Source organism: Flavobacterium sp. LB2P53 (genome assembly GCF_003970305.1).
Classification (GTDB): Bacteria; Bacteroidota; Bacteroidia; order Flavobacteriales; family Flavobacteriaceae; genus Flavobacterium.
Genome location: NZ_RYDG01000011.1, coordinates 1 through 96034 on the forward strand (window position 1 = coordinate 1; position 96034 = coordinate 96034).

Annotated in this window: 84 protein-coding genes and 3 tRNA genes; 31 read left to right on the forward strand and 56 right to left on the reverse strand. The window is 34.5% G+C overall.

What is annotated here, in order from left to right; translation table 11 throughout:
• Positions 1 to 777: 777 nt before the first annotated feature.
• From EKL95_RS12600 to EKL95_RS12620, 5 genes are all read right to left on the reverse strand, one after another.
• A complete protein-coding gene (locus EKL95_RS12600) occupies positions 778 to 1251 on the reverse strand; it encodes a hypothetical protein (protein ID WP_126458001.1) in 474 nt (157 codons plus the stop codon).
• A 4-nt stretch (positions 1252 to 1255) separates the two neighbouring features.
• Complete coding sequence (locus EKL95_RS12605; protein ID WP_126564342.1) at positions 1256 to 2983, reverse strand: hypothetical protein; 1728 nt, start codon at positions 2981 to 2983, stop codon at positions 1256 to 1258.
• 199 nt (positions 2984 to 3182) lie between these two features.
• Positions 3183 to 3746 carry a ribosome recycling factor gene (gene frr / locus EKL95_RS12610; protein ID WP_126451955.1) on the reverse strand — a complete coding sequence of 188 codons (564 nt, stop codon included), beginning with the start codon at positions 3744 to 3746 and terminating at the stop codon, positions 3183 to 3185.
• Between the two features lie 70 nt (positions 3747 to 3816).
• A complete protein-coding gene (pyrH, locus tag EKL95_RS12615) occupies positions 3817 to 4524 on the reverse strand; it encodes a UMP kinase (RefSeq protein WP_126458007.1) in 708 nt (235 codons plus the stop codon).
• 68 nt (positions 4525 to 4592) lie between these two features.
• The gene (locus tag EKL95_RS12620; protein ID WP_126451957.1) at positions 4593 to 5372 is read right to left on the reverse strand and encodes a patatin-like phospholipase family protein; all 780 of its coding nucleotides are present in this window, start codon (positions 5370 to 5372) and stop codon (positions 4593 to 4595) included.
• A gap of 105 nt (positions 5373 to 5477) precedes the next feature.
• On the opposite strand from EKL95_RS12620, the gene EKL95_RS12625 reads away from it, so the two are divergent.
• Positions 5478 to 6083 (forward strand): thioredoxin family protein, encoded by a 606-nt coding sequence (locus EKL95_RS12625; protein WP_126458013.1) that lies wholly within the window; start codon positions 5478 to 5480, stop codon positions 6081 to 6083.
• A 423-nt stretch (positions 6084 to 6506) separates the two neighbouring features.
• Here the strand turns inward: EKL95_RS12625 and EKL95_RS12630 are convergent, their stop codons facing one another.
• Positions 6507 to 7097 (reverse strand): thymidine kinase, encoded by a 591-nt coding sequence (locus tag EKL95_RS12630; RefSeq protein WP_126451959.1) that lies wholly within the window; start codon positions 7095 to 7097, stop codon positions 6507 to 6509.
• Between the two features lie 248 nt (positions 7098 to 7345).
• Here EKL95_RS12630 and EKL95_RS12635 point away from each other — a divergent pair, with 248 nt between their 5' ends.
• From EKL95_RS12635 to EKL95_RS12660, 6 genes are all read left to right on the forward strand, one after another.
• The gene (locus tag EKL95_RS12635) at positions 7346 to 8422 is read left to right on the forward strand and encodes a hypothetical protein (protein WP_126564343.1); all 1077 of its coding nucleotides are present in this window, start codon (positions 7346 to 7348) and stop codon (positions 8420 to 8422) included.
• A gap of 77 nt (positions 8423 to 8499) precedes the next feature.
• Positions 8500 to 9213 (forward strand): 16S rRNA (cytidine(1402)-2'-O)-methyltransferase, encoded by a 714-nt coding sequence (gene rsmI, locus EKL95_RS12640; RefSeq protein ID WP_126451961.1) that lies wholly within the window; start codon positions 8500 to 8502, stop codon positions 9211 to 9213.
• A 13-nt stretch (positions 9214 to 9226) separates the two neighbouring features.
• On the forward strand, positions 9227 to 9571 hold the full coding sequence (locus EKL95_RS12645; protein WP_126561299.1) for a HopJ type III effector protein: 345 nt from the start codon (positions 9227 to 9229) through the stop codon (positions 9569 to 9571).
• A gap of 106 nt (positions 9572 to 9677) precedes the next feature.
• The gene (gene recJ / locus EKL95_RS12650; protein WP_126564344.1) at positions 9678 to 11369 is read left to right on the forward strand and encodes a single-stranded-DNA-specific exonuclease RecJ; all 1692 of its coding nucleotides are present in this window, start codon (positions 9678 to 9680) and stop codon (positions 11367 to 11369) included.
• A gap of 10 nt (positions 11370 to 11379) precedes the next feature.
• A complete protein-coding gene (locus EKL95_RS12655) occupies positions 11380 to 12648 on the forward strand; it encodes an MFS transporter (RefSeq protein ID WP_126561297.1) in 1269 nt (422 codons plus the stop codon).
• A gap of 255 nt (positions 12649 to 12903) precedes the next feature.
• Positions 12904 to 13260 (forward strand): hypothetical protein, encoded by a 357-nt coding sequence (locus EKL95_RS12660; RefSeq protein ID WP_126515207.1) that lies wholly within the window; start codon positions 12904 to 12906, stop codon positions 13258 to 13260.
• Between the two features lie 58 nt (positions 13261 to 13318).
• Here the strand turns inward: EKL95_RS12660 and EKL95_RS12665 are convergent, their stop codons facing one another.
• The 4 genes from EKL95_RS12665 to EKL95_RS12680 form a co-directional block, all read right to left on the reverse strand.
• Positions 13319 to 13525: a hypothetical protein gene (locus EKL95_RS12665; protein ID WP_126564345.1), complete on the reverse strand. Its 207-nt coding sequence runs from the start codon at positions 13523 to 13525 to the stop codon at positions 13319 to 13321.
• 150 nt (positions 13526 to 13675) lie between these two features.
• The gene (locus EKL95_RS12670) at positions 13676 to 14428 is read right to left on the reverse strand and encodes a UDP-2,3-diacylglucosamine diphosphatase (RefSeq protein WP_126564346.1); all 753 of its coding nucleotides are present in this window, start codon (positions 14426 to 14428) and stop codon (positions 13676 to 13678) included.
• A 4-nt stretch (positions 14429 to 14432) separates the two neighbouring features.
• Positions 14433 to 14897, reverse strand: coding sequence for a 6-pyruvoyl trahydropterin synthase family protein (locus EKL95_RS12675; RefSeq protein ID WP_126458035.1), 465 nt, complete (start codon positions 14895 to 14897; stop codon positions 14433 to 14435).
• 262 nt (positions 14898 to 15159) lie between these two features.
• Complete coding sequence (locus EKL95_RS12680) at positions 15160 to 15927, reverse strand: enoyl-CoA hydratase/isomerase family protein (protein WP_126564347.1); 768 nt, start codon at positions 15925 to 15927, stop codon at positions 15160 to 15162.
• Positions 15928 to 16052: 125 nt separating this feature from the next.
• Here EKL95_RS12680 and EKL95_RS12685 point away from each other — a divergent pair.
• The 4 genes from EKL95_RS12685 (at position 16053) to EKL95_RS15330 (ending at position 20121) form a co-directional block, all read left to right on the forward strand.
• A tRNA-Ala gene (locus EKL95_RS12685) sits at positions 16053 to 16129 on the forward strand.
• A 346-nt stretch (positions 16130 to 16475) separates the two neighbouring features.
• Positions 16476 to 17417 (forward strand): hypothetical protein, encoded by a 942-nt coding sequence (locus EKL95_RS12690; RefSeq protein WP_126564348.1) that lies wholly within the window; start codon positions 16476 to 16478, stop codon positions 17415 to 17417.
• A gap of 143 nt (positions 17418 to 17560) precedes the next feature.
• The gene (locus EKL95_RS12695) at positions 17561 to 19684 is read left to right on the forward strand and encodes an ATP-binding protein (RefSeq protein ID WP_126564349.1); all 2124 of its coding nucleotides are present in this window, start codon (positions 17561 to 17563) and stop codon (positions 19682 to 19684) included.
• 305 nt (positions 19685 to 19989) lie between these two features.
• Complete coding sequence (locus tag EKL95_RS15330; protein WP_255416249.1) at positions 19990 to 20121, forward strand: hypothetical protein; 132 nt, start codon at positions 19990 to 19992, stop codon at positions 20119 to 20121.
• Between the two features lie 213 nt (positions 20122 to 20334).
• On the opposite strand, the gene EKL95_RS12700 is transcribed toward EKL95_RS15330, so the two are convergent.
• The 10 genes from EKL95_RS12700 to EKL95_RS12745 all read right to left on the reverse strand — a co-directional run bounded on the left by EKL95_RS12700 (position 20335) and on the right by EKL95_RS12745 (position 28275).
• A complete protein-coding gene (locus EKL95_RS12700) occupies positions 20335 to 21609 on the reverse strand; it encodes a hypothetical protein (protein ID WP_126564350.1) in 1275 nt (424 codons plus the stop codon).
• A 32-nt stretch (positions 21610 to 21641) separates the two neighbouring features.
• Positions 21642 to 21995, reverse strand: coding sequence for a hypothetical protein (locus tag EKL95_RS12705; RefSeq protein WP_126564351.1), 354 nt, complete (start codon positions 21993 to 21995; stop codon positions 21642 to 21644).
• A 135-nt stretch (positions 21996 to 22130) separates the two neighbouring features.
• Positions 22131 to 23027, reverse strand: a complete 897-nt coding sequence (locus tag EKL95_RS12710) for a hypothetical protein (protein WP_126564352.1) — start codon at positions 23025 to 23027, stop codon at positions 22131 to 22133.
• Between the two features lie 634 nt (positions 23028 to 23661).
• Entirely contained in the window at positions 23662 to 23907 is a 246-nt protein-coding gene (locus tag EKL95_RS12715) for a hypothetical protein (protein ID WP_126564353.1), read from the reverse strand.
• A gap of 215 nt (positions 23908 to 24122) precedes the next feature.
• Positions 24123 to 24431 (reverse strand): hypothetical protein, encoded by a 309-nt coding sequence (locus EKL95_RS12720; protein WP_126564354.1) that lies wholly within the window; start codon positions 24429 to 24431, stop codon positions 24123 to 24125.
• 11 nt (positions 24432 to 24442) lie between these two features.
• A complete protein-coding gene (locus EKL95_RS12725) occupies positions 24443 to 25267 on the reverse strand; it encodes a DUF5131 family protein (protein WP_126564355.1) in 825 nt (274 codons plus the stop codon).
• A 120-nt stretch (positions 25268 to 25387) separates the two neighbouring features.
• Entirely contained in the window at positions 25388 to 25705 is a 318-nt protein-coding gene (locus EKL95_RS12730; RefSeq protein ID WP_126564356.1) for a hypothetical protein, read from the reverse strand.
• A gap of 373 nt (positions 25706 to 26078) precedes the next feature.
• Positions 26079 to 26936 carry a hypothetical protein gene (locus EKL95_RS12735; protein ID WP_126564357.1) on the reverse strand — a complete coding sequence of 286 codons (858 nt, stop codon included), beginning with the start codon at positions 26934 to 26936 and terminating at the stop codon, positions 26079 to 26081.
• 183 nt (positions 26937 to 27119) lie between these two features.
• Positions 27120 to 27707 (reverse strand): tyrosine-type recombinase/integrase, encoded by a 588-nt coding sequence (locus EKL95_RS12740; protein WP_126564358.1) that lies wholly within the window; start codon positions 27705 to 27707, stop codon positions 27120 to 27122.
• Positions 27708 to 27963: 256 nt separating this feature from the next.
• Entirely contained in the window at positions 27964 to 28275 is a 312-nt protein-coding gene (locus EKL95_RS12745; protein ID WP_126564359.1) for a hypothetical protein, read from the reverse strand.
• 191 nt (positions 28276 to 28466) lie between these two features.
• Between EKL95_RS12745 and EKL95_RS12750 the strand changes: the two genes are divergently transcribed.
• From EKL95_RS12750 to EKL95_RS15335, 3 genes are all read left to right on the forward strand, one after another.
• Entirely contained in the window at positions 28467 to 29495 is a 1029-nt protein-coding gene (locus EKL95_RS12750) for a DNA cytosine methyltransferase (RefSeq protein ID WP_158614863.1), read from the forward strand.
• Positions 29496 to 29828: 333 nt separating this feature from the next.
• A complete protein-coding gene (locus tag EKL95_RS12755; protein ID WP_126564361.1) occupies positions 29829 to 31241 on the forward strand; it encodes a hypothetical protein in 1413 nt (470 codons plus the stop codon).
• A gap of 389 nt (positions 31242 to 31630) precedes the next feature.
• Positions 31631 to 31759 (forward strand): hypothetical protein, encoded by a 129-nt coding sequence (locus EKL95_RS15335; protein WP_255416250.1) that lies wholly within the window; start codon positions 31631 to 31633, stop codon positions 31757 to 31759.
• A gap of 25 nt (positions 31760 to 31784) precedes the next feature.
• Here the strand turns inward: EKL95_RS15335 and EKL95_RS12760 are convergent, their stop codons facing one another.
• The 4 genes from EKL95_RS12760 to EKL95_RS12775 all read right to left on the reverse strand — a co-directional run bounded on the left by EKL95_RS12760 (position 31785) and on the right by EKL95_RS12775 (position 34069).
• Positions 31785 to 33047, reverse strand: coding sequence for an ATP-binding protein (locus tag EKL95_RS12760; RefSeq protein WP_126564362.1), 1263 nt, complete (start codon positions 33045 to 33047; stop codon positions 31785 to 31787).
• A gap of 69 nt (positions 33048 to 33116) precedes the next feature.
• A complete protein-coding gene (locus tag EKL95_RS12765; RefSeq protein WP_126564363.1) occupies positions 33117 to 33383 on the reverse strand; it encodes a helix-turn-helix transcriptional regulator in 267 nt (88 codons plus the stop codon).
• A 2-nt stretch (positions 33384 to 33385) separates the two neighbouring features.
• Positions 33386 to 33628, reverse strand: a complete 243-nt coding sequence (locus tag EKL95_RS12770; RefSeq protein WP_126564364.1) for a hypothetical protein — start codon at positions 33626 to 33628, stop codon at positions 33386 to 33388.
• A 36-nt stretch (positions 33629 to 33664) separates the two neighbouring features.
• Complete coding sequence (locus EKL95_RS12775; protein ID WP_126564365.1) at positions 33665 to 34069, reverse strand: hypothetical protein; 405 nt, start codon at positions 34067 to 34069, stop codon at positions 33665 to 33667.
• Positions 34070 to 34223: 154 nt separating this feature from the next.
• Here EKL95_RS12775 and dcm point away from each other — a divergent pair, with 154 nt between their 5' ends.
• Positions 34224 to 35504 (forward strand): DNA (cytosine-5-)-methyltransferase, encoded by a 1281-nt coding sequence (gene dcm / locus EKL95_RS12780; RefSeq protein ID WP_126564366.1) that lies wholly within the window; start codon positions 34224 to 34226, stop codon positions 35502 to 35504.
• On the forward strand, positions 35491 to 36936 hold the full coding sequence (locus EKL95_RS12785) for a MutH/Sau3AI family endonuclease (protein WP_126564367.1): 1446 nt from the start codon (positions 35491 to 35493) through the stop codon (positions 36934 to 36936). The genes dcm and EKL95_RS12785 overlap by 14 nt, the downstream gene beginning before the upstream one ends.
• Positions 36937 to 37212: 276 nt before the next feature.
• On the opposite strand, the gene EKL95_RS12790 is transcribed toward EKL95_RS12785, so the two are convergent.
• The 3 genes from EKL95_RS12790 to EKL95_RS12800 all read right to left on the reverse strand — a co-directional run bounded on the left by EKL95_RS12790 (position 37213) and on the right by EKL95_RS12800 (position 39886).
• Positions 37213 to 37611: an NUDIX hydrolase gene (locus EKL95_RS12790; protein WP_126564368.1), complete on the reverse strand. Its 399-nt coding sequence runs from the start codon at positions 37609 to 37611 to the stop codon at positions 37213 to 37215.
• Positions 37612 to 38027: 416 nt separating this feature from the next.
• Positions 38028 to 38774: a monofunctional biosynthetic peptidoglycan transglycosylase gene (mtgA, locus tag EKL95_RS12795; RefSeq protein ID WP_126515202.1), complete on the reverse strand. Its 747-nt coding sequence runs from the start codon at positions 38772 to 38774 to the stop codon at positions 38028 to 38030.
• Positions 38774 to 39886 (reverse strand): NAD(P)/FAD-dependent oxidoreductase, encoded by a 1113-nt coding sequence (locus tag EKL95_RS12800; RefSeq protein WP_126564369.1) that lies wholly within the window; start codon positions 39884 to 39886, stop codon positions 38774 to 38776. Before EKL95_RS12800 ends, mtgA begins: the two co-directional genes overlap by 1 nt.
• Positions 39887 to 40119: 233 nt before the next feature.
• Here EKL95_RS12800 and EKL95_RS12805 point away from each other — a divergent pair, with 233 nt between their 5' ends.
• Complete coding sequence (locus tag EKL95_RS12805; protein ID WP_126564370.1) at positions 40120 to 42033, forward strand: alpha/beta hydrolase family protein; 1914 nt, start codon at positions 40120 to 40122, stop codon at positions 42031 to 42033.
• A 110-nt stretch (positions 42034 to 42143) separates the two neighbouring features.
• Positions 42144 to 44576 carry a hybrid sensor histidine kinase/response regulator gene (locus EKL95_RS12810; RefSeq protein ID WP_126564371.1) on the forward strand — a complete coding sequence of 811 codons (2433 nt, stop codon included), beginning with the start codon at positions 42144 to 42146 and terminating at the stop codon, positions 44574 to 44576.
• Here EKL95_RS12810 and EKL95_RS12815 read toward each other — a convergent pair.
• The 10 genes from EKL95_RS12815 to pdxA form a co-directional block, all read right to left on the reverse strand.
• Positions 44573 to 45919: a sigma-54-dependent transcriptional regulator gene (locus EKL95_RS12815; protein ID WP_126564372.1), complete on the reverse strand. Its 1347-nt coding sequence runs from the start codon at positions 45917 to 45919 to the stop codon at positions 44573 to 44575. The two genes, EKL95_RS12810 and EKL95_RS12815, sit on opposite strands and share 4 nt — an antisense overlap.
• Before the next feature lie 114 nt (positions 45920 to 46033).
• A complete protein-coding gene (locus EKL95_RS12820) occupies positions 46034 to 46330 on the reverse strand; it encodes a hypothetical protein (protein WP_126564373.1) in 297 nt (98 codons plus the stop codon).
• A gap of 34 nt (positions 46331 to 46364) precedes the next feature.
• Positions 46365 to 46661, reverse strand: a complete 297-nt coding sequence (locus tag EKL95_RS12825) for a hypothetical protein (RefSeq protein WP_126458056.1) — start codon at positions 46659 to 46661, stop codon at positions 46365 to 46367.
• 35 nt (positions 46662 to 46696) lie between these two features.
• A complete protein-coding gene (locus EKL95_RS12830) occupies positions 46697 to 46993 on the reverse strand; it encodes a hypothetical protein (protein ID WP_126564374.1) in 297 nt (98 codons plus the stop codon).
• Between the two features lie 266 nt (positions 46994 to 47259).
• Positions 47260 to 48606: an acetyl-CoA carboxylase biotin carboxylase subunit gene (gene accC, locus EKL95_RS12835; protein ID WP_126458062.1), complete on the reverse strand. Its 1347-nt coding sequence runs from the start codon at positions 48604 to 48606 to the stop codon at positions 47260 to 47262.
• 91 nt (positions 48607 to 48697) lie between these two features.
• Positions 48698 to 49177: an acetyl-CoA carboxylase biotin carboxyl carrier protein gene (gene accB, locus EKL95_RS12840; RefSeq protein WP_126564375.1), complete on the reverse strand. Its 480-nt coding sequence runs from the start codon at positions 49175 to 49177 to the stop codon at positions 48698 to 48700.
• Between the two features lie 23 nt (positions 49178 to 49200).
• On the reverse strand, positions 49201 to 50199 hold the full coding sequence (locus EKL95_RS12845) for a beta-ketoacyl-ACP synthase III (RefSeq protein ID WP_126451979.1): 999 nt from the start codon (positions 50197 to 50199) through the stop codon (positions 49201 to 49203).
• Positions 50200 to 50371: 172 nt separating this feature from the next.
• Positions 50372 to 50566 (reverse strand): 50S ribosomal protein L32, encoded by a 195-nt coding sequence (rpmF, locus tag EKL95_RS12850; RefSeq protein ID WP_007137315.1) that lies wholly within the window; start codon positions 50564 to 50566, stop codon positions 50372 to 50374.
• A gap of 9 nt (positions 50567 to 50575) precedes the next feature.
• Positions 50576 to 51118, reverse strand: coding sequence for a YceD family protein (locus EKL95_RS12855; RefSeq protein ID WP_126458068.1), 543 nt, complete (start codon positions 51116 to 51118; stop codon positions 50576 to 50578).
• A gap of 85 nt (positions 51119 to 51203) precedes the next feature.
• Positions 51204 to 52253 (reverse strand): 4-hydroxythreonine-4-phosphate dehydrogenase PdxA, encoded by a 1050-nt coding sequence (gene pdxA, locus EKL95_RS12860; protein WP_126458071.1) that lies wholly within the window; start codon positions 52251 to 52253, stop codon positions 51204 to 51206.
• Positions 52254 to 52310: 57 nt separating this feature from the next.
• On the opposite strand from pdxA, the gene EKL95_RS12865 reads away from it, so the two are divergent.
• Positions 52311 to 52898 (forward strand): riboflavin synthase, encoded by a 588-nt coding sequence (locus tag EKL95_RS12865; protein WP_126458074.1) that lies wholly within the window; start codon positions 52311 to 52313, stop codon positions 52896 to 52898.
• A gap of 362 nt (positions 52899 to 53260) precedes the next feature.
• Here EKL95_RS12865 and EKL95_RS12870 read toward each other — a convergent pair.
• Together EKL95_RS12870 and mce are read right to left on the reverse strand one after the other, a co-directional pair.
• Positions 53261 to 53334, reverse strand: a tRNA-Ile gene (locus tag EKL95_RS12870).
• A gap of 143 nt (positions 53335 to 53477) precedes the next feature.
• Positions 53478 to 53879 carry a methylmalonyl-CoA epimerase gene (gene mce, locus EKL95_RS12875; RefSeq protein ID WP_126458077.1) on the reverse strand — a complete coding sequence of 134 codons (402 nt, stop codon included), beginning with the start codon at positions 53877 to 53879 and terminating at the stop codon, positions 53478 to 53480.
• Positions 53880 to 54097: 218 nt separating this feature from the next.
• Here mce and EKL95_RS12880 point away from each other — a divergent pair, with 218 nt between their 5' ends.
• Positions 54098 to 55750, forward strand: coding sequence for an Ig-like domain-containing protein (locus tag EKL95_RS12880; RefSeq protein ID WP_126564376.1), 1653 nt, complete (start codon positions 54098 to 54100; stop codon positions 55748 to 55750).
• A 3-nt stretch (positions 55751 to 55753) separates the two neighbouring features.
• Here the strand turns inward: EKL95_RS12880 and EKL95_RS12885 are convergent, their stop codons facing one another.
• A complete protein-coding gene (locus EKL95_RS12885; protein WP_126458084.1) occupies positions 55754 to 56524 on the reverse strand; it encodes an amidohydrolase in 771 nt (256 codons plus the stop codon).
• Positions 56525 to 56598: 74 nt separating this feature from the next.
• On the opposite strand from EKL95_RS12885, the gene EKL95_RS12890 reads away from it, so the two are divergent.
• Complete coding sequence (locus tag EKL95_RS12890) at positions 56599 to 57162, forward strand: hypothetical protein (RefSeq protein WP_126458087.1); 564 nt, start codon at positions 56599 to 56601, stop codon at positions 57160 to 57162.
• A gap of 110 nt (positions 57163 to 57272) precedes the next feature.
• Here EKL95_RS12890 and EKL95_RS12895 read toward each other — a convergent pair whose 3' ends face one another.
• The 6 genes from EKL95_RS12895 to EKL95_RS12920 form a co-directional block, all read right to left on the reverse strand.
• Entirely contained in the window at positions 57273 to 58019 is a 747-nt protein-coding gene (locus EKL95_RS12895; RefSeq protein ID WP_126458090.1) for a succinate dehydrogenase/fumarate reductase iron-sulfur subunit, read from the reverse strand.
• Between the two features lie 88 nt (positions 58020 to 58107).
• On the reverse strand, positions 58108 to 60108 hold the full coding sequence (locus tag EKL95_RS12900) for a fumarate reductase/succinate dehydrogenase flavoprotein subunit (RefSeq protein ID WP_126458093.1): 2001 nt from the start codon (positions 60106 to 60108) through the stop codon (positions 58108 to 58110).
• A 13-nt stretch (positions 60109 to 60121) separates the two neighbouring features.
• Positions 60122 to 60787, reverse strand: a complete 666-nt coding sequence (locus EKL95_RS12905; RefSeq protein ID WP_126564377.1) for a succinate dehydrogenase cytochrome b subunit — start codon at positions 60785 to 60787, stop codon at positions 60122 to 60124.
• A gap of 725 nt (positions 60788 to 61512) precedes the next feature.
• Positions 61513 to 61746, reverse strand: coding sequence for a hypothetical protein (locus EKL95_RS12910; RefSeq protein ID WP_126564378.1), 234 nt, complete (start codon positions 61744 to 61746; stop codon positions 61513 to 61515).
• Positions 61746 to 61973, reverse strand: coding sequence for a hypothetical protein (locus EKL95_RS12915; RefSeq protein ID WP_126564379.1), 228 nt, complete (start codon positions 61971 to 61973; stop codon positions 61746 to 61748). The genes EKL95_RS12910 and EKL95_RS12915 overlap by 1 nt, the downstream gene beginning before the upstream one ends.
• 458 nt (positions 61974 to 62431) lie before the next feature.
• Complete coding sequence (locus tag EKL95_RS12920) at positions 62432 to 63913, reverse strand: helix-turn-helix domain-containing protein (RefSeq protein ID WP_126458099.1); 1482 nt, start codon at positions 63911 to 63913, stop codon at positions 62432 to 62434.
• Positions 63914 to 64074: 161 nt separating this feature from the next.
• Between EKL95_RS12920 and aceB the strand changes: the two genes are divergently transcribed.
• Positions 64075 to 65676, forward strand: coding sequence for a malate synthase A (aceB, locus tag EKL95_RS12925; protein WP_126564380.1), 1602 nt, complete (start codon positions 64075 to 64077; stop codon positions 65674 to 65676).
• A 62-nt stretch (positions 65677 to 65738) separates the two neighbouring features.
• On the forward strand, positions 65739 to 67019 hold the full coding sequence (gene aceA / locus EKL95_RS12930; protein WP_126451992.1) for an isocitrate lyase: 1281 nt from the start codon (positions 65739 to 65741) through the stop codon (positions 67017 to 67019).
• A gap of 73 nt (positions 67020 to 67092) precedes the next feature.
• Here the strand turns inward: aceA and EKL95_RS12935 are convergent, their stop codons facing one another.
• A complete protein-coding gene (locus EKL95_RS12935) occupies positions 67093 to 69930 on the reverse strand; it encodes a glycosyl hydrolase (protein ID WP_126564381.1) in 2838 nt (945 codons plus the stop codon).
• 215 nt (positions 69931 to 70145) lie between these two features.
• Here EKL95_RS12935 and EKL95_RS12940 point away from each other — a divergent pair, with 215 nt between their 5' ends.
• From EKL95_RS12940 to EKL95_RS12960, 5 genes are all read left to right on the forward strand, one after another.
• Positions 70146 to 71438 carry an aminopeptidase P family protein gene (locus tag EKL95_RS12940; protein ID WP_126553033.1) on the forward strand — a complete coding sequence of 431 codons (1293 nt, stop codon included), beginning with the start codon at positions 70146 to 70148 and terminating at the stop codon, positions 71436 to 71438.
• A gap of 371 nt (positions 71439 to 71809) precedes the next feature.
• Complete coding sequence (locus tag EKL95_RS12945) at positions 71810 to 72610, forward strand: TIGR00266 family protein (protein ID WP_126553035.1); 801 nt, start codon at positions 71810 to 71812, stop codon at positions 72608 to 72610.
• A 565-nt stretch (positions 72611 to 73175) separates the two neighbouring features.
• Positions 73176 to 73793: a dethiobiotin synthase gene (gene bioD, locus EKL95_RS12950; RefSeq protein WP_126458118.1), complete on the forward strand. Its 618-nt coding sequence runs from the start codon at positions 73176 to 73178 to the stop codon at positions 73791 to 73793.
• Between the two features lie 57 nt (positions 73794 to 73850).
• Positions 73851 to 75122 carry an adenosylmethionine--8-amino-7-oxononanoate transaminase gene (bioA, locus tag EKL95_RS12955; protein ID WP_126564382.1) on the forward strand — a complete coding sequence of 424 codons (1272 nt, stop codon included), beginning with the start codon at positions 73851 to 73853 and terminating at the stop codon, positions 75120 to 75122.
• A 127-nt stretch (positions 75123 to 75249) separates the two neighbouring features.
• A complete protein-coding gene (locus EKL95_RS12960) occupies positions 75250 to 76404 on the forward strand; it encodes a beta-ketoacyl synthase N-terminal-like domain-containing protein (RefSeq protein WP_126553041.1) in 1155 nt (384 codons plus the stop codon).
• A 298-nt stretch (positions 76405 to 76702) separates the two neighbouring features.
• Here EKL95_RS12960 and EKL95_RS12965 read toward each other — a convergent pair whose 3' ends face one another.
• Positions 76703 to 77200 (reverse strand): regulatory protein RecX, encoded by a 498-nt coding sequence (locus EKL95_RS12965; RefSeq protein ID WP_126458127.1) that lies wholly within the window; start codon positions 77198 to 77200, stop codon positions 76703 to 76705.
• 392 nt (positions 77201 to 77592) lie between these two features.
• Between EKL95_RS12965 and EKL95_RS12970 the strand changes: the two genes are divergently transcribed.
• Both EKL95_RS12970 and EKL95_RS12975 read left to right on the forward strand, forming a co-directional pair.
• On the forward strand, positions 77593 to 80922 hold the full coding sequence (locus EKL95_RS12970) for a T9SS sorting signal type C domain-containing protein (protein ID WP_126564383.1): 3330 nt from the start codon (positions 77593 to 77595) through the stop codon (positions 80920 to 80922).
• A 580-nt stretch (positions 80923 to 81502) separates the two neighbouring features.
• A complete protein-coding gene (locus tag EKL95_RS12975) occupies positions 81503 to 85402 on the forward strand; it encodes a T9SS sorting signal type C domain-containing protein (protein ID WP_126564384.1) in 3900 nt (1299 codons plus the stop codon).
• 67 nt (positions 85403 to 85469) lie between these two features.
• Here the strand turns inward: EKL95_RS12975 and bioB are convergent, their stop codons facing one another.
• From bioB to EKL95_RS13010, 7 genes are all read right to left on the reverse strand, one after another.
• Positions 85470 to 86555: a biotin synthase BioB gene (gene bioB, locus EKL95_RS12980; RefSeq protein WP_126458136.1), complete on the reverse strand. Its 1086-nt coding sequence runs from the start codon at positions 86553 to 86555 to the stop codon at positions 85470 to 85472.
• Between the two features lie 268 nt (positions 86556 to 86823).
• Complete coding sequence (locus EKL95_RS12985; protein WP_126458139.1) at positions 86824 to 87279, reverse strand: hypothetical protein; 456 nt, start codon at positions 87277 to 87279, stop codon at positions 86824 to 86826.
• A 94-nt stretch (positions 87280 to 87373) separates the two neighbouring features.
• Positions 87374 to 88303 (reverse strand): bifunctional riboflavin kinase/FAD synthetase, encoded by a 930-nt coding sequence (locus EKL95_RS12990; protein WP_126458142.1) that lies wholly within the window; start codon positions 88301 to 88303, stop codon positions 87374 to 87376.
• A 101-nt stretch (positions 88304 to 88404) separates the two neighbouring features.
• A complete protein-coding gene (locus EKL95_RS12995; protein WP_158614864.1) occupies positions 88405 to 90444 on the reverse strand; it encodes a M43 family zinc metalloprotease in 2040 nt (679 codons plus the stop codon).
• Between the two features lie 141 nt (positions 90445 to 90585).
• Positions 90586 to 91260, reverse strand: a complete 675-nt coding sequence (gene pth, locus EKL95_RS13000; RefSeq protein WP_126458148.1) for an aminoacyl-tRNA hydrolase — start codon at positions 91258 to 91260, stop codon at positions 90586 to 90588.
• 282 nt (positions 91261 to 91542) lie between these two features.
• Entirely contained in the window at positions 91543 to 92154 is a 612-nt protein-coding gene (locus EKL95_RS13005; RefSeq protein WP_126452005.1) for a 50S ribosomal protein L25/general stress protein Ctc, read from the reverse strand.
• 105 nt (positions 92155 to 92259) lie between these two features.
• On the reverse strand, positions 92260 to 93201 hold the full coding sequence (locus EKL95_RS13010; protein WP_126458151.1) for a ribose-phosphate pyrophosphokinase: 942 nt from the start codon (positions 93199 to 93201) through the stop codon (positions 92260 to 92262).
• A 290-nt stretch (positions 93202 to 93491) separates the two neighbouring features.
• On the opposite strand from EKL95_RS13010, the gene EKL95_RS13015 reads away from it, so the two are divergent.
• Positions 93492 to 93571 (forward strand) — tRNA-Leu (locus EKL95_RS13015).
• 310 nt (positions 93572 to 93881) lie between these two features.
• Here the strand turns inward: EKL95_RS13015 and EKL95_RS13020 are convergent.
• Positions 93882 to 95966: a hybrid sensor histidine kinase/response regulator transcription factor gene (locus EKL95_RS13020; protein ID WP_126564386.1), complete on the reverse strand. Its 2085-nt coding sequence runs from the start codon at positions 95964 to 95966 to the stop codon at positions 93882 to 93884.
• Positions 95967 to 96034 lie beyond the last annotated feature (68 nt).

Below are 96034 nucleotides of genomic sequence, written 5' to 3' on the forward strand. Positions count from 1 at the left end.
ATACTATAAAAAACCTAATTTTAAATACAATAAATAGCTGTAAATCAAAACAATAAAACCTTAACTTAATGACATTGCGCGCGAGCGTCCCGCTCGTGAACACAATCTATATTGTCACATACTTTAATTTTAAAACACTACCACATACCAAAATTATATTAATCCTTAATAGGAATTACGAGCGGGACGCTCGCTCAAGCAGCGGGAAAATGTTTTGCATCAACGTATTTTATTATTCCAACACCGGACAAACATTCATCGAATTAACTTCATATAAGAGAACATTGACTTTTTTCTTTACGGTAAAATCAATAATATAAAATACTTTTTTTGTGTAAACAACTGACATATAATGTCATTCTGCTCATATTTTTTTTTAAAATTTATTCCAATTATATGTTTTTTATTTTTTTTAAAATGATTTATTTACTTTCCTAACTTCAGAGACAATATTTGCTTCTTTTTTTTTCAATTTTTAAACTTTGGGTGTTGAAAGTAAAGCCCGAACTTTGCGGGTAAAACAAAATTGTAAGCGCCCTCTCATCAAAATTATTTGGTTGAATTCTAGTATCAATAGCGTATTTTTTTTCGTTGTTTTTTCCTTTGAATTCAATATAAATAGTTTCGGACTCTTTGAGAGAATTATAGTTTTGGCTAAACACTTTTATAGAAAACAGTAGCACTAGCAATAAGTAAGGTCTCATGATATGATGATTTGGTTTATGAGCAAGGTTCTTTTGCAGTCAATGTTTTGCTTTAGTAACAATAGCACTAATTTTACTCTCCCATCATATATGAACTTGATATTGACACTTCATAAATAGGAATTTGTCCATTTTTCTCCTCTGATCTGTCAATTATGTATATTACTTTACATTTTTCAAACGCTTCATAATAGCTCTTGAAAACGCCATATTTTTTAAAAAAATTTACTGAAATTATCCTTTTCTTGTTTTTCCTTAAATACGATTTTTTGATAAATCTAAAATCTGATTTGTCACCTATTTCTCTTCTTGTAGTTGAGGGGTAATCACTTACATTAAATTGTAAATATTCATCCTTGTTTTTTTCTTTAAATTTTATAATATACCATCTCTTAAACCCTGGATTATCTTTAGGTAGAACGGTCTTAATTTGCGTAGCGCTTTCTTTGAAGTCTACATATATTGTATCTAAGTTTTTGATTAAAGAAATGTTTTGGCAATAAGTAATACCAGAAACGAACAAAAGCATTATGTATAAGTTTTTCATATTTCTATCTATCTAATTCTATTTTTCCTGCGTTAATATATTGATTTAAGAGGGATTGTGCATCAGTGTCTTTAGGAAAATCAACTTTAAAACAACTTGTTTCATTTAGTCCACTTAAACTTATATATTTATAAAAGTCTAGCCAATTAAAACTAGTAGAAGTCATTGGATTTGTTGTCGGATGCATTGTATACGCTTCTAGGATAGTTCTTTTCGGTCCGGTCGTTACCAAATCTCTTATTTCTCCTAGAACTTTTTGCATTGTAGGAATCATTTTGCCGTACATAAAATCGTGCTGTTCGTTAGGAGTAGGATACATGGTGTTTAAAATTGTAACAAAATTTGCACCAACGGTAGGATTAGCTGCTTTTGAAAAAAGATAAGCATGAATGCATTCGTGTAATATTGTTTTTGCATTTTCAATATTGGTTTGGGATCTTGTTGTTCCTGCAATAAGTAATTGTTTACTAATTTTTATCGTCAAATTTTTGGTAACAGGATCTTCACTTGTGGTGGCATTAGCTTCTGGTTTAGAAGTATCATTGTCTTCATATACTCGATCGACTATCTCAAATTTAACATTAAATCGTTTACTATCGTGGAAAATATCTAAAAACAGTTTTTTAAATTCAGCAGACGTTTTTAATGCATCGAATAATTCATTGAACTTCTGATTTTCGGGTTTTGTAGTATCATAGGGAATACTTGAACAATCAATATTCATTGGTGATTTAAAAGAAGACTCAATGTCAATTTTTAATGAAGAGTCTCCACTTAATGGTGTTATTATTTGTAAGGAAAATTCTTTACTTTCATCGCTCCATTTGTTGTCTATTTGATATTGGATAATTTGATTGTATGAATTAGGATTGTCAATAGCCCATTGTTGCTGCTGAAAAGAAAGACTGTTATTAAAAATCACAGTATTCTTTATATCAAAACTATTTTCTGCAGTCAATATAGGGATTGTAATATATTGTTGATAATTCTCCGTATATGTATCCTTTGTTGGATAATCACTATTGTCGTAGCCGCCGCCACCTCCTGTACCGTAGGGATCACCAAAACCACCATCACTTCCTGTTGAACCACTTGTTCCACCACCAGTACTACCACATGCATCAGGTGTTAATACTTTAACTGTTCTTATATAGAGGGTTGAAACTTGACACGACGTACCGGGTAAATGATGTTGTGTACTACCTTGATAAGGTGCTGAACACCATAATTGTTCTACATATACGAAACATTCTGATTCTGTGGTTCGGTTCTGTGGTTTGTTGTTATTAAATTTAGGTGCTTTTTCTAAACGATTCATTTGAATTTCACCTTCAAAATTCAATAATTGACCTTCTGATAATATAATATTATTAGGTATATATTTTAAAATGTATGCTCTTGAATTAGTATTAATTTCTTCTTGTATAACTAAATTTTCAAAACTTAAATTATCAGTAGCATTGTTTCTTTTTATTGCCATTGTATAAGAAATAATATTATTTAATTTAATTTTTTTTACATTGTCGTTAGTGATGATAAAATCGTTTTGTTTTTTGAATGCATTTTTTTTTGTAATCAAATTTCCACCTACTTTTTCAACTAAGTCTTTAAATTTAGAATCTTTTGCCAAAAGCTCTTCAAATTTCATTTCAGTAATAGTTGCTTTGCCAATTGAAGAATCAATATTTTCCTCATATAAATCTTCACAACAACTAAGTAAAATTAAAACCAAGCCAAGGATAGTTGTCCTGCATAAATAGTTTTTTAGCTGTTTGTTTGTTTGTTTTCATAAAATTTTTAAATGTTAATATTTCATAAAAATAAGAAATATTTTATAAATTATAATACCCACTTGTAGTGATATTTACAAAAAACAGAAAACCCGTCCAATTATACTAACGGGACGGGTTTCAATAGGTGTTGAGGTTGTTTTACACCTTCATGATTTCAGCTTCTTTCACCACTAAAAGTTCATCTATTTTACGGATATAACTATTGGTTAAGTTTTGCACTTCTTCTTCGGCACTTTTGCAAATGTCTTCTGATGTTCCTTCTTTTTCTAATTTTTTGATCTCAGTGTTGGCATCTTTTCTGGCATTTCTGATACCCACTTTAGCGTCTTCGGCTTCAACTTTGGCTTGTTTGGCAAGATCACGTCTTCTTTCCTCAGTTAGTGCAGGAACACTGATGATAATTACATCACCGTTATTCATTGGGTTAAAACCAATGTTGGCCACCATAATTGCTTTTTCAATCACGTGTAGCATGTTTTTTTCAAAAGGTTGCAACGTAATTGTTCTTGCATCAGGCACACTGATTTTTGATACCTGCGAAAGCGGTGTTGCCGATCCGTAATAATCAACAAAAACACTTCCCAGCATGGCAGGAGATGCTTTTCCGGCACGAATATTCAAAAATTCTTTTTCTAAATGTGCAATAGAACCGGTCATGGATTCCTTGGTGCTATCTAATATAAATTCAATTTCTTCAGTCATTTTTTTAGGTTTTGGGTTTTGGGTTTTAGAAATTTGGAGCAATCCAAAAGCTATAACCAGGAACCATTAACTATATATTTACTACGGTTCCTATGTTTTCTCCTTCGCAGATTTTCAATAAATTGCCTACTTTATTCATATCAAAAACCACGATTGGTAATTTATTTTCCTGGCTTAATGTAAAAGCGGTTGTGTCCATTACATTCAATCCTTTTTTGAGGACATCTTCAAAGGAAATAAAATCGAATTTTACGGCAGATGGATTTTTTTCCGGATCACAATCATACACACCATCCACGCGAGTTCCTTTTAGAATCACATTAGCATTGATCTCAATACCCCGTAAAACGGCTGCGGTATCTGTTGTGAAATATGGATTTCCGGTTCCGGCTCCAAAAATTACAATTCTTCCTTTCTCCAGGTGGCGGTCTGCTCTTCTTTTGATATAAGGTTCCGCAATGGATTCCATTTTTAACGCCGTTTGCAAACGGGTTTTCATTCCTTTTTCTTCCAGTGCACCCTGTAAGGCCATTCCGTTGATCACAGTGGCCAGCATTCCCATGTAATCTCCTTGGACTCTGTCCATTCCTGCGCTGGCTCCGGCAACTCCTCTAAAAATATTTCCACCACCTATTACAATCGCTATTTCTACTCCTTTATCATGAATTAGTTTAATTTCGTCAGCGTATTCAGCTAGTCTTTTTGGGTCAATTCCGTATTGCAAGTCGCCCATTAAAGCTTCTCCACTTAGTTTAAGAAGAATTCTTTTGTATTTCATGTGTGTGTTGAGTTGATTGGTGCAAATATAGACATATTCTGTTTTCTAAAAAATGCGTTATTTAAATTTTATAAATTTAGTTTTTCGTACGATTTTTTTGCGGCTTCATAGCCAATGTTAAATACGGCATCCATTTTAATTCGGTTGGTTTCAAACGTACTGTACAGGCATAAATCCTTTGGTTCTATGATCCAGTCGCAGATGTTAAATTTATGCATATTAGAATTTGCCGAAAGAATATCAAAAGCCCGAGTCGTTACCGCTTTGATCGTATTCAAATCTTTGGCGTCTATTTTTTGAATGGGACTCACGTAAACACCAATCAGGGTATCGCATTGTCCTTGCAGGATATCTGTTGGAAAATGATTTAGGATCCCTCCGTCACTATAAATGCTTCCTTTTATTTCATAAGGGGACAAAATACCCGGAAACGCCGAGGAAGCTAAAACAGCATCTGTAATTTTTGTTTCGGGGGCAAATATTTTTAGTTTTCCTCGAACCATATCGGTAGCTGTAATTTGAATTGGAATTTTTAAATCGCCCAAAACGGCCTCTCCAAAAATAGTATGAAAATAACTTTTGAAGGATTCTGAATCAATCAACCCCGCCTTTTTAAAGGTCAAATGTTTCCAATGAAAAAGATAGATCGACTTGAAAAACTCCAGAATTTCCTCCGGTGTCTTTCCCCAGGCATACATTGCACCAACAATAGCACCTGCGCTCGTGCCCGCTATCTGAGACGGGCGTATGTTTTTTTCTTCTAAAAATTTGATCACGCCAGCATGAGCAATACCCTTAGAACCGCCTCCGGAGAGAACTAATCCTATCGATTTTGTTTTTAAATCCATCTTTGTAATTTAGGATAAAAATACACTTTTTGTAGAATTGAAACTGATATAAGTCATCTTTATAGGCCAATTTTATGCTAACTTTGTGTAAACAACTTACGTATTATGAAAATTCCTGTAGCTAAAGCATTATTTAACAGTCATTCCTATACCGAATACAGAAAACTTATTTCAGATTTAATATTGGAAGGAAAATCCACAGGAAAGGAACAATCCGAAAATTTGACGCAGTATAGCACCCTGAATGAAACCCGTATGCATCGCTTGGACAAAACCATTACAATTACGGAAGAAAATCAGATTAAGTTAAAGAATCTAAAAAGCGAATACATTTGGGTAGTAATTTCAGAAGGTTGGTGCGGAGATGCTGCTCAGTTGTTGCCAATCATGAATACAATGGCAGTGCAATCTGGCAAAATTGACTTGAGAATTGTGCTGCGTGATGAAAATGAAGAACTAATGAACTTATATCTGACGAACAAAAAAAAATCAATTCCTATATTGATCGTTGTCGCTAAAACAACAGGCGCTATACTCGGTAGTTGGGGACCAAGACCTAAAGCTGCTGCTGATTTGGTTGCGGATTATAAAAAAGAATTTGGCGTTATTGACGAAACTTTAAAAACCAACTTACAACTCTGGTATTTGCACGATAAAGGGATAACAACCCAAAAGGAGTTGATTGGTTTAATGGTTGATTTAGAGGTGTAATTTTTAAGTCAATACGCATCAAATTTTGAATAGTCTAACCTATTTTGTTTAAAAAGTGATTATAGGAAGTCAGGCATGTACTTTTATGGTAGCATGTCTTAAAACCAACTATTTTAAAAAAATATCTGATATTTATCAAGTTATCGATACCACAACACCTGTTTTATTGCTATCAGAGTTGCAGATTTAGGATTATTGGTCTCAAATATAGTTCAACCGTGCAGACTAAATTCTATTTGTCAGTTATAGCAGGAATCAATTTAACAAAGTTATTCCACGAGAATCCTTTTTTTGTAGTTTTGTTAAAAAGGAATAGTTGTGATAACAGACATTAATTTATTGGATTTAAATAAAACCTATTCGTATGTGAATTATCTAACTTGGGAATTTCAGAAAAAAATGGAATTAAGAAGGGGAGAGGATTTACTTCTCCTGATCTTTCCGCATCGCATGATAATACGCAGCACGGCTCAATGGTTCGTATTCTTCGGTTTCGCCCAGCATGACGAGTTTGTCATTGTCGGTTTTGCGGAAACTGTAATTCGCGAGATTTCCCGTGCGGGTACACACGGCATGGACTTTGGTTACATATTCAGCAGTTGCCATTAAAGCAGGCATCGGGCCAAAAGGATTTCCCTTGAAATCCATATCCAATCCGGCCACAATAACACGGATTCCCTGATTGGCCAAATCGTTACAGATCTTGACAATTTCGTCATCGAAAAACTGTGCTTCGTCAATGCCCACTACATCACAACCTTGCGCCAAAATTGCAATATTTGCGGCAGCGGGAACGGGCGTAGAACGGATTTCATTAGCATCATGAGAGACCACCATTTCATCATCATAGCGGGTGTCGATTGCTGGTTTGAAAATTTCGACTTTTTGCTTGGCAAATTGCGCTCTTCTCAAACGACGGATCAATTCTTCGGTCTTACCCGAAAACATGGAGCCACAAATGACTTCGATCCAACCAAATTGTTCTTTGTGATTTACTGTATTTTCGAGAAACATTTTGTATTTTTCTGACTTAAAAAATGAATAGTTTTTATTGCTTTATAATAAAGAAACCGACTTAAAAATTGTATACTTTTACGTCGTTTCAAAAGTATAAAATTTATATCAAATGGGAGATTCGAGAGCACTTATTTAAAAAAATAAAAATCGTGTTCACAAAGATTCCCTTTTCTTGGGACGATATCAAACGGAATACGAAAACGCATCAAAAAAGACCCGCTTAACACCCTATAATTTCAACAGACATGAAAAAAAAATTGGAAGCCGATTTAATCAGCATTGCACACAGAATATTACAGCTAAAAAATAAATCTGATATCAATCAATTATATCTGGAAACACAGAAGTTATACGAAAAACTTTCTGTCTTACGATTTGTGGAAGAACATTTCAGTGAAGCAAAACCAACCATTGGTATAACGGAAATCAGCAGAGAAATCGCAGCTGTTTTTGATACAACTGATTCCGTTCAACCACAAACAGTTGCGGTACTAGAAGAAACAATAGTTGAAGAAACAGTAGAAACGACTTTGGAACAAACCCAAGAAATAACTCCTTCAGAGGAACCGGATCCAGTTGCAACGGAAGAAGAAAGTGCCGTGGAAGTCCAAGAAACTGAAGCTGATAAAATTCCTGAAGAGGAAATAATTATTGAGGAAGTAGCTGCTGAGAAAACTATCGAAATGCCTTTAGAGCAAGCCGAAGCGCTACTTGAGGAGCATGAAAAAGAAGAGGAAATGGTAGTCGGCGAAACAGTTGTTGCTACGGAAACGGAAGCAGAGGATGAGACAGCAGAACCGGAAGCGCCTTTTGAACCTGCTTTTGAATTATCACAGGAAGAAGAAACGCAGACGGAATTGGAAATGCCAAAGAAAGCGCAAGCGGTGCAAATCTCTTTTGAGGATTTATTAGGAGGCAATTATCACGACACGCTTTTTGTAAAAAAACAGCAAGTAGATAACATTCCAACAGCAATAGTTATTGAAACTCCAAAAGAAAATCTACAACCTGAAGAACCGGAATCAGAAAGTACTCCCGCAGCACCAACCGAAAAAGCAGAGTCAAAAATAGTTTCGCTGAACGAAAAATTAGCTAAAGGAATCAATATCGATTTAAATGACCGCATTGCTTTTATAAAACATCTTTTTGGAAACAGCAGCGAAGATTACAACCGCGTTTTAAATCAATTAATCACATTTGATACTTTCTATGAAACCAGAGATTTTATCCAGGAAATGGTAAAACCGGACTATAACAACTGGGAAGGAAAACAAGAGTATGAAGAACGTTTTATGGATATTATAGAGAAAAAATTTTTGTAAATCGCCTTGAATTGTTCTGAATATACATTTGAACAAATACAGACTTTCTTTAAATTTTGTATTTAATTATTTTATCTATGTCAAAATTATACATCGTTCCTACGCCTATTGGCAATCTCGAAGATATGACTTTTCGAGCGATTCGGATTCTTAAAGAAGTCGATTTGATTCTCGCCGAAGATACGCGTACAAGCGGAAAATTGTTAAAGCATTTCGAAATTGGCACTCACATGTACAGCCATCACATGCACAACGAACACAAAACCATCGAGAATTTAATTTCGAGGTTAAAAGCCGGAGAAAATATCGCCTTAATCTCAGATGCAGGAACGCCAGCGATTTCTGATCCTGGTTTTTTACTGACCCGCGCTTGTGTTGAAAACGGAATTGATGTGGAATGTTTACCGGGTGCAACGGCGTTTGTTCCGGCATTAGTCAACAGTGGTTTACCCAATGATAAATTTGTTTTCGAAGGTTTTTTGCCTGATAAAAAAGGACGTCAAACTAGATATTTAGCGTTGGCAGAAGAAACCAGAACGATGATTTTATATGTTTCTCCACATAAATTAGTAAAAACTTTAGCGGAATTCATTACCTTTTTTGGCGAAGACCGCCAAATATCGGTTTCCAGAGAATTATCCAAACTACACGAAGAAAATGTTCGCGGAAGCGTGAAAGAAGTGGTCGATCATTTTAATAAAATAGCGCCAAGAGGTGAAATTGTCGTCGTGATCAGTGGAAAAACTATCACTAAAGAACCTAAAAAAAGTAAATTTTCGGAAGAAGAATAACCCATAAAAAACTATGAATTTAGAATCCTTTTTAGATAAATTAAAGCAAACGCCAGAAATGATCACGTTTGTAGAAACCATCGCAACAATTGAAGATAACTACGATTTTACTCCTACGGCATTTGAGAATGGTTTGCAACACAATGCAGCTGGAGAAAATTCAGGATCTTGCAAGTTGTTTGCTTTCGCTGAAATTCAAAGTTTATCAGAAGCAGCAACATTAGCCTGTTTTGGAGCGTATTATTACGAAGATGTTTTGCAAAATCCAAACGGAACAGATCACCAAAACATCCGCAATTTCATGAAAACCGGATGGGATGGAATTGCATTTTACGGAAGTGCTTTGGTTTCAAAATAAAATCACAATCCGATGTCAGGTCGAGCGCAGTCGAGACACATCAGTTGGTCTCGACTGCGCTCGACCTGACAAAATTCCTAATACAATTTTATAATCCCAAATCAATATGCGTTGGACCCTAAAACCAAAACCTTCCGAAAATGCCGTTCAAGATTTGGCGAAAGCATTGAATGTAGAAGATTTTGTAGCCACTTTATTAGTGCAACGCGGCATTGAAACTTTTGAAGATGCCAGACGCTTTTTTCGTCCGAGTTTAGATGATTTGCACGATCCGTACTTGATGAAAGATATGGAAAAAGCAGTTTCTAGAATCGAAAAAGCAATTGAAAATGAGGAAAATATTCTTGTTTTTGGCGATTATGATGTCGATGGTACCACCGCAGTTTCTCTCGTTTCTTCCTATTTAAAAACCTATTATCCAAACGTGGCGACTTACATTCCGGATCGTTATGATGAAGGGTACGGAATTTCATTTAAAGGAATTGACTTTGCTGATGACAATGGATTTTCACTTATCATCGCTTTGGATTGTGGTATAAAATCCATTGATCATGTGGGGTATGCCAAAGCAAAAAACATCGATTTTATCATTTGTGACCACCATAGACCAGGAAATTCTCTGCCTGAAGCCGTTGCTGTTCTCGATCCAAAACGTGATGATTGTAATTATCCTTATGATGAGTTGTGTGGTTGTGGAATAGGTTTCAAATTGATTCAGGCTTTGGGTGTCAACCGAAACCAGACAATTGAGGATTTGGTTCCGTATCTGGATTTAGTATCGGCTGCCATTGCCGCTGATATCGTTCCGATGACCGGAGAAAATCGGGTGCTGGCTTATTTTGGACTGCAAGTTATAAACACGGATCCAAGACCAGGAATCAAAGCTATAATCCACCAGATAAAAAAACAAACTTTAGACATTACCGATGTTGTTTTCATCATCGCCCCCAGGATAAACGCTGCCGGACGGATCAAACACGGCAATCATGCGGTAGAATTATTAACCGAATTTGATTTTGAGCAAGCCCAACAATTTGCTTCTGAAATTGAGGCATATAATTCTGAACGAAAAGATTTAGATAAATTAATTACCAAAGAAGCGTTGCAACAGATTGAGGAAAACAATGAAAAAGAACGTTTTACTTCCGTAGTTTTTCAAGAAGATTGGCACAAAGGTGTGATTGGAATTGTCGCTTCCCGATTGATAGAAACCTATTATCGACCAACACTTGTTTTTACCAAAAGTGGGGATAAATATGCGGCTTCGGCACGATCCGTAAAAGGATTTGATGTGTATAATGCACTCGAAGCGTGTACAGAATATTTGGAACAATTTGGCGGTCACATGTATGCTGCGGGAATGACATTGGCGGCAGAAAACTATCAAATCTTTAAAGACGCTTTCGAAAAAGAAGTGGAAAGAACCATTCATTCGGATATGTTGACACCCGAAATTGCAGTTGACGCCGAGATTGATTTTGCGGATATTACTCCAAAACTAATCCGGATTCTGAAACAATTTGAACCGTACGGACCACAAAATATGACGCCAATTTTCCTGACTAAAAACATTAAAGACACTGGTTATGTAAAACCTATGGGTCAAGAAGAGGAACACCTAAAACTTTTTGTCAAACAAAATAATTCCGAAGGTATTGCTGCAATTGGTTTTAACTTAGGTGACAAAATGGAACTGACTACGCATCAAAAACCTTTTCAAGCGGTCTATTGCATTGATGAAAACGAATGGAAAGGAAAAATAAGCTTGCAATTGCGATTGCGAGATATTAAAGAATGATTATTTTGTTATGAAAAAAAAAGACCCGTATTCGGCACTGCGGTATAAAGAATTCAATATTTTTTTGTTATTGCGTTTTGCTATGGTTTTTGGCTGGTCGATGCAATTTATTGTCATTGAATGGGAAGTCTACAGTTTAACCAAAAACCCGTTGTCCTTAGGAATTATTGGATTAATGGAAGTTATTCCAGCCATTTCAATGGCTTTATTTGCCGGACATATAGTCGATCAAAAGGAGAAAAAAGGATTGCTATTTAAATGCATATTAGGATTTTCAATTATTAGTTTGGGCTTGTTTTTATTTACATGGCCACCCTTTATAAAAGACTTTTCTACCCAAACTATTTTATATTCTATTTACTTTTTCGTGTTTTTAGGCGGATTGGTTCGTGCTTTTCTTGGCCCGACGATATTTTCTCTTTTGTCTTTGATTGTTCCTAAAAAATTATATCCCAATGCTGCCACTTGGAGCAGTTCTGTTTGGCAAATAAGTTCCGTTTTAGGACCTGCGGTAGCCGGTTTTTCGATCAATTGGATTGGTGTTCATTGGTCCATGTCCATCGTTTTGGGGTGTTCACTTTTTGCGTTAATCGCTTTAACCCAAATTGCAACGAAACCTATTTTGAATCCAAAAATTGGCGAACCTATTATGGAAAGTTTGAAGGAAGGTGTGAAGTTTGTCTACAACAATAAAACGATTTTAGGTGCTTTATCACTAGATATGATTGCCGTCCTTTTTGGAGGAGCTGTAGCGCTGTTACCCATTTTTGCACAGGATATTTTGAAAGTCGGTCCCCAAGGGTTTGGTGTTTTGAGAGCCGCACCGGCAGTTGGCGCATTTTTGATGCTAATAATATCCGCTTATATTCCTTTTACCAAAAATGCGGGTATGAAACTGTTGTCGGCAATTTTTGCGTTTGGTATTTGTATTATCGTTTTTGGACTTTCATCGATTTTTTGGTTGTCAGTTGCGGCTTTATTTTTAAGCGGTGTTTTCGATGGGATTTCGGTGGTGATACGCCAAACTATTTTGCAATTGAAAACACCGGATCACATGAGAGGCCGAGTTGCAGCGGTGAATTCTATTTTTGTGGGTTCGTCTAATGAATTGGGTGCTTTCGAAAGTGGATTAACCGCAAAGCTGATGGGAACTGTTAGCGCAGTGGTCTTTGGTGGAAGCATGACACTGATTACTGTATTTATTACAGGAGCTGTATTCCCTACTTTTAGAAAACTGGACTTGCAAAAAGATATTGAGGAACATGAAAATAGCGAGTAATACTGTCATTGCTTCGCCAGTTTGCTATCACTCGTGTCCGACAAGGGGGAATCACACAATTTGAATAACTTGATGTGATTTCTCCTTCGTCGAAATGACAAACTGCACGGTTGTTAATTACAAAAGTAGAATGGCATTAAACATGCTATTTTAAAAAAATCTCAAGATTATTTTACCAAACTTTTATGCTTTTTTATGTTTTATTATTTAGAACAAATATAAATAATACTTATATTTGCTTCAAACTAATGAAACATGCAAGAAATAAAACAAATATATCATAACAATTTAGGCACTGCTTTCTACTGGAGAAAAGATAATGACGTTGTACTGGACAAAGTCCAATTGGTTTTTAGAGAAATGGGTTTTTATTTTACCCAACAGGAACTGCAACTATTTAAACGTTGTATTGAAGACAGCTATATCCAAAACAGATGTTGCGATGATTGTGAACTGAAAAACAAATGCCACAAATTTTTACTAAAAACACCTTGTTCCCAAATTGATTTGGCCGTTTCCATGGAAGAATTAGATGCCGTAAAAGATTTGGTAGAAGGCACTTTGTTTAAAATAAATCTAGATGATTATTTGTATGGTGTGGGTATGAATTAGAGATTGGAATTTTTGCAATAATTATAAAATAGACAAAAAGCATTCTCTTCTATACTTTTTAGTTTTTAATTTGATTGGTATGTTTCTCGTTTTGTATTCTGTAAAACGAAATCATTAAAAATACAACTGCAACGATAATTTTGAAATATGATTTTTTATTATATTCAAAAGAAAAATCATCTAAATCAACAGATAATAATCCGACCGTTAACAATATAATCCCTAAATAAATAAAAAATTTGGTTAATTTATTTTCAGTTTTCATAATTTTTATTTTTATTAAATAATTTCTAAGTTTAATTACATCAAATATATACAAAAAGGAAACATTAATGAGCCACTAATACTTATTTGTAAGTTTTTTATTTAATTAAAAACAGCGGGTTAAGCTTAAGCAGGATATCTTGAAAATTTATTAATACTTTTTGATTTCGAAAGTCTCACCATCAAAAACACCATAGGTAAAATACGTAATCCAGTCACCCAAATTCACATATTCGGCATTTTCTCCTACGGTTACTTTCATAGGCAAATGACGGTGGCCAAAAATAAGGTAATTGTAATGTTTGGTTTCCAGTTTTCTTTTGGAATAGAGAATCAGCCATTCATTGTCTTCGCCAAGAAAGGTCACATCTTCATCGCCAGAAATCAGTTTGTTTTTTACCGAAAGGTATTGCGCCAATTTCACGCCAATATCAGGATGAAGCCATCTAAAAAGCCATTTGAAACACGGATTTGCAAATATTTTTTTCATGCGTTTGTATCCTAAATCGCCCGGACCTTTTCCGTCACCGTGGCCAATGAGGAATGTTTTATCTCCAAAAGTGTATTCTTGATTGTCATGAAAAACTGGAATGTTCAATTCCTTCTGAAAATAATCTTCCATCCATAAATCATGGTTTCCCACGAAGAAATAAATAGGGATTCCACTGTCTCGGATTTCGGCCAATTTACCTAAAATACGGATAAACCCTTTTGGAACTACGGTTTTGTATTCGAACCAAAAATCAAATAAATCGCCCAATAGAAAAATAGCTTCAGCATCGTCTTTTACTTGGTCGAGCCAAGCTACGAATTTTTGTTCTCTCGGGAAACTCAATTCGGGTGTCGGTGCTCCAAAATGCTGGTCGGAGGCAAAATATATTTTTTTGTTATTGTGTAATTGCATGAAGTTACAGTATGGATTTCACATTATCACTGGCAAACCATTCCGCGAAAGAAGATTCGGTTTCTTGTAATTTCAAAGAGAAAAGGGTGATTCCTTCGGGTAATCTTCTGATGATTCTTTGAGAAAAATCAACTACCATATTTTCGCTTGTTGGTTGGTACTCTACTAAAATAACATGGTGTCCGCGAACTATTAATTCGTTTGCCAATTCGATATGCGGGGTTGTTCCGTTGAAAACAGTCGCATGGTCAAACTGATCTACTATTTCTTCTTTTACAATTTTCTTTAAATCCGTGAAGTCAATCACCATTCCAAATTTCACATTAGAGCGATCTGAAATTGGGGTTCCAATTACCGTTACTGACAATTTATAACTATGTCCGTGGACATTTTTACATTTCCCATCATAGCCATATAAGGCGTGACCGGTTTCGAAACTAAATTGTTTAGTAATTCTGATATTGCTCATTGGAGTTTAATTTTGATGCAAATTTAGCAAATTGATATGAGAAATGGGATGTAAATATTTTCCCTCCCCAACCCTCCCCAAAGTGGAGGGAGATAGGATGAAATTATTTTGTTTGTAATCCGAATTTGATAATCCACAAATGTTCTAGCCCTGATGGAAACGGCATCCTTTTTATAAGGTGATTTTTTTCCACCTTATAAAAAGATATAGTGTACAGCAGGAAATAGCTCCTGAAATAAATTCAGAATAAATCCTTCGAAAATCACTTTTTGAATTGGGACAATGCTTTTCTGGTAAAATCAGACAACACCAATTTACCCGAAATCGCGGCGCGTTCTAGCAACAATGTATCCCAATGTTGCGTTCCTTCCCAGAAAACCTTTTTCATCTCCAATAAACCTTTTGGATTGTAACCGGATAATTTACCAGTGAAATCAGCTATTGCGGCATCCAGTTCTGTTATGGTTTCAAAAGTATTAGCGTATAATCCTTTGGCTGTGGCCCAATCAGCAGTTTTCCATTCATGGGCTGCGAGGGTCATTTCGGCCATTGCCGTTTTTCCGATTTTCTTCGAAACGACAGGTTCTATTACAAAGGGACCAATTCCGATCGCCAATTCTGATAATTTTATTGATGCATTTTTTGTCGCCAATGCATAATCACAGGCGGAAGCAATTCCTACGCCTCCACCAACTGCTTTTCCATGAATGCGCCCGACGATAAGCTTGGAACATGAACGCATCGCATTGATCAAATGCGCAAATCCAGAAAAAAATTGTGTTCCTGCTTCTTCATTGGAAACAGCTAAAAGTTCATCAAAAGAAGCACCCGCACAAAAGGCACCCGAGCCTTCACTTTGTATAACTATCACTGAAACGGCTGAATTTGTGCTCAAAATAGTGAACTCATTCGTTAAAAGATCCAACAATTCTCTTGGAAAAGAATTGCTCGAAGGATGACCAAATGTAACGGTAGCAATATTATTTTCAATTGTTGTGAAGAGCGAACCTATTGGATTTTCTGATACCATAGTGAGGATTTTGATGTAAAGTTAAAAAAAGTAAAGGAGGATTTGACTTTTTTTCAAATAGAATGGATTTGTATTTTGAAATTTGCTTTTTGGGAAATTTATATGTTATATTTGCGAACTAGTTTGGGGGATTAGCTCATTTGGCTAGAGTGCTTGCCTGGCAGGCAAGAGGTGACCGGTTCGAATCCGGTATTCTCCACCAGTAAAATCAAGCCTTACAGCAATGTGAGGCTTTTTTATTGAGTCTAAGTGTACCTATTGAGTGTACTTTTGATATTCTAAGTGTAAAAAGGAAGCCTCACCCATGTAGCTTTTTTTTGGCTTAAACACTTAATTCCTAAAGTACCCAAATCCCTTTCTGTTTTCTACCTAACTACTTCTATTAAATGTATTGATTAGCTATTGTCCTAAATTTTCATTAGACATTGGTATTCAACAAAGAGTTCTTTCTTTTAATTATTTATAAGAATATTTTTATATATTTGAGAGCAATACGCTATTCTATAGCGAGTATATACAAGTTACCAGTAACCTTAAATCACGTATCTATGACCGAAGAGCATTTGGCAAATTTGCAGAACTTTAAAGAACTTATAAGGTATTTAAAACAACTTTCTGACGATGGAGTTTCTTCAGCAATAGAGAAATCGATAATACAAATGCTTGACAACACAATTCCTTTTTTTGCGCATTTAGTGCTAGAAGATGAATTTCCAGAAATACATAGACTGACAATTAACAAAAGAGTTTTAGGCGAAAACAAAAGAATACGAGATATAAAATATCTAAAATATCCCCCAAAAGATAAGGTTTCAAAATATGGACGTTGTAATTATCCGAACCAATCGGTTCTATATTCATCATTTCTTGGGTTTACAGCTATGAATGAAAGTCAGCCTAGAGTTGGAGACTTGATTACTGAATCTAAATGGAGACTTAAAAAAAATCAAACTTTATTATATTGTCCAATTTTTAAGAACCAGCCATTGCACGATGTTGTAAATATTCGTTCTTTTGAAATAAATAAAATCTTTAAAAAGAGACTAAAAGAATATCCGAAATTTGAACAAGAGAAAATTGATGTTTTAGTACAATTTATCGCTGATGTATTTACAAAAAATGTAAACCCAAATAATCATTACGACTATATTTTCAGTTCATACTTTTCAAATAAAATATTTAATGATTTTGAAAATGGAACTATTGAGGCTATATATTATCCAAGTGTTAAAGAACGATTATCGTTTGAAAATTTAGCAATTAAACCAGATGTTTTTGATAAAAAATATGAACTTATTGAAGTTAAAGATAGCGTTTGCCAAATGGATGTAACAAACGGTAGAGGCGGTTATTTATTCCATGGTTTAAGCGATTGTAAAAGTTTTGATTATGCTTCGGGTAAAATTTTATGGGACGAAGAAAAAATACATCAATCTCCAACTACTTTGGAAGATTTGAAAAGAAGATATGGAGTTAATCTTGAAGTCTAAAGGCTACTGGTAACAGTTACAACGGATTTGGGCACTTGGCTTAATGGAAAAATTGGTTTGTATTTGAAAGCCTAAAAAAAAATCTGCGGTCATAAGAAATCAACTATAATAATCGTACTTTGGTAATCAATTAAAGATTGAAAATGAAATTTGAAGATTATACACATATTAGTGGAGATGGCGTCTATTACGAAGGAGTAATAAGAGATATAAAACGTTCAAAAACGTCTTTACAACCCGTTTATGAAGCATTTACAAATTCACTTGAAGCAGTTAAAATAAAAGAAAATCTAAAAAAGGACTTCAAAGGTAAAATTGAAATAAAAATATTTTCAATACAGAATACAGACCAAAGTTTTACTTTTTCAAAACTTCAAATAAGCGATAATGGTATTGGATTTGATGATAAAGAATTTAAAAGATTCAATACTTATAAAGATTTTACAAAAGGCTTCAAAAATCTTGGTTCGGGAAGGATACAATACGCACACTATTTTGATACGACTAAAATAAAAAGTAAATATCAAGATAATGGAAGTTATAGAGAAAGAGAATTTTTCGTTTCAAAAAAAGATGATTACCTGAAAAATAATTCAATAATATTTCACAAAAGCGATGTCAAAATTGATGATGATTCATCTGGAACTGTATTGACTTTTGAAGGTCTTTTAGACCCAACAAGAAACATATATCACACATTAAATGACGTTAATTTAAAAGATGCATTTATAAAAAGATATATTCAATATTTTTGTTTAAACAAAAATAGCTTACCTGAAATTACTATAGAGCATTATGTATTTAACGATTTAGAAAATAAATCAACAATTTCAGAATCCGATATTCCAGAAATTGATAATACTGCTAATGTAAAAGTTAATTATTCCAAGATTTCCGATGATGCGAAAACCATCATTGAAACTGAAAATTTTGAAAATTTCACAATAAATTCTTATAAATTAGACAAGTCATTTTTAAAACAGAATGATTTAAAGCTAACAAGCAAGCACGAAGTAATTGAAAATTTCGAAATTAACTTACTTTCTCTTTCTAAAGACGAAGTAATTGATAATAGCCATTTTCTTTTTTTAGTATCTAGTGATTATCTAGATGACAAAGACACTAACGAAAGAGGCGAATTTGATATTCTTACGAACGAAATTTTTTCAAACTACGCAAATATTTTTAACGACGAAGTAATAATTCTTGACCTTCTTGAAAACAAGTTAAACAGTTCGATTTATCATTTGTATCCACAAATAGAAAAGATACAAGAAAAACATCAATTAGATTTAAAGAATCTTAAAGAAATGTTTTTATTGCCCGAAGATTTAGAAATTGAAATTTCTATAAATGATAGTGATAAAAAAATATTGGAAAAATTCTACACTGCAGAAGCGAAAAAAAAAGCTGAATTAGATTCAAATTTAAAAAATAGTATAGAAAGATTAAATCATTTGGATACAACTTCTGACGATTATTCGAATATACTTGATGAAGAAATTGACCGAATAGTTAAAGTAATTCCACAACAGAATAAAGTTGAATTAACTCACTACGTTGCTCGAAGAAAACTTGTTCTTGAATTATTTTCATTAATTTTAAACAGTAAATTATCAGTTCAAAATGATGGTTCAAGAAATAATGATGAAGCATTATTACATAATTTAATTTTTCAACAAAATACAACGTCACCAGATAAAAGTGACTTATGGATTATAAATGAAGATTTTATCTATTTTCAAGGAATTTCTGAATCCAAATTATCAGAAATAAAATTTAAAGGAGAAAATATTATTCGAGAAGACCTATCGGAAGAAGAAAATAAATTTATAACATCTATTGGCGAAAATAGGCTTCATAAAAGACCCGACATTTTATTATTTCCTCAAGAGGAGAAATGTATAATTATTGAGTTTAAAAACCCTACTGTTAGTGTATCTGACCACTTGAATCAAATCAATAATTACGCAACTTTATTAAGAAATTTTTCAATTCCAGAAATGAAATTAACTACATTTTACGGATATTTAATCGGGGAAAAAATTGAACCAAATGACGTTAGAGCTTATGATGCTGATTTCAAAAACGCATATAATTTTGATTATTTGTTTAGGCCATCAAAAACTATAGCTGGAATGTTCAGCAATGAAGGTAAAGACGGTACACTTTATACTGAAGTTGTAAAATATTCAACACTCCTTGAACGAGCAAAAAATCGAAATAATATATTTATCAAAAAACTAACAAAAGAAAATTTTGATTGATTATTGCAAACCCTAAGAAAAGGCCTTCAGCTAACGGCCATTTTGAGCTAGCTGGAGTTTAGTGGAATTACCGTTTCACATCAAGTTTTCGTTAAACCGAAAATTGAAATAAATAGAAAAACCGAAAGTATAACAGCTACTAAAACAGATTTGGGCATTTGGCTTAATTGAAAGTTGGTTTTGCATTTGGGATGATTTGGCAAATTAGAATAACAAAGTAGTGTACCTAAAGCAGTCATTACAATCAAGTAATATGAATTGACAATGAATTATTTTAACTTTATAACTAACTAAAATTTGAAATTATGGCACTTAAACCAGGACCTAAAAGAACAGCAACATCAACAGGAAAACCCGACCAACGTCAACGTGATAATAAAAGTACACCAGGGAATACACCCTCGTTGAAACCGTCCAAAAGTTCAGAAAAAAAGTAAATTTATGATTATTTGAATGGACGAATTTTTAAAAGGTATTATCTTATAAAGTGTGAAAGTTAAAAAGTTAAGGCTTGGATTTTATAATCTAAGCCTTTTTTCAAATATAAGAGTAAATTGGTTTAAAACTATTTCCAATTTTATTGGTGGTATTATTTGCAAATTCTAGTGAAATTGACAACCCAATTCCAATTCAAAATGACCAGCTAAAAGCTAACCAAAATATCCAAACCCTTGTCTATTCACTTCTCTCACCACCTCAACTTTATCAATATAGTTCGTCATAGTCACCTTCCCCGATTTTTGATAACCCATACTTTCAACAAAACCAGTTTTTATATGTAATTTGGTTAAAAATGTTTTTCTTAAATGTTTCAAAGTAAACTTATTTGAGATTTGTGCTTTATTCCGATAAAACGTAAACGAATCACTCAATTGGACCGCTATGGTTTTCCTTTTTATCTTCTCATCACCAGCAATCAAATACTTATCCGCCCCCAAATTCTCTTTATAATTCAATCGAATCAACAAATTCTCCAATTCCTTGGTACACGGAATCAATACCTTTTTAGGTTCTTTGGTGTTGTTCCAGTTATGAGCTCTATCAAATTTTAAATCTGTCCCAATTAAATGTTCAATTTTACCATCACTACCCAAAACAATATCAGAATACTTTAAAATCATTGATTCTTCAATTCGCATTCCAGTGAACGCAACCAATTCAATCGCATCCCTCGTATAAGGTCTGTACATATTCTTTCTTTCACCTGTTTTGAAAATATGAACGGTATCAACATCTGATATAGCATCCAACAACTTGATAAAATCATCATCATTAACGCTAATCGGATTCGCATTTTCATATTTTAGATTGACATCCTTGAAGAAATTTGGAATTAAATATCCCTTTTTATCTATCAAAAAGCTATTAAAATTCTTCAATGCTTTGGTGTTGTGATTATAAGTTGATGTTGATTTGCACAATGGTTCTAAATATTCGTAATACTTACCGACAATTACATCATCCAAATCATAGATTTTAAACTTGTTTAGATTGATAGAATTAGCCTGCAAAAAATCCGTGAAATTCAAAACATAGCGAACAGTTGATTTAACATAACCATTGGAACGGATAATTTGTAGGTGTTTCGGCACATCAACATTTTCTAACCAATCACTATACATCATTATACATTCTTTCAACAATTCATGTTTAACTTCTGCTTTTGGCGAAGGGGTTACAAATTTAAATGGGGTTGATAATTGATTTTTGAATTCTAATAATTCTGCTACTGCATCATCATACTCCAATGCTTTCAAATCCCTTGTTTTACGGATTCCATTTAGCTTGATTATTGCTTTGTATTTCTGACGTTCTATCGGGTGACCACAGCCCTTATATGAGGCTTGCGACACCTCAATCAGCTTATTACATTTCTTGCAAACTATATGCAATCCAGTAAATTTTTTATATTTGAGTATTTTCATTTTTCTGATATTAATTTTAATGCGAGTGTAATTTATTTTGGTGACCCACCAAATAATTTTGCGGATAATTTACCTTTTGGAACATATCCTGTTTTTTCTTTAATTGTATTTGTTGTATTCAAATCCAACATTTTATACAACTCACCTTTATTATATGCCTCATAATATTCAATCCAACTATCACCATGTTTTAGTTTTAATTCTTTTATCAGAGGCATATTATAAGCTAGTTCAAATTCATTTTCATTTACAAATTCTCCAGATGAATTTCTATATATCGGCAAATGGCTATTTATACACCAAGTGCGAATACTTCTTTTATCTTTTCTATTTATCAGATTAGATAAATTACTGAGATACATTCTGTTTTTTAGTGTTGAGTGCATTTGCTACTTTGTATTTGTTATTGAGTTTTTATAATTGAAAATAACGCATTTGAAATTTTTTCTTTGATTTCTCCAGTATTGCTATCTATAATTGTGTGCGTTTTATCAAATTGGAACAGATTTTATTATTATTTTTTAGATATTAAGCTGTTTCTTTTCAAATTGTTTTAACGTTTCATAATTATCAAGTGTCACATCTCCAAACTTTATTTTTTTGATTTTAAGGTATTCATTTAAGTCGTAACAGTTAAGTTGAAATAAATCTGTAACTGCATCATTTTTGTCTATTGTAAAAAGTTTCAATTGTGTCCCTAGTCCAGAATAACTCAAGTTAACACCATGAATGTTTTCGAAAAGGTCTTCATTGTCAAATTCAAGAGTTTTTATTTCCCATATATTCTCATTGTAATAAAAGAATTTGTCCAATGCCTTTTTATCTACAGTATATAAGGCTTCAAATTCTGAATCATCTGAAATTAATTGTTTTGCAAATTCTAATTTTCTTTTGGTCAAGTATTCATGTACATTAAAATCTATATTGGTTGAAGTAGTTTCCACACCTTTTTCAAGAGACTCTTTTTTAAGATTATCTTCTTGGTTAACTTCGATTATACCATCACTTTCGTTTGATATCTGTTCAAAAAAATCGGTATCTTTTTCAATGAATTCTAACTTTGGTACTTCAGAAAGAACTTCTTGGATAAAATTCCAGTTGATATTTATAATTCTTCTTTTTATCAACTCACCATTTTTATTTTTTTTCGAAAAGGTTATACAGTTGATATAATTTTTTTTTTCCAAATGTGGTATCGATTTCTCAATTTGAGTTATATCCAAAAATGTATGTTTGCTTATCCATTTGTTTGAATAGGTTATTTTTATATTGCTTTTATCATAATGAATGAGTTTCCTTAGTACGGATTCATGCACCCTAGTTATGTGGTATTTTTTATCTTTTGACATTGGTGACATGGACCAATATAACACATCAGAATAGGTGGTTTTAATTCCTTTTGTTTCTTGTTTTTTCATTTTATATGAATTTATTTTTTTGTTATAGTTGTGGATTATTCCTCTTTTCTAATGATAATATCAATTACTTTTTAGTAAGGGATAAATTGTGTTTTTAATTCCATTTTGTCTTTTGGTTGAGATGAATTGTCTTTTATCAAGGATGTTTTGGTTGAAGTCATTACCGAATTATATTATTTTTACTATACTATAATACTTTTATCTAAATTGAAAAAGAAAACCTAAATTGAAAATAGAAACCTATTCTCCTTTTTGAAAATTTGTAACTTATAAATTTCTTTATTTATTAAATTTCATATTTCAATAATTAGAAAAATTAAAAGAATAATCTCAACTAGAATAATTGTGAAGCAACTTGAATACCATTGTTAAATTATAGTTTTATAAAAGATAATATCAACTGATAATCTTCTAAACAAAACCAATTCAACTAAATTTATTTAAAAGGGTCTTTAGAAGAAAAATATCAACGAAAAACCCTTTTAAATAAGAACATTCTCAACCTTGCGGAGCAGTTTACTCAATTCCTTTACAGTTGTCCAATCAACTGAAAGAACAGCTGTAGGCCCCCAAATGCCACCCCCACTTTCGCGGGTGCCATTCAAAATTTATTGGCAGTTAAATTCAATAAAGATTATATAATACTTTCATCCTTTAGCTTTTTTAAAGTATTATTAAAACCTTTTAGTGTGAATGACATTACAATTGGAAAATCATTTATATCAATACCAACTGATTTCAGTGCTTCATGATAATTATCCATATTTTTAATGTTTAAACCAAAATTATTAAAATACCAGATATTAAATTCTGTTCTATTTTCTAGTTTTTTTAGATTCTCAATTGAATCTTCTACTTTTTTGAAAATTTCTTTTTTCATTTTTTTTTATTTTTTAAGGTTAATAATATTCACTAGAAACCTAGGCCCACATAAAATGAGCTACTTAAATTTCAGTTTTTTATTTGATTTACTTCTGCCCAGACTTGGAAAGTCGTTTTGTTTTATTTAGAGAATCGTTCTTAGACTCTCTATTTTAATACCTCTATGAAAATTGAAAATCCAATTAGATTATCAATCATAAAGGTCTATTTCAACTATGCAACTACTTTAAATCTCATTTTAAATAATTTGTCATAATCCTCTACGGTCATATCCATTATTAATGAATTAGGCCCGTCATTTGAATTGATGTAAACTCTTATAGCCATACTGCCATCTTCGTTTTTATGATACATCTGCAGTTGGACTGGGTAGGCAAAATCCATTTCATCACTTAGGATGCCTTCTTTAACTAATTCATCAATATCCAAAATTCTATTAAATTTTGCTTTGATTGTGTTTTGATTAATCGTTCTTAGTTCTTCAACTGTTACTGTTTTTAATTTTTTCATTTTTGTTTTCATTTTTGTTTGTTTTAGATTATTTGTTTTTGTTTACTTATTGGAAATTCTCTAATCATTAAGTCATCTGGAATTACTTTAATCTTATCAATCTGTTTAAAAAAGAATGGGACTCCTTTAGTTTTACAATCATCTCTAATCAATCTGGCCCAATCACAATCAAAAGGTCTTTTCCCATGACCGCTTTCACCACCACTAATTACCCAATCAACTAAATCCAATAAAACTTTATCAGTACCATCATTAATCTTGGCTATCATGTCAATTCTATCCAATTGAGGCTCGACAGAAAGAAACCTAAGACCATTAACCTTCGCTAGTTGAACAATCAATTTATCCGCAGTTTCTTGGTTCACTGGTGATGTCCCAAACATTACATTTTTTGGTGGATTTTTCTTCCAGCTTTCTGGAATGTATTTATTAATGTTTGATGGCCTCTTACTGAGCAACAGGAACATAAGATTTGGCGAATTTGGCACCACTTCATTAAAAAACTTATCTCTCAATTGCCCTGTATTCCAAAATTCGCTCTCTGTTTCACTATATGGAATTCCTTTGTGGTCCACTAGTGGCATCGGTTTTTCAAAAATATCCATCATTGAACCCACAAAAACTCTATGAATTTCCCCTTCAGCTGCTGCCTGTTTTTGATATTTCTCGATTTCTTTCCATACATTTTGTATTAATCGTCTTGGTTTGTCATTTCCCCAAACATCTTTACCGTAGCGTTTAGCTAAAGCTAATGCGTAGCAATTATCACATCCAGCATGCACTTTTGTACAACCCCACCATAAATTTGCTGTGTGGTGAGTCCATTCTATTTTACTATTTTCAGCCATGTTTTTTATTTATTAATTAAGGCACAAGAAGTTGACTACCCAGTTGATGGGCAAAAAAATCTTCCTATAAAATTTGTTGTTATATCTTTTCAGAATTGAAAAGATGATTCGATTAGTTTATTAATCTACTTGTTTTAATTCTGCTCCATTTCCCCCTTTTTGCATCTTTGAATTGTATCCATTTTTTAACAATTCATCAAATTGTCTTCTAGTCAACATCCCTGTTCCACTTGTTAATATGTCATGATACATGTTTGACTCTGCATATAAAGCATATATACCCTCACCCTTTCCAGAATTTGATTTGGAAGTTCTTTTAAGTTTATCATATTCCTCTCCAGTTAAGAATAAAAGCTTGGCATAGTTTCCGTTTAAACTTGGGATTACTACACTGATTAATTGGAAATCATTTTCTGTTATTTTCATTGAATTTTTCATAGTTACAAATTTTAAGTTTGGACAGTTCTATTCCTGTCCATGTTTAGCATAGATTTTTTTTGTTTAAATAAATTGTTTTTGATTGTTTGCTTTCTCGAAACGGAAAGGCTTTATTGCTTCATTAAATTACTATACTGTAAATAATGTTTAATTTCAAATTCGAAACTTGAAAGTGTTAGTAGGATTGAGATAAATCTCCCGAAATTCTCAATTTGAGTTTTATCTCCTTGTGATAATTCTTAATTTTTATGTCATATTTATCTATTTTTTTCTTATAAATCATTCTTTTTATTAGATATAGCTTCGCCTATATACCTTTATAGTAAATTTTAATTGATAATAAAATTTGATTATATCTTAATGGATTAATTTCTTAGTAGTGTCGATGCTTCCAGAATTCTTCGGTCGTATTTGCAACATCTTTCCTGAATAAATAGCGGGATAGTTTTTCTTTGTCCATAAGAATACTTAACATCTCTATTTCAGTTTTGGGGTCTGGGTCAAACAAATCGAAACTAAATTTAATTTCTTCATTCGGCTCAAGTTCTAATAGCTTAATCGTATCGTTTACCGTTCTATGTCCCATATATTTTGAAATTGCAATAAAAACTTTCTTTGTGCAATTGTATTTATTGACCATATCTCTACCCCAAGCAATTTCAAATGTGTTAGTTTTTAGTTCTCTGAATTTTAACTCCAAATATGTTGATGAAAGAACTTCTAATCTAAATTGCTCATAGAGTTTATTCAACTCTCGATTTAGACTTGATGTTGTTAAAACTTTACCTGTTTTAACATTAATATAAATTGGTGCATCGACATCTCTTGAATGGTAATCAAATATATTTATGTACACTTCCCTAGTGTATCGTTGAATAAAATAACTTAATTTTATGGTTCTGCTATCTTCCTTTTTTTCATTATGAAGGATTAATTCATCTCTGCTAGGAAAGTTATCTGCTAAGTCAACATGTAAAGAACCATCATCATTAATAAAATCATTCCATGTTAACTTCAATAACGAACCAATTTTTATCCCAAAACATGAACCATGAATACAGAGTAAGCCATATCCACGTTCTCCTTTATTAACAAGCCACATACCAAACATTACAAGGCTTTCGGTTGACCAGATTAAATCTTTATCATTTTTATTCATTACTGCTGTATTTTCATTATTATAATGCAAATATAGAAGTTTTTTGCTTATAAAAAAAGTTTTTTTCAACATTTTTATGAAAATACAGCAAATCAACAAAAGGGTTCATGTAACAAATTTACATGAACCCTTATAAACATTGATTTAGCCTACTAATTAATAACTTTAAAATAAACAGTTTTTTAGCAACAATTACGCATTACCATGTTGAATAAGCATCGCTAATTTTTTTTCATATCATCAAATTATTAATATCTAAATACTAAGGCTATCGTAAACATCAAATAATTCTTTTTCTTTAATCCCTAAATACCGTTTTGTAATCTGGATGTTGCTGTGGTTAAATAGTTCTGACAATAACACAAGACTTTTTTCGGAATAATTATTTATTTCCCAGATTCTACGACCAAATGACTTACGAAGGCTATGCGTACTAGGATTTTCAGTTTTGATAGAATATTTGGTAAAAATCTCTTTTAATTTGGTATTCACCCATTGAACATTGATTTGCTTGGTTCCGTATTTATTTACAAATACAAATTGCTCAATGCTTGCTTCACCCATCGCTATATAAGTACTTTTTATTAAACTCTGTAAATCTTGATTGATTTTAATTTTTCTGAATTTACCAGTTTTCATTTCGTGTAACTCAATTATATCTTTATCTAATAATTGATTCCATGTCAAAGAAAGTATATCAGAAATACGAAGTCCCGTAAATGCACCTGTACCAATAAGTAATGAAAATTTATATTCTCCGTCACGTTGAAGTTTCAGAACTAAATTTGTTAAGTCATTCCATTGAATAAACCCAGTTGTAGTTTTTTGTCCTTTAAGTGCCATGATTTCTATTGTTAATTATTATACCACGAGTGTAAGAGGAAAATATGACATTTACCAGGTTTTATGAGTATAAATGATAGTTGATTTTAATAATATTTTTACAATTTAATTTAATTACTTGATTTACAGCACTTTATGTGTTTTATCAACTATCACTTAGAATAAAAGTGATGGTTGGATTTTGTTTTTGCCAAAAATCACAAAAGTCTTACACATTAGGTAAGACTTTACTATTTTAAGATTATTCATTAATAAATTACTTCCCTTCTACCCAATCGATAACTGGAACCAACATATCACAATAGGCTCTTTCGAATGTTTTGACAGTTTCCCGTTTTTTATTAATAAACACAATTGTATAGTCATCCGCCCATCTTAGGCAAACTTTCACCCATCCTTGATGAGTAAGGCCATTCACTTGAAAAGCTAGGCCACCTTGGAATTCTTTACTTTCTCCGATTGCTGCGAAATTTTGTGCTCCCCAAGTCATCAGTGCTGAACGGTCCGCATATTTAATTTGTTCAAGTATTGTTTTAGCTATTTCCATTGTTTGTGTCGTTGTGCTCATATCTTAAATTGTTTGTACACCACGAGTGTACAAGGAAATTTGTTCCTGCGCCAGGTTTTATCAAATTATTTTCACTTTTTTTTAGCTCTGTATCCCCTTTAAACAGGGAGATAGTGGAAATAATTGGTTTTTCTCCAGTGCAAAAAATGTTCTTTTCCCCATGGCGTAATATTTATTATAAAACAATGAATATGAAACCAACAAAAAACAAATCAATCAATGTCCTTTCTCTATTTGATGGGATTAGCTGTGCCAAATTAGCATTAGATAAAGCTGGAATTAGAATAAGTAACTACTATAGTTCGGAAATAGATAAATCAGCGTTAGCTATTCAGAACTATCATTATTCGGGTGATACAAGTTTTCACCAAATAGGAGATGTTAAAGATGTTGATATAATAGATTACCCAAATGTTGACCTTGTAATCTTTGGTAGCCCATGTACGCAATTGTCAAGCGTAAATTCTAAAGACCGTTCTGGATTGGATGGTCCAGATTCTAGTCTGTTTTATGAAGCTATAAGAATACTCCATGATTTAAAAAAATATCAACACAGAACTAAAAAATTACATTTTATAATGGAGAATGTAGCTTCGATGGATACAAAAAACCGAAAGTTAATTACTAGTGAACTTGAAAATATTTTTGGTGATGAAGTATATATGATAAAAATTAATTCATCTCTTATTGCTCCTTCGCACCGAAGAAGATTATACTGGACCAATATTCCAGACATAACAATTCCAGAACCAATTGAATTTAAGTTTTCGGATATTATTCATAATGGATATGTTGAAAAAGAAAAAGCCAATGTATTATTATCGGGAAATGTAACTTTAACCAATGGGATTTTTAGACACTATAAAATGAACCTCGGCAACGTTATATATAAGGATAAAGAATTTGCAGATTTATCTATTGAACAAAAGTTACTGGAATATCCATTTATTCTTAACAAATCTGGTTATGTTGGGAAGTCTAGGTCAGCATTTGGAGAATATGATTTTCCTAACAAATGCTATCGCTTGCCTTCTGTCTTGGAATCCGAACGATTAATGACTATTCGAGACGGATACGTTTCAGATGTTCCGAATGTATCTAAAACCAATAAATTGAAGGCAATTGGATTAGCGATGACAGTTGATGTTGTGGCTGTATTATTAGAAAAATTAAAGGGCGATAATAATATTGCGAAAGTTGAAAATGCCTGTAGGTCTTGATACCATTGGGACTAAGAGGCCATTCAATATAAAAAAGGACACTATAAGGGGTTTTATAAAGTTCCTTATAGTATCCTTTTTAAATAAAAAAACTTCTGTATCCCTTGTTATAACTGAGCTGAGTCGCATTCCAACTTTCGCATTTGTGCTTTTTATTAATAAAACCCACAAAATACCCTTGACTTATCAAAATAAAAGAAGTAAAATTAAACATAATCAAACTAACACCTTGTTGAGGTGAGATTATCTGGTTCCAACTGGGGATAAGCTCCCAGTTGGCCTCTATCCAGAACCAAAAAGAGGAATAACATAAAAATAGAGATAACATGAAAAATGAATCCAAAAAAACAATTCAATCGCTACATCCCAAGTCTAATTAAGGATGAGCTTGACCAATTAACACATCCAAGAAAAGATAATCTTTACACCATTATCGATTTAATAAATCGAAAAGAAATATACTACAAAAGTGACCTTCAAAGAACTTATGGCTATACTGAAATAGCATTGGCCCAGTTTAAAGAGTTGTTACCAACCAGTAATAATTTAAATGAAGACATACAATTCTTAATTGACAACAACTTCATAAGAAGAAATAATTTTTACACTATTGGTGCAAAATGTAAAAGCTATAAAATCTCATCCGAATATTTAGGCAAAACTATTGGAATCAAAATACAAAACATCAATATCAACAAAAGGATAGCCAAACAAATTGAGAAAAATAAACGAATGAAAGTTAAAAGTCTTGAGTTTGCAAAAAGTGAATATTACAAAACATTCAAGGTTGACATTGATGGTGCCAATAAGGCAATCCTTAATAAAACAATTCAAGAGTTTAAAAATCTTTGTTTGAGCCTAGAATTTATATTGTCAGAAAAGCAAATGCGAGATATTATTGATTGCAAAAAAGAATCTTTAAAAAACAGAATGCTAATTATTATCAGAAAAGAAGGCAAGGAGCTCCATGATATACTTCATAGATACATGATTTATTCAACTAGGATAAATGCTATCAATGATGGTTTCTTGTTCTTCAAACGGAACAAAACAAACGGTCGTTTGGACTCCAATCTGACATCATTACCAAGTTTCTTGAGGCCTTTTATTATTTCAAATGAACCTTTGATGAATGTAGACATAAAGAACTCTCAGCCTTATTTTTTGTACACTTTAATCCAAAACAAACCAGAAATTGACACAGAAGAATTATCAAAATATAAGGATTTGGTAATTGACGGAACGATATACGAATTCTTGGTTAAAAAGTATAAGATTTATACTGGCATCGAAAGAACACGAAACCAGATGAAAGAAATGTTATTCAAGGTCTACTATTCAAAAAATAGTTCGTTTGAAAAACTTAAGCAGTTTTTTGGATGGCAGTTCCCTAGTATTATGGCTTACATAAATAAGACAAATTCCGTTGAACACAATACTCTATCTATTCAACTGCAAACCATAGAATCTTACTCAATCCTAGACGTTATAATGCCATTGCTTGAAGAAAAAGGCATTAGGCCATTTACTATTCATGATAGTTTCGTATGCAAGGAATCTGAAACTAAAACAATCGAGGAAGTTTTTACCAAAAAACTAATTGAACTATATGGAATCGCTCCATCATTACATTTGGATTATATTGAAAAAGTTGAAGATGATGAAGACGATGAAAAAACGGTATTTGATGACGCTTTTTTTGATGAAATGAATTCTTGGGATGATGATGAATCAAACGATTATTAAGGGGGGGGGGATGGGTCCTTCCCCCGTCAAAAACAGAATAAATTTTTAACATAAAAAATTCTCGTTACCAGCTAGCCATGCACATAAAAAGAATATCCGTATACTAGCCCTTGATTATTCAAAAAAAATCGATTTATTTTTTTTTAAGACAAAATTCAAAAAAAAATTTCCATATAAAATTCTGCAAAAAAATTGACATATCAATCTTTTACACGTACCATAAGGGACTAGACCAGCCCGTTTCTGCTCCATCGATTCAAGTTGATTGCATTACTAAAAACTAGATATAATCTATGCTGTGTGCGAGCCGCAGCCTCGTTTTAATGGATTATTTATTTTTCCATGAGCGTTTGTGCTTTTGGAGTGATATTTATCATTAAATAAAAGATATGAAACTAAAGCTGACTGCTAAACAAATGAGAATGTTACTCGATAAAATAGGTGTACCTAAAGGTAAGGTATTGACAACAACAGCTAGAATTTTAGATAAGATTTATCAAAAAAATAAAATAATTTAAAAGCAAAATAAATCCTAAAAGCCACTTATTTTTCAATAAAATCTAAAAATGTAATAGCGTCTCTGAACAAATAATTTGTCGCTCCTTTTTCAAATGGATAATGATTTTCAAACACTTCATTTAATTTGTTTTTTGTGAAATCAATATCAAATTGCCCCTTAACTAGTGAAAATACAGACTCTAAAATTCTTTTAATATTCTCTTCGTTTTCAATTTCAAATTCTTCTTTATTTTGAAAATAATTTAAATAAGTATTTCTTGATGGTCCGTATTTAGTGAGTTTATTTAAAGTGAATCTATTTCTATGATTTTCAGATTTCTTATCAAAATTAATTCTTTCTATTAGCAATTTTCGAACAAAACCCACAATTTTAACATTTGAAAGAAACTGTTTTCCTTCCGCAATTGTTGGATACATTCTTTTAATTAGAAAATAAAACGGATAATGTGAAGTGTTTCCTTGACAAATGAATTTAAGAAGTTCATCTGGTCTTAAATCTTGCAAGTTAAGAAGGTAGGCTTTATAAATATCCTCTTCATAAATTACGGTAGTTTTTTTAATTACCCTAGCTAATTCTGGAATATTACCAATAATCCTAACAGCTGGTTGACCTTCTTCTTGAATAGAAAATCTATCAATAATTTTAATTTGACTTAATAAGTTTTCATCTAAAAGAAAAGTATTGTTTTCGCTAATTATTTCACCGCTTACAGAATTTAACAAATGTATATTTTCAATACCGATTTTACCGATATTTTCAAATAATTTCATCCATTTATTTGATTCAACTTCTTTAACCTCTTCAATTAATTTTAGTAAATCTCCCGATTTAATTTTAGTTGATTTGGCTCCATAACGAAAGTAAATGTCTGATGAAAAAGTTTTAGCACTATCTTTATTACATATAATTGGTCTGTATTTACTATTAAAAGCGTAAAGAACTCCTATAGTAAGTCCTCTAAAGTTAAAAGTAGTTCTTTCAAAATGAATAGAAGGTGTGAATAATTCATTAATATAGTTTGTAATATCTGCATCATCAATATCCTCAAAATTTGAGATGCCAATGATTTTATGAGGTTTATCTTCAATCCCAAAAAACAAAGCTCCACCTTTATTATTTGAAAAAGCAGCCAACGATTTACAATATCCAGAACGTGCTTTTTCATTTTTCCAATCAAAGACACTTTTGAATTCTATCCAATGAGACTCCCTTCGTTTAAGGATGTTATTAGCATCCGCTATTTCAAAAAAATTACTCAACCAATCATCTGTTAATATTTCAGTCATATTATTGAATTTAGCTTATATATCACCCCAAAAAGGTGAAGGATAAAACAATAGAATCTTATTGTTAAATTACAGAATAGTTCTGTTATCTACTAGTGAAAAATTAAAATCCAAAAACAATGAAAATTTAGCTAGGTAGTCTATGCTAAAACTAAACTTTCCATTTTCTATTTTGGAAATTGTGGTACGGTTTACGCCCATGATTTCTGCTAACTCATCTTGACTATAACCTCTTTTTTCTCTGATTCCACGAATATTCTGTCCCATTTTTAAGCGACTGTTATGGATGTAATTTTCAATTGAATCCTTTTCTAATTGAGAGTCTCTATTTACCATTTTTACGCTTCCGTTATTTGTCTGGTGATAATTTCAATAGCTTCTTCTTTACTAACTGTATTGCCAAACTCTTGCAACGATTCATCGTCTTTGTAAACGCCATTTCGGTCATTCCAACAAAGCCATTCTATTAAATCTAATCTTGACCAAGAATTTAATTCTGTTTCCAAAGCATCGTCTCTCAATTCCATCAGTTTATAGTATGGATGGTTTAGTTTTTCTTCGTCATTTATAAATGTGCTCATGATGATTGGATTTTAATTTTGTTGTTTTTAAATTTTTTATTCTGGATTAACATTTAAAGTACCTAAGTGCTCTTTGCCATTTTTATCAACTACTGTAAGATAAACATTGGTTTCAACTCCATTAATGCCATTTGTCAAATCTAAATTAATTTTTTGTTCATTGACACTAATCACTTTTCCATCTACTTGGGAATAGTCTGATTTGTTTATGGTAACATAATGTCCAATTAAATCTTGTGTACTAACCTCGACAACCTCTAAATCATTTAAACGAACTGTATTGATTGGTGGAAAAGCTAAACCTGTGTTAAGTGCTTGAATATCGGCTCTAGGTCTTTCGTCATCTTCAATTACTTCAATAACCACATAAAGTTGTTCTGGATTCTCTCCTTCTAATGGAGTATGAAATTTTACTATTTGTCCTTGTTTATTTGGTTTCATATATTGATTATTTGTCTTTCTAAATCCTAAACAAATATAGGTAAAAAGATAAACATGTGCAATATATTGAACATTTAATTAAAGATTTTTAAATCAAAATATTGTTCATATTTGAATACTTTTGTAAACAGATTAATTTTATTAAAATACTGGAATGAGTAAAAAGATTAAAGTAGCAGAATTGTTTGCGGGTGTTGGTGGTTTTAGGCTTGGCTTAGAGGGCTGGAATAACAAATCAGCTACAAGTGGATATGAAAAAGAGCTGAATTCTGAATATGAAGTTGTATGGAGCAATCAATGGGAACCTTCGACTAAAGCACAACACGCTTCAATCGTTTATGAGAGTAGATGGGGTAAATTAAATCATAGTAATGAAGATATAGCATCTGTTGACGTGACTACAATACCAGACCATGATTTGCTTGTAGGCGGATTTCCTTGTCAAGATTATTCAGTTGCAACAACTTTAAAAAACTCAAAAGGATTAATAGGAAAAAAAGGAGTGTTATGGTGGTCTATTCATAAAATTTTGAACGAAAAAGAGAATAAACCAAGGTTTTTATTTCTTGAAAATGTTGATAGATTATTGATTTCCCCTTCTAATCAAAGAGGTAGAGATTTTGCAATTATTCTTCAAAGTTTAAATGAATTAGGTTATGCAGTTGAATGGAGAGTAATCAATGCTGCAGAATATGGATTACCTCAAAGAAGGAGAAGAGTTTTTATACTAGCTTATCATAAAACATCCGAAATCTACAATCAAATTTTGGAATCTACTCCAATTGAATGGATTCTTGATAAGGGGACAATAGCTGACGCTTTTTCAATTTCTGTTGAAAATAGAAAAAACTATAAATCATTCAAATTAAAGGGTGATATTGTTGACATTTCAAATGAATTTAATAAAGGTGGCAATAAAAGTTTATTTGAGAATACAGGCATAATGATTAATGGAGAGGTTAGTACTATAAAATCCGTTCCAAGTTACGAAGGAGCGCATACTATTCTTAGAGATATAATATTATCTGGAAAAGTTGAAGATGATTTTTACATAAACGAGAATGAACTAGATAAATGGATTTATTTAAAAGGAGCTAAAAGTCATTCAAAAGTTAACGCCCAAGGTTTTGAGTATAAATATAGTGAAGGCAGTATGAGTTTTCCAGACCCTTTGGAAAAGTCTTCAAGAACAATAATAACTGGTGAGGGCGGTAAGTCCCCTTCCAGATTTAAACATGTAATCAATACAAAAGAAGGATATAGAAGATTAATGCCTGTTGAATTAGAACGTCTAAATATGTTTCCAGACAATCACACCAAACTTGATGCTATTTTAGATACGAAAAGAGCTTTTTTTATGGGAAATGCTTTAGTTGTGGGAGTCATTGAAAAGATAGGTACTTCATTACAAAAAAAAATAGATGGAACATTTTGAAACAGTTGAAGATTTAGTGCTATATTATAAAAATTTTGAAGATTTTAATTTAAAAGAATTACGTGATTATGTAACTGCAACTTATCCTAAAATAGCCCTTAAAACCAATAAAGGAATTGCTGGTCAAGTACTTGAAGCTATTATTGGAAATGCACCTAATTCAAATCCTAATTCTGATGTTAAAGGAATTAATGTTGAATTAAAAGTTCTTCCATTAAGAAAAATCAGTAATCAGATTCAACCAAAAGAGCGGTCTAAAATTAAATCACTTAATTATAATAAAATTATTAATGAGGAATGGAGTACTTCTGAAGTAAGAGGAAAAATGGAAAAGATTCTTTTTCTTCTTTATGAACATCCAACTGGAAAAACATTTAATGATTGGGAAGAATTTATTTTTAGAGGAACACTTTTATATGAAATCATAAATGAGAATGAAAACATAGTTCAAGAAGATTGGGAACAAATTAAACATAAAGTTATTTCTGAAATAGCTGAAAACATTTCAGAGGGAGACGGTAAGATTTTAGGAGCTTGCACATCTGGAACTGGTAAGTTGATTACTTATGGAAACGATAAAAAGGCGAAGCAAAGAAGCTATAGCTTAAAGCATAGTTACATGAAATTTTTCTTTGAGCAAAAAAAGCAAAAACAAAAATTTGCGTCATTAAAGCTAGAAGCAAATGTTACTCCACAAGATTTCGTTTTAAAGAAACTTAATAAAGAATTGCAAGGCCAAAATTTAGAAACTGTCGTTAATAAATTTAATGTGGATTTCTCTCCTAAAGCAAAATCTTCTTTTCGCCTCTTAATAAATAGAGTTTTTAACATCGCTGACAATCAGAAAATACTTGAATTAGAAGAAAATGGTATAGAAATTAAAACGGTGCCTGTCAGTCCACAAAATAAGCCATGGGAAGCAATGTCTTTTCCTAAATTTAGTTTGGTAGATTTGATTGAAGAGAAATGGGATATTGATGAAGACGAAAATAATGGCGAAGCAGTTTTCAAAAACATTATATCTAATGGATTCATTTTTATCCCAATCATTAAAGAAAAAGAAAAATATGCTTTAGGCGGGGAAACAAAATATAGGTACAAAGATTGGAAAACATGGACAATTGGAGAATCTATTTATTGGAAAGCTTCTGATGCAGAATTATCAATTATTGAGATTGAATGGGAACAAGCAAAAAAAATTGTGACCAAGGGAGTTGTTGTAGAAACTGTCAAACATGGCTCTAAGCAAGTGCAAGAAAATAATCTCTTAAAATCTAGTAAGACAAAAGTTATACACATACGCCCCCATGCCAAAGATTCTAATGATATAGATTTACATTATTACAAGTTTACGAATAAGGCAATTAGTATCTCTTGGCAAAGTTTTTGGTTAAATAAAACGTTTATTGAGCAAATCATTACCCCTAAATAAGGAAAGATAGTATTTGAAAAAAATACATTTTTCGTAGAAAATCATGGTATCGTTAGTTTATCCACGCTAATGGAATGTATCAATTTAATTTTCGTGTTTAAGAAAATTTCAACTTTTGCTAAGTGTCCTTAACAAGTGGAAAAATGCTAAAAAATGCTACATTTTTCATTTTTTAAATTTTGCAATATCTTGATTTTTAATAACAAACACGAGTATTATCATTACTGTTAATCAGCGGGTACTTGGTTTTAGTATAAAAGGGACACATAGTATTATTTACTCTAGCATATTTCTTTCTTTTAAAAAATCAAAAATTAACTTATCGACCTCTGATATTTTATCTTTATCGGAATAAGACAGCCAAATAATTTCTTCAATTTCTGAATTAGCTTTTAGTAAACCAGTATAACTTGCCGAATAACAAGTCATTTTAACAAACATATCTGCAATATGCCCATGAGCGTGAGCTTGAAATACTCCAATAAATTTAAGAGTGTCTGAATTTAACTCTACACTAAGCTCTTCTTTAATTTCACGACACAACGCCTGTTCGTCTGTCTCATCATATTCTCTTTTACCCCCTGGAATATAATATTTATTCTTGCCAAAAGATTTTGTAGATAGAATTTTCTTGTTTACAATTTCAATCCAAGCTAGCTTATCAATTATTTTCATTTATCATGGTTTTAACATCAACTTTGTTATAGTTTCCAAAATAACTAAATACATTTTCACTACAACCTTTTTATCTAAATAATTTTAAAGATTGCTGCTGAGGTTTTTGATAGTCCATAGAAACTGTTACTTAAGTATGAATATAATTTGACCAAAAACACAATAAAATATTCTCATAATCTAAGTGTACTTAATGAGTGGCAAAATGCTTTAAAATGTATGTTTTTGCAACACTTAAAAAAACACAACCCCAGTAAAAATGGAGTTTTTATTAATATGGTTCCTACTGGCAGGCAAGAGGTGATCGGTTCGAATCCGATATTCTCCACAAAACAAAACCGTAAAATCTTTTAATTAAGAGTTTACGGTTTTTTATTTTTAGAAATTATCTGATTACTTTTTAAGACTGCTAAAAACTATTTTGGATATTCAATTTTTCCTACTTGTCGCATCACGCGTACAATTTTAGCTTTTCGCCTGTTGATATACGTGGAAGAACTAGTCGCCGAATATTTTCTTGGATTGGGTAATATCGCGGCTATTCCTGCAGCCTGGATTAGTGTTAAACTGGAAGCATCTTTTCGATACCAATGTTCGGTGGCTGCTTGAGCTCCATAGACACCATTCCCCATTTCGATACTGTTCAAGTAGACTTCCATAATGCGTTCCTTTCCCCAAATGATTTCAATCAGAAGAGTGAAATATGCTTCCAATCCTTTTCTCAAATAACTGCGGCCTTGCCAAAGAAATACGTTTTTGGCCGTTTGTTGTGATATTGTGCTTCCTCCTTTTATTCTTCGGCCTCGTTCATTGCTTTTATACGCTTTTTGCATGGCTACAAAATCAAAACCATTATGTTTCAGGAACGTTCCATCTTCACTGGCAATCACGGCTTTTTGAAGATTCATCGAGATGTTTTCAATAGGTTCCCAGTCGTGGCTGAAGAAAACTTCTTTTCCTGCAGTTTTATTTTCAATTGCACGAATCACCATTAATGGGGTAAACGGAACGGGTACAAATTTAAAAAATACCACAAAAAATAAAGAGAGTCCGATGAACCACAACAATATTTTGAATAAAAAACGAATTAGTTTGCTCATAAAAGAGGTTGTTTCTTTTTTAATGGGTTGTTTTGATTTCCTGGGTGTTATTTTCGTTGCCATTATACTAAATCTGCTAATTCTGTTCCAATTAAACTCCCTATTGCCACTCCCATTCCACCCAATCGTACACCGCAATAGACATTATCTGACAGTTGTGAAACGATAGGACTTTTGCTGTTACCAACACCCATAATGCCGCTCCAACGGTGTGCAATTTGGAAATCCTGATTCGGCAAAATTACTTCTTTTAATAATTGTTCCAATTTATTTTGGACAATTTCTGTTTGTCCAAATTCAGTTGTATTTTCCGTTTCAAAATCCAGATTTCTTCCTCCGCCCAGTAGTATTCTATCGCCAATATTCCTAAAATAATAATACCCTCTGTCCAAGTGAAAAGTTCCTTTTATATTTAAGTTTTTGATAGGCTCCGTAATTAAAACTTGTGCTCTGGCCGGTTTAACCGCACCATTTGTCAATGTATTAGCAAAACCATTTGTAGCAAACAGTATTTTCTGGGTATTAAAACTAAAATCAGTAAGTGCCACTTCCACTTTATTCCCGTTGTCGAAATAGGAGGTAACGGTTTGTTGATTCAGGATTAAAATATTTTTAGAAACCGCTTCTTTCAACAACGCCTGCATCATATTTCCGGTATCTATTTGTGCTTCAAACGGATTGAAAACTAAATATTCCTGTATCCCGCTAAACCCAAAACAGTTTACTTCCATGGCGAAAAAATCGGCTTTGAAAAGTGGTCTTAAGATTTCATTGATAAATGGTAATTTTCCAGCACATTCATTATAGCTACTTTCATCTGCTTTTAAAAACAACTCATATCCGCCGTATGGCTTGAAATCTATCGTGTCATCACCCAATCTTTTTCGCAACAACTGCAAGCCTTGCCACCGTTTTTGAACGAGATGAATGACTTCCTCTTCCGAGTGGGATTTTAAATCATCGATGATTTCTGAGAGACTTCCAAAACAAGCAAAACCGGCATTTTTAGTACTCGCGCCCTGCGGCAACATTCCTTTTTCCAACACTAGAATTTTGCTTTCAGGGAATCTTTCGCGCAAGCGTAATGCAGCATGTAAGCCCACAATACCGCTTCCTACGATGGTATAATTTACATCAGTAAACCAGTTTTTCAACTCCCAATAGCTCAAATCCATGTTTAAATATTTTTATAAAAATAATAATTTTTTGGAGCTAATACCGCTATCCGTTCTAAATAAATTCACTGAACTCCAATTAAAATAAAAGTAGTGTGAAGTAATCTTTTATTTTTTAAAGAAAAAAACAAAAGGATTTCCACTTTTATCGGGGCTAAAAAACAAGTATTAAAAACAAAAAAACATCAAATTAAATTGGCTAATTTTAGCATTCGAAAAAATAAATTATTAAAATGAACAAATTCCTATTTATACCTTTATTAATGATGAGTTTAAATGCTATGGCACAAAATGTAATGACTCCAGAACTGCTCTGGAAACTAGGAAGAGTAACCCCTTTAGGCATTTCCAAAGATGGAAAAAATGTAGTGTATAAAGTAACAACTCCTTCTGTTCAAGAAAATAAATCGGATACAAAATTCTACACTTTACCCGTAAATGGCGGAAATCCAACCGAAGTAAAAGATACCGCAGCCCTGTTAAAAGATAAAAACAGTTCTCCTGACGGGAAATATATCGTTTACAATGAAGAAGTAAAAATGGAGAACGTTCATGGAAAAGATTTTTATCCAGAATTAGTAAAATCAGATGTTCAAATCTATGGCGGATTGAATTATCGTCATTGGGATGCCTGGAATGAAGGCAAATACAACCATGTTTTTTATAAAGAAAACAAAGAAGGCGCTATGGGAATTGACATTCTGAAAGGCGAAAATTTCGACAGTCCACAAAAACCTTTTGGTGGTGATGAAGATTACATTTGGTCGCCAGACAGCAAAAGTATTCTGTACGTAAGCAAGAAAAAAGCAGGAACTGACTATGCTCTTTCTACCAACACCAATATCTATGAATACAACCTGAAAACTGGGAAAACAAGTAATAGAACCGAAGAAAACCTTGGATATGATACCGCTCCACAATTTTCTCCAACCGGAAATTTGACTTGGTTGCAAATGAAACGAGATGGGTATGAGGCAGATAAAAACGACCTGATAGTTAGTTTCAAAGGAATGAAAATGAACTTAACGGCCAATTGGGATGGAACAGTAGACAATTTTATCTGGAGTAGTGACGGGGAAAAAATATTTTTTGTTGCCCCTGTAGACGGAACAAAGCAGTTGTTTGAAGTTAATTTTCCTGGTCTGACCAATCCAGAAGCTTCGGGAGCAATTACCGTTCGCCAAGTCACCAATGGAGAATTTGATGTCAATGATTTAGTTGGGTTTTCCGGTGATAATATCATTGTAACGAGAACCGACATGAATCATGCGGCAGAACTTTTTTCTTATAATCTGAAGAAAAAGACTTGGAAACAACTGTCTAATGTCAATACTACAATTTATAATTCTTTGGCGCTAAGCAAAACCGAAAGAAGATATGTTACGACAACAGATGGCAAAAAAATGTTAGTTTGGGTGGTTCTTCCTCCTAATTTTGATGCTTCAAAAAAATACCCAACGCTTTTGTATTGTCAAGGCGGACCTCAATCTCCATTGACACAATTTTATTCCTTCCGATGGAATTTACAGCTGATGGCTGCCAACGGCTATATTGTTGTGGCTCCTAACCGTCGTGGAATGCAAGGTCATGGCGTGGAATGGAATGAGCAAATCAGCAAAGATTGGGGCGGACAAGTAATTGATGACTACCTGTCAGCGATTGATGCTGTTGCTAAGGAAAAATATGTTGATGCCACTCGTTTAGGATGCGTTGGTGCCAGTTACGGCGGGTATTCTGTTTTCTATCTGGCCGGAATGCACAACAACCGATTCAAAACCTTCATTGCCCATGATGGTGTTTTTAACACCCAAAGCATGTTTGGGACTACCGAAGAAGTTTTCTTTAGCAATTGGGATTTTGGCGGTGCGTACTGGGAAAAAGACAATGCTGTAGCGCAAAAAACCTACACGACATTCAACCCAATGACTCTGGTAGAGAAATGGAACAAACCTATTTTAATTATTCAAGGCGGAAAAGATTTTCGTGTACCAATAGGACAAGGACAGGAAGCGTTCCAAGCAGCACAATTACGAGGAATAAAAAGTAGATTTTTGTATTTCCCGGAAGAAAATCACTGGGTACTAAAACCTCAAAATGCGCAGGTTTGGCAAGGTGAATTTTTCAAATGGCTCAAAGAAACCTTGTAGAAATCATTTTAAAAATAGGAAGCCTCACTTTTTCGTGGGTTTTTTTGTTTGTGTCAAAATATTTTGAATACCTTAACTTTAAATAATTTTGTAATTTTTATCTTTGAAAAATGAATAACAAAAAAAGTTATATTCCGATAAAAGTTTTCCTGAGTTATCTGGTTTTGGCGGTGCTTTTTGCCAGTGTGGGCTGGTTTTTATACTCCGAGAACAAGAATTTTTCAAAAACCGAAGAAAGAATTACCGAGGAAAGCAATACTATTTTACGGGTTAGCAACTTGCTCTCTGATACGTATGAAACGGAAAATTTAGCTCGAATAGCCATTCAATCAGAATCAGAAAAAATTTTTAACAACTATATGAAGAAAAATATGCTGTTAAAAGCAGAAATTGATTCCTTGAAATTGTTTGTCTCCACACCACACCAAATCACTTTACTAGACAGTGTCAAGCAATTGCTATCTAAGAAAACGATAAATATTCAGCAACTTAAACTTATTAAAAATAAAACTGAAAATGAAGATGCGGTGGACGACGCGATTGGTGATTTGACTAAAATGGAGTCTTCCTTGCGGAAACTGGAATTAGAAGATTTTGTAAAAGATCCCGCCAGAATGGGAATTTATCAACGAAATGTCCTTCAGAAATATGTTGCCTACTTAAATCAAAACATTCCGGATGATAGTACCAATACGTTAAGTAAAAAAGCAACCGATTCTATTTTGACGGTTTCTAAAAATTTATTAAATGAGGTAAAAAGAGAAACATCCCAAAAGAAAAAATTATTGAATTTTGAGGAAAATAAATTATTGCAAAATGAACTTTCAATCTCTGACCAGCTAAGAAAAGTCCTTAACACTATAGAACGGGAAATTATAATAAACACCACAAAAAACTATTCGGATAGAGAGAATTCCTTAGCAAAAACGAATCAAATTGTAACCTCTGCGGCTATAATTGGATTATTGCTTACTTTGTTTTTTTTGATTATAATTCTAAATGATTACTCAAAAACCCAATCCTATAAGAAACAATTGGAGGAGGCAAATCTAAAATCCAAAAAATTACTTATTAGTCGGGAGCAACTCATTGCAACTGTAAGCCACGACCTGAAAACCCCTTTAAGCACGATTATTGGCTATACGGAATTATTGGGAAATTCCGATTTAAGCAGTAAACAATGCTATTACACCAAGAACATCAAAGGTTCCTCCGATTATATTTCACAATTGGTTCAGGATCTATTGGATTTTACTCAAATTGAAGCTGGGAAAATCACGATAGAAAAAATCCCGTTTTCGCTGTACGAGATGATTTATGAAGTGGCAAATAGCATTCAATCCGTTTATGCACAAAAACCAATTCAACTGATTGTTGAAATTGACCCTAATCTCGAAAAAAAAATCATTGGGGATCCTTTTCGTTTAAGACAAATAGTATCAAACCTTATTGGAAATGCGTTCAAGTTTACTGAAAAAGGATTCATAAAAATTAGTGTTGAAATCTACTTGGAAACACAATTGATAGCGATACAAATAGAAGATTCCGGGATTGGAATAGCAGAAAAAAACCAAGAACTCATTTTTGAGGAATTCATTCAAGCCGATAAGAATATAGAGAAAAAATATGGCGGGACAGGATTAGGACTTACCATTTCTAAAAAAATGACAGCGATTCTAGGCGGTGCTTTGCATTTGAAAAGTGAATTAGGAAAGGGAAGTTTGTTTACAATCCAAATCCCCTTACTTTTTGATGTCACGGTTTCCGAAAAACAGACTACTGCGAATCCGTCAAAAAAGCACTATATAGCCATACTGATAGATGACGATGAAAGCTTGTTGAAATTAACAACTGAAGTTTTAAAACAAAACCAATATATTGTATTCCCTTTTGCTAGTGCAAAAGAAGCTCTTGATGCGCTATCAAATATTACCTTTGATTTGATTATCACCGATATTCAAATGCCGGTTATGGACGGGTTTTTATTTTTGAAAGAACTCATAGATAATTCTAAATACGAGTATGAAAAACAACCTGTAATAGCGGTCACCGGAAGAAATGATTTAAATCTGAACAACTACACAACCGCAGGATTTACCACTGTAATCAGCAAGCCCTATTCTCCTAATATACTGCTTAAAACACTACAGTCTATTTTGAACAATGACGCAGTTCCCTTTGAAGGAATTCTAAAAAGCAAGCAAACAAAGGAGGAAAGGCCTTATTCATTAAAAGTCTTGAACGCTTTTTTATCTAATGATATAGTTGCTTTAAAAGAAGTGTTACTCTCATTTATAAAAAGTACGGCAGAGAATTTAGAAAATTTAGATCGGTCAGTTTCAAACATTGATTTTATGGAGATTAAGAATACAGCTCATAAAATGGGGCCCATGTTCAAGCAAATTAGCGCATCAGAAATCAGTGTTATTCTAGATGTATTAGAGCAAGAAGACTTAACACTTGAAGAAATAACCATGGCTTCAATTAATTTGAAGCTCAAAATAACAGCTCTTTTTGTCCTGTTAGAAAAGGAATTAAACTAATTGATATTGTATAATTTTAATTTATTATACAGTGTTTTTCTGTTGATTTTCAATAATTTAGCAGCTTCTGTTTTGTTGTTATTGGTTTTAGCTAAAGCTTCCTGAATGACTTCTTTTTCGTTTTGAGACAAAGACAGATCAGAGGTGTCTAGGTTTTCATTTTGAAAAAATTCTGCGGGTAGTGCTGATTTTTCAATGAAATCTCCTTGCGACAAGAGCGTGGCCCTTTTGATGCAATTTTGAAGCTCACGCAGATTGCCCGGCCATCTGTAGTTTTGAAAAATTGTAACTACTTCAGCAGAAAGCCCAATGATTTTTTTGTTTAATTCCTGATTTGATTTTTCAAGAAAAAAATCAGAAAAGAGCATCAAATCTTCGTCACGATCTACCAAAGAGGGGGAATGTATAGAGAACTCATTTATTCTATGGTACAAATCCTCTCTGAATGTCCCATTTTTTACCGCTTCCCGTAAGTCTTCGTTTGTGGCGGTGATGATTCTGATGTCTACATCAATTTCTTTATTGCTTCCTACAGGCTTAATTTTTCTTTCTTGGAGTGCTCTCAATAGTTGGATTTGATTTTCATAGGAAAGATTCCCTATTTCGTCAAGAAATAATGTACCTCTGTTTGCTGCCTCGAAAAATCCAATTTTATCATTTATGGCTCCCGTAAAAGATCCTTTTACATGGCCAAAAAACTCACTTGCAGCTAATTCTTTTGGGATCGATCCACAGTCTACGGCAATGAAATTATTGTTTGTTCTGGAACTGTTCTGGTGAATGCCTTTGGCAATAACTTCCTTTCCCGTTCCGCTTTCGCCGATGATTAAAACTGACATATTTGTTGGGCTGACGAGTTGGATATATTCTGCCAGTTTTTGAGATGCTTTTGAGATCCCCTTCACAAATTCACTAGTCGGTTTTTTATTTTTTTTATTGTCAGTTTTAGGTTCAGAAATTACTTTATCAGAATTAGTGTGCGTTTCCATTTGAAGAGAATTTTGAATAACCAATAAAACTTCTTCGGGATTGAATGGTTTAGAAATATAATCTGCCGCCCCATTTTTCATGGCTTTTACAGCAGTATTCACATCAGAATATCCCGTCATTAAGAGGACGGGAACATTAGGATGGGTACTCTTGACTTCTGACATAAGTTTAATTCCATCATAATTTGGAAGTCTTAAATCCGTAATGATGAGGTCAAATTCATTGTTTTTGATTTGAGATTTTGCTTCTTCAGCTGAAAATGTAGCCGTTACTTCATAATCGTTTTTTACCAGAAATTTTTCTAATAATTTACAAAAAGCAACATCATCTTCAATCAATAAAATTTTAGCCATTGTATTTTAACTTTATGGCTAAAATAAAGGTATTAAATTTGTATTTAGCTAATTTTTTGCAAAAAAAGAGAGACTGTTAAAACAATCTCTCTTTTTAAACATAACTCACCTAAATTATTTATTTATCCAGTTTCCTTCAGCATCCGCATAAACAGTAGCATTCTGGTCTCCAACTGTAATTTCTAGTTTGTATTCTTTATTTTTATTGATGTATGCTTTTCCCAGAATTGCTCCGGGATATGCTTTTTCCATAGCTGTTTTTATTGCTTGAGGAACGGCTTCTGCTTGTACTTCAGTATATTTTTCTTGTAGTAAAACAGATTGATTTTGTGGGTTTTGAACGGGAAGTATTGTTGCAAATGCAGACATGCTTCCTAAAATAATTGCTGCTGATAAAATTAACTTTTTCATAGTGTTTTTTTTAAATTGTTATTGTTTTGATGCTTTATTTTTGAATCCATTTCCCAGTTTCATCTGCAAAAAGAATAACTTTTTTCGCTGCTGCAGTCACTTCTAATTTATACTCTTTGTTAGCATTTACGTGTGCTTTGTCCAGAACAGCGTCTGGATGTGCTGCTAGTAAAGCGGTTTTAATAGCATCCGGAACATTTTCTACTTGTACCTCTACATATTCCTCTTGAATGGATAGCGTTTGTACTAGTTCATTTGAAGTTGGAACTGTAGTGGCAAATGCTGTCATACTTCCTAAAATAATTGCTGCTGATAAAATTAACTTTTTCATAGTGTTTTTTTTTAAATTGTTATTGTTTTAATGCTTTATTTTTGAATCCATTTCCCAGTAGCATCTGCAAAAAGATTTCCTTTTTTGTTCCCAACAGTCACATCCAGTTTATATTCTTTATTTGCATTTGTATATGCTTTGTCTAGAATTGCATCTGGGTAAGCCGTTTTTAGCGCTTTTGTTACAGCTTCCGGCACTTCTTCATTTTTCACTTCAATATATTCTTCTTGAATTGAGGCTGTTTTTGCTGGTGTAGTTGTTGTTTGAGCTGTAGTTGTATATGTTGAAAAACTCGCTATTACAATTGCTGCTGATACCATTAACTTTTTCATACTGTTTTATTTATAGATTATTATTGTTACTTATTATTGTTCAAGTAATTGAAATAATTGTACCAGAGTTATAAAGGAAGGCGCTGTGTCATTAAATATCTGTAATAGAGGTGTTTAATGAAATATGTTTTTTTTTAATAAGGAGAAATGTGGGTAAAACGTAGCGTGTTGTGGGTATAAATTACCCGCTTTGTTTTTTTGTAGTGGTTCTAAACAAAAAAACCTTGCATCGCTGCAAGGTTTTTTATTATAGATATGTAAATCTGCTATTCTGGGTCGTTCATTTTGAACGTATCCATAAAAGCGGTTGTGTAATCACCTGCAATATAGCGAGGATCATCCATCAACTGTCTGTGAAAAGGAATGGTAGTTTTTATTCCTTCAATCACAAATTCGTCTAAGGCTCTTCTCATTTTACTAATTGCTTCTTCACGAGTTTGTGCAGTAGTAATTAACTTTGCAATCATAGAATCGTAATTTGGCGGAATTGTATATCCTGAATAAACGTGAGTGTCTAAACGAACACCATGTCCACCGGGCATGTGAAGTGTTGTAATTTTTCCTGGAGAAGGACGGAAATCATTATAAGGATCTTCTGCATTAATTCTACATTCGATGGCGTGCAACTGTGGTAAATAATTTTTACCTGAAATAGATATTCCGGCAGCAACCATAATTTGTTCCCGAATTAAGTCGTAATCAATAACCTGTTCTGTAATAGGATGCTCCACTTGAATACGGGTATTCATTTCCATGAAATAAAAGTTACGGTTTTTATCCACCAAAAACTCAACCGTTCCAGCACCTTCATACTTAATATATTCGGCTGCTTTTACAGCTGCTTCCCCCATTTTCTGACGCAATTCATCGGTCATAAACGGTGATGGAGTTTCCTCGGTCAATTTTTGGTGACGTCTTTGAACAGAACAATCTCTTTCTGAAAGATGACAGGCTTTTCCGTAAGCATCTCCTACAACTTGAATTTCAATATGACGAGGTTCTTCGATTAATTTCTCCAAATACATTCCGTCATTTCCAAAAGCTGCGGCTGATTCCTGACGGGCATCTTCCCAGGCTTTCAACAAATCTTCTTCTTTCCAAACTGCTCTCATCCCTTTTCCACCACCACCGGCAGTAGCTTTAAGCATTACGGGAAAGCCAAAATCTCTTGAAAGCTGTAGCGCTTGTTCATAGGATTCTAAAATCCCAACTGAACCCGGAACACAAGGAACACCCGCTTCTATCATAGTCGATTTTGCAGAAGCTTTATCTCCCATTCTATCAATCATTTCTGGAGAAGCTCCAATGAATTTGATTCCATGTTCTTGACAAATTTTAGAAAACTTAGAGTTTTCAGAAAGGAATCCATATCCTGGATGTATTGCATCTGCATTTGTAATTTCTGCGGCGGCAATTATATTTGACATTTTCAAATAGGACAAGTTGCTTGGAGGTGGTCCTATGCAAACGGCTTCGTCAGCAAACCTTACATGTAAACTTTCGGCATCTGCAGTAGAATACACCGCTACTGTTTTGATCCCCATTTCCTTGCAAGTTCTAATTACGCGTAACGCAATTTCTCCTCTATTTGCAATTAATATTTTTTTAAACATCTTGTTTTGCAATTTTAAATGTTGAATTTTAAATTTTAAATTATTTCAAATAATGAAAAAGCATCATTCAAAATTTATAATTTATAATTTCTTATGATGGATCTACTAAGAATAAAGGTTGGTCAAATTCAACTGGCGACATATCGTCAACCAATATTTTTACGATTTTACCAGAAACTTCAGATTCAATTTCATTAAATAATTTCATTGCTTCAATTACACAAAGTACGTCACCTTTAGAAATTGTTTTACCTACTTCAACAAACATTGGTTTATCTGGCGATGGTTTTCTATAAAAAGTTCCAATAATTGGAGATTTTATAGTGATGAAATGAGCGTTTTCTATCGCAGGTACTGCCGGAACAACTGCAACGGGAGCCACTTGTTGTGGAGCTAATGGTTGCTGAAGCACTCCTTGAGCGGGCATTTGCTGTACATAAGTAGTCTCAGTGACATTTCCTTCTAAGGTTGTTCTGATGGTGATTTTCACGTCATCCATCTCTAGTTTAACTTCTGCAACTCCTGAATTTGCGACAAACTTGATTAGATTTTGAATTTCTTTTAAATCCATAATTATTTGTTTTTAGTTTAAATTTATTTTTTGTCGTATGCCCATTTTAGATAAATAGATCCCCAAGTGAATCCACCTCCAAAAGCAGCCAAAATTATCGTATCTCCTTTTTTGAACTGATGTTCAAAATCACTAAGCACTAATGGTAAAGTGGCAGAAGTTGTATTTCCGTACTTTTCGATATTCATTAATACTTTAGATTCTTCTAAATTCATTCTGTTGGCTGTCGCATCAATTATACGTTTATTGGCTTGATGAGGAACCAGCCAATCGACATCTTCATTTGTCAGATTATTTCTTTTCAAAATTAATTCGCTTGAATCTGCCATATTGGTTACGGCGTATTTAAACACTGTTTTCCCGTCTTGAATAATGTTGTGTTTGTTGTCTCTTACCGTTTCAAAAGAGGCAGGGTTAAGTGATCCGCCGGCATCAATTTTAAGAAAATCTCTGCCAATTCCATCACTGCGCAAGTATTCATCCTGCAATCCTAATCCTTCATAGTTAGGTTCAAAGAGTACTGCACCAGCACCATCTCCAAAAATAATACAAGTAGATCGGTCTTTATAATCCACGATAGAAGACATTTTATCAGCACCAATTAAGAGTACTTTTTTATACCTTCCGGATTGAATATAAGCAGCAGCTGTTGACATCCCAAACAAAAAACTGGAACAAGCAGCCTGCAAATCATAAGCAAAAGCATTTGTGGCTCCAATTTGGGTTGCTACATATACGCCTGTTGACGCTACTGGCATGTCGGGCGTTGCGGTTGCCATAATTAGTAGATCGATCTCTAAAGGGTCAATGTTCGCTTTGGCCAATAAATCCTGCGCGGCTTTTATGGCCAAAAAAGAAGTTCCCTTGTCCTTGTCTTTAAGGATTCTTCTTTCTTTTATTCCTGTACGAGAGGTGATCCATTCGTCATTGGTGTCGACCATGGCTTCAAGAGCTTTGTTCGTTAGTACAAAGTCTGGAACATAGGCTCCAACAGCGGTTATTGCGGCTGTGATTGTATTCATTGTATGCGTTTATTTCTAGTCAAATGGTACCATTTGAAAATTTTTAAAAGACTTGAAAATTACAAAAAAAATTCCATTCTCTTTGAATTAGAACTTCTTATTTAACGAAAATTACAAACAACAAAAAAACTCTCACGATGTGAGAGTTCGAATATCATTTACAAAAAATGTATTATGCAACAGCTACAGATTTATCTATAACAACTTGCCCTCTGTAGTACATTTTACCTTCATGCCAATACGCTCTGTGGTATAAATGTGCTTCTCCAGTAATTGGACAAGTAGCAATCTGTGCTACAGTAGCTTTGTAATGTGTTCTTCTTTTATCTCTTCTTGTTTTGGAGATTTTTCTCTTAGGATGTGCCATTTTACTATATTATTTATCCGTTAATAGTTGCTTTAACTTGTCCCAACGCGGGTCAATATTTTCTTCTTCTTTATTTTCTTCTTTTTCTTCCTTTATCGTCAATTCATTGAGTTTTGTCAAGGCTTCAGTCTTTAAACTTCCATCTTGTATGCCCGGATGAACGCGTCTTAAAGGGACTGACAGCACAATCATTTCATAGATATATTGTGCAATATTTATTTCAAACTCTCCGTGGGGCAAAATCAATAATTCGTCGTTGTCATTATTGTAAACCTCATCAAAACGAACGATTAATTTCATTTCGCCCTCAATTGGCAGATCAAAATCTTCGCTGGTAAGATCACATGGCACATTTACAGCCCCTTTGTGATTAAAACGCAACTCTAACAGTGTGCTTTTTTTCTCTAAAACTACATTTACTTTGATCTTTGAATCTTGATATTCATCATAATCAAAGATTTCAAAGAACGCATTACTGATTTGATACTCAAAATGATGTTTCCCTAGCTTTAATCCTATAAAAGGAATTAAATATTCTTTTGTGTTCTTCATTTCAACAACAATTTTCCCCTAAACTTCGGGAGTGCAAAGATATAAAATTATTGCAAATCTAATAATGTTATTCACTTTTTTTTGTTCACAACTGCTTTTCTTTTGTTTTCAATGGTTTTTTGCTAATTTCTGCATATTGATTTCTGGAATGATAAATGTCTATTGCCAGATATACAGCCTCTTTGAAGGAGTTAAAATCAGCTATTCCCTTGCCTGCTATATCATAAGCGGTGCCGTGATCTGGTGAGGTTCTTATTTTATGCAAGCCTGCAGTATAATTTACTCCTTTTCCAAAAGATAATGTTTTGAAAGGAATCAATCCTTGATCGTGGTAGGTTGCTATAACGGCATCGTATTTCTCGTATTGATTACTGCCAAAGAAACCATCTGCAGCAAATGGACCAAATACTAAGATCCCTTTGTCGAACATTTTTTTTAATGTAGGTTTTATAATCAAGTCATCCTCTGTCCCTATGACTCCGCCATCTCCACAATGCGGGTTTAAACCTAAAACTGCTATTTTGGGTTTATTAATGCCAAAATCTTTGATCAAAGTCTGTCTGACCGTTTCGATTTTTCGCACAATCAATTCTTCCGTTAGCTGTGAGGCGACTTCACTAAGCGGAATATGATCTGTCAGCAATCCTATTCTCAAATTATCCTGAACCATCAACATCAAGGCATTGCCTTCTAGTTCTTGGTCTAGGTAATCCGTATGGCCCGGAAATTTAAAATCGTCTGATTGTATATTGAATTTATTTATTGGTGCTGTTACCAGAACGTCTATAACACCTTCTTTGAGTGCTTTCGTCGCTGCAATAAATGATTTTATAGCATATTCCCCTGCCTTAGAATCATCCTTGCCAAGATTTAAATCCACACCTTCTTTCCAGAGGTTTAATACATTGATTTTGCCTAATACGATTTGATCTAATTTGTCGATCCCGTGGAGCAAAGATGTTGATTGAAAACTTTTTTTAACAAAAGACAACAACTTGACATTAGCAAAGATAACTGGAGTGCACAACTCTAACATGCGAGAATCCTCAAATGTTTTTAAAACAACTTCGCTTCCAATACCGTTTAAATCTCCAATAGAAATTCCGACAATTATATTTTCTGCTTTTTTCATAATGACATACCGTTATTTATTGCTAATTTTGAAGTGCAAATTTAGTAAAAAAAACAAGAAATGTTTACAGGAATCATAGAAACCCTTGGTATCATCCAAGAAATAAAAAAAGAAAAAAATAACGTTCATATTACCATAAATGCATCAATTACCACTGAACTTAAGATAGATCAAAGCGTGGCACATAACGGGGTCTGTCTTACGGTTGTTGCTATCAACGACACTTTTTATACCGTAACCGCAATAGACGAAACTATAAAAAAAACAAATTTATCGGATTGGAAAGTTGGAGACAGTATCAATCTGGAAAGAGCAATGAAGCTGGGAGATAGGCTGGACGGACATATTGTTCAGGGACATGTAGACCAAACGGGCACCTGCATCACTGCCGAGCAGACCAACGGCAGCTGGCTTTACACTTTTGAATATGAGGAAAATTGGAACAACATTACCATTGAGAAAGGATCCATTACGGTAAACGGCGTCAGCTTAACGGTTGTGAACTCAAAGAAAAATCAGTTTAGTGTCGCCATTATTCCTTATACATACGAACATACTAATTTTAAAACTTTTGAAGTTGGCACAAAAATAAATCTTGAATTTGATGTCATTGGTAAATACGTGACTAGGCTTTACAAAACCCAATAATACAAAACACTCTTTATTTAAGGTTTTTTTTCACACTGTTATATATCAGCATTGTGCCAAAAATCAACGAGACTATAATTGCGATATAAATGTATTCATCTATAGGAACCGCAGTAGGGGGCTCCGAAGGAGGAGGAGGAGGAGTCTGAGCAATTGTGCTATTCGCAAAGGCAAAAAAGAAAACGATTAAAAAAATAAATTTATTTGTTCCAATCTTCATAAATAGCACAATTAATGATACAAAATATTTATTAAATCTAAAATGTGCTTTATTATCATTTCTAATTTGTGATGCATTTTTTTAGCTTCGGTTTTAAAAAAAAGCCTTCAAAATTATTTTGAAGGCTTTTAAACTTAAACTGTGGTCCCACCTGGGCTCGAACCAGGGACCACCTGATTATGAGTCAGGTGCTCTAACCAGCTGAGCTATAGGACCGGTTAAGAGTGTGCAATATTACTACTATTTTTCATGTACTCCAAATATTTTGACTTAGATTTCAATAATATTTCAATGATTCATTGCTTTCAAGCAGAAACTTGCTGAATAGTAGAATACTAAATGAATTATCCTGAAAACACTTATTTTATTTCCTGACACAACTCAATCAAAACGCCATTCGTACTTTTTGGATGCAAAAAGACAACTAGCTTGTTATCAGCCCCTTTTTTAGGAATTTCATTTAATACAATAAAACCTTCTTTTTTTAAACGCGCAATTTCTAAAACTATATCTTCTACGTCAAAGGCAATGTGGTGTATGCCTTCTCCCTTTTTTTCAAGAAACTTAGCAATAGGACTTTCTGGATTGGTAGCTGCTAAAAGCTCAATTTTATTAGGCCCATTCATAAAAAAAGAAGTTGTTACTCCTTCACTTTCTACCGCCTCGAATTTGTAGGCCGGAGCTCCAAAAAGCTTTTCAAAAACTTTATTAGAAACTTCTAAATTCTTAACTGCAATCCCAATGTGTTCTATTTTCCTCATTATTTATGTTTTGAGCGCAACGCTACTTTAGTTGAAAAACTCTACTACCACTGCGAATTATAACTACAATTATTTTTCAGTGTAAAATTAAACATTAAAAAGAAAAAACAAGGTCCCCACAAAAGGCAAGTTGAATTTATTACGCATAATAATTTTATAAAAAATAGCAATCACATGAATTATAATTGTTATTTTGTAAATTCTAATTATGATTTGATATGTTGAAAAACAATTTAAAATACGCCTTCTTATTATTGCTTTTTATTGTAGCTGGTTGTGCCAAAAGAGGCTCTATCACCGGGGGATTAAAAGATACTATTGCGCCTGTTTTGAAAATGAGTTTCCCGGAAAACTTCAACACAAACTTCAAAGGAGATGAGATTAAGTTGGTATTTGACGAAAATATTAAAATAAAAAACCTGAACAAACAATTGATTATTTCGCCACCAATGAAGAACGATCCATTGGTTTTACCCACAACGGCAAGCAAAACGATCACCATAAAAATTAAAGATACACTACAACCCAACACCACGTACAGCTTTAATTTTGGACAAAGTATTGCTGATAATAATGAAGGGAATCCGTTAAATCAATTCAAATATGTGTTTTCTACCGGCGATTATATTGACTCTTTAAGCCTTGGCGGTACTCTGAAAAGTGCGTATGAAAAAGAAGTGGAATCATTCGTATCAGTTATGCTTTACGAAGTCAATGACAGTTTCAAGGACTCCGTTGTTTATACCGAAACCCCAAGATATGTAACCAACACATTGGACAGCTTGAAGACGTTTCGTTTAGAGAATTTAAAAGCAGGGAAATATCTTCTTGTAGCCATGAAAGACTACAACAGCAACAATAAATACAACCCAAAAACAGATAAAATTGGATTTAGCAAAGACTTTATTACGATTCCAAATGACACTATTTATGAGTTAGAATTATTTAAGGAAACACTTCCTTTCAAAACATTTAAGCCTAGTCAAGCCTCAGGAAACCGTTTGTTAGTAGGGTATGAGGGACTAATAAATTCTGCTGATGACAGGCCCAAAATAATTTTAAAAAACAACAACGATCTTCTGCCTACTGTCATTACTAAATTTCCAAAAAAAGATTCCCTTCAAATCTGGTACAAGCCCATTAAAGCTGATTCACTAAATTTGGCTGTAGCCAAAGGTCAATATGAATCGAAATTCAACTTTAAAATAAAAGATCAGAAAAAAGATACTTTAAACGTCATAGCTCTGCAAAACGGAACCTTAAAATTTAGAGAGCAATTTACATTAGAAAGTAATACTCCTTTAACCCGTTTCGAAAATTCGAAAATAAACCTAACCAATAACGCAAAAGATGCAGTGCCGTTTACCACTAAATACGACGAATTCAATCAAAAGCTATTTTTTGATTTCATAAAAGAACCTTCCGAAAATTATACATTTGAAATTTTACCTGGAGCGTTAACTGATTTTTTCGAACAAACAAACGATACTTTAACGTATAAATTAAACACTCAAAGCACTGCTGATTATGGGAATCTGACCGTGCAGTTGCAAAAAGCAAAACAATTTCCCGTCATTGTTGAACTCACGAATGCAAAAGGGGACGTTTTAGCTACTGAATATACCGAGGAAAACACCACAATAAATTTTAATTTAATTGACCCCGAGCTGTACACGCTCCGAATTATTTATGATGCCAATAAAAACAAGGAATGGGATTCCGGTAATTATTTAGAAAAACGTCAAGCCGAGGAAGTGATTTACTTTTCCAAAGAAATTCCTGTTCGGGCAAATTGGGACGTCAACCAGGCATTTGATTTAAGTCTTCCCTACATTCCGGAACCTAAAAAGAAAACCGACAAGAAGAAATAAATGTTACCTGTTTTCTATTTCAAAAGAATCTCTATCATTCAAAAAACCCAATTTTTGTCGGGTTTCCAGCATTTTTTCTGGGTCTAATTCTACTAAAAACAAACCTTCTGTTTCTATTGGTTCTTGAATGTAATTCCCCAGAAAATCGACTGCTTGTGAGTGACCTATGTATTCATAACCATTTGCGTCAATACCGATTCTATTGACACCAATAGCATAGCACATGTTTTCTATCGCTCGTGCTTTCAATAAAGCATCCCAAGCATTTGTTCTAATTTTTGGCCAGCTTGCAACATAAATCACCAAGTCATAATCCTCTGAATTTCTGGAAAATACAGGAAATCTCAAATCGTAACATATTTGAAGGCAAATTTTCCAATCTAAATAATTTACAATCGTTTTTTGGGTGCCACTAGTATATACTTTATCTTCGCCAGCTAAAGTAAACAAGTGTTTTTTATCATAGCACTGAATTGTTCCAGAAGGAAATACAAACACCATTCTGTTGTAAAAATTTCCATTTTCCTTAATAACTAAACTTCCTGTTATAGCACTGTTTGTAGCTTTTGCCAATGATTGTAACCATACAATGGTTTCGCCTTGCATTGTTTCTGCAACATCCTTTGGATTCATCGTAAAGCCCGTTGTGAACATTTCAGGAAGCACAATCAAATCTACCTTTTCAGTAAGTGCACTGATTTTTTCTTCGAAATAGTTTCGGTTGGCTTTTGGGTTTTCCCAAACTAAAGGAGCTTGAATTAGGATAATTTTCATTTTACTTTATTTTTTATAAAAATAAGAAATATCACAACACCATAAGTTCATTATATTAGCTAAAAAATGACTTTATGAAAAAGATATTTCTTGTATACTCTTTTCTCTTTTCTGTTTTTATTTTTGGACAGGAAAAATCGGGAGCGAAACAATTTTGGGAAAACCTACAAAAACAATGTGGGAAATCCTTTGAAGGAACAGTCACAGAGGGTGCAACCAATGATACTTTTCGGGATAAAAAACTGGTGATGCATGTCCGCAACTGCGATGAAAAAACGATTCGGATTCCGTTTTTTGTAGGAGACGACAAATCAAGAACATGGGTACTTGCTTATGAAAATGATCGCATCCAGTTGAAACACGACCACCGCCACGAAGATGGCTCGGAGGATAAGGTGACACAATATGGAGGGACAACCACTAATGCGGGGTCAGCAACGCTTCAGTTTTTTCCGGCAGATGAGGAAACCTGTGATTTGATTCCAAATGCTGCTGCAAATGTTTGGTGGATTACTCTTGACGAAACTTCTTTCACGTACAACCTAAGGCGCATCGGTTCTGACCGACTGTTTACCGTGAAATTTGATTTGACAAAAACAGTAGGTACGCCTGCTGCACCTTGGGGATGGAAAGATTAGTGTATAATAGATTATTTTACATAAAAAAACGCATTCAACTTTGACATTGAATGCGTTTTAAATTATTATGCAATCCTTGTCCTTTGAGTTTGACCTTTAGGACTAAATGTTTACCCTTTTAAACTGGCCGATAAATATTCTCTATTCATTCTGGCAATATTTTCAAGAGAAATTCCTTTTGGACATTCTACTTCACAAGCTCCAGTATTGGTACAGTTCCCAAAACCTTCCGCATCCATTTGGCTCACCATATTCAATACACGGTCAGTAGCTTCAATTCTTCCTTGTGGCAACAACGCATATTGAGATACTTTTGCAGCGACAAAAAGCATCGCCGATGAGTTTTTACAACTCGCCACACAAGCTCCACAACCAATACAAGTAGCCGCATCAAAAGCATTATCTGCATCTTCCTTATTAATAGGGATCGTATTAGCATCGATAGTATTTCCTGAGGTGTTTACGGATATAAATCCTCCCGCATGTTGAATCCTGTCAAAAGAACTTCTATCGACCACTAAATCCCTTATTACAGGAAAAGCTTTAGCTCTAAACGGCTCAATAAAAATGGTGTCACCATCCTTGAACATTCTCATGTGCAATTGACAAGTGGTAACGCCACGGTCTGGTCCGTGCGCTTCCCCATTGATATACAAAGAACACATTCCGCAAATTCCTTCGCGACAATCGTGATCAAATGCAACTGGTTCATCCCCTTTCATGATCAATTCGTCATTCAAAATGTCAAGCATTTCAAGAAATGACATGTCTGGCTCAATATGATCTATAGGATACTCAACTATTTTACCTTCTGCAGCGGCATTTTTCTGACGCCATATTTTTAATGTAAGTTTCATATTTTTAGTTTGAAAGTCATAGAGTCGAAAGTCGAAAGTCGATTGACATGGAGTCACTTGACTTTAAGACGTTAGACATTAGACTAAATTATTTATAACTTCTTTGAACTAATTTCACGTTATCAAATACCAACGGCTCTTTATGTAAAATTGCTTCGCTTGGTTTCCCAGTGTATTCCCATGCTGCTACGTAAGCAAAATTCTCATCGTCACGTTGTGCTTCTCCTTCTTCAGTTTGGTATTCTTCACGGAAATGTCCTCCGCAAGATTCATTACGGTGTAATGCATCTTTAGCAAATAATTCCCCCAATTCAAGGAAATCGGCAACACGAGTTGCTTTCTCCAATTCTTGATTCAAACCATTCGCATCTCCGGGAACTTTTACTTCTTTGTAAAACTCTTCACGCAAAGCAGCAATTTCTACAATTGCTTCGTTTAATCCTTTTTCATTACGAGCCATTCCCACTTTGTCCCACATAATTTTCCCTAATTTCTTATGAAAATAGTCAACAGAATGTGTTCCTTTATTGTTCATGAATCTTTCGATTTGGTCTTTTACCGCTTTTTCAGCAGCAACAAATTCAGGTAAATCTGTAGATATGGCACCCATTTTAATGTCTGGAGCTAAATAATCTCCAATAGTATATGGCAATACGAAATACCCATCTGCTAAACCTTGCATCAAAGCCGAAGCTCCAAGTCTGTTAGCTCCATGATCTGAGAAGTTCGATTCCCCAATGGAAAAACAACCCGGAATAGTAGTTTGCAAGTTATAATCAACCCAAGTACCTCCCATTGTATAATGTACCGCAGGGTAAATCATCATTGGAGCAGTATAAGGATCTTCATCTACAATTTTATAATACATTTGGAACAAGTTCCCGTATTTACTTTTTACAAGTTCAGTACCTAATTTAGTTACTAATTTAGTATCATTAGTATCCAATCCTTTCACATACGCTTGTTCATTTCCGTACCGTTGAATAGCTGCCGCAAAATCCAAATAAACTGCTTCACCTGTTTTGTTTACTCCAAAACCTGCATCACATCTTTCTTTGGCAGCACGGGAAGCTACATCACGAGGCACTAAGTTACCAAAGGCAGGATACCTTCTTTCTAAGAAATAATCTCTTTCATCTTCTGATAAATCGGTTGCTTTTTTCTTTCCTTCTCGAATCGCTTGCGCATCTTCTAATTTTGCAGGAACCCAAATACGTCCATCATTTCGCAATGATTCTGACATTAATGTCAATTTTGACTGGTGGTCTCCTGAAACAGGAATACAAGTAGGGTGAATTTGTGTGTAACAAGGATTAGCGAAGAAAGCTCCTTTTTTGTGGATTTTCCAGGCAGCAGTAGCGTTACTTCCCATTGCATTAGTTGACAAGAAGAAAACGTTTCCGTAGCCTCCAGAAGCAATAACAACAGCATGAGCAGAGTGTCTTTCTATTTCACCGGTAACTAAGTTACGAGCGATAATTCCTCTTGCTTTTCCGTTTACGATTACTAAATCCAGCATTTCATGACGGTTGTGCATTTTTACTTTACCACGACCTATCTGGCGATTCATTGCTGAGTAAGCACCCAAAAGCAATTGTTGCCCTGTTTGTCCTTGTGCGTAAAAAGTACGAGAAACCAAAGTTCCGCCAAAAGAACGGTTATCTAATAACCCTCCATATTCACGAGCCAAAGGAACACCTTGTGCCACACATTGATCAATAATATTACCGGAAACTTCTGCCAAACGGTGTACGTTAGCCTCACGAGCACGATAATCTCCGCCTTTTACAGTGTCGTAAAACAATCTGTGAACTGAGTCACCGTCTCCTTTATAATTTTTTGCAGCGTTGATTCCTCCTTGTGCAGCAATGGAGTGCGCACGACGGGGTGAATCTTGAAAACAAAATGCTTTTACGTTATATCCTAATTCTGCTAATGTTGCAGCAGCAGAACCTCCAGCAAGACCTGTACCCACTATAATTATATCTAAATTACGTTTGTTAGCAGGGTTTACTAAATTAATATGATCTTTATAATTTGTCCATTTGTCCGCAATTGGACCTGTAGGAATTTTTGAATCTAATGCCATTTATAATTGAATATTAATGATTGAAATGATGAAATAATGCAATAAAAATGAAGCCAAAAGGAACTACAATTGCAAAAGCATATCCTAATGTATGCAACGATTTTGAATATTTATTATTAAAACCTACAGATTGAAAGGAGGAATTGAAACCATGCCACAAGTGTAACGATAACAAAAGAAACGAAACGCAATAAATTGCCGTACGAATACCACTTTCAAATTTATGCGTCAACTCAGCGAAATATCTGGTTTCGTCAAGCGGATTAACCGCTACATATTTATACACCATTTCAGGAACCCAGAAATCGTAAAAATGTAGTAGTATAAAAGCAAGAACTACTAAACCACTAACAATCATATTTCTTGAAGCCCAAGAGGAATTAGCCGCGCCGTTGTTCTTAACGTAAGAAATTGGTCTGGCACTGTTATTTTTGATTTCCAAAACGATACCCATTACAAAGTGAAATACAACACCTAAAATAAGAATGGGTTGGATTACAAACTGAACCAACGGATTATTTCCCATAAAATGCGAAATGGAGTTGAAAGTGTCAGGACTAAAAACGGAGGTGCTGTTTATAAAAAAATGTTGTGCTAAAAATAAAATTAAGAAAAGTCCAGAAAGCGCCATAGCGACTTTTTTTGCTATCGATGACTTTAATAATGCAGATTTTGCCATAGGAATTTGAATGAATTAATTTAAGAATCACACAAAAATAGAGCAATTAGTAGTGAACTACAACCTTTTCGTTATAATTTATAATCATTTTAAAGTGCTAAAGCCCCGAAGTTAATAATTTACTTAAACCCGGCACTTAATACATTGTAAATCTGTCATTTAGCACAACAAAAACAATATATTTTAAAATTTAACGATTGCAAATGAAAACAATAATCCTTAAAATATTCACATTAAACGTATCATATCAATAATTTTTGCATGGTTTATTTTTCAAATTCTTAAAAAGTCACTAAATACAATTTTAACAACTTTAAAAAAATTGTCGTCAAACTCCTAAATTTACTTTTATAAGCAAAAAAACTAAACTAACATCATCTCTTTTGATGTTCTAAAAATACACGGGCCTAAAAATATGGACTGCACCAATGAAATGGCGAAATCTGTTTCTAAGTATATTCTACTCCTTAAAATGAATCCTGAAATTTCATTTTAACTTCTATAAAAAACACAACAATATCGACATTAACGCCATTGTCAAATCGAGCCTAGTCGTCTTATAAAATGGGTTATTGTGCTAACACTTTATATATTTCATTAAGTATTGCAGGATCTTACTACTGTGTAACATAAAATAAAGGCTGTCTTCGTAATGGAGACAGCCTTTATTTCAACAAAGACTTAGTCTATACAAAATACTAAGCCTCATTTATTTTCCATAGTACTTAATTACAATTCCCACCGCAGTCTTGCGCGTTTTGATAATCTTCCGGAGTAATGGTGTAAACTTCGGTGCGTTCATCTCTAAACATTGGATTAAAAATGTTTCTAGCTTGATTAAAACATTGATTTGTTGCAGTACATTCTTGATAAATTACCTTTTTCGTGTTGTTAAAAGTAATCTCAATATGTGTTAAATTATTTTGAACCGAAGAACCCAAGAAAGGTATGTATTGCATTAAAAATCCGGCCCGTAGGGTGGAGTATCCGTGAAAGTTTTGTTGATTTTATCAGCGTTATTTAGAATTACTTTATTGGATATATTTTTCACACCATTATAATAAGGAATGATTTCTATCTCAACACTTGAATTATTTATAATAGTATAATTATGGTTTCTATCTCCTCCTTGTTCTGTACAGCTACTAAAAAGCAGTATGAGCAATAAAAATAGTATATTCTTCATATTTTTAGTCTTGCCAATTATTAAATAATTCTTCTGCAAAAATCTCAGTTGGATTATCGTATTTGTTTTTGATATTATCGCGCCATTCCCATCACGATCTTGCTCCCACTGGTGCTTGCTCTAATTGCGGTAACGTATAGCCACTCACTCGATCTATAGGTTTGTTATTAGATAATGCTCTACTGATAATTATTTACAGAATAAGGATTTTCTATTTTTTTTCATGTTTAATGTACTCGTTACGATCAATAGATTTAGCAGAATCCGCGGAGATTTCAGAATCGTCAGCACAAGATCCAAAAAGCAGTATAGAAATTGTTAGAAGAACAAAATTAAATGGCATTACTTTTTTTATCAAGTTAATATACTTAAGGTTAATTCTTACGAAGATAAAAATTATTTAAATACAAACTAACCGTAACCGCTTTATTTACAATTAAATAACAAGAGTTTTAAAGTCAATTGAATTTCGCCATATATTTTTGAACAATCGCTTCCGTATTCTCGTTTCGCATTTTTTGCTCTAACTGAATTGGTGGAGAAGCACGTTCCAAACAATTTTTTACCGCACAGGTCTCACAGGTAACCCCAACAATTTGTTTTTTAATGGAGTCGTTTTCCATAAACTTAAATTTTTTCTTCACGGCCGGAGTAATTAAAATCCCTACTGAAATACTGCGGATACAATCTACCTTGAACGGATCCGGTGTTGCGGATGAAAAAACAAGATATTCATTTTTACTGTTTTCATAACTGGAGATTTGTGCATCAAAAAAGTGGTTTTTATTTTGCTTCAAAGACTCCTCAATTGTGCGTATCGAAACCCATCTTCGGCAGTAATGCTCATTCATTTCATTCGCATGCGGCTCCTGCTGATTGGTGATGTGTAATTCTTTCTTTATCTGATAGGTGTCCGTTCCTTTTTGATGGGACAATCGCAGGAAAAAAAGATTTTTTAACTGAAAATCTTTTGGCAAAATATTGGTCAATCTTTGGTAGAATGATTCCGGAGAAACATTAAACCCGCTCATCAAAGCAATCATTTCCTGAGGTTTCGGATCTGTTTTGGACAAAAATAAATTCAGTTCGTCTATCAGTTTCTGTCGTGGAATAAGCAATGCTCCCGCAAAGTATGAAGCATAAAAATTATTCAGAACTTGGTCGAAATTATCAAATTTAATCCAACTGAACGTATACAGTCTATCGGTGATTGCGAGATAATTATACGCAATTTCTTTGGCCAGAATAAATGCTTTTTGAGGTTCGTCAATATCTAATGAAAGTAACAAAGTCTTGCTTTTTGGCACAAAAATCGATCTCAAATCCCCCAATTGTTCTTGTTCCGAAAAAACAAGTTCTTTTATCGTATATCCGTATTCCTCCATTAATATTGCTGTGAGTTCTTCAATCGAAATTTTAGTGTCAATATTTACGTAAAACGCTTTGGAAAACTGCAAAACCTTCAGCTCTAAATCTTCAAAATAATTGGTGTGCGCTTCCTGATACGAACGCAATGAAGCCAAGAAGAAACTCTCTCTGGTTAAATTATAATGTTGCGCAATCTCAATAATCGTACTGATAAACGCATTGACTTTTGCAGGAGCGTTAGCAATAATGTCGATAAGATCATTTTCCTGAATCCCAAAAATATCCAACGGGATCTCTTTCAGAATGCCAGATTTTAGGATTTCTCCAATGGGTGCCAGATTATTATCCAGTTTCAAGGAAACCATATTGTCATAGGAAATATCGAGTTTTTCGGCTAACAGAATAATTTTATCCGTTTTAGGATACTTTTTCCCTTTTTCAATTTCGTTCAAGTACGATTTTGAAAGGTCCGTGATTTTTGCCAAACCAAATAAAGACAGTTTTTTATTGGTGCGAGCCTGCTTGAGTTTAAGTCCAAAAATTAACTTGATATAATCCTTTTCTATATTCATATTTCAAAGATAATGTAAAAAATATTTACGCCAAAAAAAATATTTTTAATTTTTAGCGTACGTTCGCTTGTTTTGTAAAAAACTTTTTGTAGTATTGCAGTGTTGAATAATTAATAATTATCAGCAAAAGTTTAATAGTATCAATTTAAATGTGTTAAAAAATGAATTTTAAAGAAGTATATTCGAAAAATTTGTTAAATTTTTCAGAAGAAACCACCGATCAGTACCCGGAAATCTTAACTGATGAAGCCATGACTTTTTTGTCTTTACTTCATGAAAATTTCAACAAAAAAAGACTCGACCTTTTAGAAGAACGAAAAAAACAACAGGATTTATTTGATCAGGGGGTCTTGCCCACTTTTCCTGCTGAAACAAAAAGCATCCGAGAAAGCAATTGGAAAGCGGCGCAAACACCCAAGGATTTATTAGACCGAAGAGTCGAAATAACAGGACCGGTCGACAGAAAAATGGTGATCAATGCCTTGAATTCCGGAGCAAAAACCTTCATGGCTGATTTTGAAGATAGTACTTCGCCTACGTGGAGCAACCTAATGTCAGGACAGCAAAACCTGAAAGACGCGGTGAATAAAACCATCACTCTTGAAGACAAGATAAAAAATAAAAAATACAGCCTGAACGACAAAACTGCTGTTCTGCTTGTCAGACCACGAGGATTACATTTGGCGGAAAAAAATATTTTGATTGATGGAGAACAAACTTCGGGATCGCTAATTGACTTTGGTTTGTATGCTTTCCATAATTACAAACAACTTATTGAGGATGGAACGGCGCCCTATTTTTACATTCCAAAACTGGAACATTATCTGGAAGCGCGATGGTGGAATGAGGTTTTCGAATTCACGCAGGAATATTTGGGTGTAAATAACGGAACATTCAAAGCTACAGTTTTGATAGAGACCATTACGGCCAGTTTTCAATTGGATGAAATCATTTTTGAACTGAAAGAGCATATTGTAGGCCTTAATTGCGGTCGATGGGATTACATTTTTTCATACATCAAAAAACTAAGAAAAAATCCAGCTTTTCTTGTTCCAAATAGAGATCAGGTGACTATGACTGCCCCATTCATGAGTGCGTATTCCCAATTGGTTATACAAAGATGCCACAAACGAAATATTCACGCAATAGGCGGAATGGCGGCACAAATTCCGATAAAAAACAACGAAGAAGCCAATAAAATTGCTTTCGATAAAGTAATTGCGGACAAAGAACGGGAAGTAAAAAATGGTCATGACGGCACTTGGGTTGCACATCCAGATTTGGTTCCGCTTGCCATGACGGTATTCGACAAATACATGCCAAACCAAAACCAAATTCAGGTAAAAAGAGAAGACGTATACGTTACCGAAAGTGATTTACTGGAAACGCCAAAAGGAACCATTACCGAGCAAGGTGTTCGAAAAAACATCAGTATTTCGGTTTTATATATTGCTTCATGGCTCAACGGACAAGGCGCCGCGGCCTTGCACAATTTAATGGAAGATGCTGCTACTGCTGAGATTTCAAGATCACAATTGTGGCAATGGCTGCAAAACAAAGTGGTTTTAGATAATCAAAAAGTCCTGACTGAAAAATACTATCACCGACTGGCTATGGAAGAATTTGAAAAAATAAGAAAGCTCGTTGGAGATGAGAATCACGAAAAACAAAAATACAGATTGGCAGAACAATTATTAGATATTCTGGTCGTGAACGACAATTTTATCGAGTTTTTGACTATTCCAGGATACAAATACATTTAAAATTTCAATAAAATCAATTTCAATAAAAAATTATTAAACACCATTAAACCTTTATAAACACTATGAAAACTACAGAAACAAGAATTCAAGAATTAGTTACCGACTGGATTACAAACCCAAGATGGAATGGCATTGAGCGACCATATACTGCTGAAGAAGTGGTGAAATTGCAAGGTTCGTATCAAATAGAACATAGCGTAGCCAGAATTGGAGCGAACACTTTATGGAATAAACTAAATGCTCAGGATTTTGTAGCCGGACTTGGCGCGCTTACCGGAAACCAAGCCATTCAAGAAGTAGAAGCAGGATTAGACGCCATTTATTTGAGCGGATGGCAAGTTGCTGCTGATGCAAACGTAGCCGGCGAAATGTATCCTGACCAATCTTTATATCCTGCTAACAGTGTTCCATTGGTTGTAAAACGTATCAATAACGCTTTATTGAGAGCAGATCAAATACAAGTGGTTAACGGGACTGCAGACAAAAAAGAATATTTAGTTCCTATTGTGGCTGACGCCGAAGCCGGTTTTGGTGGAAACCTAAATGCTTTTGAATTAATGAAAGCGATGATTGAAGCGGGAGCAGCCGGAGTTCACTTTGAAGATCAATTGAGTTCTGCTAAAAAATGCGGTCACTTGGGTGGAAAAGTATTGGTTCCTACGCAAGAAGCCATCAACAAATTGATTGCGGCTCGTTTAGCAGCTGACGTAATGGGAACGCCAACAATTGTTGTGGCACGCACCGATGCGGATGCAGCCAACTTATTGACTAGCGATATTGACCCAAGAGATGCTAAATTCATCACAGGCGAAAAAACAGGAGAAGGCTTTTTCTATGTAAATTGTGGTGTGGAGCAAGGAATTGACAGAGGATTGAGCTATGCGCCTTACGCTGATTTAATTTGGATGGAAACTAGCAATCCGGATCTGGATTACGCTAGAAAATTTGCTGAAGGAATTCACGCAAAATTCCCAGGAAAAATGTTGGCTTACAATTGTTCGCCTTCTTTTAACTGGGCTGCTAAATTATCCGTGGCTGAAATGGAAACATTCCGCGAAGATCTTGCAGCAATGGGATACAAATTCCAATTCATCACTTTAGCCGGATTCCATGCGTTGAATACCAGCATGTTCGAATTGTCTAAAGCCTATAAAGAAAGAGGAATGGCAGGATATTCTGAATTGCAGGAAAGAGAGTTTGCTTTGCAAAAACACGGTTTCAAAGCGGTAAAACACCAAGGTTTCGTAGGAACATCTTATTTTGATGCGGTACAAAATACTGTGACAATCGGGAAATCTTCTACAACCGCAATGAAAGATTCTACAGAAGCGGCACAGTTTTAAACAGAACAACAACTATAAAAAAACACGATTTCAGATGAAATCGTGTTTTTTGTTTTTAAAATAAAAGGACTGTTTATTTTGATTCGATAATTTCCAGATCAGTAACCACTTTCTCTTTTCCTTTTTGAATGCTTATTTTATTCACTGAAACCGGAAGGTAATAGTTGCCGTTTTTAGCTGGTTCCATTTTTAATTTTTTGTCTTTATTTTTCCAATTATCAGCAATTGCTTTGGTTATGGAAAGATCATATACGTGTTTGTTCAATCCTTTTACAGCTTTTACTTTCTGAGAATAAACCACTTCTTTCAAGCTGTTCTCAATTTGCAAAAGCACTTCTGCATCTCCATTCGAATAAAACCAAATCTCCGCTTTTGGCTCTGAAGCCTTAGCCCAAGAACTCCAGCTGTTTCCCCATTCTTTTGTTTTTTTTGTCTTTTTAAGTTCGAAAACATGAAGATTTTCCGCTACAACTTTATCATTCAGTTGTTGCACTTGATCCAAATTGACTTTATAAATTGAACGACCGTGAGTTCCTACCACTAAATCTTTTGCTTTCTTTTGAATCACTAAATCGTGAACGGCCACGTGTGGAATTCCATTAGAAAAATCATCCCAAGATGTTCCTTTATTTAATGAAACATACAAACCGTTATCCGTTCCCACATATATAACATTCTCGTTTACATTATCCTCCACAATTACATTCACTGGACTTGCAGGTAAATTATTGGCGATATTTTTCCACGTTTGACCAAAATCATCTGACATATAAACATAACTGGTAAAATCATCATTTCGATACCCGTTCAAAGTCGCATACACTCTTTCTTTCTTATGTGCCGAAGCCACGACTCTTGAAACCCATTTGTTTTGCGATAAATTTCCCGAAATTTTGTTCCAAGTTGCACCGCCGTCTTTCGAAACATGAATCAATCCATCATCACTTCCTGTGTAGAGTAACCCAAACTGCAAGGTACTTTCACTGATAACAGCAATTGTTCCAAAAGCAACATTTCCTTCTTTTGCTCCTCGCGTTAAATCCGGCGAAATAGCCGTCCAAGTTTCCCCTTGATTCATCGAACGATGCAAGAAATTAGATCCCATGTATAAAATATCCTGGTTGTGTGAAGACAATAAAATAGGCGTTTGCCAATTGAATCGAAAGGGCTTTTCGTCCTTTTTTGGCTTTGGCGAAATATACTCCCGCTTGTTAGTGGTGCGATCAATTCTGTAATAATTTCCAAATTGAAACCCTGTAAAAACAATATTGGGATTCCTTTTGTCAATTTGAGTCTGCATTCCATCTCCACCCATCAAATTTTCGTAAGGATATTTTCCGGTTTGGTACCATTCTGAGGAATATTTATAATCACTTGGACCAACCCAAACCCCATTATCCTGCATCCCACCATAAATATTATACGGTTCTTGCTCATCCACATTTACTGAATAAAACTGACTTACTGAATGCGAATTACTTTTTACCCAGTGCGCTCCATCATCATACGAAATATTTAGACCGCCATCATTTCCATTGATTAAATGCCCAGATTTATTTGGGTTCACCCAAACAACATGATGATCCGCATGAACATTCTCTTCGCTTATGGAGGTGAATGTTTTTCCGCCATCATTTGATTTTATAATGGGCACACCAGATAAATAAATTTTATTGACATCGTTAGGATCAACTGAAATAACACTGAAATAATACCCGTATGAATAAAAGAAATCATCGATAAAATCTTGATGGGTCTTCGTCCAATTTTTTCCTCCGTTACTTGATTTGTAAACTTCGGCTCCAATAACTTCTGTCTCGGCTAAACTATTTATTGCATCCAAAACTACTTTGGCAGCTTCGTTAGGTTGCAAATAGCCGTTTTGAACCCAGTGTTTGATATTTTCGGCTCTGTATTTTTCTGTCAATCCGTAATTCTTTAAAATAGAATTCAGACTTTTATTAGGTAATTTTAAGAATTCGTCTCCCGGAACAGAAAATGCAATTGGTAACGAATTACTTTTTTTGGATTGTAACGGTCTTTTAAATTGGTTGTCCAAAATGGCATACACATTTTCATCGTCATATACCGCTAAACCAATCCTTCCAACGCCTTCTCCAACCGGAAATCCGCTTTCAGCATTCGTGAAAAGTTTCCATGTCAATCCCGCATCTTCACTTTTATAAATTCCCGAAGTAGCACCGCTTCCTATAAAATCCCACGCTTTTCTGTCTTTACTCCAAGAAGCCGCATATTGAACCTTGAAATTTTTTGGTGAAACAGCCACATCTATTATCCCCGTTTCATCATTGATATAAAGTGTTTTACTCCACGTTTTTCCACCATTTGTCGTTTTGTAAATTCCTCTTTCTTCATTTTTTGAGTACAAATGACCCACGGCACCCACAACAACTTCATCTGGATTTGATGGATTTATCAAAATTCTGCTGATGTGATGACTGTCGTGCAATCCCATATTTTGCCAAGTCTTTCCTTTGTCTTCGGATTTTAAAATTCCAATTCCGGCGTAAGACGATCGCGACGAATTGACTTCGCCAGTTCCTACCCAAATCGTGCCTTGTTTCCAGTCTATCGCAATATCACCCACATTTTGTGTAGGCGCCGCATCCATAATAGGCGAAAAACTCATTCCGTTATTATTCGTGTACCAAAGTCCGCCTGAGGCATAGCCCACATAAAACTCGGTTGGATTTTCGGGGTTTACATCTATATCTACCACTCTTCCGCTCATCACCGTTGGACCCACATTTTCGAAAGCAACATTTTGAAAAAGCGATTGTTTCTCCATTATTTTTTTGGCTTCCAATGCTTGCTGAATCGCTTCGGCAGAAACTTGTCCCCAAGAGATACTTTGTACAATAAGAGCCGAAAAGAGTACTATTTTTTTCATGTAAATTTATTTGAGTTGGAAAATTAATCATAAAAATAGTTATCTGAAAATTTTATCGTGTAATTAACATCCGTTTCTCTCAAAGTTAGTATTTTTGATTATTCAATATTATAAACAAATTGTTATAAAATGAGCGTAGCCAGAAATGGTATCAATACGAATCCTAACGCTCTGTGAACTACACATGATCCATAAAAAACAATAAAAATCAACACATGAAATACCATCAAATTGACAGTGATTTATTTATAAAAAACAGAGCAAAGTTCATGGCTCAGATGAAGCCAAAAAGCGTTGCTATTTTTAATTCTAATGATATTTATCCCGTTTCGGCAGATAGTACGTTGCCATTTGCACAACACCGCGACATCTTTTATCTGAGCGGAGTAGATCAGGAAGAAAGTATTTTATTGCTTTTCCCGGATGCGCCTTACGAGCACCAAAGAGAAATGGTATTCTTGAAAGAAACCAGTGAGCACATTGCGATTTGGGAAGGCGAAAAACTGACTAAAGAGCGTGCTTTTGAAGTAACAGGAATCAGAACTGTGTATTGGTTGCAGGAATTTGAAAAAGTCTTATTTGAGATGATGACGCACGCTGACACGATTTACATCAATACCAACGAGCATTACCGCGCTACTGTAGAAACCGAAACTCGTGAAGCCCGTTTTGTAAAATGGTGGAAAGACAAATATCCGGCACATGCTGTTGCAAAAAGTAACCCAATATTGCAACGCCTTCGTTCTGTAAAAGAAACCGAAGAATTGGATTTAATCCAAAAAGCATGTACTATTACGGAACTCGGTTTTAGAAGAATATTGCCTTTCGTGAAACCAAATGTAACCGAATACGAAATTGAAGCCGAGCTAATTCACGAATTCATTCGCAACCGTTCCAGAGGTTTTGCCTATACGCCAATTATTGCTTCCGGAAATAATGCTAATGTATTGCATTACATAGAGAACAATCAACAATGCAAAGCTGGTGATTTGATTTTGCTGGATGTTGCGGCTGAATATGCCAATTATTCCAGTGACATGACGCGTACCATTCCGGTTTCAGGAACGTATACCAAAAGACAAAAAGAAGTGTATAATGCCGTTTTACGCGTAAAAAATGAAGCGACTAAAATGCTGACAACAGGTACACTTTGGAAACAATACCATATCGAAGTTGGGAAATTAATGACTTCAGAATTGCTAGGTTTGGGTCTTATTGACACAGCCGATGTGCAAAACGAAAAACCGGAATGGCCCGCTTACAAAAAATATTTCATGCACGGAACATCACACCACATGGGGTTGGACACGCACGATTATGGAATCCTCACCGAACCCATGCAAGCGAATATGGTTTTTACCGTAGAGCCTGGAATCTACATTCCTGCCGAAGGTTTCGGAATCCGTCTGGAGGATAACATTATCGTTCAGGAAAGCGGCGAACCATTCAACATGATGCGCAACATCCCAATTGAAGTAGACGAAATTGAAGAATTAATGAACAGTTAATTCCTCAAAAACGTATAAGGAAATCGGTTTACAGCAATGTGAACCGATTTTTTTTGGGCGCTACCCAGCCTCCGTAAACTCCGGCTGCGTCGGGCTATTCGCTGCAAATGAAATTCACTGAACTCCTATAAAAATAAATGTACGGTGAAGTAATCCCTTGCGCACTTCAACGAGAAAATCTACAATTCCAAAACATCAATTCCAAAATCCATGGTAAAGCTGTAACTTTTTAATCATCTTACCGACCTATTTAAAAACAAAAAATATTTTAAACCATTAAGTAATTAAGAAAAATTAAGCTCTGATTCTAAATGAAACTTAATTTCTTAATGGTAAAAATCTTTTAAACAAAAACTTAAAGTACAGAAATCATGCAAGCACACGAAATAGACTACCACATTTACGGCGAGGAAATGCAATATGTGGAAATAGAATTAGACCCACAGGAAATTGTAATTGCCGAAGCCGGAAGTTTTATGATGATGGACAATAATATCCAAATGGAAACTATTTTTGGAGACGGTTCCGGACAAGAAAACGGATTGTTCGGCAAACTTTTAAGTGCCGGAAAAAGAGTATTGACCGGCGAAAGTCTTTTTATGACCGCGTTCATCAATCAAAATACTATCAAAAGCAAAGTTTCCTTTGCCTCACCGTATCCCGGAAAAATAATCCCAATTGACTTAACGCAATTTGACGGCAAATTCATTTGCCAGAAAGATGCCTTTCTCTGCGCCGCTAAAGGTGTTTCTGTTGGAATCGAATTCTCTAAAAAACTCGGTCGCGGATTGTTTGGTGGCGAAGGTTTTATCATGCAAAAATTAGAAGGTGACGGTCTGGCGTTTGTGCATACCGGCGGAACATTAGCCAAAAAAGAATTAGCAACAGGCGAAATCCTAAAAGTCGATACCGGTTGCATCGTAGGTTTTACCAAAGATGTGGATTACGATATTGAGTTTATTGGCGGGATCAAGAATTCTATTTTTGGTGGCGAAGGATTATTTTACGCCACGCTTCGCGGTCCGGGAACAGTTTACGTGCAATCGTTGCCTTTCAGTCGACTCGCCGACAGAATCATCGCATCTGCTCCCAGAGCTGGCGGAAACAGTCGCGACGAAGGCAGTTTATTGGGCGGTTTAGGCAGTTTACTCAATGGTGATAAACGATTTTAGTTTACAAAGTATTTTGTCCAATTGTCATTCCGACAAAGGAGGGGTCTCATTATAAAAGTCAAGAATGTGATTTCTCCTTCGTCGAAATGACAAAACAAAAACACTTTTTGTTTACTAATTCTGCTCAAATATTTTTTTTAATTTTTATTGACATTTTTTAGTCTAATCCATACAAGAATTCTAAAAAATAATATGACACATCTGTTTAAAAAAAAATTAAAGTCCTAATTTTACAGTCGTTCGAAACAAACCCAAAAAAGGGAAACAAATTCTCTTTAAAAAACACCATCATCTCCTATTGCGATATCAGGAAAGGAACCGCTATTATTTTGCCTCATGGTTTTCTAGAGAACAAAACGATGAGGGGTTTTACACTCCGAAACGGAATGCTTGAATTACATACAAAGAATGAAATGTTCAAAAACTTCTGAGATTGATCTTGGATTGGTAATGTGCTTTGGGGAAAATCCAGAATTGAAACGTATTATACATACAAACAATAAAAAACATAACAAATAAAATTAGAGATAATCTGTAAAATCAGAATTGTCCGCAGGCTAAATTTATGAAACTATTCATCACAGGAATTGGTACTGATGTAGGTAAAACCATCGCGTCAGCCATTGTAACAGAAGCTTTAGAAGCTGATTATTGGAAACCCATTCAAGCGGGGGATTTAGACAACTCAGATAGTCATAAGATTAAATCGTTTTTGTCCAATAAAATGACGGTAATTCATCCCAACGGTTATGCCTTAAAAACGCCTGCAAGTCCTCATTTTGCTGCAGAACGAGATGGAGTTGTTATTGATTTAAAGAAAATTAGTGAACCTCAAACAGAAAACCACTTGGTTATTGAAGGTGCAGGCGGTGTTTTTGTGCCGTTAAACGCTAAGGATTGTGTTGTAGATTTGATTCAGCCCGATTACAAAGTGATTGTGGTTTCCCGACATTATCTGGGAAGTATCAATCATACGTTATTGACCATTGAAGCTTTGCAAAACCGAAAAATTAAAATCGCCGGAATTATTTTTTCGGGCGATGAAAATAAGGCTACTGAAGAAATAATTCTGAGTAAAACGATTGTAAAATGCATTGGACGTATAGCACAAGAACCATATTTTGATCAAAATGTCATCCAGGAATATGCAGCTTTATTTCGGGAGCAGCTATTGAGTTTATAAAATCTTTGTGAAACTTTTTGCTTTCTCTGTGTATCTTTGTGGAATATATTATTTAAAATGACTTTAACAGAAAGAGACCGCCAATATCTATGGCATCCGTATACCCAACACAAAACGGCAGGGTTGCCAATTGCCATCAAAAAAGGGAAAGGCGCTTTGCTTTGGGACGAAAACAATAAAGAATATATTGATGCGATTGCCTCTTGGTGGGTCAATCCGTACGGACATTCCAATACATTTATAGCCGATGCGATTTACAAACAACTCACCACATTAGAGCACGTATTATTTGGCGGATTCACTCACGAACCAGCTATTTTGGTAGCAGAGAAGCTAATGGAAATTTTACCTAAAAACCAACAAAAAATATTCTTTTCCGATAATGGTTCTACGGCTGTTGAAATTGCGATTAAAGTTGCCCTACAATATTTTTTCAATAAAGGAGAAAAGAGAACGGTGATAATTGCTTTTGAAAATGCGTTTCACGGAGACACTTTTGGTGCTATGGCCGCAAGTGGAATATCGTTTTTTGTGGAAGCATTTAAGGATTCTTTGATTGAAGTGATTCGGATTCCGGTTCCTGTTAAAGGGCAGGAAGAGCAAAGTTACAACGCTTTACGTCATGTAATAAAAAACAATAATTGTGCGGGTTTTATTTTTGAGCCATTGGTTCAGGGAGCTGCAGGAATGGTGATGTACGAACCAGAATCGTTAGATAAACTGATGCGAATTTGTCAGCAGAATAATGTGATGACCATTGCAGATGAAGTGATGACGGGCTTTGGAAAAACGGGAAAAACGTTTGCAACGGATTATTTATTAGAAAAACCAGATATGATGTGTTTGTCTAAAGCGTTGACCGGAGGAACAATTCCGATGGCGATTACGACTTTTACGCAGGATTTATTTGATGCTTTTTATGATGATGATATTAATAAAGCGTTGTTTCATGGGCATACATTTACAGCAAATCCTACCGGTTGTGCAGCGGCTTTGGCCAGTTTGGAATTGCTGCAAACGAATGAAATGCAGGCGAATTTAATTCGGGTCAATCAAAGGCATCTGAACTTTCAGGAGCGCATCAAAAATCATCCAAAAGTTACTGCAACCCGAGTGCTGGGCGTTATTTTTGCTTTAGAAATAAAAACCGAAAGTGCTGCCAGTTATTACGGAAGTTTACGGAACAAACTCTATGATTTTTTTATCGAAAACGGAGTGATTTTGCGTCCTGTTGGTAATATCGTTTATATCTTACCGCCTTATGTTATTACCGATGAGCAATTACAAAAAGTGTATGAAGTGGTCGAAAAAGCGTTAGAAATAGTCTAGTTTTTTGGCTGCAGATTAGAAAAATCCGTTTTTATCGGTTCAGATCCGTGTCATTGGTGTGCTATTTTTCCGCAGATTGAACGCAGAATGTAAATAACTTTGCGACCTTTGCGAAAAATAAAATAACTTGTCAACAACAATCTCCATAACTGCCATAGCTTCCCTTTCTCCATTAGGAAATGCACCTGAGGAAATTTGGAAAAAATATCTCGATAAAAATCATTGTTTTTCCGAACATTTTTTGGATCAAAAAAACACATTTGTAGCCAAAATTGATGCTGATTCTACTGAAATAATTCGCAAGTTGAAACAGTCAGATAACAAATATAAATCCTTGGACCAATCCGTTTTGTACGCTATGGCGGCTTCGCGGCAAGCGATGCAAAATGCAGGCTGGAATTCAAATGACGTTTTTGGAATCAATATTGGTTCATCTCGCGGTGCCACGGATTTATTCGAAAAGCATTATCAGGAGTATTTAAAAACAGGAAAAGCACAAACATTGGCTTCTCCAACGACCACTTTGGGCAATATTTCCTCTTGGGTGGCACATGATTTGCAAAGTTCTGGCCCTGAAATCTCACATTCTATTACGTGTTCTACTGCGTTGCATGCCGTGTTAAACGGAGTGGCGTGGCTAAAAGCGGGAATGGCAGATAAGTTTTTAGTCGGTGGAACTGAAGCGCCTTTAACTGATTTTACGATTGCCCAAATGCGCGCCTTGAAAATTTATTCGAGTCGCGCAGAAGAATATCCCAATCGGGCTCTTGATTTAGAAAAAAAGCAAAACACCATGATTCTGGGTGAAGGTGCTGGGGTGTGTTGTCTCGAAATTGGGGAAAAAGAAAACGCCTTGGCCTACATCGAAGGAATTGGATACGCTACAGAAATTCTGGAACATAGTATTTCTATTTCGGCAGAAGCGACCTGTTTCCAGAAATCTATGAAAATGGCACTTCAAAATACTGATTTGTCCAAAGTGGATGTGATTGTCATGCATGCTCCGGGAACTGTAAAAGGGGATTTGACCGAATATAAAGCGATACAGAAAGTTTTTGGTGAAAGCCTGCCTTTGCTCACTACCAATAAATGGAAAATTGGTCACACCTTTGGTGCATCAGGGATTTTGAGTATGGAATTCGCTATTTTGATGCTGCAACACAATCGTTTTATCGGAGTCCCTTTTGCAAAAGCGCAAGCACAAACAAAACCGATTAAGAAAGTATTGATTAATGCCGTTGGTTTTGGAGGAAACGCGGTAAGTGTTCTTTTGAGTGTATAAGGATGCCATTTATAAGAGGTGTTCTTTTTAAAAAAGTAGCTACGAATTACTCTAATTTCACAAATTTTGGTAATCAGTGTTAATTGGTACGATCTGTTTATAAAGGTCAAGGTTTAATGGCACGCAGATACCGCAGATTTAAGCGGATTTTTATTTTTGTGTGGAATACCATTTGAATGAAATCAAATAATTCCATTGTCGGTTTTGGTTTTTTTTCAATGTGACTTAGAACTGAATCTTGGGCTAAAATGAATTGTTTTGGAGTAGCTTTTTCTTTTGCAAACAAAAAAAATCAGCGTTAATCGGTTTTATCCGTGTCATCCGTGTTCCAACTTTCCAGTTCTTTTGCTTTTTCGTAGACTAAATTACTTTCGTAGCCTTTTCGGAGCAAATAATCACAAAATTTTTTTCGTTTTTTCAACCGGTTTGCTTCCCGAATGGCCTCCCATTGTTTTTGGGAAATGCCGTCAAAGGTTGCGGTATATTCCTCATGCGTAATTTCTTTGAGTGCCAGATTGATATTGTATTGTGTGATTTTTCGGAATTTTAATTCATTGATAATTCTGATTTTGCCCCAAAACTTGATGCGGTGTTTTCCTCTGGCGAAACTGCAGGCAAAACGACTTTCATTCAGGAAATTACTACTGATCAGATGCACTACAATCGTATCGATTTCATCAGAGTCCATTTTCATGCTCCACAGCTTTTGTATTACTTCTTCGTGACAGCGTTCCTGATAAGCACAGTAGTGTTCAATTTTAGGAATGGCTGTTTTTAGGGTATATATGGGATTCATTTTTTTGTTTTTGCGCTTGTTCTTTATGGTTTAAATAGGTTCAAGCATTCTCATTGTGGGTTTCAAAAATAAGATATTAAATTTAAAGTGTCGCAGGACGGGAAACAGGAATTTATTTTTTGTTGTTTTAGCTAGGAAAAAGGCTTAGGGTTTGAAACAAAGCGACTGTTATAAAGCCAGTTAAGATGGTGTGAATGATTTTTTAAGAGAAATGGTAGAAGATTTTTAATAGTTAAAACATGTATTTAAACAGAATATTTTGCGCTTGGTCGATTAAATTAGGTTTTATTTAAAATACGGAACGATATTACCAGAATAGTTGATTTTACTTATTTTTTGTATTTAAAAGAATTAGAGATTTAGCTGTAAGATGCTTAAATAAATATCATAACATGAATAAAAAATTACTTTTATTAATTGCATTCTTTTTTAGTTTTGGTTTAGGTTATGGTCAAGTAGTAAATTACTCTTTTTCGCAAGCTAGTGGTACCTATGCAGCTTTAAATGGTGTGTCGATTGGTACTTGGGACGATTTTGTAAGCGCGAATACCATCGAAATTGGATTCTCATTCAATTTTAATGGAATTAATTATACTACGTGTTCTGTTAACTCTAATGGGTATATTACTTTCGGCACCACACTTTCTTCCAATATAAGTTATACCCCTATATCTTCAAATACTGGTTTTGAAGGTGCAATTAGTGCTTTGGGAATGGATCTGTTTAGTGCTAATTCTAATATAATTTATAGTTCAATAGGAAGTGCACCCAATAGAGTTTTTGTATTGCAATGGACCAACGTGCGTCGATATGAGGGTACAACGGCTAGAAATGGTGACTTCAATTTTCAGATTAGATTGAATGAATCATCAAATACAATTCAAGTAATTTATGGTGGTTGTGCTACAACTTACGCAGGTAGTCTGACTGCTCAAGTTGGATTACGTGGATTAAATAATACTGATTTTAATAATAGATTAGTAACTAATAACTGGCCTACATCTACTGTAGGGGTTAATAATACCGCTAGTTGTAGAACAGGTAGTGGTTCAGGAGAATTGCCGCTTAATGGTTTAACCTATACATGGACACCAAACCCTATCATAACTAGTTTTACACCAAGCAATGCTTGCGCTGCATCTGGAGTTTCAGTAATTATTACAGGAAGAAATTTTACAGGAACAACGGCAGTAAATTTTAATGGGATTCCGGCATCATTTACAGTAAATAGCAATACACAAATAACGGCTCAATTACCAGCTACAGCCACAACTGGATTTATAACTGTAACTACTTCTGGTGGGACGGGGACGAGTCTTAGTAGTTTTACGGTAAGTACACCTGCAGGAGATCAAATATCTTATGGTAATAATTCCTGGTTAGGTTATGTGTATGCTAATACAAATGGGAGTCCGCCTAGTAATGCTTTTACAACTACCTATAGGGGGTATGTTACGCAAACGGAGAATTTTGATTTAAATTTAGTTGGCGGAGCGCTTTCAGGGCCTAATGTATGTGGTAGTTATACTGATAATTTTGCGGTACGATTTAAAATGAATAGAAACTTACCGGCAGGATGCTATACATTTACAGTAGGTGGTGATGATGGGTATCGTTTAAGTTTAGACGGAGGTCTAACGTATGTTATAAATAACTGGAGCGATCATTCGTACCAAGAAACAACCTCTACGGTTTACCTTAGCGGGGCTACTAATTTTGTGCTAGAATATTATGAAAATTTAGGGCAGTCACGTGTGCGGTTTTCATCCACATTTTCAGCACTTGGGATACCTGTTGTGGGAGCCATAACGCAACCTACTTGTGCACTAGCAACTGGAAGTGTTTCATTAAGCGGTTTGCCAGCAACTGGATCTCGAACCATTATTGCAACTCCAAATACAGCAGGCTTGACAGGGTTAACGGGAACGGGAGAAATTACAACTGTTGGAGGTTTGGTAGCAGGAACAACCTATACATTTGCAGTTTCAAATGGAACGTGTACGTCCTCAGTGAGCTCTAATGTTGTAATCAAGCCATTGCCATTGGTAGCTTCATTCAATGGGACTTGGACAAATGGTCCGCCAACTATTGAACAAAGCATCGTTTTTTCAGGTAATTATACCTCCATTGGAAACCTAGAAGGCTGCGATTGCACTGTAAACGCTGGAGTTCAAGTGAATGTACAATCCGGTCATACTCTCAAAATAACGAATGCTGTAAAAGTAAATACAGCTCTGGGTACCAGTTTGATATTCGAAGACAACTCTAGCTTGGTCCAAATAAATGAGGATCCTGATATAAATACAGGAAACATCGTTTATAAACGTAAATCAGGGGTAATTAGGAAATCAGATTATACCTACTGGTCGTCGCCCGTTGCTTTTCAGCCCCTAATTAAGGTATCTCCAAATACAAACCCAAACAGGTTTTGGTCCTTTAACGCAGCAACAAACAGCTGGGTACCGGAAAACTCAGCAAATATAATGGGCAGAGGAAAAGGATATATTATTCGTGGACCTGAATTTTTTCCTGCACCAAATCCGACATCTGATGTAATTCAAGTACCTTTTGAAGGTGTTCCGCATAACGGGCAATTTGAGATTGATATAGCAAGTGCTGGAACTTCAAATTTAATTGGGAATCCGTATCCTTCGGCACTAGATGCTGAATCGTTCTTAAGAGCAAATAGTTCAGTATTGCAGGGGACTCTTTATTTCTGGACTCACAATACTGAGATTCGTGCAGCAACTGATGCTAGTAGCGGAAGCTCGGGGCAATTAGTTTATATTTCGGATGATTATGCTTCTTATAATCTTTCGGGAGGTGTTGGAACTGCAATAGTAAAGGGGAATACAGAATCAGGTATAGAGAAAGAGGCTAATAAACCATCGGGTAAGATTGCCTCAGGACAAGGTTTCTTTGCAACTGGTCTAATGACGGGGAAAGCAATATTCAAAAATAGTATGAGAGTGGGTGTAGGCACTATCACGGGAGATAATGAGCAGTTTTTTAAAACTACCCAAAGCTCAAAAAACACGAATGCAGTCGAGAAAAACCGTGTTTGGCTCAATTTAACAAATGATAAAGGTGCTTTCAAGCAAATGCTGGTTGGGTATCTGGATGGTGCTACTAATGGTTATGACAATGCCTTTGATGGTGTAAACAATAATGGAAATCAGTTTGTTGATTTTTATAGTATCAACGAAGATAAGAAATTAACCATACAAGGAAGGGCTTTACCCTTTGATGAAAACGATATTGTGCCATTGGGATATAGTTCTGTAATTCAAGGTAGTTTTTCAATTGGTATTGATGAGGTCGATGGGATTTTTAGTTCTCAGAATGTTTACCTTGAAGATAAAAGTAACAATAGTATTTATGATCTAAAAAAAGCAGTTTATACTTTTAGCACTGAAAAAGGAACCTTTAATGATCGTTTTGTATTGCGTTATACGGACAGGACATTAGGAGTTGGCGATTTTGATACTGCCGCGATGCAGGTTTTAGTATCTGTAAAAAACAAGCAGATAAAAATCAACTCATCAGTAGAAACTATTGATAAAGTTTTTATTTATGATGTGCTGGGCAAGCAAATTTATAAAAAAACAAATGTTGATAACACTGAATTAGTAATCCCAAATTTAGGATCAAGTGAGCAAGTTCTAATTGTAAAAACAGTGTTGCAAAATGGAGAGACAGTTGCAACAAAAACGGTGTATTAAAAGCATCATACAACAATACATTCCAAGCCCATTTTGTGTAAACAAAACGGGCTTTTTTTGTTTAAATAGTTTTTTGAAGCTATTTGTATGTTGATTTGCTCTTGTTTTTGGACAAAACTACCAATTAATTTTAAAAACGGTTCTCGATACACGTCACTTCAAATGCGAAGCGTATCGAGAAGTTTTGTTTCGTTTTGCTACACAAAAAAATATGCGAACTGACGTTTTTAATAATTGTACCCAACGGGTTGTACTAGTCCGAATGAATACCGAATGTTTTTTTTGACATAAATTTCCAAAAATTGATTGCATCATTATATTGAAAATCGGTGCTAAGCTGTGGGGTCTGTGTCCATTTTTAAAAAAAATAGAGGAATACCGACAAGCATATGAAAAAAACAAGAGCCTAATTCAGTGTGTTATTTTTAGTTTAAATATCACTAAATGTGGGTATTGTGATTGCAAAAGATTGTATTTACTTTTATAAAGTTATCGCTGATATTTCTTTATCAAATGAATTTCAACAAAAAAAGCAACAATTTAAAACAACCCATATGGCACGTAATCTTTTAGTACAGTCATGAATTTTCGGAGAGCTCAAGCAAACGCCGGAAATTCAATTTTAGACATCAAAATACGACACTTTACTATTTTTTTCTTCTTCCTTTTTATTAATGTAGCTTTTTCACAACAAGGAAAGTCAGATGTTGCATTCAACACGTATGATGACGGTTTGCAAGGCGACGGTTTTGATGGAACCATAAGAACTGTTGTTTTGCAAACGGATGGGAAACTAATTGTTGGAGGTGATTTTTTAAATTTTAATGGGGCTTCAACTCCATATTTGTGTAGGTTACTGCCGGACGGTTCCAAAGATCTTTCGTTCAATTTAGGTTCAGGCATCGAAGGCAAAGTATATTGTTCCTTAATACAACCGGATGGGAAGATTATTTTAGGCGGTTCTTTTGTAACCTTTAACGGTGTAAATGTTGCAAAACTAATCCGTTTAAATGCTGATGGAACTAGAGATGTAACTTTTAACTCTTCTGCTGGGACTACCAATAATATAATATATTCATGCGATTTGCAATCAGATGGTAGTATTGTAATTTGTGGCAGTTTTACCGGTTACAACGGAGTTCCCGCACCTAGGGTAGCTCGAATTTTGCCTAATGGAAATATTGACACAGGCTTTGCAATAGGTAGTGGCGCTGGCTCCCTTGTTGAAGAAATCAAAATTCAAGCTGATGGTAAAATAATTTTGGGAGGATCTTTTACTTCCTTTAATGGAACTGCTTGCGGCAGAATAATTCGATTGAATAGCAATGGGACTGTTGACGCTACTTTTGTTCAAGGAGCCGGTTTTGATGATGATGTGTCAGCACTCGCGACACAAGCGGATGGGAAAATTTTAGTAGGGGGTGTTTTTTTAAATTTCAATGGTGTTAAAACCAGTAGAATAATTCGTTTGAATAGTGATGGCTCGCTTGACGCTACTTTTAGCACTGGCTCAGGGTTTAGTGGGGGTGTTGTAGCGGTTGTGAAACTAAATCCGGCTGGAGGTGTTTTGGTTGGGGGATCTTTTACGGGGACTTATAATGGAACAGCTGTTAATAGATTAGTTTTACTGGAAGCAAATGGAGTTATTAATCCTGCCTTTGATATTGGGGCAGGCCCGTTTTCGGCATCCGTTCTTGATTTAGCTACTGCATCTGATGGTTCTTGGTACGTTAGTGGGTCGTTTTCTGTTTTTGATTCCCAAAACCAAGGACGTTTGGCGCGAATTGATGCTTTTGGCGCTTTAGACATTGGATATCTTACTGCTGGAGTTGGTTTTGATAATTCTGTTTTAAAAGTAAATGCGTTATCAGATAATAAAACGATGGTTTTTGGAAATTTCACCAAATTCAACGGAACGATGTGCAACCGAATTGCAAGGTTATCAGAAGACGGAGCAATTGATGTTTCTTTTAATAATTCTGGTGCTGGAGCCAATAATTCTATAAAAACCGCTATTGTACAACCGGATGGCAAAGTTGTTATTGCAGGTGTTTTTACATATTATAATGGTGTCGTAAGGAACAGGATTGCCAGGGTTCTGGCAAATGGAGACATTGATGCGGCTTTCTCCATCGGAACCGGATTTAACAATCAGGTGTATGCTTTGGCGGTACAACCTGATGGAAAAATAATTGTCGGTGGAAATTTCACAAGTTACAATGGGGTTTTGAAGAATAGAATCGCTCGATTATTACCCGATGGAACTTTAGACTCCAGTTTTAATACCGGTTCTGGAGCTGATGCTATCGTAGAAAATATTTTATTGCTACCCGATGGAAAAATTGTTTTAGGCGGCCAGTTTTCTTTTTTTAATGGGATTTCGTATAATCGGATGGTTCGCCTGAATGCGGATGGAAGCATAGATCCTGGATTTTCTATAGGAACTGGTTTTGACAAAAATGTGTATGCAATAGCACTACAATCAGATAATAAACTGATTGTTGGTGGGACATTTACAACATACAAAGGCGTTTCCGCAAAAAGAGTGTTGCGATTGAACAGTGATGGGAGTTTAGATATCACTTTTGCAACGGGATTGGGATTTAGTAATGGAGAAATTAGGGCAGTTTTAGTCCAGCCCGATGATCGCTTATTAATTGGCGGAACGTTCTCCGGTACATACAACGGGACAGCTGTGAGGCGAATGGTTCGGTTACTAGCAACGGGAGATGTTGACACGACATTTTCGGTAAATTTGAATAATACGTTGTTTAGTATTTGTTTTACTCCCAATAATAAAGTGCTTATTGGAGGAAACTTCAATTCGGTTTCAGGTGTAACTAAACATCGAATAGCCCGAATTAAACTCTGTTCCAATAGCTCCGTTTGGAATGGGAGTTCCTGGAATAATGGAATACCATCTGCTGAAAAGACACTGCTTTTTCAGGGAAATCACCCCTCATTTACAACAGTAAACTCCTGTTCTTGTTTCATTAGTGCAGGGAACACGGTTACAATTCCGGCAGGAAATACGTTAGGATTGGTTTTCGATTATTCTGGTTCAGGCACATTAATTTTAGAAAACAATGCGGCATTGTATCAATATGAAGATCAGGTCAGTAATTCCGGAGTGATTCAATTAAAAAGAAAAACAACGCCCATTCTCCTCACAGATTATACCTATTGGTCGTCGCCTGTTTCAAATCAAAAACTGATTGATGTTTCTCCTGATACGCATTGGGATAAGTTTTATTCCTTTGATGCTTCAAGGAATTCATGGGCTAATGAGATTTCAACAAACGTAATGTCAGTTGGTAAAGGATATATTATTCGTGGTCCGAAAACTTTTTCAGAAACGAGTGCAGCAAATTATGAAGCTATTTTTGCGGGAGTTCCCAATAATGGGTTGGTGTCAGTGCCAATTGCGGCCACAGGTACGTCAAATTTGATTGGCAATCCGTATCCTTCAGCGATTAACGCAGATTTGTTTATAATTGCAAACAAAGAAACTATGGATGGAACTATTTATCTCTGGACACACAATACGGCTATTAATAAGAACGTATATACTTCAGATGATTATGCGGTGTATAACTTATTGGGAGGCGTTGGTACGAGTGCTGCAACTAATTCAGGCGTTAATAATACTAAGCCAGACGGGAAAATAGCTTCAGGACAATCTTTTTTTATGACGAGTATCAATGGTGGTGGGACAGCTATTTTTAATAACAGTATGCGTGTGATTGGTCAAAACGCTAGTTTTTTTAAATCAAGTGCCATTAATAAATCAAAATCTGAGGCTATAGAAAAAGACCGAATTTGGTTAAATTTGAGTAATAATGAAGGTGCTTTCAAACAAATCTTAATAGGATATGCAACGGGAGCGACAAATGATTTTGACCGTTCTTTTGACGGTGAGAGTTTTGAAGGAAATCTATATTTAGACTTTTATAGTAGGAGTCAAGATAAGAATTTAGTAATTCAGGGGCGTGCATTACCGTTTGAAGAGACGGATGAAATAAAATTAGGTTTTAGCAGTAAAGTAGCAGGAACTTTTATCATTAAAATAGATCAGACAGATGGAGTGTTAGTCAATAAAAATGTTTTTATTGAGGATAAATTAAATAATAATCTTGTTGATATAACAAACGAAAGCTATGCTTTCACTACTGCTGTGGGAATATTTGACGATCGTTTCGTTTTGCGATATACAAACAAAACCCTAATTTCGGATGAATTTATAAAAGAAGATGAATCTGTTTTTGTATCGACTAAAAACAAAGAGTTGCAAATAAAATCAACCAAAGAATTCATAGAGCAGGTTGTTGTATACAATTTAGCAGGAAGTACAATTTATCAAAAAAACGAAATCGACAACAATGATTTCTCAGTTCTGAATTTGCTTGTTGGTCATCAAGTTGTGTTGGTAAAAATAATTTTGCAGCATGGAAGGGCTGTTACCAAGAAAATAGTGTACTAAAATAGAAGTCTAAAAAAACCATCTTGCTCCTGCAAGATGGTTTTGAGTCTTTATTCAAAAACGAAGATTATTTCCCTTTGCCAGATGCTTCAAGGTTCTTCTCGATGGTATGTCCTGGTCGTGACCATTTTGGTTTTTCACCCAAGGGAGCAAATTGAGAATCTACAGCTTCAACGGTTTGAGGCTGAGAAACTTTTGTAAAGGGTTTTTGTGGATTTAAACCTAACATTTCAAACATTTTCATGTCTTCATTTACGTCAGGATTTGGAGTGGTCAATAACTTATCTCCAGCAAAAATGGAATTGGCACCAGCAAAAAAGCACATGGCTTGACCTTCACGACTCATGTTCATTCTTCCCGCAGAAAGGCGGACTTGGGTTTCTGGCATGATGATTCGGGTTGTGGCTACCATTCGGATCATTTCCCATATTTCAACTGGTTTTTCTTCTTCCATTGGCGTTCCTTCCACAGCAACCAAGGCGTTTATAGGCACTGACTCCGGTTGTGGGTTTAAGGTAGAAAGTGCGACAAGCATTCCAGCTCGGTCTTCAATACTTTCTCCCATTCCAATTATTCCGCCGCTACAAACAGTGACATTTGTTTTACGAACATTTTCTATAGTTTGCAAACGGTCTTCAAATCCGCGGGTCGAAATTACTTCTTTATAATATTCTTCAGAGGTGTCTAAATTATGGTTGTAAGCATATAAACCAGCTTCTGCCAGTCGATGTGCTTGGTTTTCAGTGATCATTCCAAGGGTACAACACACTTCCATATCCAGTTTGTTTATGGTACGGACCATTTCCAGTACCTGGTCAAATTCAGGACCATCTTTTACATTTCTCCAAGCGGCGCCCATGCATACACGGGATGATCCGCTTGATTTTGCACGCAAAGCTTGTGCTTTTACCTGACTTACTGACATTAAATCATTGCCTTCAATTTCAGTATGGTAACGCGCTGCTTGCGGACAATAACCGCAGTCTTCAGGGCATCCGCCAGTTTTTATGGATAAAAGGGTAGAAACTTGAACCACGTTAGGATCATGGTGTTCTCTATGAATAGAAGCTGCTTCATACAGCAAGTCCATCATAGGTTTGTTATATATTGCGATAATTTCGTCTTTGGTCCAATTGTGTTTTGTAATGCTCATTGATACTATTTTTTGATGGCTCAAAAGTAGTTAAATTGTTCTAAAGAACCAATGTAATACCATTGAAAAGCCGGTTCTGAAAATTTTAATAGCCAAATTAAGCAGATGTATACCGGTGTTTTTATATTCCATAAATTCTGGGCGTAGTATTGTAGATACAGCGGTTTATTGATATAGCGGATTTTAAAATTTAATAATACCGTCGCAAAGACCAATACTAATTGTGCTTTGCGACGGTATTAGAGGAAGGATTAATTTAAAATATAGGTTATGATTCAGCTCCGTGTTTGTCTGATGCATAGCGGGGGTCCCAATACAACATAAGCATAAAGGTGACAACTACAGCGGATACTATCCCTTCAAAAAACAAAGAAATGGAATACGTCATCACCGACGGATCCCCGCCAAATAAAAAGGTTTTGGATAGTGATCCCACATAAGCATCACCACCTTTGGAATAACTGTAAATAATTAAGCCAATAATGCTCAAAAATATTCCTGTAAGCGCCGTTAATAATGCTGAAACCGCATTAGAAACTAATATTGTTTTGTTTTCGGAAAAATTAGCCTTTAGTGTTCTATGGGCGCCGTAAAAGACAAACAACACGTTAAATAAACGCAACAAATAAATATCTGCCAGGCCTAAAAGTTCCATTATTAAGAAATAAAGACCAATTCCTATGAAAATAATGAATCCGTTTACTAATTCTTTAGGTAGTTTCATACAGTTAGTTTTAAAATTTAAAAATGATACATTTCTTATAAAAAGCATCCTATTTTCAAATTTACAGAAAAAATAGTAATGTTTTATGAAAAAATCAATATTTATTCCAATAGGCAAGTGCTGTTTTTTTGTCTTTTTCAAGTTGTTCTTTTAGTACGTCAACTGATTCGAATTTTTGTTCGGAACGAATTCTTTGAAGTATCGAGACACTAATATCTTGATTGTATAAATCAGCATCGAAATCAAAGTAATGAATTTCTATCGACTGATTTTGTCCATCAACAGTAGGATTGAACCCAATGTTCATCATCCCGAAAACCGTTTTTTGATTGATACTACTTTGTACAATGTACACTCCATTTTGTGGAATCAGTTTGTAGTTTTCTTCAATTTTTAAGTTAGCCGTTGGAAAACCGATAGTCCTTCCCAGCTGTTTTCCTTGAATGATTTTCCCAGTGAGTGAATAATCATAGCCTAAATATTCATTAGCCAGCGCCATATCACCTTCTAATAAGGCCTTTCTGATTTTAGTGGAACTCACGGAAATGGCATTGATTTCCTGAACGGATATTTGTTCTACTTCAAAATTATACTCTTTTCCAAAGGCGATAAGATCATCAATATCAGCTGTTCGGTTTCGTCCAAATCGATGGTCGTGTCCTATTATTATCTTGTGGATGTGAAAACGATCTACGAGAATAGTACTTACAAATTCTTCGGCAGTCAATCTTGAAAAAGTTTCGTCAAAAGGATGGATGACAAGGTTTTCGATACCAATTTTTTCCAACAAATCAATTTTCTCAGTGATAGTGTTGAGTAATTTTAGATCAGAATGTTCCTGTAAAACCATTCGGGGATGCGGAAAAAAAGTAAGTACCAGACTTTCGTAATTCTCGTTTTCCGTATTTTGGGTCAGTTTATTCAGGATTTTTTTGTGCCCAATATGGACACCATCAAAGGTACCCAACGTTAGAATTGTTTTTTTTTGGGAAACGAAATCGTTTATAGAATGAAAAATCTTCAAAGCAAGTGTTTTATAATGGTGCAAATTTAAGGTATACAATTGATATAATTAAAAAAGGATTGAAAAGTTCAATGCTTTTTTAATGTATTATAGACTTTAATTTATTTTTTAATAAACGGAATAGTAGTCGTTTCAGATTGATTTTTCGATAATTTTAAAAAATAAATACCTTGCGATAAATGGGAGACGTTTATCTGAAGATCCTCCGCTGATTCTATTTTTTTTGATTTTAGGATCTGACCTAAAGTATTGATAATAGTGTAAACCTCCGGAGTATTGAGTTTGTTCTCACTAACTACGTTCAGGATGTTAGAGGTGGGATTTGGGTAGAGGTAAACCGAATTTAATTTTTCTATATCGACGGTAGATAATGATCCAATTCTAAAACTTTTAGATTGGGTTCCCCCAAAGGCTCCTCCGGTAGCAATAATTTCATTCGTAGGGGTTGATACAGTGTAAGAGCCATTTCCGAAATCACAACAGATGCCGTCATTTTGAGTATCAAATATAGTAAAAGTGTAACAATCATTGCCTGCGAGATCGAAGGTTGCCTTGATTGGATCAGGAAGCGGCCCGGTTTCTGGAAGATCTGTATAAGGGCCTCCTTTGTATAACACGGTTCCGGCTGAATTTGTAAGATTCCAGGTGGTTTCTGAACCATAATAGTCTCGCTGTAAGGAGAAAAATACTGTATTGCTGGCGTAATTTTTTGTAATGTCAAAATTTATAGTATCGCTGTTGTTGGCGCTGTTTTGATCCGTTTTCCTATTGGTACTAGTTATTGTACTGCTGAAATCATGATTACCTCCAGTAGTAGTCAAACTATTTAAAGTAATATTTTGGGATTCGTTATTTGCCAGGCTTCCAGTCCAATTATAGGTTTGCAGGTTGTTATTATCAATTCCATAACGGATTGAGGCTTGAGTCAATGTTGCGCTGCCTTTATTCACGATTCTAATAACAGGAATAAAGCTAGTGCCGCAAGGAGGAATGTTTAAGTTTATAACCATTGTTGAAGCATCATTGGCAAAGATGACACCCGGGGTAAGTGCATCCGAAGTTTTCAAAGAAGCCCGTCTTACGGAATTATTCATTACAGTAATCATTCGTGCTTTTTGATCTGCTGTAAAGATGTTCATACACGCATCATCCGTATAGTCCATATAATTTTCAACCATATCTAAGCCTGGGGATGCGGGACAGGAATCAATATTTAATGGGCAGCCCGTGTTTTCTTGTCCTGCATTAGGCGTATCTTGACAAAAATCGTCTACATCACAGCCTCCGTCTCCCCAAATGTGGCGCAGCCCAAGCCAGTGTCCTACCTCATGGGAGGTTGTTCTCCCTTTGTCATAAGGAGTAGTGTAGTTTCCTCCGGTAAAATAACTGGATGAACCAAAAAAAGTATAACCAATCACGACACCGTCAGTGTTAGCGAAGCCTTCATCTGATTCTATTCCCGGAAGTCCGGAAGCACTAGGAAATTGTGCGTATCCCAAAAGATCGGTTTTGGTAAATTTGACTACCCAAATATTAAGGTATTTTTCAGGATTCCATTGTGTTTGGGGTTTTAGAGAGCCATCAATATCGACAGTAGACCAGCTTTCTCGCCCTAAGTTTACATGGTTTATCCCGTTTGATGAAATGCCCGATGGATCTCGTTTAGCCAGTGCGAATTCTATTTCTACATCAGCTCCTACAAGATTGCTGTTGAAGCCAGGAGTACCTGATTTTTTTCTGAAATCTTCGTTGAGTACTTGAATTTGAGAAATTACTTGTTCATCAAAAATATTTTCATCACTGCCTAAAAGGTCGCCATTATGAATTACATGAACGACAACCGGTATGGTGATGACTGCATTTGTTTTGAATCCTTGTGCAGCATTCTTTTTTTTATTTTTTTCGAGTTCAATCTTTGGTGTTATCCATTGTTCAAATTCAGCAGTAGATATTCTGTTTGGATTTTTGGATTTTAGGTATTCTTCATATTCTGTCGTGGCACATCGAATTACAGAACCTTCCGGAATGATTTTATTTTTGCCAAAAAGAAGCGTTTTTGAAGGGGTGTTATTTACTTGTGCAAACGTAGGATTGATTGAAAAAAAAAAGCACAGTGTAATAAAAAAAATAATTTTTTTCATATTATGGATGTGTTTAGAAAAGGGTAATTCAATGTGTTGATTTTTAGTATGTATTAAAAACATGCATTAAAATTAATTATTATTTTCATCTAATACAAATTAAAAAAAACAGAGGCGTACAAAGGAAGCATATTCCTTTTTTTATTTCCCGTTAAATGTGGTCATGGTAATTTCCAGTCCGGAAGTTCCAAAGGATTTTATGATTTCGGAGGCTAATTCCAGTCGTTCCGTAAGCGCTGTTTTTTCAGTATCATCCCAGTCGCCAAGGACATAGTCAACTTGTTTTCCTTTTTTGAATTCGTCACTGATCCCAAAACGGAATCGGGCGTAATTTTGCGTATTCAATACCAGATTGATGTTTTTGAGTCCGTTGTGTCCGCCATCGCTTCCTTTTTGTCGGATGCGAATGGCTCCAAAAGATAGATTCAAATCATCGGTGATCACCAGAATATTTTCAAGTGGAATATTCTCCTTTCCCATCCAGTATTGCACGGCTTTTCCGCTCAAATTCATATATGTGTTGGGTTTGAGTAGCAAAAAAGTTCTTCCTTTGAATTTGTATTGGGCCAGTGTACCCAGTTTTACGGTTTCGAAAGTAACGCTTTCTTTCCGGGCGAGGAAATCCACGATTTTAAAACCAATGTTGTGGCGAGTGTTTACATACTCGGCGCCAATGTTGCCGAGTCCTATTATTAAAAATTTATTACTCACGTTTTCTATATTATTTTTTTGGTGTTCGAGAGCCTCTGATTTCCTACAATCTGTATTATTCTCAGTTTTTGTAGGTGAGAATAAATTTGAAATCCATTTTATCATACTGCAAAAATAGACTTAATTAGAATAGTGTACTATTAGATTTTTAGAAAATCGGTATTGGGAACAAAATAGTTCTGGATAACCCTGATGGGAGTGGCATCCCGCGCTTTTTGGCGTGGATACAACGGACAGCAGGAGGGGCGTTGTTGTGAAAATGGGTAGTTGTGCTCCTTGTAATTTAAAATAGGATAATGAGGTTTCTCGTTGCTTTAAATGAGAAAATAAAAAGCAAAAAAAGCACCAGTTGTAGAACTGATGCTTTCTTGAATGATTGAAAAAATATTATTTTTTCTTTCCTTTTACGGGAGCTTTTGCTGCTTTTGCTGCCTCTTGAGCTGCTTTCATAGCGGCACGAGAGATTTTCACTTGACAAATTACAGTGTTGTCCGGGTGCATGATTTTGTAGTCCGGAGAAGCTACTTTAGTAACGTACAATTTGTTACCCATGTCTAAGGCAGTAATGTCAGCTTCAATAAAATCAGGAAGATTTTTTGGTAAAGCTTTTACTTTTAGTTTACGAGTGTTCAAACGTAAATCTCCACCGGCCATAACTCCTTTAGAGTTACCAATGATTTTTACAGGAACTTCCATAGTGATTTCTTTGTCATCAAATAATTGAAAGAAGTCAATGTGTAAGATCTTGTCAGACACCGGGTGAACCTGAATGTCTTGTAAAATAGCGTTAAATGATTTTCCTTCACCTAGATTGATCTCAACTGTGTGAGCGTTTGGGGTGTAAACCAAGTTTTTGAAAGCCATAACTTCTGCTGAGAAATGAACTGCCTGATTTCCTCCGTATAATACGCAAGGAACCAATCCAGCATTACGTAGGGCTTTAGTCGCAACTTTACCCACGCTTTCTCTTTCTGATCCTTTAATTGTAATCGATTTCATTGTAAAAAAATATAGTTATTAAATAATATTACTTGTTTGGCTTTTAGCTTTTGGCTATCAGCATGACTTTATAACTTTAAGACATTGGACTTTACGACTAATGTATTACATTATAAATTTTCCACTTATGGAATTGTTGTGGTGCACCATGTGCATAACTTCAGCAAAAAGAGGCGCACAACTCAACACTCTTATTTTTTTTGATTCTTTCTTTAACGGAATAGAATCGGTGACGATTAATTCTAATAATTTAGAATTCTCTATTTTTTCGTAAGCATCCCCGGATAAAATCGCGTGTGTACAAATTGCTCGTACGCTCAGTGCTCCTTTTTCGATCATTAAATCTGCGGCTTTCGCCAAAGTGCCTCCGGTATCAATCATGTCATCTACTAAGATTACATTTTTACCTTTAACTTCACCAATCAATTCCATGGTGTCAATAATATTGGCTTCTTTTCTTTGTTTGTAACAAATCACCACATCCGATTCTAAGAATTTAGAATACGCATAGGCTCTTTTTGAACCTCCCATGTCTGGAGAAGCGATAGTCAGATTGTCTAAACCTAAACTTTTTACGTACGGCAAGAATATTGTCGATGCAAAAAGGTGATCTACCGGTTTTTCAAAGAATCCTTGAATTTGATCTGCGTGCAAATCCATGGTCATTACTCTTGTTGCGCCTGCAGCATCAAGTAAATTAGCCACTAATTTAGCTCCTATCGGAACTCTTGGCTTATCTTTTCTATCTTGTCTTGCCCAACCAAAGTAAGGAATTACTGCTGTTATGTGTCGTGCCGAAGCCCGTTTTGCAGCATCAATCATCAGTAACATTTCCATCAAATTATCTGCCGTTGGAAAAGTAGAACAAACGATAAAAACCCGTAATCCTCTGATAGACTCTTCATAAGAAGGCTGAAATTCACCGTCGCTGTATTTTGACATGGTGATTTTCCCTAAAGGGATTCCGTATTGCTCTGCTATTTTTTCAGCCAGATAGACACTTTGTGAACACGCAAAAATTTTAGCTTCTGGTTCTAGGTGTGACATTTAATTTGTTGTTTTTATTCCGCTGCGCTCCATACTGTTGGCTTTGTCATTTGTATAAAGCCGTATGTTTGTATTTGCCTCGGGTGTAGTTAGTTGTGTGTTGTGTTTTTAACGAGGTGCAAATTTATAAAATTTATTCAACTCTGAAAGGAAAAAATTAAGTATTTTTAGTTGAACATTTAATATTATTTTTTACATTTGCACCGTGTTAAAGGAATTGATGGTTGATTTAAACACAACCACCTCTTTTATTGCGTTGAAATAACTGTTGTTATTTCATGTCTAGCTAAGCCCGGATGGCGGAATTGGTAGACGCGCTGGTCTCAAACACCTGTGGGAAACCGTGCCGGTTCGACTCCGGCTCCGGGTACATTAAAAGTCTGTAATAGCGTTGTAAATCAACACTTTACGGGCTTTTTTTATTGAAGTTGCCAAACCATTGCTACTTCTAGTCAAAACGTTGATTACTTCATTCACATTAGTGGTTCGACAACCATCATTTCTGAAAAGTAGTTTTCCAGTAAATATTGAACCAGCTAATATTATTTTCTAATCATAATTAGATACATAAATTCTTTTTCCGTGGGATACAGCATGATATTTAATTCATTGAGAACTTATGTAAATGCTATAGAATGCTTCTCAAATACGAGAATTACCTGTTATTCCTAGTGTGTTATTTATTGTTGTTTTATCTCAAACTTTATATATTCAGATGGGGTCATATTAAATTGTCTTTGAAAACTTCTACCGAAACTTACCTGTGAATTAAAACCAACCATTTCGGCTATTTGATAGATTTTATAACTACCTGTTTTCAATAATTCGGCAGCTTTTTTAAGTCTGGTAATATTTATTAAATCAAGAGGAGTCAAATTAGTGACACTATTAATTTTTCTGTACAATGTGGATCGACTCATATTCATATTCAATGCCAAGGTGTCAACACTTAAATTAGAATCTGAAATATTGCTAATAATAATTCCATCGAGTCTTTTTATGAAATTTTCGTCGACACTGGTATGAGCCATCGTTCTGATATGAGCCAGAGGAGAACTTGAATAATGGTCTATTATATTTCTTCGATTATCCAATAAATTAGACACTTGTACTTTGAGATATCCCATAGAAAAAGGCTTGTCAATGTATGCGTCTGCACCAGATTCTAACCCCTCTATCCTAGCCCCAAGGGATATTTTTGCAGTTAATAAAATAATGGGAATATGGCTTGTACTTATATTAGTTTTCATTTTTTCACAAAATGTAAAACCGTCCATTTCTGGCATCATGACATCGCTGATTATTAGTTGGATGCTCTCGTTATCAACAATATCTAATGCTTGGATGGCATTTGTTGATTTTATTATTGTGTAAGTATCCATTAAATCTTTAGCAACAAAATCTAGTAAATCCTCATTGTCTTCTATCAAAAGGATAGTCGGTTTATTGTTTTCGATTTTTAATTTATGAGTAGAGAAGTCGTCTTCTACTTTAATATCAGATTTTTTTACATTGTCAAAATCGAACTCTTTATCCTGATGTATAGGAAGTTTGAGTACAAAACTATTCATTGCAGCATCATTAGTGTCTAATTTTAATTTGCCTTTGTGTAGCTTCACAAGGGAATAAGCCAAGGCTAGACCTATTCCAGTTCCGGATTGATTTTCGGTTCCTGGCGCTCTAAAAAAAGGTTCAAATATCTTGTTTCTAAGATGGGATGGAATTAATTTACCATCATTTTTTATCGTTAATTTGAAATAGCCTTCCTTTTTTGATAAGGAAAGAATAATGTTAGATTTTGAATATTTTATCGCATTATTAAACAGATTACTCAATATTTTAGTCAATACTTCAGCATCGACAAAAGCAATCAAATCATCTGTTTCTAATTTAAGTTCAAAATAAATGTTCTTGCTTTTTATTATTTGACTAAACTGCGTGTAAGTTTCTCGTACTAAATCTGAAATATTTGTTTTGACAAATGTAAGGCTAACGTTTTCTAATTCAGTTTTTCTAAAATCTAATAATTGACTAACTAAATTGAGCAAACGACTTACATTTTTATCCATAATAGACAAATTCTCCTTTATTTCAGTACCCGGATCCACTTTATCAAGCAACTTTTCTAAAGGACCTTTTATCAAGCTTAGTGGTGTACGAATCTCGTGAGAAATATTGGTGAAAAACTCAATCTTGGCATTGTATAATTCTTTTTCCTTTTTGTTATTTAGTTCTGTTAATAAATACGAATTTCTTAACTTTATTCTGTTGTGATAAAATCTAAAGCCTTGAAAACACAAAACAATTAGAATACAAATGTAAAAGACGTACGCCAAATTACTTTTCCATAGAGGTGGTAAAATAGTAATTTGTACTGGTGATGACTTACTCCAAATACCGTTAACGTTAAGTGCTTTCACTTTAAAAACATAGTTCCCAGAAGATAAACCAGAAAAATAAACCTTATGCCTTTTTCCTAACGAAATCCAATCACTTGTAGAGCCTTCAAGCTTATACCAATACTTCACCATTTCAGGTGCAGTATAACTTAATGACGTAAAATCAAGATTAAAAGAATTTTCATCTGGATGCAATGTAATCTCCTTATTGTTAGTAATAGAATTATTTAAAGCAGAGATAGTAGTGTTTTCCGATGATTCTTTACCAATTATTTCTATGCCTGTTAAGAAAATAGAGGGACGAAAAGTGTTTTTTATAAACTTTTTTGGATTAAAAGCGACCATGCCGCTCGTGCTCAATGTCATTAAGTTAAGGTTTTATTGTTTTGATTTACAGCTATTTATTGTATTTAAAATTAGGTTTTTTATAGTAT

Coding starts and splice junctions, on each gene's coding strand:
- EKL95_RS12775 (WP_126564365.1), bottom strand. CDS start 34,069: ATGAAACCAAATAAACAAGGACAAATAGTAAAATTTCATACTCCATTA.
- EKL95_RS12760 (WP_126564362.1), bottom strand. CDS start 33,047: ATGACTGAAATATTAACAGATGATTGGTTGAGTAATTTTTTTGAAATA.
- EKL95_RS13005 (WP_126452005.1), bottom strand. CDS start 92,154: ATGAAATCGATTACAATTAAAGGATCAGAAAGAGAAAGCGTGGGTAAA.
- EKL95_RS12890 (WP_126458087.1), top strand. CDS start 56,599: ATGAAAAAGATATTTCTTGTATACTCTTTTCTCTTTTCTGTTTTTATT.
- EKL95_RS13020 (WP_126564386.1), bottom strand. CDS start 95,966: ATGACATTGAGCACGAGCGGCATGGTCGCTTTTAATCCAAAAAAGTTT.
- EKL95_RS12970 (WP_126564383.1), top strand. CDS start 77,593: ATGAATAAAAAATTACTTTTATTAATTGCATTCTTTTTTAGTTTTGGT.
- EKL95_RS12635 (WP_126564343.1), top strand. CDS start 7,346: ATGAAAAAAAAATTGGAAGCCGATTTAATCAGCATTGCACACAGAATA.
- EKL95_RS12830 (WP_126564374.1), bottom strand. CDS start 46,993: ATGAAAAAGTTAATGGTATCAGCAGCAATTGTAATAGCGAGTTTTTCA.
- EKL95_RS12790 (WP_126564368.1), bottom strand. CDS start 37,611: ATGAAAATAATTGATAAGCTAGCTTGGATTGAAATTGTAAACAAGAAA.
- aceA (WP_126451992.1), top strand. CDS start 65,739: ATGAAAACTACAGAAACAAGAATTCAAGAATTAGTTACCGACTGGATT.
- EKL95_RS12905 (WP_126564377.1), bottom strand. CDS start 60,787: ATGGCAAAATCTGCATTATTAAAGTCATCGATAGCAAAAAAAGTCGCT.
- EKL95_RS12985 (WP_126458139.1), bottom strand. CDS start 87,279: ATGAAACTACCTAAAGAATTAGTAAACGGATTCATTATTTTCATAGGA.
- EKL95_RS12770 (WP_126564364.1), bottom strand. CDS start 33,628: ATGAGCACATTTATAAATGACGAAGAAAAACTAAACCATCCATACTAT.
- EKL95_RS12915 (WP_126564379.1), bottom strand. CDS start 61,973: ATGAAGAATATACTATTTTTATTGCTCATACTGCTTTTTAGTAGCTGT.
- EKL95_RS12920 (WP_126458099.1), bottom strand. CDS start 63,913: ATGAATATAGAAAAGGATTATATCAAGTTAATTTTTGGACTTAAACTC.
- EKL95_RS12600 (WP_126458001.1), bottom strand. CDS start 1,251: ATGAAAAACTTATACATAATGCTTTTGTTCGTTTCTGGTATTACTTAT.
- EKL95_RS12910 (WP_126564378.1), bottom strand. CDS start 61,746: ATGCAATACATACCTTTCTTGGGTTCTTCGGTTCAAAATAATTTAACA.
- EKL95_RS12690 (WP_126564348.1), top strand. CDS start 16,476: ATGACCGAAGAGCATTTGGCAAATTTGCAGAACTTTAAAGAACTTATA.
- EKL95_RS12700 (WP_126564350.1), bottom strand. CDS start 21,609: ATGAAAATACTCAAATATAAAAAATTTACTGGATTGCATATAGTTTGC.
- EKL95_RS12645 (WP_126561299.1), top strand. CDS start 9,227: ATGAATTTAGAATCCTTTTTAGATAAATTAAAGCAAACGCCAGAAATG.
- EKL95_RS12820 (WP_126564373.1), bottom strand. CDS start 46,330: ATGAAAAAGTTAATTTTATCAGCAGCAATTATTTTAGGAAGCATGTCT.
- EKL95_RS12805 (WP_126564370.1), top strand. CDS start 40,120: ATGAACAAATTCCTATTTATACCTTTATTAATGATGAGTTTAAATGCT.
- EKL95_RS12630 (WP_126451959.1), bottom strand. CDS start 7,097: ATGTTTCTCGAAAATACAGTAAATCACAAAGAACAATTTGGTTGGATC.
- EKL95_RS12675 (WP_126458035.1), bottom strand. CDS start 14,897: ATGAGCAATATCAGAATTACTAAACAATTTAGTTTCGAAACCGGTCAC.
- EKL95_RS12665 (WP_126564345.1), bottom strand. CDS start 13,525: ATGAAAACTGAAAATAAATTAACCAAATTTTTTATTTATTTAGGGATT.
- EKL95_RS12680 (WP_126564347.1), bottom strand. CDS start 15,927: ATGGTATCAGAAAATCCAATAGGTTCGCTCTTCACAACAATTGAAAAT.
- EKL95_RS12710 (WP_126564352.1), bottom strand. CDS start 23,027: ATGAAAAAACAAGAAACAAAAGGAATTAAAACCACCTATTCTGATGTG.
- EKL95_RS12730 (WP_126564356.1), bottom strand. CDS start 25,705: ATGAAAAATTCAATGAAAATAACAGAAAATGATTTCCAATTAATCAGT.
- EKL95_RS12945 (WP_126553035.1), top strand. CDS start 71,810: ATGCAAGCACACGAAATAGACTACCACATTTACGGCGAGGAAATGCAA.
- EKL95_RS12815 (WP_126564372.1), bottom strand. CDS start 45,919: ATGGCTAAAATTTTATTGATTGAAGATGATGTTGCTTTTTGTAAATTA.
- aceB (WP_126564380.1), top strand. CDS start 64,075: ATGAATTTTAAAGAAGTATATTCGAAAAATTTGTTAAATTTTTCAGAA.
- EKL95_RS12720 (WP_126564354.1), bottom strand. CDS start 24,431: ATGAAAACAAAAATGAAAAAATTAAAAACAGTAACAGTTGAAGAACTA.
- recJ (WP_126564344.1), top strand. CDS start 9,678: ATGCGTTGGACCCTAAAACCAAAACCTTCCGAAAATGCCGTTCAAGAT.
- EKL95_RS12715 (WP_126564353.1), bottom strand. CDS start 23,907: ATGAAAAAAGAAATTTTCAAAAAAGTAGAAGATTCAATTGAGAATCTA.
- EKL95_RS12620 (WP_126451957.1), bottom strand. CDS start 5,372: ATGGATTTAAAAACAAAATCGATAGGATTAGTTCTCTCCGGAGGCGGT.
- EKL95_RS12750 (WP_158614863.1), top strand. CDS start 28,467: ATGAAACCAACAAAAAACAAATCAATCAATGTCCTTTCTCTATTTGAT.
- EKL95_RS12755 (WP_126564361.1), top strand. CDS start 29,829: ATGAATCCAAAAAAACAATTCAATCGCTACATCCCAAGTCTAATTAAG.
- EKL95_RS12975 (WP_126564384.1), top strand. CDS start 81,503: ATGAATTTTCGGAGAGCTCAAGCAAACGCCGGAAATTCAATTTTAGAC.
- EKL95_RS12725 (WP_126564355.1), bottom strand. CDS start 25,267: ATGGCTGAAAATAGTAAAATAGAATGGACTCACCACACAGCAAATTTA.
- mtgA (WP_126515202.1), bottom strand. CDS start 38,774: ATGGCAACGAAAATAACACCCAGGAAATCAAAACAACCCATTAAAAAA.
- EKL95_RS15330 (WP_255416249.1), top strand. CDS start 19,990: ATGGCACTTAAACCAGGACCTAAAAGAACAGCAACATCAACAGGAAAA.
- frr (WP_126451955.1), bottom strand. CDS start 3,746: ATGACTGAAGAAATTGAATTTATATTAGATAGCACCAAGGAATCCATG.
- rsmI (WP_126451961.1), top strand. CDS start 8,500: ATGTCAAAATTATACATCGTTCCTACGCCTATTGGCAATCTCGAAGAT.
- EKL95_RS12865 (WP_126458074.1), top strand. CDS start 52,311: ATGTTTACAGGAATCATAGAAACCCTTGGTATCATCCAAGAAATAAAA.
- EKL95_RS12855 (WP_126458068.1), bottom strand. CDS start 51,118: ATGAAGAACACAAAAGAATATTTAATTCCTTTTATAGGATTAAAGCTA.
- bioB (WP_126458136.1), bottom strand. CDS start 86,555: ATGAGCATTACAAAACACAATTGGACCAAAGACGAAATTATCGCAATA.
- EKL95_RS12880 (WP_126564376.1), top strand. CDS start 54,098: ATGTTGAAAAACAATTTAAAATACGCCTTCTTATTATTGCTTTTTATT.
- accC (WP_126458062.1), bottom strand. CDS start 48,606: ATGTTTAAAAAAATATTAATTGCAAATAGAGGAGAAATTGCGTTACGC.
- rpmF (WP_007137315.1), bottom strand. CDS start 50,566: ATGGCACATCCTAAGAGAAAAATCTCCAAAACAAGAAGAGATAAAAGA.
- EKL95_RS12625 (WP_126458013.1), top strand. CDS start 5,478: ATGAAAATTCCTGTAGCTAAAGCATTATTTAACAGTCATTCCTATACC.
- EKL95_RS12965 (WP_126458127.1), bottom strand. CDS start 77,200: ATGAATCCCATATATACCCTAAAAACAGCCATTCCTAAAATTGAACAC.
- EKL95_RS12895 (WP_126458090.1), bottom strand. CDS start 58,019: ATGAAACTTACATTAAAAATATGGCGTCAGAAAAATGCCGCTGCAGAA.
- pyrH (WP_126458007.1), bottom strand. CDS start 4,524: ATGAAATACAAAAGAATTCTTCTTAAACTAAGTGGAGAAGCTTTAATG.
- accB (WP_126564375.1), bottom strand. CDS start 49,177: ATGGATTTAAAAGAAATTCAAAATCTAATCAAGTTTGTCGCAAATTCA.
- EKL95_RS12995 (WP_158614864.1), bottom strand. CDS start 90,444: ATGAAAAAAATTATTTTTTTTATTACACTGTGCTTTTTTTTTTCAATC.
- EKL95_RS12655 (WP_126561297.1), top strand. CDS start 11,380: ATGAAAAAAAAAGACCCGTATTCGGCACTGCGGTATAAAGAATTCAAT.
- EKL95_RS12670 (WP_126564346.1), bottom strand. CDS start 14,428: ATGCAATTACACAATAACAAAAAAATATATTTTGCCTCCGACCAGCAT.
- dcm (WP_126564366.1), top strand. CDS start 34,224: ATGAGTAAAAAGATTAAAGTAGCAGAATTGTTTGCGGGTGTTGGTGGT.
- EKL95_RS12660 (WP_126515207.1), top strand. CDS start 12,904: ATGCAAGAAATAAAACAAATATATCATAACAATTTAGGCACTGCTTTC.
- EKL95_RS13010 (WP_126458151.1), bottom strand. CDS start 93,201: ATGTCACACCTAGAACCAGAAGCTAAAATTTTTGCGTGTTCACAAAGT.
- EKL95_RS12935 (WP_126564381.1), bottom strand. CDS start 69,930: ATGAAAAAAATAGTACTCTTTTCGGCTCTTATTGTACAAAGTATCTCT.
- EKL95_RS12740 (WP_126564358.1), bottom strand. CDS start 27,707: ATGGCACTTAAAGGACAAAAAACTACAACTGGGTTTATTCAATGGAAT.
- EKL95_RS12745 (WP_126564359.1), bottom strand. CDS start 28,275: ATGAGCACAACGACACAAACAATGGAAATAGCTAAAACAATACTTGAA.
- EKL95_RS15335 (WP_255416250.1), top strand. CDS start 31,631: ATGAAACTAAAGCTGACTGCTAAACAAATGAGAATGTTACTCGATAAA.
- EKL95_RS12705 (WP_126564351.1), bottom strand. CDS start 21,995: ATGCACTCAACACTAAAAAACAGAATGTATCTCAGTAATTTATCTAAT.
- EKL95_RS12735 (WP_126564357.1), bottom strand. CDS start 26,936: ATGTTGAAAAAAACTTTTTTTATAAGCAAAAAACTTCTATATTTGCAT.
- EKL95_RS12800 (WP_126564369.1), bottom strand. CDS start 39,886: ATGGATTTGAGCTATTGGGAGTTGAAAAACTGGTTTACTGATGTAAAT.
- EKL95_RS12765 (WP_126564363.1), bottom strand. CDS start 33,383: ATGGTAAATAGAGACTCTCAATTAGAAAAGGATTCAATTGAAAATTAC.
- EKL95_RS12810 (WP_126564371.1), top strand. CDS start 42,144: ATGAATAACAAAAAAAGTTATATTCCGATAAAAGTTTTCCTGAGTTAT.
- mce (WP_126458077.1), bottom strand. CDS start 53,879: ATGAGGAAAATAGAACACATTGGGATTGCAGTTAAGAATTTAGAAGTT.
- bioD (WP_126458118.1), top strand. CDS start 73,176: ATGAAACTATTCATCACAGGAATTGGTACTGATGTAGGTAAAACCATC.
- EKL95_RS12845 (WP_126451979.1), bottom strand. CDS start 50,199: ATGAATACAATCACAGCCGCAATAACCGCTGTTGGAGCCTATGTTCCA.
- EKL95_RS12695 (WP_126564349.1), top strand. CDS start 17,561: ATGAAATTTGAAGATTATACACATATTAGTGGAGATGGCGTCTATTAC.
- pth (WP_126458148.1), bottom strand. CDS start 91,260: ATGATAAAATGGATTTCAAATTTATTCTCACCTACAAAAACTGAGAAT.
- bioA (WP_126564382.1), top strand. CDS start 73,851: ATGACTTTAACAGAAAGAGACCGCCAATATCTATGGCATCCGTATACC.
- EKL95_RS12940 (WP_126553033.1), top strand. CDS start 70,146: ATGAAATACCATCAAATTGACAGTGATTTATTTATAAAAAACAGAGCA.
- EKL95_RS12885 (WP_126458084.1), bottom strand. CDS start 56,524: ATGAAAATTATCCTAATTCAAGCTCCTTTAGTTTGGGAAAACCCAAAA.
- EKL95_RS12900 (WP_126458093.1), bottom strand. CDS start 60,108: ATGGCATTAGATTCAAAAATTCCTACAGGTCCAATTGCGGACAAATGG.
- EKL95_RS12785 (WP_126564367.1), top strand. CDS start 35,491: ATGGAACATTTTGAAACAGTTGAAGATTTAGTGCTATATTATAAAAAT.
- EKL95_RS12825 (WP_126458056.1), bottom strand. CDS start 46,661: ATGAAAAAGTTAATTTTATCAGCAGCAATTATTTTAGGAAGTATGACA.